General features: G+C 63.0%; 78 protein-coding genes, 1 tRNA gene and 3 pseudogenes. 54 read left to right on the plus strand and 28 right to left on the minus strand.

The genetic code is table 11. The features are described from left to right. Positions 1–288: 288 nt before the first annotated feature. The 3 genes from NKH52_RS25610 to NKH52_RS25620 all read left to right on the plus strand — a co-directional run bounded on the left by NKH52_RS25610 (position 289) and on the right by NKH52_RS25620 (position 4420). Entirely contained in the window at positions 289–1677 is a 1389-nt protein-coding gene (locus tag NKH52_RS25610) for a M16 family metallopeptidase (RefSeq protein ID WP_352734779.1), read from the plus strand. Between the two features lie 250 nt (positions 1678–1927). Beyond that, a complete protein-coding gene (locus NKH52_RS25615) occupies positions 1928–3277 on the plus strand; it encodes a M16 family metallopeptidase (protein ID WP_352734781.1) in 1350 nt (449 codons plus the stop codon). A 273-nt stretch (positions 3278–3550) separates the two neighbouring features. Beyond that, complete coding sequence (locus NKH52_RS25620) at positions 3551–4420, plus strand: patatin-like phospholipase family protein (RefSeq protein ID WP_352734783.1); 870 nt, start codon at positions 3551–3553, stop codon at positions 4418–4420. Between the two features lie 41 nt (positions 4421–4461). Here the strand turns inward: NKH52_RS25620 and NKH52_RS25625 are convergent, their stop codons facing one another. Then, entirely contained in the window at positions 4462–5001 is a 540-nt protein-coding gene (locus NKH52_RS25625; RefSeq protein WP_352734785.1) for a dihydrofolate reductase family protein, read from the minus strand. 128 nt (positions 5002–5129) lie between these two features. Between NKH52_RS25625 and NKH52_RS25630 the strand changes: the two are divergent. From NKH52_RS25630 to NKH52_RS25650, 5 genes and pseudogenes are all read left to right on the plus strand, one after another. Continuing rightward, a pseudogene (locus NKH52_RS25630) lies at positions 5130–5342 on the plus strand (patatin-like phospholipase family protein); the annotation flags it as partial. An 83-nt stretch (positions 5343–5425) separates the two neighbouring features. Further along, positions 5426–5998 (plus strand): hypothetical protein, encoded by a 573-nt coding sequence (locus NKH52_RS25635; protein ID WP_352734787.1) that lies wholly within the window; start codon positions 5426–5428, stop codon positions 5996–5998. After that, positions 5995–7338 (plus strand): 7-cyano-7-deazaguanine synthase, encoded by a 1344-nt coding sequence (locus tag NKH52_RS25640; RefSeq protein WP_352734789.1) that lies wholly within the window; start codon positions 5995–5997, stop codon positions 7336–7338. The genes NKH52_RS25635 and NKH52_RS25640 overlap by 4 nt, the downstream gene beginning before the upstream one ends. 13 nt (positions 7339–7351) lie before the next feature. Continuing rightward, positions 7352–8506: an ImmA/IrrE family metallo-endopeptidase gene (locus NKH52_RS25645; protein ID WP_352734791.1), complete on the plus strand. Its 1155-nt coding sequence runs from the start codon at positions 7352–7354 to the stop codon at positions 8504–8506. A 211-nt stretch (positions 8507–8717) separates the two neighbouring features. Then, positions 8718–9095: a hypothetical protein gene (locus tag NKH52_RS25650; RefSeq protein WP_352968044.1), complete on the plus strand. Its 378-nt coding sequence runs from the start codon at positions 8718–8720 to the stop codon at positions 9093–9095. A 97-nt stretch (positions 9096–9192) separates the two neighbouring features. Here NKH52_RS25650 and efp read toward each other — a convergent pair whose 3' ends face one another. Beyond that, entirely contained in the window at positions 9193–9762 is a 570-nt protein-coding gene (efp, locus tag NKH52_RS25655) for an elongation factor P (protein WP_027038615.1), read from the minus strand. 117 nt (positions 9763–9879) lie between these two features. Between efp and epmA the strand changes: the two genes are divergently transcribed. Together epmA and NKH52_RS25665 are read left to right on the plus strand one after the other, a co-directional pair. Continuing rightward, complete coding sequence (epmA, locus tag NKH52_RS25660) at positions 9880–10920, plus strand: EF-P lysine aminoacylase EpmA (protein WP_352734795.1); 1041 nt, start codon at positions 9880–9882, stop codon at positions 10918–10920. A 113-nt stretch (positions 10921–11033) separates the two neighbouring features. Beyond that, positions 11034–12284 (plus strand): NAD(P)/FAD-dependent oxidoreductase, encoded by a 1251-nt coding sequence (locus NKH52_RS25665; RefSeq protein WP_352734797.1) that lies wholly within the window; start codon positions 11034–11036, stop codon positions 12282–12284. A gap of 23 nt (positions 12285–12307) precedes the next feature. Here the strand turns inward: NKH52_RS25665 and NKH52_RS25670 are convergent, their stop codons facing one another. Beyond that, positions 12308–12724 (minus strand): VOC family protein, encoded by a 417-nt coding sequence (locus tag NKH52_RS25670; protein WP_352734799.1) that lies wholly within the window; start codon positions 12722–12724, stop codon positions 12308–12310. A 165-nt stretch (positions 12725–12889) separates the two neighbouring features. On the opposite strand from NKH52_RS25670, the gene NKH52_RS25675 reads away from it, so the two are divergent. The 6 genes from NKH52_RS25675 (at position 12890) to lpxK (ending at position 18521) form a co-directional block, all read left to right on the plus strand. Beyond that, the gene (locus tag NKH52_RS25675; protein WP_352679973.1) at positions 12890–14233 is read left to right on the plus strand and encodes a TldD/PmbA family protein; all 1344 of its coding nucleotides are present in this window, start codon (positions 12890–12892) and stop codon (positions 14231–14233) included. After that, positions 14220–15035, plus strand: a complete 816-nt coding sequence (locus tag NKH52_RS25680; RefSeq protein ID WP_352734801.1) for a 3'(2'),5'-bisphosphate nucleotidase CysQ — start codon at positions 14220–14222, stop codon at positions 15033–15035. The genes NKH52_RS25675 and NKH52_RS25680 overlap by 14 nt, the downstream gene beginning before the upstream one ends. A gap of 103 nt (positions 15036–15138) precedes the next feature. After that, a complete protein-coding gene (locus NKH52_RS25685; RefSeq protein WP_013532345.1) occupies positions 15139–15384 on the plus strand; it encodes a DUF4170 domain-containing protein in 246 nt (81 codons plus the stop codon). 5 nt (positions 15385–15389) lie between these two features. Then, positions 15390–16181: a lysophospholipid acyltransferase family protein gene (locus NKH52_RS25690; RefSeq protein ID WP_013532344.1), complete on the plus strand. Its 792-nt coding sequence runs from the start codon at positions 15390–15392 to the stop codon at positions 16179–16181. Beyond that, positions 16178–17494 carry a lipid IV(A) 3-deoxy-D-manno-octulosonic acid transferase gene (waaA, locus tag NKH52_RS25695; RefSeq protein WP_352734803.1) on the plus strand — a complete coding sequence of 439 codons (1317 nt, stop codon included), beginning with the start codon at positions 16178–16180 and terminating at the stop codon, positions 17492–17494. Before NKH52_RS25690 ends, waaA begins: the two co-directional genes overlap by 4 nt. A 1-nt stretch (position 17495) precedes the next feature. Continuing rightward, on the plus strand, positions 17496–18521 hold the full coding sequence (lpxK, locus tag NKH52_RS25700) for a tetraacyldisaccharide 4'-kinase (protein ID WP_352734805.1): 1026 nt from the start codon (positions 17496–17498) through the stop codon (positions 18519–18521). Between the two features lie 120 nt (positions 18522–18641). Here lpxK and NKH52_RS25705 read toward each other — a convergent pair whose 3' ends face one another. Continuing rightward, a complete protein-coding gene (locus NKH52_RS25705; RefSeq protein ID WP_031213688.1) occupies positions 18642–18875 on the minus strand; it encodes a DUF2093 domain-containing protein in 234 nt (77 codons plus the stop codon). 76 nt (positions 18876–18951) lie between these two features. Between NKH52_RS25705 and NKH52_RS25710 the strand changes: the two genes are divergently transcribed. Then, positions 18952–19587: a hypothetical protein gene (locus NKH52_RS25710; protein WP_352734807.1), complete on the plus strand. Its 636-nt coding sequence runs from the start codon at positions 18952–18954 to the stop codon at positions 19585–19587. Positions 19588–19629: 42 nt separating this feature from the next. Here the strand turns inward: NKH52_RS25710 and NKH52_RS25715 are convergent, their stop codons facing one another. Further along, the gene (locus tag NKH52_RS25715) at positions 19630–20556 is read right to left on the minus strand and encodes a LysR substrate-binding domain-containing protein (RefSeq protein WP_352734809.1); all 927 of its coding nucleotides are present in this window, start codon (positions 20554–20556) and stop codon (positions 19630–19632) included. Between the two features lie 92 nt (positions 20557–20648). Here NKH52_RS25715 and NKH52_RS25720 point away from each other — a divergent pair, with 92 nt between their 5' ends. The 4 genes from NKH52_RS25720 to NKH52_RS25735 all read left to right on the plus strand — a co-directional run bounded on the left by NKH52_RS25720 (position 20649) and on the right by NKH52_RS25735 (position 23790). Next, entirely contained in the window at positions 20649–21542 is an 894-nt protein-coding gene (locus NKH52_RS25720) for a DMT family transporter (RefSeq protein WP_352734811.1), read from the plus strand. An 84-nt stretch (positions 21543–21626) separates the two neighbouring features. Then, positions 21627–22502 carry an alpha/beta fold hydrolase gene (locus NKH52_RS25725; protein ID WP_352721295.1) on the plus strand — a complete coding sequence of 292 codons (876 nt, stop codon included), beginning with the start codon at positions 21627–21629 and terminating at the stop codon, positions 22500–22502. Positions 22503–22560: 58 nt separating this feature from the next. Beyond that, a complete protein-coding gene (locus NKH52_RS25730; protein WP_352734813.1) occupies positions 22561–22887 on the plus strand; it encodes an antibiotic biosynthesis monooxygenase family protein in 327 nt (108 codons plus the stop codon). A gap of 12 nt (positions 22888–22899) precedes the next feature. Continuing rightward, positions 22900–23790, plus strand: coding sequence for a DMT family transporter (locus NKH52_RS25735; protein ID WP_127288980.1), 891 nt, complete (start codon positions 22900–22902; stop codon positions 23788–23790). A gap of 72 nt (positions 23791–23862) precedes the next feature. Here the strand turns inward: NKH52_RS25735 and mutL are convergent, their stop codons facing one another. Together mutL and NKH52_RS25745 are read right to left on the minus strand one after the other, a co-directional pair. After that, complete coding sequence (mutL, locus tag NKH52_RS25740) at positions 23863–25737, minus strand: DNA mismatch repair endonuclease MutL (protein WP_352734873.1); 1875 nt, start codon at positions 25735–25737, stop codon at positions 23863–23865. 275 nt (positions 25738–26012) lie between these two features. Further along, positions 26013–26915 (minus strand): LysR substrate-binding domain-containing protein, encoded by a 903-nt coding sequence (locus tag NKH52_RS25745; RefSeq protein WP_352734816.1) that lies wholly within the window; start codon positions 26913–26915, stop codon positions 26013–26015. Positions 26916–27005: 90 nt separating this feature from the next. On the opposite strand from NKH52_RS25745, the gene NKH52_RS25750 reads away from it, so the two are divergent. From NKH52_RS25750 to NKH52_RS25770, 5 genes are all read left to right on the plus strand, one after another. Continuing rightward, a complete protein-coding gene (locus NKH52_RS25750; protein WP_013532332.1) occupies positions 27006–28556 on the plus strand; it encodes a trimethylamine methyltransferase family protein in 1551 nt (516 codons plus the stop codon). Between the two features lie 42 nt (positions 28557–28598). Further along, positions 28599–30248, plus strand: coding sequence for an ABC transporter substrate-binding protein (locus NKH52_RS25755; RefSeq protein ID WP_352734818.1), 1650 nt, complete (start codon positions 28599–28601; stop codon positions 30246–30248). Positions 30249–30344: 96 nt separating this feature from the next. Next, positions 30345–30824, plus strand: coding sequence for a DUF3828 domain-containing protein (locus NKH52_RS25760; RefSeq protein WP_352734820.1), 480 nt, complete (start codon positions 30345–30347; stop codon positions 30822–30824). A gap of 4 nt (positions 30825–30828) precedes the next feature. Continuing rightward, a complete protein-coding gene (locus NKH52_RS25765) occupies positions 30829–31440 on the plus strand; it encodes a hypothetical protein (protein WP_352734822.1) in 612 nt (203 codons plus the stop codon). Positions 31441–31447: 7 nt separating this feature from the next. Further along, positions 31448–32323: an alpha/beta hydrolase gene (locus NKH52_RS25770; protein WP_352734824.1), complete on the plus strand. Its 876-nt coding sequence runs from the start codon at positions 31448–31450 to the stop codon at positions 32321–32323. Between the two features lie 7 nt (positions 32324–32330). Here the strand turns inward: NKH52_RS25770 and queF are convergent, their stop codons facing one another. Next, positions 32331–32792 carry a preQ(1) synthase gene (queF, locus tag NKH52_RS25775; protein ID WP_010915503.1) on the minus strand — a complete coding sequence of 154 codons (462 nt, stop codon included), beginning with the start codon at positions 32790–32792 and terminating at the stop codon, positions 32331–32333. A gap of 101 nt (positions 32793–32893) precedes the next feature. On the opposite strand from queF, the gene NKH52_RS25780 reads away from it, so the two are divergent. Then, positions 32894–34939, plus strand: a complete 2046-nt coding sequence (locus tag NKH52_RS25780; RefSeq protein WP_352734826.1) for an oxidoreductase — start codon at positions 32894–32896, stop codon at positions 34937–34939. Positions 34940–35082: 143 nt separating this feature from the next. Here NKH52_RS25780 and NKH52_RS25785 read toward each other — a convergent pair whose 3' ends face one another. Beyond that, complete coding sequence (locus NKH52_RS25785) at positions 35083–35490, minus strand: hypothetical protein (protein WP_127258021.1); 408 nt, start codon at positions 35488–35490, stop codon at positions 35083–35085. Between the two features lie 115 nt (positions 35491–35605). Between NKH52_RS25785 and NKH52_RS25790 the strand changes: the two genes are divergently transcribed. The 3 genes from NKH52_RS25790 to NKH52_RS25800 all read left to right on the plus strand — a co-directional run bounded on the left by NKH52_RS25790 (position 35606) and on the right by NKH52_RS25800 (position 36809). Further along, positions 35606–36031: a MarR family winged helix-turn-helix transcriptional regulator gene (locus NKH52_RS25790; RefSeq protein ID WP_128305073.1), complete on the plus strand. Its 426-nt coding sequence runs from the start codon at positions 35606–35608 to the stop codon at positions 36029–36031. 77 nt (positions 36032–36108) lie between these two features. After that, positions 36109–36351 (plus strand): type II toxin-antitoxin system Phd/YefM family antitoxin, encoded by a 243-nt coding sequence (locus NKH52_RS25795; RefSeq protein ID WP_023813576.1) that lies wholly within the window; start codon positions 36109–36111, stop codon positions 36349–36351. Between the two features lie 8 nt (positions 36352–36359). Further along, positions 36360–36809: a type II toxin-antitoxin system VapC family toxin gene (locus tag NKH52_RS25800; protein ID WP_352734828.1), complete on the plus strand. Its 450-nt coding sequence runs from the start codon at positions 36360–36362 to the stop codon at positions 36807–36809. Here the strand turns inward: NKH52_RS25800 and NKH52_RS25805 are convergent. After that, a complete protein-coding gene (locus tag NKH52_RS25805; RefSeq protein WP_352734830.1) occupies positions 36797–37537 on the minus strand; it encodes a polysaccharide deacetylase family protein in 741 nt (246 codons plus the stop codon). The genes NKH52_RS25800 and NKH52_RS25805 overlap by 13 nt on opposite strands. A 133-nt stretch (positions 37538–37670) precedes the next feature. Beyond that, on the minus strand, positions 37671–39737 hold the full coding sequence (locus NKH52_RS25810; RefSeq protein WP_023813579.1) for a putative bifunctional diguanylate cyclase/phosphodiesterase: 2067 nt from the start codon (positions 39735–39737) through the stop codon (positions 37671–37673). 331 nt (positions 39738–40068) lie between these two features. Between NKH52_RS25810 and NKH52_RS25815 the strand changes: the two genes are divergently transcribed. Further along, positions 40069–41256 (plus strand): glycine C-acetyltransferase, encoded by a 1188-nt coding sequence (locus NKH52_RS25815; protein ID WP_352734832.1) that lies wholly within the window; start codon positions 40069–40071, stop codon positions 41254–41256. 51 nt (positions 41257–41307) lie between these two features. Continuing rightward, positions 41308–42342, plus strand: coding sequence for an L-threonine 3-dehydrogenase (gene tdh / locus NKH52_RS25820; RefSeq protein WP_352734834.1), 1035 nt, complete (start codon positions 41308–41310; stop codon positions 42340–42342). 11 nt (positions 42343–42353) lie between these two features. Here the strand turns inward: tdh and NKH52_RS25825 are convergent, their stop codons facing one another. Together NKH52_RS25825 and NKH52_RS25830 are read right to left on the minus strand one after the other, a co-directional pair. Further along, complete coding sequence (locus NKH52_RS25825) at positions 42354–42860, minus strand: DUF2380 domain-containing protein (RefSeq protein WP_128305078.1); 507 nt, start codon at positions 42858–42860, stop codon at positions 42354–42356. 75 nt (positions 42861–42935) lie between these two features. Continuing rightward, positions 42936–43484, minus strand: coding sequence for a MarR family winged helix-turn-helix transcriptional regulator (locus tag NKH52_RS25830; protein WP_352734836.1), 549 nt, complete (start codon positions 43482–43484; stop codon positions 42936–42938). An 87-nt stretch (positions 43485–43571) separates the two neighbouring features. Here NKH52_RS25830 and hmgA point away from each other — a divergent pair, with 87 nt between their 5' ends. The 5 genes from hmgA to NKH52_RS25855 all read left to right on the plus strand — a co-directional run bounded on the left by hmgA (position 43572) and on the right by NKH52_RS25855 (position 47625). Next, entirely contained in the window at positions 43572–44885 is a 1314-nt protein-coding gene (gene hmgA, locus NKH52_RS25835) for a homogentisate 1,2-dioxygenase (protein WP_352734838.1), read from the plus strand. Positions 44886–44896: 11 nt separating this feature from the next. Continuing rightward, the gene (locus NKH52_RS25840) at positions 44897–45784 is read left to right on the plus strand and encodes an MBL fold metallo-hydrolase (protein ID WP_352734875.1); all 888 of its coding nucleotides are present in this window, start codon (positions 44897–44899) and stop codon (positions 45782–45784) included. Continuing rightward, positions 45781–46794 carry a fumarylacetoacetate hydrolase family protein gene (locus NKH52_RS25845; RefSeq protein WP_352734840.1) on the plus strand — a complete coding sequence of 338 codons (1014 nt, stop codon included), beginning with the start codon at positions 45781–45783 and terminating at the stop codon, positions 46792–46794. Before NKH52_RS25840 ends, NKH52_RS25845 begins: the two co-directional genes overlap by 4 nt. A 4-nt stretch (positions 46795–46798) precedes the next feature. Further along, positions 46799–46978 carry a hypothetical protein gene (locus NKH52_RS25850; RefSeq protein WP_352734842.1) on the plus strand — a complete coding sequence of 60 codons (180 nt, stop codon included), beginning with the start codon at positions 46799–46801 and terminating at the stop codon, positions 46976–46978. A 110-nt stretch (positions 46979–47088) separates the two neighbouring features. Beyond that, positions 47089–47625, plus strand: coding sequence for a DinB family protein (locus NKH52_RS25855; protein WP_127288940.1), 537 nt, complete (start codon positions 47089–47091; stop codon positions 47623–47625). Between the two features lie 19 nt (positions 47626–47644). On the opposite strand, the gene NKH52_RS25860 is transcribed toward NKH52_RS25855, so the two are convergent. The 3 genes from NKH52_RS25860 to hppD form a co-directional block, all read right to left on the minus strand. Next, the gene (locus NKH52_RS25860; RefSeq protein WP_127288938.1) at positions 47645–48022 is read right to left on the minus strand and encodes a type II toxin-antitoxin system VapC family toxin; all 378 of its coding nucleotides are present in this window, start codon (positions 48020–48022) and stop codon (positions 47645–47647) included. Continuing rightward, positions 48019–48243, minus strand: coding sequence for a type II toxin-antitoxin system Phd/YefM family antitoxin (locus NKH52_RS25865; protein WP_140557060.1), 225 nt, complete (start codon positions 48241–48243; stop codon positions 48019–48021). The genes NKH52_RS25860 and NKH52_RS25865 overlap by 4 nt, the downstream gene beginning before the upstream one ends. Positions 48244–48312: 69 nt before the next feature. Then, positions 48313–49425, minus strand: a complete 1113-nt coding sequence (gene hppD / locus NKH52_RS25870; RefSeq protein WP_352734877.1) for a 4-hydroxyphenylpyruvate dioxygenase — start codon at positions 49423–49425, stop codon at positions 48313–48315. 138 nt (positions 49426–49563) lie between these two features. Between hppD and NKH52_RS25875 the strand changes: the two genes are divergently transcribed. Beyond that, a complete protein-coding gene (locus tag NKH52_RS25875) occupies positions 49564–50031 on the plus strand; it encodes an Lrp/AsnC family transcriptional regulator (RefSeq protein WP_352734845.1) in 468 nt (155 codons plus the stop codon). 12 nt (positions 50032–50043) lie between these two features. Here NKH52_RS25875 and NKH52_RS25880 read toward each other — a convergent pair whose 3' ends face one another. The 4 genes from NKH52_RS25880 to aztA form a co-directional block, all read right to left on the minus strand. Next, on the minus strand, positions 50044–50382 hold the full coding sequence (locus NKH52_RS25880; RefSeq protein ID WP_127288934.1) for a protein tyrosine phosphatase family protein: 339 nt from the start codon (positions 50380–50382) through the stop codon (positions 50044–50046). Positions 50383–50531: 149 nt separating this feature from the next. Then, positions 50532–51473 carry a zinc ABC transporter substrate-binding protein AztC gene (gene aztC / locus NKH52_RS25885; protein ID WP_352734847.1) on the minus strand — a complete coding sequence of 314 codons (942 nt, stop codon included), beginning with the start codon at positions 51471–51473 and terminating at the stop codon, positions 50532–50534. A 27-nt stretch (positions 51474–51500) separates the two neighbouring features. Beyond that, positions 51501–52376: a zinc ABC transporter permease AztB gene (gene aztB / locus NKH52_RS25890; protein WP_031212890.1), complete on the minus strand. Its 876-nt coding sequence runs from the start codon at positions 52374–52376 to the stop codon at positions 51501–51503. Then, the gene (gene aztA, locus NKH52_RS25895) at positions 52376–53185 is read right to left on the minus strand and encodes a zinc ABC transporter ATP-binding protein AztA (RefSeq protein ID WP_352734849.1); all 810 of its coding nucleotides are present in this window, start codon (positions 53183–53185) and stop codon (positions 52376–52378) included. The genes aztB and aztA overlap by 1 nt, the downstream gene beginning before the upstream one ends. 227 nt (positions 53186–53412) lie before the next feature. Here aztA and NKH52_RS25900 point away from each other — a divergent pair, with 227 nt between their 5' ends. Beyond that, on the plus strand, positions 53413–53757 hold the full coding sequence (locus NKH52_RS25900) for a RidA family protein (protein WP_352734851.1): 345 nt from the start codon (positions 53413–53415) through the stop codon (positions 53755–53757). A 35-nt stretch (positions 53758–53792) separates the two neighbouring features. Here the strand turns inward: NKH52_RS25900 and hutC are convergent, their stop codons facing one another. Both hutC and NKH52_RS25910 read right to left on the minus strand, forming a co-directional pair. Beyond that, positions 53793–54530, minus strand: coding sequence for a histidine utilization transcriptional repressor HutC (hutC, locus tag NKH52_RS25905; protein ID WP_352734853.1), 738 nt, complete (start codon positions 54528–54530; stop codon positions 53793–53795). Then, positions 54527–55879: a formimidoylglutamate deiminase gene (locus tag NKH52_RS25910; RefSeq protein WP_352734855.1), complete on the minus strand. Its 1353-nt coding sequence runs from the start codon at positions 55877–55879 to the stop codon at positions 54527–54529. The genes hutC and NKH52_RS25910 overlap by 4 nt, the downstream gene beginning before the upstream one ends. 98 nt (positions 55880–55977) lie before the next feature. Here NKH52_RS25910 and hutI point away from each other — a divergent pair, with 98 nt between their 5' ends. From hutI to NKH52_RS25960, 10 genes are all read left to right on the plus strand, one after another. After that, positions 55978–57216, plus strand: coding sequence for an imidazolonepropionase (gene hutI, locus NKH52_RS25915; RefSeq protein WP_352734856.1), 1239 nt, complete (start codon positions 55978–55980; stop codon positions 57214–57216). Beyond that, the gene (gene hutH, locus NKH52_RS25920) at positions 57213–58754 is read left to right on the plus strand and encodes a histidine ammonia-lyase (protein WP_352734858.1); all 1542 of its coding nucleotides are present in this window, start codon (positions 57213–57215) and stop codon (positions 58752–58754) included. Before hutI ends, hutH begins: the two co-directional genes overlap by 4 nt. Beyond that, entirely contained in the window at positions 58754–59572 is an 819-nt protein-coding gene (gene hutG / locus NKH52_RS25925; RefSeq protein ID WP_352734860.1) for an N-formylglutamate deformylase, read from the plus strand. The genes hutH and hutG overlap by 1 nt, the downstream gene beginning before the upstream one ends. Before the next feature lie 27 nt (positions 59573–59599). Continuing rightward, a complete protein-coding gene (hutU, locus tag NKH52_RS25930; RefSeq protein WP_352734861.1) occupies positions 59600–61270 on the plus strand; it encodes a urocanate hydratase in 1671 nt (556 codons plus the stop codon). Positions 61271–61282: 12 nt separating this feature from the next. Next, positions 61283–61870 (plus strand): HutD/Ves family protein, encoded by a 588-nt coding sequence (locus NKH52_RS25935; protein WP_127288912.1) that lies wholly within the window; start codon positions 61283–61285, stop codon positions 61868–61870. Positions 61871–62138: 268 nt separating this feature from the next. Continuing rightward, a complete protein-coding gene (locus NKH52_RS25940) occupies positions 62139–70721 on the plus strand; it encodes a glycoside hydrolase family 94 protein (protein ID WP_352734863.1) in 8583 nt (2860 codons plus the stop codon). A 510-nt stretch (positions 70722–71231) separates the two neighbouring features. After that, a complete protein-coding gene (locus NKH52_RS25945) occupies positions 71232–73013 on the plus strand; it encodes a glucan ABC transporter ATP-binding protein/ permease (RefSeq protein ID WP_127288908.1) in 1782 nt (593 codons plus the stop codon). 174 nt (positions 73014–73187) lie between these two features. Further along, positions 73188–73961 carry a heme ABC transporter permease gene (locus tag NKH52_RS25950; RefSeq protein ID WP_352734864.1) on the plus strand — a complete coding sequence of 258 codons (774 nt, stop codon included), beginning with the start codon at positions 73188–73190 and terminating at the stop codon, positions 73959–73961. A 189-nt stretch (positions 73962–74150) separates the two neighbouring features. Next, complete coding sequence (locus NKH52_RS25955) at positions 74151–74828, plus strand: outer membrane protein (protein WP_352734866.1); 678 nt, start codon at positions 74151–74153, stop codon at positions 74826–74828. A gap of 130 nt (positions 74829–74958) precedes the next feature. Continuing rightward, positions 74959–76500, plus strand: coding sequence for a tetratricopeptide repeat-containing sulfotransferase family protein (locus NKH52_RS25960; protein WP_352968059.1), 1542 nt, complete (start codon positions 74959–74961; stop codon positions 76498–76500). A 33-nt stretch (positions 76501–76533) separates the two neighbouring features. Here the strand turns inward: NKH52_RS25960 and NKH52_RS25965 are convergent, their stop codons facing one another. Beyond that, positions 76534–77592: a D-TA family PLP-dependent enzyme gene (locus NKH52_RS25965; RefSeq protein WP_352734879.1), complete on the minus strand. Its 1059-nt coding sequence runs from the start codon at positions 77590–77592 to the stop codon at positions 76534–76536. A 191-nt stretch (positions 77593–77783) separates the two neighbouring features. Between NKH52_RS25965 and NKH52_RS25970 the strand changes: the two genes are divergently transcribed. Further along, positions 77784–78470 (plus strand): D-lyxose/D-mannose family sugar isomerase, encoded by a 687-nt coding sequence (locus tag NKH52_RS25970; RefSeq protein WP_013532294.1) that lies wholly within the window; start codon positions 77784–77786, stop codon positions 78468–78470. A 69-nt stretch (positions 78471–78539) separates the two neighbouring features. Here the strand turns inward: NKH52_RS25970 and NKH52_RS25975 are convergent, their stop codons facing one another. Next, positions 78540–78695, minus strand: a complete 156-nt coding sequence (locus NKH52_RS25975) for a hypothetical protein (RefSeq protein ID WP_352734887.1) — start codon at positions 78693–78695, stop codon at positions 78540–78542. Between NKH52_RS25975 and NKH52_RS25980 the strand changes: the two are divergent. From NKH52_RS25980 to NKH52_RS25990, 3 genes and pseudogenes are all read left to right on the plus strand, one after another. Continuing rightward, positions 78628–78801 (plus strand): annotated as a pseudogene (locus tag NKH52_RS25980) (L,D-transpeptidase); the annotation flags it as partial. The gene NKH52_RS25975 and the pseudogene NKH52_RS25980 overlap by 68 nt on opposite strands. Beyond that, a pseudogene (locus NKH52_RS25985) lies at positions 78759–78848 on the plus strand (hypothetical protein); the annotation flags it as partial. The pseudogenes NKH52_RS25980 and NKH52_RS25985, both read left to right, overlap by 43 nt. A 15-nt stretch (positions 78849–78863) precedes the next feature. Beyond that, positions 78864–79568 (plus strand): L,D-transpeptidase, encoded by a 705-nt coding sequence (locus NKH52_RS25990; RefSeq protein ID WP_352734883.1) that lies wholly within the window; start codon positions 78864–78866, stop codon positions 79566–79568. Between the two features lie 569 nt (positions 79569–80137). On the opposite strand, the gene NKH52_RS25995 is transcribed toward NKH52_RS25990, so the two are convergent. The 4 genes from NKH52_RS25995 to NKH52_RS26010 form a co-directional block, all read right to left on the minus strand. Next, positions 80138–81817: a tetratricopeptide repeat protein gene (locus NKH52_RS25995; RefSeq protein WP_352734868.1), complete on the minus strand. Its 1680-nt coding sequence runs from the start codon at positions 81815–81817 to the stop codon at positions 80138–80140. 118 nt (positions 81818–81935) lie between these two features. Further along, complete coding sequence (locus NKH52_RS26000) at positions 81936–82586, minus strand: hypothetical protein (protein WP_352734885.1); 651 nt, start codon at positions 82584–82586, stop codon at positions 81936–81938. Between the two features lie 214 nt (positions 82587–82800). Then, positions 82801–82874, minus strand: a tRNA-Gln gene (locus tag NKH52_RS26005). A gap of 174 nt (positions 82875–83048) precedes the next feature. Then, positions 83049–83981 carry a lysylphosphatidylglycerol synthase domain-containing protein gene (locus NKH52_RS26010; protein WP_352734870.1) on the minus strand — a complete coding sequence of 311 codons (933 nt, stop codon included), beginning with the start codon at positions 83979–83981 and terminating at the stop codon, positions 83049–83051. Positions 83982–84293: 312 nt separating this feature from the next. On the opposite strand from NKH52_RS26010, the gene NKH52_RS26015 reads away from it, so the two are divergent. Beyond that, on the plus strand, positions 84294–85733 hold the full coding sequence (locus NKH52_RS26015; RefSeq protein ID WP_502908118.1) for a Ppx/GppA phosphatase family protein: 1440 nt from the start codon (positions 84294–84296) through the stop codon (positions 85731–85733). Positions 85734–85832: the final 99 nt, after the last annotated feature.

Below are 85832 nucleotides of genomic sequence, written 5' to 3' on the forward strand. Positions count from 1 at the left end.
GGGGGCTCCCCCCCCCCCACCCTTTATTGGGGGTTGGGGGGGCGGCCACGCGGCGGTTGGGGGGCACGGTTGTGCGAAACTGTAGTCTTCGACGGCTTTCGAGACGGTCAGGCCAGCTTTTCCTCGGCTCGTCGGCGCAGACCCCCTCTCCGTCTCGGCTTCGCCGAGCCACCTCTCCCCCGCTTCACGGGGGCGAGGAACCGAGCACCGCCTCTAAAATGACCAACAATTAACTTTGCTTGTCGCCAGTACCTTGCCTATCGTCTGCAGACAGAACCGGAGCCGTTGATGACATCCAGGATTGAATGGCTGCGCGGAACGCTGTTGGCGTCCTCTTTGGCTTTTGTCATGACCAGCCCGGTGCTGGCCGAGAGCCCTGTCTTGCCCAACACGGTTCCGGCCGAGTTCAAGGTCACGGATTTCCTGCTCGACAACGGCATGGAGGTGGTCGTCATTCCCGACCACCGTGCGCCGATCGTCACCCATATGGTCTGGTACAAGATCGGCAGTGCCGACGAGCCGCCCGGCAAATCCGGCATCGCGCATTTCTTCGAACATCTGATGTTCAAAGCGACGACCAACCATGCGGCCGGCGAGTTCGACCGCGCCATCTCCGATATCGGCGGCTCCAACAACGCCTTCACCTCTTACGACTACACCGCCTTCCACGAGACGGTGGCGCCGTCGGCGCTCGAGCTGATGATGAGCTTCGAGGCCGATCGCATGCGCAATCTCATTCTCACCGACGATGTCATCAAAACCGAGCGCGATGTCATTCTCGAGGAGCGCCGCTCGCGCATCGACAACAGCCCCGAGGCCGTGCTGGACGAGGAGGTCGATGCGACGCTGTGGCAGAACCAGCCCTATCGCATCCCGGTCATCGGCTGGATGCAGGAAATGCAGCAGCTGAACCGCGCCGACGCTGTCGCCTTCTATGACAAATATTACCGGCCCAACAACGCGGTGCTGATCGTTGCCGGCGATGTCGAACCGGACACGGTGCGGGCGCTGGCCGAAAAGACCTATGGCAAGGTGGCGCGCGGCCCCGATCTGCCGCCGCGCATCCGCCCGGTGGAGCCGGAGCAGAACACCAAGCGCACGGTGACGCTCGCCGATGCCCGCGTCAGCGTGCCGAGCTTTTCCACCCAATGGGTGGTGCCGTCCTATCACACGGGCAAGCCGGGCGAGGCGGAAGCGCTCGACCTCTTGGCGGAGATTCTTGGCGGCGGCAATCGCAGTCGGCTCTACCAGGCGCTCGTCGTCCAGCAAGGTATCGCATCCAGCGCCGGCGCCTTTTTCCAGGGCACCATGCTCGACGACACCAACTTCACCGTCTATGGCGCGCCGCGCGGCGATGCCAAGATCTCCGACGTCGAAGCGGCGGTCGATGCCGAAGTGGTGCGCATCGTCAAGGATGGCGTCACGCCATCGGAGCTGGAGAAGGCCAAGGACCGCTATGTCAGGTCAATGATTTTTGCCCGCGACAAGCAGGATTCCATGGCCAACATCTACGGCTCGACGCTGGCCACCGGCGGCAATGTGCAGGACGTCCAGCAGTGGACGGACCGCATCCGCAAGGTCACGGCAGACGAGGTCAAGGCCGTCGCCGCGCGCTACCTGGTGCTCGCCCGGTCGACCACCGGTTATCTCTTGCCGCAACAACAGGCGGGGAATTGATTTGATGTCGAGATTGAGCGTTGGCGCTGCCCCTCACCTGCCTGCCGGCATCCTCTCCCCGTATAGTGACGGGGAGAGGGGCGCCGTCATCGCCGGTTTCGCCAATTACCATGGTCGCAAGACGGGCGCCGAGGTTGCGGCCAGCCTCCTTCTCCCCGTCACTATACGGGGAGAAGTGCCCGGCAGGGCGATGAGGGGCGGCGCCGACTTCGGCGATCGTTCGTCTGGAATACAAATTGGAAGCTGTCATTTGTCTGAAGCGACTGCCCCAAGGCGCGCCATCGCCCCGCTGCTCACGTTACTCCTCTCCATCCTCTTCCTCATCCTGCCGGCACTCACGGCGCGGGCCATGGATATCCAGTCGGTCACCTCGCCGAAGGGCATCACCGCCTGGCTGGTCGAGGACTATTCCGTGCCGGTCGTCGCCATCCGCTTCGTCTTCGGCGGCGGCTCGACGCAGGATCCGCCGGGCAAGGAGGGACTGGCCAATCTGATGACCGGCCTGTTCGACGAAGGCGCCGGCCCGCTTGACAGTGAAGACTTCCAGATCAAGCTCGACGATGCCGGCGCCGAGATGAGTTTTGATGAAAGCCGCGACGGCATCTACGGCTCGATGCGCATGCTGGCCGAGCAGCGCGACCAGGCGTTCGACCTGTTGCGGCTGGCGGTCAACGAGCCGCGCTTCGACCAGCTGCCGATCGACCGCATCCGCTCCCAGATCCTGTCCGGCATCATCGCCGGCGAGAATGATCCCGACACGGTGGCGCAGAACAAATGGGCGCGAGCGCTTTATGGCGATCATCCCTATTCCCGCTCCGACCAGGGCACCAAGGAAAGCATCGCCGCCATCACGCCGGCCGATCTCAAAGCCTTGCACAAAGCGGTGTTCGCCCGCGGCGGCCTGCGTGTCGCAGTGGTCGGCGCCATCGACGCGGAGACGCTGAAGAAGAAGCTCGACATGGTGTTCGGCGATCTGCCGCAAAACCAGGCGCTGAGGCCGGTGGCCGATATCGACCCGAAGCTGGCGCAGCATATCGAGGTCGATTACGACCTGCCGCAGACCTCGCTGCAGCTCGCTTTTCCCGGCGTGAAGCGCAAGGCGGCGGATTTCTTCCCCGCCGTGCTGATGAACGAGATCCTCGGCGGCGGCACCTTCACCTCGCGCCTGTTCCAGGAAGTGCGCGAGAAGCGCGGGCTGGCCTACAGCGTCAACTCCTCGCTGATCAACCAGGACCACGCCAGCGCGCTGATCGTCAGCACCGGCACCCGCTCCGACCGGGCGGCCGAGACGCTGGGCATCATCCGCGACGTGGTCAAGCGACTGGCCGAGCAAGGCCCGACCGAGGCGGAACTGGCGGCGACCAAGAAATACATGATCGGCGCCTACGCCATCAACAATCTGGACTCGTCCAGCGCCATCGCCTCGACGCTGGTCGAGCTGCAGCTCGACGATCTCGGCATCGACTACATGCAGCGCCGCGCCGGCTACATCAACGCGGTGACGCTCGACCAGGTCAAGGCGGCGGCGAAGAAGCTGCTGACCGCCGAGCCGACCATCATGGTCATCGGCCCGAAACTGGCCGGAGCCGGCAAGGGATGAGAGCCGGCACGCATTTCCCTTTTCCGAGCGCTGGCGCTGCCCCTCATCGCCCTGCCGGGCACTTCTCCCCGTATAGTGACGGGGAGAAGGAGGCTGGCCGCAACCTTGGCGCCTATTTTGCGACGCCGGTAATTGGCGAAATCGGCGATGACAGCATCCCTCTCCCCGTCACTATACGGGGAGAGGATGCCGGCAGGCAGGTGAGGGGCGGCGCTGATCTCGCCAATTGGCGGTCTCCGCCACAGGCCGGAAACGGGGCAGGAGTCACTCAAAATGGCGCCTAGCTTCGGCATCGCTTTCGGCGGCGGCGGCGCGCGCGGGCTGGCGCATATCCATGTCATCGAGGCGCTGGACGAGCTGGGCATCAGTCCGGTGGCGATTGCCGGCTCGTCGATCGGCGCCATCATGGGCGCCGGCATGGCATCAGGCATGACCGGAAAGGACATCCACGACTATGCCCGCTCGATCCTCGGCCGCCGCGCCGAAGTGGCGAGCCGCATGTGGCGGGCACGGCCGGGCACGATCGCCGAAGCCATGCAGAACGGCATCCGCGTCAGCCAGTTCAACGTCGAGCGCATCCTCAAGGCCTTCCTCCCCGAAGCCATTCCCGAAACCTTTGCCGAGCTGAAAATCCCGCTGAAGGTGACGGCGACCGACTATTTCGGCCACAAGCTCGCCGTCTTCGACGACGGCGACCTGCACTCCGCGCTGGCGGCCTCGGCGGCGATACCCGCCGTGTTCCGCCCGGTGACGCGCGACGGCAGGCTGCTGATCGACGGCGGCATCTACAACCCCGTGCCGTTCGACCTGATCGAGAACGACGCCGACATCATCATCGGCGTCGACGTGGTCGGCGCGCCGGAAGAGGCCGACCGCAAGCAGCCGACCTCCGTCGACCTGATGTTCGGCGCCACGCAACTGATGATGCAGTCGATCATCGCCAACAAGTTGAAACAATGCCGCCCCGACATCCTGGTCCGCCCGGCGGTGTCGAGATACCGCGTGCTCGATTTCCTGAAGATCGACGCCTTGATGAACGAGACGGTGGATATCAAGGACGAGCTGAAGCGGCGGGTGGAGAAGGTGCTGGAGGCGAGGAGCGCCGCCGCCGTTAAAGGGAGGCGAGGAAAGCAGGTCGGGTGAGGATGCATCTTCCCGACGCGATCTGAAAGGCTCCAACCGATTTACGATTTCGCCACCGGCACATACTCCAGCGCCACAACACCGTTGCTGAACGGCGTCGCCGAAATCAGTTCGAGCGACACCGGCTCGCCGGCTGGGAACAGCGGCTTGCCCTGACCGACGGCGCCGGGGTAGCTGAGCAGCCTGACGCGGTCGACCAGGCCATGGCGCAGCAATTCCTGCGCGACGCTGAGGCTGCCATGCACATAGATGTTGCCGCCGCTGCCTTGCTTCAGCGTCCTGACCGATTCCGGCAGGGAGCCCTTCAGCAATTCGGCTGGCTCCCACTCGAGCGCCTTCAGGCTGGTGGAAGCGACATATTTCGGCAGCGCGTTGAACCGGTCAGCAAAATCCCCGGTTTCCGTTGGCCAAGAGCCGGCAAAGATCTCATAGGTCGTGCGCCCCAAAAGCATGGCGCCGCTGTCGGCAAGCTCGTCCTCCTTGAACCTGTTCATCTCGTCGTTCCAGGTCACGCTAGGCAGCTTCTCGACCTCGGCAATGCCATCGACGCTGATGAATTCGGTGACGATAAGTTTTCGCATGGCGCTCTCCTTCTTTGGTCAAAGGACGGAATGGGCAGGCCTTTTGCGACACGTTCCATGAAAAATAGCACGGCGCCTTGTCGTTTTCGGTCAACGCCAGAGACACGCATTGACCTCACTGGCCTGGCGGCGCCACGCAACTGATGTGCAGTCGATCGTCGCCAACAAGCTGAAGCAATGCCGCCCCGACATCCTGGTCCGACCGACGGTGTCGAGATACCGCTTCCTCGATTTTTTGAATTGATGCTTTGATGCGCGAGACGGCTGCGAGGGGCGGGAAGAGCAAGCGCGGAGAGCGGGTGGCTGGTGAGGGAGCGCAGATGTCTCAACCTCAGATATAAAAACGATAGCATCACCTGACATTGTAAAATAGTGCGAAACAGATAATATTGACAAAGTCAGAAACCGTGGTACGTTTTCGATCATGCGGGACGACATCCACAAAGAAGTTCCTCGACCGGCGAAGATTCAGAAATGGATCAAGCTTTGCCTCCGACCGGCTGATCGTAACACTGGACGTACCGTGGACGCGCTCTCAGACGCGCTTCGGGACGCATTTCGTCAAGAAGTGACCTCAGGATTTCGTAACGGGATAGTAGCTGCGTTGGAGGGGTTGCCGAGCCTCTTCTCGCCACTTGAACTCGTTGACCATCCCAAAGACCTTGGTGGTATCGGAAGCGTGATGGAGTGCAATATCCTCAATTGCATCAAACGAAGGGTCGCAGAAGGTGAGGATTTGCGGAACGCAATTTGGAATGCCGGTATCGAGATGGCGGCTTCTCGTGTCGACTCGGACATCCGCTGCGCGGAGCCAATCTTGCTCGCGGATAGCAAGTCGAATCGCCATGGCATCGCGCAGATGCAGAATGACGCCGCCGATGTCGACTACGGTTCGATTGTCGGTGCGGCCTTAGGATTGGGGCAAACCTCAGGCTCTGCTAGGTCGGGTTCGAGATTGTCGCCGGACGAAGACTTGCTTGGCGGAGCTCGCCCATGACCAACTCCGCACACATTGTCGTTCGTGGTCGAAAGCAACGACCGCCAGGTGTAAGCTTCATCGACTGCGTGATTGGGAACGACGTGGTTCTTGACTTCAACCGACTGCAAGATTTTAGCGCCAGGCTTTTGCTTGATATCGAACAGGATCTGATCCTGCTTAGCGGAGCAGTTGCCTTTGCGGATCGTGTTGTTCCGCGTAGACGCGGTAGCGGTTGGCGAAGGGACCTGACGCTGACCTTACCCGTGAATGCAATTGCGAAATGGAGCAGCAAATCCGTATACAACGCCTTGGTCGACGTACTTGAATTTGTCACCGGCGACGGTTGGACGTTTGAGTTCAGGGGCGGCGCGGAACTCCTCTCCGTACCGCAATCGAGCATCTTGGTACCAAGCGACGAGTACGTGGTGATCCCATCGAGCGAGGGCCTGGATAGTTTTCTCCAGTGGCAACTCCTAAAGAAAGAGCAAAGGCCACTGCGGCCACTGCGTATTCAAACTTCCTCGCGCTCAATAAATAAGAATCGCAATCGAAGCCTGGATGTTGCGGGCGGTCGAGACGACCCAAGACTGAGCTTGCCGGTCTCGATCTCTGTTGGCAACCATCCCGAGCAAAGCTATCGAACGCGGACGTTCTTGTTCTTTGCGCTAGCCGCGTTGGCTGCAGTGAAAGTCGGAGCCGACAAAATAGTGGTAGGTGAAAACGGCGTAGGAGCGATTGGTCCAAGTCTCGTTCCATATGGCGATGAATGCCCGCATCGGACTACGCATCCTGCCTTCACGCGGCGGCTCGCTCACTTCATCAACGTACTACTTGACGCAAAAATACAATTTGACCATCCGCAGCGGTTTCGTACCAAGGGGCAGGTGTTGACCGAGGCTATCGGCGTAGGAGTGACGGGTTGGGAGAAAACGCATTCATGTGTGAGGGATGGACGAGCGGGATTGGGAGGTCGTGGATGTGGCACTTGTTCGGGCTGTTTGCTACGTCGGACTTCGCTTTTAGCTGCAGGCCAAAGCCAAGATGGGTTTTACTGGGCCGACTTGTCCGCGAGCGATCTTGACGGCAGTCGCCGCGATACGTGCGGACGGTCGGCGAACAACAATGACATCGATATAGCAAGGCACGGGATACATGCGATGTCGTCCTTGGCAGCGCTTGCCATCTCATCTAAGCGCGACGAAATCATCCGGCGATCCGCGTGGGAACTCGAACAGGAGCTTGGAGCCAAGTTCGATGCCACAGTCGCTTCGATAACGTCGCTTGTTGAAACGCACGCTCAAGAGTGGGCCGCACTTAGGCAAATGTACGGATCCAACGGAATTCTCAATCAACAATAAAAAGCATATCATTATGGCTAGGCTTGAAGAAATAGGCGCAATTGAAATCGGGGAGCGGCTGCGAATCGCTCGCGTCTCTGTTAAGAAAACGCAGGATGAAATCGCCGGAGTGCTTGGCGTTTCTCGCCCGACGATGATTTCCATAGAGAAGGGTCAGCGGAAAATAAGGCTCGATGAGCTGCACATGGTAGCGCCGGTTCTCGGGATATCCGTTAACAAGTTCCTTGCGCGCGATGCCGTTCACGTTGATCTTTTTGCGCGGTTTAGAAAAGCCAATGCAGATCAGGATGAGGCTGCATCTAGTATTCGGTTACTTAATAAGCTGGCAAGTGCTTCCGTTGAGTTGGAAAGAATACTTGGCATCAATTTCTCTCCCTCCTATCCCCCGGAGCAGCCGATAAGCCAAGGCTCAGTAGAGCGCCAAGCTGAAGAAGCGGCGATGAGCCTTAGACATCGGCTCGGACTTGGTCACGCGCCGATCTCCGACATTGTATCGTTGATTGAGGGAGAGTTGGGTATACGAGTGTTTATCAGGTCGTTGCCATCGAAAGTGTCGGGACTGTTTGCATTTGACCCATTAGTAGGCGCTTGCATCTTGCTCAATGCGAACCATCCTTGGGAACGTCGCGCTCTGACTGCTGCTCACGAGACTGGGCATTTTGTATCGGATCGTTCTTCTGTAGATGTCTTGGAGATTGATGAACTGGCAACCAGCCAAGAAGAGAGATTCGCCAACGCATTCTCGTTCGCATTCATGATGCCTCCGATTGGAGTGAGGCGCAAATTTAAGGAACTTGCGGAAGCGGATAATCGCTTCACGCCGCGCCATCTCATACTCATGGCACATACATTCCACGTTTCGCCTGAGGCTATGTGTCGTTACATGGAACGGCTAGAACTTCTTCCGGGTGGTACGTTTGACAGTATGAAGGAGCGGGGCTTCGATCGACAATTCATTCGCGGGATTGTGGGTGATTTAGCTCCAAGTTCGAATGCCTTGCCAACCACGCCCCGTCTCGCGCAACTCGCATCATCAGCATACCGACGTGGATTGGTGTCAGAGGGGCAATTGGCTCGGATGTTGGAGTTGGATCGCATAGAAGTGCGGAGGTTGTTGGATACTTTCGGCGGAAGTGAAGAGGATGAATTTGCAATCCCCCTTTCTTAGTCTTCCGCCCGTGCCACTTGTTCTAGACGCCAGTGCCCTCATTAATCTGCTTGGCACCGGCGCTGCTGGAGAGATTCTAGGGCATCTGGCGCGACCCGTTCTCGTTGAATGTGTCGCCCTGGCGGAGCTAACGAGGCACCCATTGCCAGATCGAAACCACCAGGCCGAACTCGAGTCCCTTTTCGCCTCTAAACTTCTTACGAAGGCGGTTATGAGTGCACAAGCACTGATTGTCTTCTATGGACTAGTCTCTGATGACATCGCGGGCGGCCTCGATGACGGTGAAGCGGCAACAATTGCAATGGCCGTTTCAGAAGCTGTCGGAGCTATCCCTGTAATTGATGAAAAGAAGGCGAGTCGTATTTTCAGCGAGCGTTGGTCTGAGCGACAAGTGACCGACAGCATTACAATGCTGAGCCAAGCTGCGGTAATCGAAGGATTGCAATACGATGGCTACGTGGACGCAATCTATTCCGCCTTGTTTCACGCTCGGATGCGAACGCCCAAGGGCGCGCGACCGTGGATTGAGAATCTTCTTGGGCCTGAGCGAGTGTCGGCATGTTCTAGCCTGGGTATTCAACCCCGGTGAGAGTACGCCCGTCTATGGGCGCACCATAAGTGTGCGCGCCCGCCTTTTGGCGGGAGGGCTGTCAATAAGCCTTTCCAGCTAGAAGCCCGCAGCCCCCTCAGTCCTTCGCCCGCTCCACATACGCCCCATCCGCCGTCATCACCACCACGCGGGTGCCCGGCGCGATGTGCGGCGGCACCAGCGTGCGCACGCCGTTGGACAGCACGGCCGGCTTGTAGGAGGACGAGGCCGTCTGGCCCTTGGTCGTCGGCTCGGTTTCCACCACTTCGAAGGTTGCGCGCTGCGGCAGCACCAGAGAAATGGCGATGCCGTTGAACTGCGACACCTGCACGGCCATGCCTTCCAGCAGGTAAGGCGCCATGTCGCCGACCACGGCTTCCGACACCGCCACCTGGTCGTAGCTTTCCGGGTTCATGAAGTGAAACCCTTCGCCGTCGCGATAGAGGAAGGTGTGCTCGCGCTCTTCCACATAGGCGCGCTCCACCTGTTCGGTGGTGCGGTAGCGCTCCGAAACCTTCACCCCGTCGCCGATGCGGCGCATGTCGAGCTGCGTCACCGGCGTGCCCTTGCCTGGGTGGATGTTTTCGGCAAAGAGGATCACATAAAGCTTGCCGTCCTTGTCGACGACGTTGCCTTTGCGGAGCGAACTGGCGATGACTTTCACCACGGTTTTAAATCCTGCAAGAAGAGTTGACTGGCGTTTGCCGGCTAGTGCGGCGCTGGATGGGGGCCTACCGCATCTTGGCCGCCGCCGCCAGCCCCATTCCACCATGTTCCGAGCCGCATGACCGAAGCTTCGCCCTGGTGGACGCCTGACGTTCATGCCGACCGCCGCCCGCGGCTGATGCTGCGCAACGGCATCGCCGCCGGCCTGCGCGACTGGTTCGCCGCCCATGATTTCGTCGAGGTGCAGACGGCCGCGCTGCAGGTCTCGCCCGGCAACGAGGCGCATCTGGCGGCCTTCGCCACGGAAGCGATGGGGCCGGACGGTGCAAGGGCGCCGCTCTATCTCCACACCTCGCCGGAATTCGCCTGCAAGAAGCTGCTCGCCGCCGGTGAAACCAGAATTTTCAGCTTCGGCCCTGTCTACCGCAACCGCGAGCGCGGGCCTTTGCACCATCCCGAATTCACCATGCTCGAATGGTACCGGGTGGGCGAGGCCTATGAGAGCCTGATGCTGGATTGCGCCGCCTTCCTGGCGCTGGCCGCCACGAGGGCAGGGGCGACTCTTTTCTCGTTTCGGGGCCGCGACTGCGATCCGTTCGCCGAGCCCGAACGGCTGAGCGTGGCGGAGGCCTTCACTCGCTACGCCGGCATCGATCTGCTGGCAACGGTCGCCGCCGACGGCAGCACCGATCGCGACGCGCTGTATGCGGCGTTGACCCAGGCCGGCCTGCGCACTGCGCCCGACGATAGTTGGGCAGATTTGTTCAGCCGTGTGATGGTGGAAAAGATCGAGCCGTTGCTCGGGCAGGGGCGCGCGACCATCCTGTGCGAATATCCACTGGCCGAGGCGGCATTGGCGCGGCCGAGTCCGCGCGACCCACGCGTCGCGGAGCGCTTCGAGCTGTATTGCTGCGGCGTCGAACTCGCCAACGGCTTTGGCGAACTGACCGACGCCGACGAGCAGCGCCGGCGTTTCATCCTCGAGATGGATGAGAAAGAGCGCATCTATGGCGAGCGCTATCCGCTGGACGAGGATTTTCTTGCCGCCCTTGCCATCATGCCGCCGGCCAGCGGAATCGCGCTCGGCTTCGACCGGCTGGCGATGCTGGCCACCGGCGCGCAAAAGATCGAGGACGTGATCTGGACGCCTGTTTCCTGAGGCGCGGAAAGATCTGGCCTATTCGATTCCAGGGATCAAGACTGGACCGTGACCCCGAACCAAGAGACCACATGATCGGTACGGGATTTCAAGGTCAATCGGGAAGATCCACAGTGGCTGCTTCTGAAACGGTCGAAATCGCCATTGTCGGCGCCGGAGTTGTCGGGCTGGCGACGGCACTTCGCCTTGTCGCGGACGGCCGCGAAGTTCTGCTCATCGATCCGAACGAGCCGGGCTCCGGCGCGTCGTTCGGCAATGCCGGGACGATCGCCGAATATGCCTGCATGCCGGTCGGCACTCCTGCGGTGCTGCGGGCGTTGCCAAAGCTGCTGCTTGATCCCAACAGCCCGTTTTCGCTGCGCTGGCCGGCGCTGCTGCAGCTGGCGCCATGGCTCGTTCGGTTCATGCGGCAATCGCTGCCGGCGGCCACCCGGGCCAATGCGCTGGCGCTCGCCGGACTGCTGGCCGACGCCCTCCCGGCCTGGGAGGAAATGGCTGGGGAGGCCGATCTGGACGATCTGCTGCGCCGCAATGGCTGTCTTTACCTCTATCGCCGCGAGAGCGATTTTGCCGCTGGCGCCGGCGGCCGGGCAATGCGCGCTGGGTTTGGCATCCACCAAGAGGTGCTGACTCCGGAAGAGGTGGCGGCACTTGAGCCGGGCCTGCCGGCGACAGCAGCGCATGGCGTGTATTTTCCCGACTCGATCAATGTCACCGATCCGGCAATGGTGATGCGGCGGTTGCTGGGCGCGGTGAGTGCCCGTGGTGCATCGGTGAAGCAGGCTGAGATCACCGGCCTGCAGGTCGAGGCTGGCGGTGTCCAGCTCAGCGGCCCCGGCGTTCGCATCAAGGCTGGTACGGTGGTGATCGCCGCCGGTGCACGGTCACGCGCACTGGCCGCGCAGGCCGGCGACAGGATTCCGCTCGAGACCGAGCGCGGCTATCATCTGGAATTCCAGACCGACGCGCCGCTGCTCAACCGGCCTGTCTGTCCCGTCGATCTTGGTTTCTACCTGACGCCGATGGCTGGCCGCTTGCGGGTCGCCGGCACGGTCGAACTCGGGGGCCTGGTCGCGCCGCCAAATCCGCGCCGGCTGGCGCTGCTTGACCGTGGCGCCAGGCAAATTTTTCCCGGGCTCGGCTCGCCTGCCTCGCAATGGCTCGGCTTCCGGCCGTCCCTGCCGGATTCCAGGCCCGTCATTGGCGCTTCGCGCGGCAGCTCCCGCGTAATCCATGCTTTCGGGCACGGCCATCTCGGCCTGACGCTGGCTCCGATCACCGCGCGGCTGGTCGCCGACTTGATCGGCGGACGCGGCGATCCGGCGCGGCTCGCACCTTTCGCGGCGGGCCGTTTCGGCCGTTGATCGACCGATGCCATCGATCTGAGCTAGTGTGCGAAAATCTGCTCCAGCGAGCGAAAACCCTTGAATTCCAGGGCATTGCCCGAGGGGTCGCGGATGAACAGCGTCGCCTGTTCGCCGGGTTCGCCCTTGAAACGCACCATCGGCCGTTCCAGCCAGTCGATGTCGTCGCGCGCCTCCAGCCGCGTCGCCAGGCGTTGCCAGTCGTCCATCAAGAGCACGGCGCCGAAATGCGGGATCGGCACGACAATGCCGTCGACCTTGCCGTCGCTGGGGGCCTGTGCGGCCTGCAGACGCAGATGCGCCGACATCTGGTGGCCGTAAAGGTCGAAATCGACCCAGGTCGCTGACGACCGGCCGATGGCGCAGCCCAGCACCTCGCCATAGAAAACGCGGGTTTCATCGAGATCACGGACCGGAAAGGCGAGATGGAATGGCGTCATCGAAATGCTCCGTGCAGGCTGCGAACCGATTTTGCGTCACAGGGTTGGCGATTTGAACCGTCCACCTGCATTTTGATTGAAGCCTATGCCATTGCACAAGCCGGACCGGAACAATAGATGGGTGGGCAACGGCCGCACACCGGCCGCACCAGCAGGATTTCAGGCATGACCGATATATCAGACGCAGCAAAATTGACCGACCGCGTCGCGGCTCTGGTCGAGGCTGCAAAAAAGGCCGGCGCCGATGCCGCCGACGCGGTGGCCGTGCGCGGCCGCTCGACCGGCGTGTCGGTGCGTCTCGGCAAGGTCGAGGCTACCGAAGCCTCCGAGAGCGAGGATGTCGCGCTGCGCGTTTTCGTCGGCGGCCGCGTGGCGAGTGTCTCGGCGACAGCGGCGTCCGACCCGAAAACACTGGCCGAGCGCGCTGTTGCGATGGCGAAGGTGTCGCCGCAGGATCCTTATCAGGGGCTGGCCGACCCGGCATTGCTCGCCAAACAGACGCGCGATCTCGACCTGTTCGACGCCACCGAAGTGTCCGCCGACCAGTTGAAGGAAGCCGCATTGGCGGCGGAAGCGGCAGCGCTTGCCGTCAAGGGCGTGACCAATTCGGCCGGCGCCAGCGCCGGTGCGGGGCTGGGTGGCCTGGTGCTGGCCACCTCGCACGGCTTCCTCGGCCACTATGTCGGCTCGCGTTTCTCGCGCTCGGCCAGCGTCATCGCCGGCGAGGGCACCGGCATGGAGCGCGACTATGAATTCTCCTCGCGCCAGCATTTTGCCGATCTCGATGCGCCCGAGGACATCGGCCGCAAGGCCGGTGAACGCGCCGTGCGCCGCATTGGCGCGCGCAAGGCGGCGACCGGGCCGGTCGACGTGGTTTTCGATCCGCGCGTCGCGCGCGGCATCGCCGGCCATCTTGCCGGCGCCATCAACGGCGCCTCGGTCGCGCGCAAGACCTCGTTCCTGCGCGACATGATGGGCAAGCAGGTGGCCGCGTCCGCCATCACCGTCACCGACGAGCCGCTCCGGCTGCGTGGCCAGGCCTCGCGGCCGTTCGACGGTGAAGGCGTCGAGGGCGAAAAGCTGTTGATGGTCGAGAAGGGCGTGCTCAACCACTGGTTCCTGTCGACCTCGGCTGCAAGGGAACTGGGCCTCGTCACCAACGGCCGTGGCGCGCGCGGCGGCTCTTCCGTGACGCCATCCTCCACCAATCTCGCCATCGAGCCTGGCGAGCGCTCGCCGGAAGAGCTGATCAAATCGCTCAAGACCGGCTTCTACGTCACCGAAGTGTTCGGCCAGGGCGTCGACATGATCACTGGCGAATATAGCCGTGGCGCCTCGGGTTTCTGGATTGAGAACGGTGAACTGGCCTATCCGGTCGCCGAGGTCACCATCGCCTCGAACCTGAAGACGATGTTCCTCAACATGGTGCCGGCCGATGACCTCGACCGTAATTTCGGCACCGCCGCCCCAACGCTCCTGATCGAAGGCATGACCCTTGCCGGAGCATGACTTGACCATAGCCGGGGCCATCTCCGGGGCCACCGAAGACCTGCCGCTGCTGCGCGATGCCGCCCGCGAGGCGGGGGCCATCGCCATGCGCTACTTCGGCAACAGCCCGCAAGTCTGGATGAAGGGCGGCACATCGCCGGTCAGCGAGGCCGATCACGCCGCCGACGCCTATCTGCGCGAAACGCTGCTGGCGGCACGGCCGGATTATGGCTGGCTGTCGGAAGAGACGGTCGACGATCCGGTTCGGCTTTCGGCACGCCGCACCTTCGTCGTCGACCCGATCGACGGCACGCGCGGTTTCCTGGAAGGCCAGCGTACCTGGTGTGTCAGCGTCGCCGTCGTCGAGCATGGCCGCACGTTGGCCGGCGTGCTGGAATGCCCGGCGATGGAGGAGACCTATTGGGCGCTGCCCGGTCAGGGCGCCTTCCGCAACGGCAAGCGCATTGCGGTGCGCAAGCTGGCGGATACGGCCGAGATTTCCGGGCTGAAGCAGTTGACCGACCTGATGCCGGCCGAATGGCAGGCGCGGCTGAAGCGGGCGCCTTACAGCCCTTCGCTCGCCTATCGGCTGGCCATGATTGCCAACGGCGCGCTGGATGCCACTTTCGTCAAGCCGAACGCGCATGACTGGGACATTGCGGCGGCCGATCTCATCCTGCGCGAGGCCGGTGGCCGGTTGCTCGACCAGCATGGCCGCGCCCCGCTCTATGCCGGCGAGGTGACTCGTCACGGCGCACTTGCTGCCGGCAGCGGTGAATTGCTGGCCGTGCTCGCCGGCGTCCTCGCCGGTCTGGACGCGTGAAAGCGTTTTCCCGGGCGAGATGAATTCATCTCGCCCCAAAGGTTCCAAAGTCGGCGGCTTTGGTCTAGACCTGTCACAAACTCACGATATGTGAAGGACCGACATGGCCGCGGAAGACGGAAAGAAACAGCTTTTGCATCTGGTGTTCGGTGGCGAACTGAAGAAGCTTGGCGGCACCGAATTCCGCGATCTCGACGGGCTCGACATCGTCGGCATCTATCCCGACTATCAATCCGCGCACACGGCATGGAAAGCCAAGGCGCAAGCCAGCGTGGACAACGCCCACATGCGTTACTTCGTCGTTCATCTGCACCGGCTGCTGGACCCCGACAACAAGGCTGCCGGTTGACTTCGATGGAGCATGACCTGGCGAAAGGGCCAGCAAGCGATGCCGCGCCCACGGGCAGGGGACGCAGCCGCACGACCAAGGCCTTCTGGCGCAAGATTCGCCAACCGCTGGCGCAGTCGCGATTCGTCAAGAACGCCATTGCCAGCCTGTTCGCCCAGTTCGTCCGCTTCGTGCGCCTCACCAATCGCGTCGTCGAGGGATCGGCACGGTTTTCGGGCGGTGCCTATACCGAGTTCGAGCCTGGCATCATCGCCTTGTGGCACGGCCAGCACCTGCTGACGCCGGCCTATTACCCCAAGCGCAAGCCGCTGGTTGCCATGGTTTCGCGCAGTGCCGATGCCGAGCTCAACGCCTTGATGCTGGAAAAATTCGGCATCGAGGCGGTGCGCGGCTCCGGCGGGCGGGAAAATGCCAGGCACCTCGACAAGGGTGGGGCAAAAGCGCTTATCGCCCTGAAAAAGTCGCTCGCCGTCGGCAAGAACGTCGCCATGATCGCAGATATTCCGCACGGCACGCCGCGAGACGCAGGGCTTGGCATCGTTCTCCTGGCCCGCCTCTCGGGCCGGCCGCTTGTGCCCGTCGCCATCACCACCAGCCGCCGCAAGGTGCTGGAGAAGAGCTGGGACAAGACCACCATCAACCTGCCGTTCGGCCGTTCGTCGATCGTCATCGGCCAGCCGATCTTCGTGGCGGCCGGCGCCGATGACGCCGAAATGGAGCGCAAGCGCCAGGAAGTGACGACCGCGCTCAATGCCGCGACCGCCGAGGCCTACCGTCTCGTGGATGCTCCGCGATGAGCGGCCGCTGGGCACGGGCCATGCTGTCGGCTTACCGGTTCGCGGGTGCGGCAGCCTATCCGCTGGTCGGGCCCTATGTTGCCTGGCGCACCTCGCGCGGCAAGGAAGACCGCTACCGCCGCCGCGAGCGCTATGGCGTCGCCGGCCGCGCGCGCCCCGATGGGCCGGTGATCTGGATCCATGCCGCGAGCGTCGGTGAGACCATAGCCGTCGTGCCGTTGGTCGAAAGCATTCTCGACTACGGCGTCAACATCGTGCTGACGACCGGCACGGTCACCTCGGCGCAGGTCGCCGACGAGCGTCTCGGTGACCGGATCATCCACCAATATGTACCGCTCGATCTCAAGCCGGCGGTCAGCCGGTTCCTCGATCACTGGCAGCCGGATCTGGCGATCATCGCCGAATCAGAGATCTGGCCGATGACCATCCTCGAGCTTGGCGCGCGCCGCGTGCCGCAGGTGCTGGTCAATGGCAGGCTGTCCGACCGCTCGTTCAAGTCGTGGAAGAAACGGGCCAACATCGCCGAGGCGTTGTTCGAGAACCTGGCTCACGTCGTGGCGCAGTCGGATGTCGATGGCGAGCGGTTTCTGGCGCTCGGCGCGCGGCCGGTCACCGTGTCGGGCAATCTCAAGGTCGATACCTCGCCGCCGCCCGTCGACGAACGGGCGCTGGCGACGCTGCGGCGGCAGGTAGGCACGCGCCCGACCTGGGCGGCGATCTCGACCCATGACGGCGAGGAAGTGGTCGCGGCTGAAGTCCACGCGATGCTGCACAAGCGCCACCATGGTCTCCTGACGATCGTCGTTCCGCGTCATCCCGATCGCGGCGAGGCGCTTGCGGCGCAGATTTCCGGCATGGGCCTGAAGGTCGCGCGGCGCAGCAAGGGCGACAGGATCGCCGCCGACACGGATATCTTGCTCGGCGACACGATCGGCGAGATGGGGCTCTATCTCCGGCTGACCGAAATCGCCTTCGTCGGCCGCTCGCTGACCTCCGAGGGTGGCCAGAACCCGCTGGAGCCGGCCATGCTCGACACGGCGGTTCTCGCCGGGCGCAATGTTCAGAATTTTCGCGAGGCCTACCAGCGTCTCCTCGACAGCGGCGGCGCCAAGCTGGTGCGCGATCGCGACATGCTGGCCGGCGCCGTCAATTTCCTCCTGACCAACGAAGTGGCGCGCCACGAGATGATGGCGGCGGGTGTAGCGACCGTCGACGAGATGCGCGGCGCGCTGGCGCGCACGCTGAAATCGCTTGAGCCCTACATCCAGCCGCTGGTCGTCAAGTCGCGCCTGAAGGGCGCGAACGGGCGCTAGCGTGGCCTCCGAAGCACCACCATTCTGGTGGGAAGAGCCGGACTGGCGGGTCTTGGCGCTGTCGCCGCTATCGGCCATCTATGCCGCCGCCGCCGGCCGCGGCATGCGGCGGGCCAGGCGCGAGAAGATCGAAGCACCCGTTCTGTGCATCGGCAATTTTACGGTTGGCGGCACCGGCAAGACACCGGTGGCCATCGCGCTCGCCAAACGGGCTAAGCGCATGCATCTGAAACCAGGCTTCCTGTCGCGCGGCCATGGCGGCTCCTTCGCCGAGCCGCACGTGGTCGATATCGACCATGACAGTGCCAGGCATGTCGGTGACGAACCGCTGCTGCTCGCCGAACACGCGCCGGTGGCGGTGACGCCGAACCGCGCCGCCGGCGCTCGGCTGCTGCTGGAACGGCATGGCTGCGATTTCCTGATCATGGATGATGGCTTCCAGAGCGCCCGCATCCACATCGATTATGCGCTGGTCGTCGTCGATGCGCGCTATGGGATCGGCAATGGCCGCGTCATTCCGGGCGGGCCGCTCAGGGCCAAAATCGTCGACCAGCTGGTCTTCACCAGCGGGCTGTTGAAAATGGGCGAGGGCACTGCCGCCGACGCCGTGGTCCGCCAGGCGGCACGCGCCGGCCGGCCAATCTTCGAGGCCCATATAGAGCCAAGCAGCAAGGCAGGGCTTGCCGGCAAGCGGTTCCTCGCCTTCGCCGGTATCGGCCATCCCGAGAAATTCTTCGACACGGTGCGCGAAGCCGGCGGCGAACTGGCATTGACGCGGCCGTTTCCGGACCATCATTTCTATGCCGAGGACGAACTTGCCGAGCTGGCGGCGACCGCACGCGCCGAAGGGCTGGTGCTCATCACCACCGCCAAGGACGCCGCCCGGCTACGCCACGGCGCCTCACAGGACTTTCTCGACCGGCTCGAGGTGCTGGAGATCGACACGGTCTTCGAACTCGACCACGTTCCCGAGCGCATCATCGACGAGACGCTCGATGCCTGGCGCCAGCGCAAGCTGAAAGGCTAAAGCAATTCCAGGAAAAGTGTGAAACGGTTTTCCCGGAAAAAGCGCATAGCGCTTTCCCTTGGGAATTGCGTCAAACAAAGAGATAGAGCGGTTCGCCGTTCCGTGAAACGGTGAACTGCTCTAACCGCGCTTACGCAGCTCCGGATGCATCTCGATTTCGCGGCGCAGCGAGGCGGTGGCGCTGATGTAGGGCTCCTGCCTGGCGACGCTCCAGTATTTCAACTCGTCGAGCGGAATGCTTTCGCCTGTCACCGCGCAGCGCACGAACGCGCCGGGACTGGTAACCTGGAAGTCGCCATCCAAATAGCGGATGCGGGCTTCCTTGCCGCCGGGGCCTTCGAAACGGTTCATCATGCGGGGACGCCAGGGTTCATGAGGATTTCTCGCCATAAATTCCCGGCGAGGTCAAGCATGCGACAAGCCTGAGACAATGCTGAACGCTTATTGTGAAGCGGAAAAATGGTGTTGGCAGGCCGCAATGGACATTTCCTCCACTCGTCTTCCCGCGTTGCTCAGGGAAGTGATGACGCCGCAGGCAGTGCCCTCGGGGCAGGCTGATCCAGTCATGGCGGCACTGGTCAAGGCGCTGGTCCAACCGCCGGCACCGTCTCTGCTCGCACAACAGACAGCGCCAGCGCTGTTGACTTTGCCGGCCGCGCCAATGGCCGTCAAATCGCAGCAGATCGCATCGGCTGGCATCGTCGATGCCTATCTTGCCCAACTTGAGACGGGCGAAGAGGCGGCGTTGGCGACCATCGCGGCGAGAAAGGCAAAACCCGAAGCCGAAACACTGCGAGCCTTCTTGCCGCCTTCGACAACAGCCAATGACAATGCCCCTGCCAAGCTTGCGGGGCTGTCATTGCTGTCGCTTATCCCGCCGCAGGCTCCAGTCCCGCGCAATGCTGCCGCCCTGGGTACATTGGCGGGCAGGCACAGGCCGGCCAATCAATCCCACGGTGCGGCGCCGAACCCAGAGCAGTTGCTGGTGAAAATTGGCTTTGTTTCGATAATGGCCGGTTTGCTGGGAGCCGTGATCCTCGGGTTCGTTCTGTTGTTGCTTCGTTGAGCTTCGAATCGGCTGGTTCTCGATATATGCCCGGCGGAAGGCCTACCGCTCGGCTTCGATGAACGCCTCGATCTTTTCCGGCGCCAGCCCGGCCTCCGCCGCGATGCGGCGGGCGAGGTCGGCGGCGGCGGCACGCGGCCGCCCGATCGGCCGGTCGAGCCAGTAGGACACCGGATTGAGCGCGGTGCGCTCATCGACCGTGGTGATGCGGCCCGATTGCAATTGATGCCCGGTCAGGGGTGGGCGTGCCAGCGCGATACCCAACCCATAGGCGGCGGCGTCGAGCACCAGATTGTAGTCCTCGAAGCGGCGGTCCTGCGGGCGCGGGCGATAATCCATGCCTTGCGCGGCAAACCAGGCGCGCCAGGCCGACGCGTCGGAATCGTTGATCAGCGGATATTTGAGCAGCCGGGCAGGGTCGCCGCGGCCGATCTCGCGGGCAAGCTCGGGTGACGCGACGGGGAAGACATGTTCCTCGAAAAGCTGCACCGAGACGCGGCCCGGAATGCCGCCGCGGCCACAGCGTATAGAGAGATCGATGCCCTCATCGGCAAGGTCGGCCTGGCGGATATCGACGTCGAGCACAATGCGCAGCTTCGAGGGATTGTTTTCCAGAGCCGCCATACGCGGCATCAGCCACAGTCCGCTGACCGAGGGGATCGAGGTCAGCCGAACCACGGCGGTGCCGCGCGGCTCGACCCAGCGGTCGGAGTGGGTAGATATCAGCGCGAAGGCTTCCGCTGTGCGCAGATGCAGCCTGTTGCCCTCGATCGTCAACGAGACGCCGCGCGCGCCGCGATCGAACACTTTCAATCCCAGCCAGTCTTCGAGCTTGGCAATCTGCCGGCTGACGGCGCCGTGGGTGATATCGAGCTTCTCGGCCGCCGCCGAAAAGCTGCCTGTCCGCGCCGCCGCATCGAAGGCGCGCAGCGTCTCGAGCGGCACCATTGTGTCCGAGCTGTGATCCATAGTCACAGGTGATCCTCGATTTGGTCGTTTGTCAACTGGCCTGAAATGGCGTTTTCTGCCTTTCAGGACCGAAGAAATGCGAGGGTAGTGAGATGAACGCAATGACGGGCACGTTGAATTCGACACAGCGGATGGACACCACCGCAGCCATTGCTGTCGCGCTGACGGTGGTCGGCTGGGCTTCTGCCTTTCCCGCCATCCGAGCCGGTCTCGCCGCGTTCGGACCGCTGGAACTCGGCGCGTTGCGCTTTGCCATCGCCGCGGTGCCGGCGGCGATCTTCCTGGCCGTGAAGCGCCCGGCGCTGCCCAGGCTCGACGAAGTGTGGCGTCTGGTGTTTGGCGGCGCCATCTTCGTCGCGCTCTACACCGTCATGCTCAATTTCGGCGAACTGACCGTCTCGGCCGGTGCCGCCGGCTTCATCATCAATGTCAGCCCGATCTTCACCGCCATCATGGCAATGGCGCTGCTCGGCGAGCGCTTCTCTGGCATGGCCTGGATCGGCACCGTGATTTCCTTCGCCGGCATTGGCGTCATCGCCATGGCCGACGGGCATGGCCTGTCATTTAACACCGGTGCTCTCCTGGTGCTTGGTTCGGCCTTGTGCTCGGCCGTCAACACCATCGTCCAGAAGCCGCTGTTTGCCCGCCACCATCCGTTGACCATTTCGGCTTCGAACATGGTGCTCGGCGCACTCTGCCTGTCGCCCTTCCTGCTGAGCGGCTTTGCGCAGGCCGCGGTTGCCAACACCGCCGGCCTCGGCGCTGTGATCTTTCTCGGCATCGTGCCCAGCCTCATCGCCTATGCCGCCTGGGCGACCGCGCTGTCGCGTCTGCCCGCCGCACGGGCCTCCAACTTCCTCTATCTGGTCTCGCCGATGTCCGCGCTGATCGGCTTCTTCTGGCTGGGCGAAGTCCCCACGCTGCTCGGCATAATCGGCGGTGCGCTGGCGCTGGGCGGTGTCATCGTGGTGAATTTGAAGAGATGAATATTGCCGTCCGTCCGTTTCCCTCATTCGGAACGATCCCTCGGTCAAACGCGTTTAGCCGGTGTTTATTCGACGGAGGTCCGAATGCCGGGTGCAACGACGCACCGACGCATGCAACTGGATGATCTATCCATTTTTTATCGCGAGGCAGGGCCGCCAGAAGCACCTGTCTTGCTCTTGCCGCACGGCTATCCCTGCTCTTCGTTCCAATTCCGCCGACTGATGCCGGCGCTCGCCGACCGCTGGCGAACGATTGCATTCGACTGGCCCGGCTTCGGATACAGTGGCACACCCGATCCGGCCGCCTTTGGCTATGATTTCGACGCCTATTCTGACGTGCTTTCCAAGCTTGCCGATGAATTCGGTCTCGAACGCTACGCCTTGTGGCTGCATGATTATGGCTCGCAGATAGGACTCCGGCATGCGATCTCGTATCCGGAGCGGATCAGTGCCCTGATCATCCAGAACGGCGACATCTACGAGGACGTGCTTGGCCCCAAATACGCCACGATCAAGGCTTGGTGGACCGACAAGACGCCCGACAGGCACCGTCCGCTCGAGGCCGCCGTGAGCGAGGATGGGTTCCGGGCCGAGTTCATCGGGGAAGTGGCTGACGACGTTGCCACGCGCGTGCCGCCCGATCTCTGGAGCCTTCACTGGCCATTGATGAACACGCCGGTTCGCCAGCAGATCGCCGTCGGTCTGATGGAGAAGCTGGAAGCCAATCTGACCTGGTTTCCGCGCTACCAGGCTTATTTGCGTGAACACCACCCGCCCACGCTGATCCTTTGGGGGCCAGAGGACGGCTATATGCCCGCGGCGTCGGCACGGGCCTATCATCGCGATCTGCCCGATGCGGAACTGCATCTGATCGAAGGGGCGGGTCACTGGCTGCTCGAGACACATTTCGACGACGCGATGCCGCTGGTCCGCGAGTTCCTGGCTCGTGTTCACGCCTGATCCCACCCGGCGTCGCTTGCTGCGCTCAGTTGCTGTCCCCTGTCTGAAGGAGAACCTCATGCCGACCAAACCGACCATCGCGCGCATCTGGCGCGGTCGCACCCGCCGCGACGTCGCCGACGCCTATGAGCCATACCTGCGTGCCGAGGGTATTCCGCCCCTCGACAAGACGGCGCTTGGCGTCCAATTGCTGCGCGAAGACCGCGATGCCGAGACGTGGTTCACGACCATCTCGTATTGGGCCGACATGCAAGCGATGACGGCCTTTACCAGAGGCGAACCGACCAAAGTCCATCATCTGGACCGCGATGCCGAGTTCCTGATCGAGTTGCCGGAGCGGATCGACATCCACCGGATACTTGTCGATCGTCAGGGACTGCGCTGAGCGGCGAATCTGGTGGTTCGCAATCTCGCCTTCTTCGCGGTGATGTCGCTGATCTGGGGGCTGACCTGGGCGGCGATCAAGCTCGGTCTCAATGACGTGCCTCCGCTACTGCTGGCGGCGGCGCGCTATTTGCTGACCGCCGCGCTTCTGGCAACAGCGGTGCGTGGAGCCGGCGCGGCATTCGCCCACGGGCGAACGGGGCGGACGGTGGTCTCGGCATTGCTGGTCAATACCGGCACCTACGGTCTGCTTTTCTGGGGAATGCAGCACGTGCCCTCGGGATTGTCGGGGCTGGTCAACCTGGCGCTGATCCCGATCCTGCTGTTCGCGATTGCCGCATTCACCGGCGAGGAGCGACCGACCTGGCGCCACGCTTCCGCGCTCGCTATCGGCAGCATCGGGCTGGTTGGGCTGTTCTGGACGCGGCTTGGCGCGGGAAGCGGTTCGAGCGGCATCGGGCTCGCTGCGATCGTCGTTGCGACCGCCTGTTATTGCTTCGGCAGTGTGGTTTCGCGCCCGCTGGTGGGCGCGGTCAAACCACTGGCGCTGACAATGGTCCAGGCTGCGATCGGCGGTGTTGCACTGCTTGCGCTGTCGCTCGTGCTGGAGCCGATCTCGGGTGAGACGCTCGAGGCGCTGCACACGCCGGCCGCCATCGGCAGTCTGCTGTTCCTGTCGCTGTTTGGCACGATCGTCGCCTATACGCTCTATCTCGTGCTGATGCGTGATTGGGGCACCGTCCGTGCCGGGCTCTACGCCTTCGTTTCGCCGATCGTCGCTTTGGCGGCAGGAGCCTGGCTTTTCGGCGAGGCGGTCGGCTGGGCTGAAATCGCCGGTGCGATCCTCCTGCTGGCGGCGGCTGCGATCGCGCTGCTCAGGCCGCCAGGCGAAAATCGCGGGTGACGGCATTGTCGGCCGATCTCCTTGGCTTGCCGGTCTCAAGCGGTGAAGCGATGGCCCGCAATCCGTCCGCAGCTATCGCCGCCCGAAAAGCCGCTCGATATCCGCCAGCTTGAGTTCGATATAGGTTGGCCGGCCGTGGTTGCAGGTGCCCGAGCCGGGCGTCGCCTCCATCTGCCGCAGCAGGGCATTCATCTCCTCGGCCTTGAGCAGGCGGCCGGAGCGCACAGAGCCGTGGCAGGCCATGGTCGCGGCTATTCTGTCCAGCCGCTCCTTCAGCGTGTCGACCGTGTCGTTGTCGGCGATCTCGTCGGCGAGGTCGCGCACCAATTGCCCGACATTGGTCTCGCCCAGCATCGACGGCGTCTCGCGCACCGCGACGGCGCCGGGGCCGAAGCGCTCGATGCCGAGACCGAAGCGGGCCAGCGTTTCCGAATGCAGCGCAAGCCGCTCGGCATCCTCCTCCGGCAGGTCGATGATCTCGGGCAGAAGCAGCATCTGCGAGGGCACCGGGCGCGAGTGCAGCGCATTCTTCAGCGCCTCGTAGACCAGCCGTTCATGCGCCGCATGCTGGTCCACGATGACAAGCGAATCCCTGGTCTGGGCGACGATGTAGTTCTCATGCACCTGCGCACGCGCCGCACCCAGCACCGCGCCGAGCAGCGTCTCGGTCGCCTCATCCTGCCCGGCACGCGCATCGGCACTGGCAAGCGGGCCGGCATCGAACGCCGCCTGCTCGTTTTCGCGCAAACCACGACGCTCGAAACCCGCACCGTCGAAACCCATATCGAGCGGCCGCTGCGACGACCGGGCGGGATCGAAGCCGGACGGACCCGAGGCGCGGTAGGCGGCGTCGTAGCTGCGGTGGCCGTTTGCCGGTCCGCCGTGGCCGTAGGATGCGGCCCCTGGCCGGAACGCCGCCATCATGCCGGCGGCCCCCGTGGTGGCGGCGCGGACGCCGGCATCGGCCAGTGCCTGTCGGATTGCCCCGACGATCAGTCCGCGCACAAGGCCGGGATCGCGGAAGCGCACATCGGCCTTGGCTGGATGGACATTGACGTCGACGATGGCCGGGTCGAGCGTCAGGAACAGCACCGTCACCGCATGGCGGTCGCGCGGCAGGACGTCGGCATAGGCACCGCGTATGGCGCCGGCGATCAGTTTGTCGCGCACCGGACGGCCGTTCACATAGGCATATTGCTGCAGCGCGTTGGCGCGGGTGAAGGACGGGATCGACACGTGGCCGGTCAGATGCACGCCTTCGCGCATCGCGTCGAGGGCAATGGAATTGTCCGGAAAGTCGGCACCCATCACTTGAGCGACACGGCGCAGGCTGCCTGCGGCGCTGTCGTCCGTCGCCGGCAGTTCCAGCGTCGAGCGGTCCGAGCCGGCCAGCGTGAAGCGCACGGCGGGGAAGGCGATGGCGATGCGCTTGACCACATCGCTGGTGGCCGAGCTTTCGGCGCGCTCGCCCTTCATGAACTTCAATCGGGCCGGCGTTGCGAAGAACAGGTCGCGCACCTCGACCGTGGTGCCGCGATTGGCCGCCGCCGGCCTGACAGGCAGGGCGCGGCCACCCTCGATGCCGATCTCGGCGGCGCTGTCACTTGCTGCCGTGCGCGAGCGGATCGACAGTCGCGACACCGAGCCGATCGACGGCAGCGCTTCGCCGCGGAAGCCCAGCGAGCGGATGTCGTTGATATCCTCGGTCAGCTTGGAGGTGCAGTGACGTGCGATCGCCAGCGCCAGCTCCCGTTCGGGAATGCCGGAGCCGTCATCGGTGACGCGGATCAGGTTCAGCCCGCCGCCGGCTGTGACGATCTCGACGCGTGAAGCACCGGCATCGAGCGCATTCTCGACCAGTTCCTTGACCACGCTCGCCGGACGTTCGATGACTTCGCCGGCGGCGATCTGGTTGATCATCGTTTCGGAAAGCTGGCGGATGGGCATGGCGCCACTATAGGCGGATTCGACGCCGATGAGGAAGCATTCGATGTCGGCGGAATAGCGATGATGCTGGCGGGACAGCACCCCCCTCTGGCCTGCCGGCCATCTCCCCCGCAAGGAGGGAGATCGGATGTCGCCACGGCTTCGCCAATCTGCAGCGCTGCAGGAAGGGCGGCGAGGCTGGAACTGCCAATCTCCCCACTTGCGGGGGAGATGTCCGGCAGGACAGAGGGGGGTGCTGTCCCGCCGACTTGCAAGGGACTGGGAGGCACTGCCCCTCATGCCTGAGCGGCCAGCCAGTCGCGCACCTTGCGGGCGTTGTCGCTGAGTTCCCGGTTCTTCGGCCAGACGACATAGAACGCCTTGCCGGTCTTCAGCACATGATCCGTCACCGGCACCAGCAAGCCCGACGCCAGCAACCGCTCGGCGAGGTGCCGCCAGCCGAGCGCGATGCCTTGGCCTTCCATGACGCCCTGGATCACCAGGCCGTAATCGTTGATGCGCAGGCCGCGCGCGGTATCGCTGAGATTGGCGCCCGCCGACTGGAACCATTCGTCCCAGCTGGCCGCCTCGCGATACGGCTCCTCCAGATGAATCAGGCGGTGCGTGGCCAGTTCGGCAGCGGATTTGGGCAGGCCGAACTTTGCCGCATAGCTGGTGCCGGCGACGGGAAATATCTCCTCGTCCGCCAGCGGCAACGAGTGATAGTCCGGCCAGTCCCGCGGCACGCCGCCACGCACGCCGAGCGGAATGCCTTCCGCGATGATGTCGAGGTCGCGGTCGGCGGTCTGGATACGCAGGTCGATGCCCGGCAGTTCGTCGCGGAACTGCTGCAGGCGCGGCATCATCCAGAACGAACCGAAGGCGGTCGAGGCGGCCAGCGTGACATGACCGCCGGTTGCCTGCAGGCGTAGATCCTCCGCCGATTTGCGGATATGCGAAAGCCCAAGCGAGACATCGGCATGGAAGCGCTCGCCGGCCTCGGTCAGGAGAACCTGGCGATGGCGGCGCTGGAACAGCTTGGCGCCAAGCTGTTCTTCCAGCCCGCGCACGGCATAGGAGACGGCGGCCTGCGTCATGCCGAGTTCGCGCCCGGCCGCGGTGAAGCTCGAAAGCCGCCCGGCCGCCTCGAAGACGATCAGGCTGCCGGCCGAGGGCAGGAGGTGGCGCAGGCTTCGCATAAGCTGAGCTTATACAAGAGATCAGGATTTTCCAGCGTCACATCACCATTTTGTCGCGCTAGGCTCCTTCATGAGTGGAATGGAGTTGCCATGAACGCACCGGCCCCTGAAGTGACCGAACATGCCAACCGCCGCAGTGGCGGCCGCCTGGGGCGCAAGGCGCTGCGCGGAGCCCCTGTAACGTCGTTCCCGACCCTGGTCCGCCAGATCCCCGTCTACCAGATGGTCCCCGATGAGGCGGTCGAGCTGATCCACGAGGAGTCGCTCTTGATCCTCGAAGAGGTGGGATGCGAATTCCGCGACGACGAGGCTATCGCGCTGTGGAAGGCGGCGGGCGCGGATGTCTCGGAAACTCGTGTGCGGATCGACCGGGCCCTGCTGATGGAACTGGTATCGAAGGTCCCGTCGGAGTTCACGCTCAATGCGAGGAATCCGCAGCGTACGGTGCGGGTGGGCGGCAACAATACCATCTTCGTGCCGATGTATGGCGCGCCCTATGTGCGTGACCTCGACAACAACAGGCGCTACGGCACGCTGGCCGACCTCAACAATTTCCACAAGCTCGCCTACATGGCGCCGGCGCTGCATTCATCGAGTTCGGTCATTTGCGAGCCGATGGAAATCGCGGTCCCGAAGCGTCACCTCCACATCATCCATTCCGCGCTAAAACATTCCGACAAGCCGTTCATGGGCATCGTCACGTCCAAGGAGCGGGCGGAAGACACGATGGCGATGGCGGGAATCGTGTTCGGCGAGGATTATGTCCGCGACAATCCGGTCCTGGTGTCGATCACCAATTGCAATTCGCCGCTGGTGTGGGACGCCACCATGCTGGACGCGATGAAGGTCTATGCGCGAAGCAACCAGCCGCTGATCCTCGCACCCTTCGCGCTGTGCGGCGCCTCGACTTCGGCGTCGGCCGTCGGGGCAGTTGCGCAGGTCAATGCGGAAGCGCTGGCGGGCGTCGCCTTCACGCAACTGCTGCGCCCGGGTTCGCCGCAGATCTACGGACAGTTCATGGTCACGGTGGACATGAAAACCGGCGCTCCGATGGGCGGCACGCCCGAGGCGGCGCAGATGATGTATCTGATGGGAGCCTTGGCGCGGAAATACCGGCTGCCGTGGCGCACGTCCGGATTCCATGTCGGGTCGAAGCTCAACGACGCCCAGGCGGGTTACGAGGCGAACATGCTGATGCATGCCGCCATCCTCGCCGGCGCCAACTACATCTGGCACTCCGCGGGATGGCTCGAGGCCGGCCTGACCTGCGGCTATTCGAAATTCGCCACCGACTGCGAACAGCTCATCGGCTGGTACAAATATGCCGGCGGTCTGCCGTTCGACGATTTCAAGGAAGCCATGGCGGCCATCCGCGAGGTGGGACCGCAGGGCCATTTCCTCGGCACCCAGCATACGCTGGAACATTTCGAATCCGCCTTCTTCATGCCCTCGATCATGGACTTCAATTCGTTCGAACAGTGGAAGGCGGAAGGGGCGAAGGACCACGACACGCGCGGCCGCGAGAAGGCGCGCAACATGCTGGCGGATTACGAGGAGCCGAAGCTCGACGAAGGCATCGCCGATGGCCTGATGGATTTCATCGCGCGGCGCGAGGAGAGGCTGCCGGACAGCGTCAGTTGACACGAAGAACCAAGATCAAAGGGAACCAGACGGGAGGAAAAAATGGCATTCTTCAGAAGCAGTGGCGATCGCGTGCCGAGCGCTATCGAGGCAATGGCGGTCGAAGCACGCGCGGGTCGTGTCGACCGGCGCGAGTTCCTGGCGCTGGCAAGCGCCTTCGGCGCATCGACGGCGCTTGCCTATGGCATGATCGGCCTTGCCGTGCCGGATCGGGCCTTGGCCGAAGAGCCGAAGAAAGGCGGAACGCTGCGCGTCTCGATGTCGGTGAAGGGGCAGAAGGATCCGCGCACCTACGACTGGGTTGAGCTGGCGAACATTTCGCGCTGCTGGCTGGAGCCGCTTGTCCGCTACACCAGGCAGTTCACCTTCGAGCCGGTCCTGCTCGAAAGCTGGGATATCAATGACGACGCCACCGAATACGTGCTGCATGTGCGCAAGGGCATCACATGGAACAATGGCGATGCCTTCAACGCCGATGACGTCGCTCACAATCTGACGCGCTGGTGTGAGAAGAATGTCGCTGGCAACTCCATGGCCGCCCGGGTCGGCGCGCTGATCGACGCAAAGACCGGCAAGGCCAGGGAAGGCGCGATCACCAAGGTCGACGACAACACGGTCAAGCTGAAGCTAAGCGAACCAGACATTTCACTGATCCCGAATTTCACCGACTATCCGGCGCTCGTCGTGCATCGCAGCTTCGATGCCGACGGTGCCGATCCGATCAAGAAGCCGATCGGCACCGGACCGTTCGAACTGGTCTCCTACGATGTCGGCCAGAAGGCGGTCGTCAAGCGTCGTGAGAATGGCAAATGGTGGGGTGGTGAAGCGCCGCTCGACAGCGTCGAGTTTGTAGACTACGGCACCGATTTCAACGCCACCGTGAACGCGTTCGAATCCGGTGAGATCGACCTCAATTTCGAGTCGCCCGCCGACTTCATCGACATTCTCGACAAGATGGATCTGGTGAAATCGGAGGTGGCGACGGCAACGACGCTGGTTGCCCGCACCAACATCACCCACAAGCCCTATGACGACAAGCGGGTGCGCAACGCCCTGCAAATGGCCGTCGACAACAATGCGGTCCTCCAACTTGGTTATGCCGGGCGAGGCACCCCTGGTGAAAACCACCACGTCGCCCCGATCCACCCGGAATACTATCCGCTGCCCAAGAAGACACGCGACGCCGCCGGCGCCAAGAAGCTAATGGCGGATGCCGGACAGGCTGATTTCGAGCATGAGCTGATCACCATCGAGGACGATTGGCAGAAGAATACCGGCGACGCCATTGCCGGCCAGCTGCGCGATGCCGGAATCAAGGTGAAGCGCACGGTGCTGCCAGGTTCGACCTTCTGGAACGACTGGACGAAATATCCCTATTCGATGACGATCTGGTACATGCGCCCGCTTGGCGTCCAGGTGCTGGCGCTCGGCTATCGCACCGGCGAGGCCTGGAATGAATCGGCATATTCCAACCCCGATTTCGACGCCAAGCTCAAGCAGGCGCTATCGCTCATCGACGTGGAGAAACGACGCGAGGTCATGAAGGATGTCGAGCAGATCCTGCAGGATTCGGGCGTCATTATTCAGCCGTTCTGGCAGAAGCTCTACAGTCACCAGAACAAGAAGGTGAAGAACTATGGTGTCCACCAGACATTCGAGATGGACCTTCAGAACGTCTGGCTGGACGGCTGAAACAAGGCGCGGCAGGACTTCATGAGCCGTAAAAAAGCCGATATGCAGGATACGTGGTATTGATAGGCTCAAGCCATCAAAAGCCGGAGATTCTGCATGAGACTGACAGTGCTCGTTGCCGCCCTTTCGATAGCCCTGCCGGCCGCCGCCGTCGCCGGACCGGCGTCCGATGCGGTGAAGTTCTTCTATGTCCCGGCGGTCAAGTTCGAGGCCGACGAACAATATCGGGACCGGTTCACCGAACCGGTGACGAAACTGTTCGAGCTGAACGACCAGGCAACGAAGAAGAACCCGGACCAGGTCGCCTGCATCGATTTCGATCCTGGTCTCGACGCCCAGGATTTCGATCAGAAAACCGTCTCGAAAACGCTGAAACTGTCTGAGAAGCTGGATGGCGACAACGCACAGGTCACGGCATCCTTCAGCCTGTTCTCCGAAGGCGATGATTCCAAACGTGAAATGCTCTGGTCGCTCAAGAAGATCGACGGCAAGTGGAAGATATCGGACATCGCTTCCAAGACCAGCGACTGGACGCTCAGTGCGCTGGAATGCATGGCCGGCCAGACGCCGGAGTGAAGCGATGGCCCATCGCCGGTTCCTGGCACTGTCGGGTGTGTGCCTGCTGGCGGCTCTGAGCGGCGCCGCCGCGCAAGGCCTGTTGGGTGCGCCGCCGGCAAACGCCCCTGCTGACGCCGCGCCGGGCGACAGCGGGGCACCGCCCGCAAATGCGCCGGGCGGAGCGGCGGAACCGGTCACGCCGCCGGTTGGATGGTCGCCTGCCGAAGCCGCGCCCGCCGCACCGATCCAGCCGGGCTCGCCGACCGCCGTGGTGCGGCCGTTTTACGATCAGGTCGGGCTGGAGATCGATCCAGCCGAGCGAAGCCATTTCATCGACCCGGCCAAAACCGTGCTCGACAAGAGCGACGCCTTGCGCAAATCCGGGCAGGGCGAGTGCCTCGACCCCAACATGGCGCTCGACAATGCCGATTACGACAAGGCCGAGATCGACAAGAGCCTGAAGACGCTCGAGGCGATCAACGGTAACCAGGCCAAGGTCATCGTCGCCTTCGTCATATCGGGCAACCCGCACCGGCTGGAATGGAAATTCAAGAGGGTCGACGGCGACTGGAAGATATCGGACCTGCTGTCGGTGACCGGCGAATGGGCACTCAGCCAATATCAGTGCGAATGAACCGGCGATGAAGCTTCGCTTTTGGCTCGCCATCGTACTAGTCGGGCTCGGCGCTGCCGGGGGCGTGTTCGACTGGCACATCGGCACGATACTGGTCGCTCGCCAGCCGCGGCAAGCTCTGGCAGCGCCTGGCGACTTCCCCATCGAGCGCGTCGTACTCGACCAGGCCGATGCGCCCGAGCTTGTCGGCTGGGTAGCCGAACGAAAGGGCAGTTGCGGTGCGATTGTGCTGCTACATGGGCGCGGCGCCAACAGGCTGGCCTTGGTTCAAAAGGCGAAGCTCTTGTTTGACGCTGGCTATTCCGTTGTCTTGTTCGACCTATCCGGTCATGGAGAGAGCGGTGGCGCCGTTCAGGGCTTCGGGTATTCGGAAGGCCCGGACGCCGCCCGTATTATTACCTTTGCTCGGCAACGCTTTCCAGGCCAGAAGCTTGGCGCTATCGGCTCGTCGCTTGGCGCCGCCGCACTTGTCTTTGCCGCGCCGCAAGCGCCTGCCGATGCCTATGTGCTGGAGCAGCTCTACGCAACCTTGCGCGAAACCACAGCGTGGCGAATGCCTTTTCACTTCTGGCGCGGTTTCCAAGCCGATGTCCTTTTGGCACAGATGCCGCTTCGTCTCGGGTTGAGCGCCGATGATGTCAAGCCGGTCGACCATCTTGCTGCTATCGGCAAGCCGCTGATGCTGCTTGCAGGCAGCACCGACCCTTTCATCGATCATGGACAGGTGCTGGCGCTGCAGAATGCTGCCGCTGGTTCACAACTCGTCTGGTTTGGAGGCGCAGGCCATGTCGATCTGCTGCGCTACGACCAACTGCGCTACAGCGATGCTATCTTTTCCTTTCTTGCAACAAAGCTCTGCCGGACGGGTGCCATCCATGGTTGACGTTCGCTCAACCCCGCCCGCGATAGGGCGCCACCCCGGTGTCGGGCAGCCAGGCGCCTTCGGGCGGAGCGCCGGTTTGCCAGAACACATCGATCGGAATGCCGCCGCGTGGATACCAATAGCCGCCTATGCGCAACCACAGCGGCTTGGTTGCCGCCACGATGCGGCGGCCGATCATGACGGTGCAGTCTTCATGGAAGGCGCCATGGTTGCGAAACGAGGTCATGAACAGCTTGAGCGACTTCGATTCCACCAGAGCCGCATCGGGTGCGTAGTCGATGACGATATGGGCGAAGTCCGGCTGGCCGGTAACGGGGCACAGCGAGGTGAATTCCGGACAGGTGAAGCGCACGATGGCTGGCGGGCCGTCGCCGCGCGAAAACGGTACGGTCTCCAGGACCGCTGCTTCGGGGCTTTGTGGCGTCTCGACGTGCGCGCCGAGCTGGGTGAGGGTTTTGGTGTCGATCATGGGCCCAATCCTTGTCGCATGCGCCCGCAGTGCGTGCGGGACGACATGCTTGAAAACGAATTTTGCCGCTCATTAGCACAATTTGAAACCGCAGGAAGACGATGACCAGCAACGATCCGCTTCTCCAGCCCTACCAGCTCAAACACCTGACGCTGAAGAACCGGGTCATGTCGACCAGCCATGAGCCGGCCTATTCCGAGGACGGCATGCCGAAACAGCGCTACCGGCTCTACCATGCCGAGAAGGCCAAGGGCGGCATGGCGCTGACCATGACCGCCGGCTCGGCGATCGTCTCCCGCGACAGCCCGGCCGCTTTCGGCAATCTGCATGTCTATGACGACGGGATCGTGCCGTGGCTGGCCGAGCTCGCCGACGCCTGCCACGAGCACGACTGCAAGGTGATGATCCAGATCACCCATCTCGGCCGCCGTACCGGCTGGAACAAGGCCGACTGGCTACCGGTGCTCTCGGCCTCGCCTGTGCGTGAGCCGGCGCATCGCGCATTCCCGAAGACGATCGAGGACTGGGACATCGAGCGCATCGTTGCGGACTATGCTTCGGCCGCCCAGCGCTGCGAGGCCGCCGGCCTCGACGGCATCGAGTTCGAATCCTACGGCCATCTGATGGACGGCTTCTGGTCGCCGGCCACCAACCATCGCGACGACGAGTTCGGCGGCTCGCTCGACAACCGCCTGCGCTTTACCAACATGGTGCTCGATGCCGTGCGGGCAGCCGTCGGCGACAAATTCGTCGTCGGCATCCGCATGGTCGCCGACGAAGATTTCGAAAAAGGCCTGTCAAAGGCGGAGGGGATCGAAATCGCCAGGCGGCTGGCGGGCTCCGGCAAGGTCGATTTCCTCAACATCATTCGTGGCTCGATCGAGAGCGATGCGGCGCTGACCAAGGTCATCCCGGTAACCGGCATGCGCTCTTCGCCGCATCTCGATTTCGCCGGAGAGGTGAGGGCGGCGACGAAATTCCCGACCTTCCACGCGGCGCGCATATCCGACGTCGCCACCGCACGCCACGCCATCGCCACCGGCAAGCTCGACATGGTCGGCATGACCCGCGCCCATATCGCCGATCCGCACATCATCAAAAAGGTGATGGAGGGGCGCGAGCATGAGATCCGCCCGTGCGTGGGCGCCACCTATTGTCTCGACCGCATCTATGAGGGCGGCGAAGCGCTTTGCGTCCACAATGCCGCGACCGGCCGCGAGGCCGAAATCCCGCATATCATCGTCAAGACCGAAGGGCCGAAGCAGAAAATCGTGGTCGTCGGGGCCGGCGCCGGCGGGCTGGAGGTTGCGCGGGTCGCGGCCGAGCGCGGCCACAAGGTGATGGTGCTTGAAGCATCGAGCCAGGCCGGCGGGCAGGTGCGATTGGCGACGCAGAACCCGCGCCGCAAGGAGCTGATCGGTATCATCGACTGGCGGGTGGCCGAACTCGATCGGCTCGGCGTCGAGATCCGCTACGACACCTGGGCGGAAAAAGACGATGTCCTGGCGCTGTCGCCCGATGTGGTGGTGGTCGCTACCGGCGGCCTGCCGCAGAACCCGCCGCTGACGGCCGGCGACAACCTTGTCACCTCGAGCTGGGACATCATGGCCGGCAGCGTCAAGCCGGCCGAAAATGTGCTGCTCTATGACGACAATGGCGGCCATCAGGGCATGGGCGCCGCCGAACTGATCGCCAATGCCGGCTCGAAACTCGAGCTTGTATCGCCGGAGCGTTTCTTTGCCCCGGAAATGGGCGGCATGAACCATGTGCCCTATATCAGGGCCTTTCAGGAAAAGGGCGTCACCATCACCATCAACACGCGGCTGCGTTCGGTGCGGCGCGAGGGCAATCAACTGATCGCAGAGCTGGCTTCGGATTTCGCCGATGGCTGGCGCGGCGAGCGCAGGGTCGACCAGGTGGTGGTCGAGCACGGTACGCTGCCGCTCGACGATCTCTACCTATCGCTGAAGCCTCTGTCGAAGAATGGCGGTGCGGTCGACTACGAACGGCTGGTGAGTGGTGGCGACATCTTTCCCAAGCGCAATCCAGAAGGCGGCTTCGTGCTGTTCCGCATCGGCGATGCGGTCGCCTCGCGCAACATCCATGCCGCCATCTATGATGGCATCAGGTTCGGCTTGCGGATCTGAAATTAGCTATCGCGAGGATCGGTGGCGCGCGGTCGGACCTGCGTACGAGAGCCCGTATACTTTGGTCTGGCCGCGCGCCCGCACGTCATTGGCTCGTCGCCAGACAACGTACGATTCTGTGAGCTTGTGCTGCGTGGCGGCGCTCAAAACATTCTGGCCGTGGCCATGCACAGCACGGTCAGCACCAGCAGCCCCCCGGCGATGCGCTCGCCTCTTGTCATCTTCGCGCGCAACTGGCTTTCCGTTGCCGCATCAGCACCGGCAAGTTGCCTGCTGGCTGAGCCCACCAGCGCGCCTTGCACGCCGGCGGCGATCAGGGCCGTCACGATGCCCAGCGCCAGCACCTTCTCCATCGAGCCGAAAACGCCCTCGTGAAAGAAATACCAGAGCAGTATGCCGGTCAGGAAAACCAGACCGGCAGCGCCCATTTGCGGCCGGAAGAACCGTTCCGCCCGGATGTCCGGGTCACGGCCGACCGCGATCGTCGTACCCGCCCAGAATACACCTGCCATGACATGAAGGCCGATAACGACGATGTAGACATATTGCATGACCGGATTTCCTCTTTAGCCCGCCATCTCTCGGTAATTAGATATCAAATGGTTAGATGTCAATGTATAAGTCGCGCCAGTTCCATCCGTGCATGACACCGTCTAGTGTCCTGCAATGACACCCTTCGAACGCCCGCCAGTCGGCATGAATCTCGGACGAACCGCCAAGCTGGTTGCCCAGGCCTTCGACGCTGCCCTGGTCGAGGCCGGTGGCACGCTGCCGGTCTGGCTCACTCTGCTGTCGGTCAAGTCGAGCAAGCTTGCCAATCAGCGTGAACTCGCCGGCATGATCGGCATCCAAGGCGCGACGTTGACCCACCATCTCAACGCGATGGAGGCGCAGGGCCTGCTGACGCGCCGCCGCGATCCCGTCAACCGCCGGGTTCATCTGGTCGAACTGACCGCGGCCGGAGAAGCGATGTTCGAGACATTACGAAAGGCCGCGTTGTCTTTTGACAAGCGGCTGCGGGTCGGACTGTCCGACGAGCGGCTGGCGGAGTTCGCGCAGGTGCTGGCCGTGTTGCGGGCGAATGTGGGATGATCTTGGTGGGATCGACAGGCCTTGTTTGATCCGAGTTGCTCTACTATATGACCACTCTAGTCATTTTGGAGCAAGCCATGCGCGAGATTCAGTTGAAGGATGCCAAGGCAACACTTTCAGCGGTGGTCGATCAAGCCGTCGCCGGGACGCCTGCCGTCATCACCCGTCACGGGCGCAAGCAGGCTGTCATTCTGTCTTTCGAAGACTATGAAAGGCTTTCGCGCGTGCCAAGTTTTGGACAATTGTTGGCGGCCTTCCCTGGTGACCTTGGCGATATTCCGCCTCGTTCCCGCAAACCGGCTCGCAAGGTCGCGTTGTAACGCGGTCGATGTTTCTGCTGGATACCAATATCATCTCGGCAATGGCGCCGTCCAAGAAAGCGGATCGGCATGCATTGGCGACTTGGCTCGACCAGGCGAGCAACCATCTGTTCCTGTCCGTTGTCACCGCATCCGAAGTTGCCGCTGGAATAGCGAAGGCCGAACGTGAGGGTGCGACAACAAAGGCGAACTCGCTGCGCGGCTGGTGGCAAGCGGTTCAGCACCTTTATGGAGAAAGAGTGCTTCCCTTCGATTTGCGCGCCGCGCATGCTGCGGGACTAATCCGGGATCGGGCGAGGGCGCACCGGCCTGGATTTGAAGACATAGCGATCGCTGCCACTGCCGAGGTCCATGGTTTAACGATACTGACGGACAACGAGCGTCATTTCGCGCCACTTGGTGTGCCAATGCTCAATCCGCTGAAGAGCTTGCCGTCTTTGCCGGCTCAGTCGTCGTAGCCCTGGATTGTCCCAAAAGTGTAATGGCGCAGCTTCAGAGCGGTGATCAGGTTGGTCAGCTTCGTCTTGCCGTCGAACGCGTTCTGGAACATCTCGTCATGCATCAGCAGGATCAGCTTGCCGGGTTTGACGAAGCGGCCATAGCCGAACAGGTGATCGATCTCGCTGACCAGATGATCGACGCTCTGCACCGGCTCGCCGTTGTCCTTGTGCACCCATTCATGGTCCCAGCCGTAGAGATAGAAGCCTGAGGCCGCGACAAACTCGTAATCGGGCTCTTCACGCCCCTCCTGGGCGAGGCCAAGCGAAGTGTCGTTCTTCGACATGGAGGGCAGCCTGAACACGTCGCGCCCCGGCAGCCTTGCATGCACCACGGGCTTCAACCCGAGCACCGCGTTTGCCCGTACCATGTCGGCGACGACACCTTCGGTGTCGCCGTAAAAATGCCGGTAGTGATTGTAAGCATGGCTGTAGCTGTGGTTGCCGAGCGTCACCAGAGGAAGCTGCTTGGCGCGCTGAACGATCGCTCTGTTGGCGGCGCTAGCCTGTGCGTGCATGCCGACCATGAATAGGGTTGCAGGAACCTGCTCGGCTTCCAGCACATCGAGGATATTGCTTGTGCCGTTCAGCGGCCCATCGTCGAAGGTAAGATAGATTATGCGATCGGCCCCTTGGGCGGGAACCGCAAAATTCAAAAGCGCCGCCAGCACAAACCGAAACGTTGTCATCAGCCCCGATAGCCGGTTGCGATCACGATAAAGCCGCCATGTCCACAACGGCTTGTCAAGGCGAGCCGGTGCATGTCGCCCAAAAGTGCGCAGCGGTTTTGGGATAACGACATGCACAAACAAAAAGGCAAACCTATGCCAGGCTTCCTTGCAGCACCGTCAGCTTGGCCTTCTTGGGCATGCGGGCGGTCAGCCATTCCAGCGCCTTGTCGTGCGGCATCGGGAAGGCGATGGAGTAGCCCTGCACCTGGTCGCAGCCGATCGCCATCAGCGAATTGAGCTCGGCCTCGGTTTCGGCGCCCTCTGCGACGATCGAGATGCCAAGGCCACGCGCCAGCTCGGTGATGGCGCGGACGATCTTCGAGTTGTCGCCATTCTCATGGATGTTCTGGACGAAGCGGCGATCGATCTTCAGCCGGTCGATCTCGTTCGGGTTGACATGGCTGAGCGAAGCATAGCCGGTGCCGAAATCATCGAGTTCAAGATGGACGCCGGCTGCCCGGATGTGCCGCAGCTTGGCCGCGATGCCCGTCTTTTCGTCGTCGAGGATGACGGATTCGACGATTTCCAGCGACAGTTTCTGCGGCGGCAGCCCCGCCTTTTCCAGCGTCTCGAACAAGAACGCATCGAAGTCATGCTCGCGCAGCTCGGTGCCGGAAACATTGACGGCAAGCCGTCCGAAGGCAATGCCGGCGCGATTCCATTCGGCCGCCTCGTTGATCGCCTTGGTGATGACGATGCGGCCGATCTCGGGCATGAAGCCGCATTTCTCGGCGACCGGAATGAACTCGCCGGGCGGGATCATGCCGCGCTCCGCATGGTTCCAGCGCACCAGCGCCTCGATGCCGCTGATCGTGCCGTTGGTCAGCGAGACCTGCGGCTGGAAATAGACCTGGAACGCCCGCTCCGCGATGGCGACCTTGATGTCGTGCTCGAGCTGCTTGCGATAGTCGAGTTCGCGGCGCAGCTCCTCGGAGAAGAAGGAGAAATTGCCGCCGCCAAGCTTCTTGGCGGAGTAAAGCGCCAGATCGGCGTGGACCAGCAAATCCCCAGCATTGTCGGCGTCGATCGGATAGACCGCGATGCCGGCGCTGGCGCCTGGGAGAATGGTCGTGCCCTGGAAGACGATCGGCTCGTTGATGTGTGCCAGGATGCGGCGCGCCAGCATATTGATGTCTTCGGTGCCGCCGGCGCCGCCGAGGATCATGACGAACTCGTCGCCTCCCAGGCGCACGCACAGATCCGACGCCCGGCAGGAATCGCGCATGCGCTGTGCTGTGACGACCAGCACATAGTCGCCGGCGGCGTGGCCGAGCGTATCGTTGATCTGCTTGAATCGGTCGAGATCGAGCTGGACGACGGCAAGGCGTTCGCGACGCCGGTGCGTGCCCTTGATCAGCGTGTCGAAATGATCGGTCAGGAACGTGCGGTTGTGCAGGCCGGTGAGGCCGTCATGCACCGCGATGAAGGCCATGGAATTGCGCGCGTCGATCAATTCATGCGTCTTGCGCAGGATGGCGTTCGACATCGGCCTGAAGATGAACAGCGCCACCAGTATGATGACGCCGATTGTGGCGTAGAACAGCGTGCGATGGAGAGCGAGCAGCTTCTCGGAGCGGTCGTCGGCGTCGGCAGTGATCCGCTGGCCGAGCGCGGCGTAGCCCGACAAGGTCGCATTGGCGACAGAGGCGTCGAGATTGACGCGTTCGCCGCCGCCCTTGTAACCGCCATTGCCGCTGAATTGCGATTCATAGGCCGAGATCAGGCGGTCCCCATTGGCGATCAACCCGACCGAGAAATAGTCGAGGTGGAAGGGCTTGGCGAAAAGCACGCTTTCGATCGACTTCGGGTCGAGCTTGGCCGGCGATTGCGGATCGGCTCCCGTCTGATCGAGCAGCAGGTCGTAGTTCGTCTCGAACTCCGCCGTTGCCTGCTTGAGCGCGCTGACCAGCGCCGGTTGCTTGTCGCGTGAACCGGCACCCGTTGCACTGGCAAGGAAGACGATGCGCTGCGACAGCGTCTTTTGCGTGCTGACGATGTCGAGCAAGGTGTGATTGTGCTGTTGGGTGGCCATCATCTGCTGCAGCAGGATGAAGGAGGCGATCACCATGGCCGCAATGATCAGCAGGGCCAGCCAATAGCCAGCCTTGATCAGCAGTATGAGCTTGCCTGAAACGGTTTGCACCGGCTGCTGCGACATTTTCGGGGGCGGCCCTCTCGCCTACGGATTCTTGCCTAAAGATTCTTGTATGAGCACCATTGAACTGCAAACGTTAACAGGACCGGAAATCGACGGCTGCCCGGCGAGGGGCGGCTGTCGAAAGATCGCGAAATGGTTATCGGCTCGTTTAGCGCCGTACCGGCATTTGAGCGGTCATCGGCCAGCCCCCTTTGTCGCGGCGTCGTTCCGCGGCTGCATGATGATCGACATCGGGGCCGCATCGTGCTGCTTGCCACCGGTCCGGTCGTTTTTGCGATGGATTTTTCGCGCGGACGAGACGACAGTCAGCCCACATCAAACGAGGCCGACTATGACCGCAGCATTCCTCTCCCACATCGACAGCGAACTCGCGGGGCTCAAATCGGCAGGCCTCTACAAGTCGGAGCGGGTGATCACTTCGACGCAGTCGGCCGAGATCGAGGTCGGCGGCGACAAGGTGCTGAATTTCTGTGCCAACAACTATCTCGGCCTCGCCGACAGCGCCGACTTGCGTGCGGCGGCCAGCCAGGCGCTCGACCGCTATGGCTACGGCATGGCATCGGTGCGCTTCATCTGCGGCACGCAGGAAGAGCACAAGCAGCTCGAGGCGACGATTTCATCCTTCCTCGGCCTGGAAGACACCATCCTCTACGGCTCTTGCTTCGACGCCAATGGCGGCCTGTTCGAGACGTTGCTCGGTGAGGACGACGCGATCATTTCCGATGCGCTGAACCACGCCTCGATCATCGACGGCGTGCGGCTGTCGAAGGCCAAACGCTTCCGCTACGCCAACAACGACATGGCCGATCTCGAGGCGCGCCTGAAGGAAGCCAAGGACTGCCGCTTCCGGCTGATCGCCACCGATGGGGTGTTTTCGATGGATGGCATCATCGCCAATCTCCGGGGTGTCTGCGATCTCGCCGAGCAATACGACGCCATGGTGATGGTCGACGACAGCCATGCCGTCGGCTTCGTCGGCCAGAACGGCCGCGGCTCGGCCGAGCATTGCGGCGTCGAGGGCAGGGTCGATATCATCACCGGGACGCTCGGCAAGGCACTCGGCGGCGCGTCCGGCGGTTACACCTCGGGCAAGAGGCAGGTGGTCGACTGGCTGCGCCAGCGCTCACGGCCCTATCTCTTCTCCAACACGCTAATGCCGGCGATCGCCGGCGCTTCGATCAAAGTGTTCGAGTTGATCAAAGACGGCGATGGGCTGCGCGACAAACTCTACGACAATGCGGCGCGCTTCCGGTCGCAGATGGGCAAACTCGGCTTCACGTTGGCCGGTGCCGACCATCCGATCATTCCGGTGATGCTGGGCGATGCCAGCCTAGCGCAGGAGATGGCCGCGCGCATGCTGAAGCGCGGCATCTATGTCATCGGCTTCTCCTTCCCGGTGGTGCCGAAAGGGCAAGCCCGCATCCGCACGCAGATGTCGGCGGCCCATTCCAGCGCCGATATCGACCGCGCGGTGGAAGCGTTTGCCGCCGTCGGGCGCGAACTCGGCGTCATTTCCTGACAGGCCAGAATCGAAAGCGATTCCGGATCAAGAGATTCAAGGGACAAAAGCATGTCGAACATGATGAAGGCGCTGGTGAAGGCCAAGGCCGAACCGGGCATCTGGATGGAAGAGGTGCCGGTGCCGGAAATCGGCCCCAACGACGTGCTGATCAAGATCAAGAAGACGGCGATCTGCGGCACCGACGTGCATATCTACAATTGGGACCAGTGGGCGCAGAAGACGGTGCCGGTTCCGATGGTGACTGGTCACGAATTCGTCGGCACCGTTGCCGATTTCGGCACCGCGGTCACCGAATACAAGGTCGGCCAGCGTGTGTCGGGCGAAGGCCACATCGTTTGCGGTCATTGCCGCAACTGCCGCGCTGGGCGAGGGCATCTCTGCCGCAACACGCTCGGTGTCGGCGTCAACCGTCCCGGCGCCTTCGGCGAATATCTGGCAATCCCGCAGCACAATGTCGTGTCGATCCCCGACGATGTGCCCGACGAGATCGCCGCCATCTTCGATCCCTTGGGCAATGCCGTCCACACGGCACTGTCCTTCGATCTGGTCGGCGAGGATGTGCTTGTCACCGGCGCCGGGCCGATCGGCATCATGGGCGCGCTCGTCGCCCAATGCGTCGGCGCGCGCAAAGTGGTCATCACCGACATCAACCCGGTGCGGCTGGCGCTGGCCAAGAAACTCGGCGTCCAGCATGTCGTCGACGCCTCGAAGGAAAAGCTGCGCAACGTCATGCCGGCGCTTGGCATGACCGAAGGCTTTGACGTCGGCCTCGAAATGTCGGGCGCCGCCCCCGCCTTCCGCGACATGATCGACACCATGAACAATGGCGGCAAGATCGCCATTCTGGGCATCGCGCCGACCGGCTTCGAGATCGACTGGAACAAGGTCATCTTCAAGATGCTGCATCTCAAGGGCATCTATGGCCGCGAGATGTTCGAAACCTGGTACAAGATGATCGCGCTTGTGCAGGGCCCGCTGGATGTTTCCGGGCTTATCACGCACCGCATCGGCATCGACGATTTTCAGATCGGTTTCGATGCGATGCGTAGCGGCAGTTCCGGCAAGGTGGTGATGGACTGGTAGATGCCGCCGCCCTACCGCAGAATTCTGTTTTTCATCAGCCATTTCACGGAGCGGGGCCACGCGTAGTTCGCACCCATGCGAAGATCGGTAAACCCCTCCGAAACATGTCTCCCGGTTTCGGCGTCAAGGATGCGAATGAACATAGTATGTTCTGTTCGGTTGACGCGCGTTACGACGCCAAGCAAGGCAAGCGACGCGCCGTGCTCCTTGGCAATCGGGCCTTCACAACCAGCGCAGTTGCGCAATCCGTGCGGCGCAGCAGCCTGTGTATCCCTCGCCGGCACATCAATTACTGTAAAACGCCCAGACTTGGAGAGCATGTCCCTCGCAACTTGTGCCGATTCCGACAGATAGCGCCTGTCATATTCATCCGGGGGAATTATTCCCGCCCCGGCGCTCTTATCCTCCAATTCGAAAGGGAACACTTCGATCGACATCGGCTTTGTCTGCTGGGCCTGCGCAAATGTGCAGGTGCCTACAAGCAGCGTCACCAGGACACTTAATGTGCGAATGCTCATCGTAGTCCTCCCGTCGGTGTGATGGGCATTATACGCGGCCTGACAACGCAAATCACGATCAAATCGAAGGCAATGCTATGCTTTGGCTGTGGTGGGAGCTCCCACGCAGTCTCGCTCGAACTCCGTCGTCCAGAGTGATTGGCTTGATCTTGGACTAGCTCGGGACCAGGCATTGGTCTCCAATGCAGCCAGTCCGCTGGTGATCGCCGCGCGCTCTTCAGCACTTAATCTTGCCAGCAAATCCCGTTCGAACGCCTTCGCCAGCGGCACCATCTCGCGATAGGCGGCAAGCCCCGTTCCGGTCAGCGTCAGATGTTCGATACGGCGGTCTTTTTCGTCCGGTTTTCGCGTCAGCCAGCGACGCCGTTCGAGTTCGGCGACAGCGCGCGAAACCTTTGTCTTGTGCATGGCCGACTGTTCGCCCAACGCCGTCGCCGTCATCGTGCCACGCTGTCCGAGCCCGGCCAGCGTGCGCCATTCGGGACGCGTGAGGCCGTGACGATCCTTGTATATCCTCGAGAATTCCCGGCTGACGGCCTCGGCAAGCCGGTGGAGCCGGTAGGGCAGGAAATTTTCCAGATTGAGAATTTCAGGCGCGTCGGACGCTTCGCTCTTGATCACCATTTTTCAAAGTCGCCATTGATGGTTACATTTTCAATGGTTACAAATGAAACCAGTTTGGTCAATTGATATCCATTTCGGGAGGAAGCAATGGCCTTTTCCTATATGCCGGGCTTCGGCAACGACTTCGAAACCGAGACGCTGCCCGGCTCGCTGCCGCAGGGACGGAATTCGCCGCAGCGGCCGGCCTACGGTCTTTATGCCGAACAGCTTTCCGGCTCTCCCTTCACCGCGCCGCGCGGCACCAATGAGCGCTCCTGGCTGTACCGCATCCGACCGAGCGTCAAGCACACTGGGCGTTTCAAGGCGGCCAGCTATCCCTTGTGGAAGACCGCTCCCAATGTCGGCGATCATGAACTGGCGCTTGGCCAGTATCGCTGGAATCCGGTGCCGATGCCGAAGGAGCCGACCGATTTTATCAAGGGCATGCGCAGCATCACCACATCAGGCGATGTGCTCGGGCAGACCGGCATGGCAGCTCATGTCTATGTCGCCAACCGCTCGATGGCGGACGATCATTTCTTCAACGCCGACGGCGAGTTGCTGGTCGTGCCGCAGGTCGGCGCCTTGCGCTTCGTCACCGAGATGGGCGTCATAGAGCTTCGGCCCGGCGAGATCGCCGTGCTGCCACGCGGTCTGGTCTTCAAGGTCGAGCTGGTCGACAAGGAAGTGCGCGGCTATGTCTGCGAAAACTACGGTGCTAAGCTGACGCTGCCCGACCGTGGCCCGATCGGCGCCAATTGCCTGGCCAATCCGCGCGATTTCAAGACGCCTTGCGCCTGGTTCGAGGAGAAGGAAACGCCTTGCCGGCTGACGGTGAAATGGTGCGGCAATTTCCATGTCACCGAGATCGGCCATTCGCCGCTGGACGTCGTTGCGTGGCACGGCAATTACGCGCCCTACAAATATGATCTGGCGACCTTTTCGCCGGTCGGAGCGCTGCTGTTCGACCATCCCGACCCGTCCATCTTCACGGTGCTGACCGCACCGAGCGGCGAGGAGGGCACGGCCAATATCGACTTCGTCATCTTCCCGCCGCGCTGGCTGGTGGCCGAAGATACCTTCCGGCCACCCTGGTACCACCGCAACATCATGAGCGAGTTCATGGGCCTGATCCATGGCCAGTACGACGCCAAGGAAGAAGGCTTTGTGCCCGGCGGCATCAGCCTGCACAATCTGATGCTGGCCCATGGGCCGGATGCGCCTGGCTTCGAAAAGGCCTCGCGCGCGGACCTGAAACCGGTCAAGCTCGACAACACCATGGCGTTCATGTTCGAGACCCGATTTCCGCAGATGCTGACCCGCTACGGCGCCGAACTCGAAACCCGGCAGGACAATTACATCGACTGCTGGGCGGATCTGAAGAAGCGTTTCAACGGCAGGCCCGAGGGCGACTGGTCTTGAGCACCGAGCCAATGCCGGATCGGTTGGTGCTTTTGGGCTCGAAGGGTGGCCCGGCATTGCGGCCGGGTGGTCCATGGCCAAGCTCGTCGGTTCTGCAGATGGGCGGCCGCTGCATCGTCGTCGATTGCGGCCTTGGCGTGACGCGCGGTCTGGTCGACGCCGGCATCGGGCTGAAGGCGCTCGACCTGATCTTCATCACGCATCTGCATTCCGATCACGTGCTGGAACTGGGGCCGCTGATCCACACCGCCTGGACGGCGGGTCTGGCGGCGCCGGTCCAAGTGTTCGGTCCGCCCGGCACCGGCCACTACTGGCGGCGCTTTTGCCAGGCGATGGAGTTCGACATTGCAATACGCATCGTCGATGAGGGTCGGCCGGATATTCGCCACCTGGTGTCGATCGTCGAATTCGGCGAAGGCCAGGTGATCGAACAACGCGGCTTGACGGTTTCGGCGCTGCGCGTCGAGCATCCGCCGGTGACCGACTGTTTTGCCCTGCGCTTCGAGCATGGCGGGAAAAGCGTGGTGTTCTCCGCCGACACGGCCTTCTTTCCGCCATTGGCTGATTTCGCGAAAGGCGCCGATATCCTGGTCCACGAAGCCATGCTGGAAGAAGGCATCGAGCGGCTGGTGGCCAGGACCGGCAATGGTGCGCGGCTGAAAGACCACCTGCTCGCCAGCCACAGCTTTGCCGAAGAGGCCGGCAGCATCGCCAGCGATGCCGGGGTGAAGAGACTGGTGCTCAATCACCTCATTCCAGCCGACGATCCCGGGATCGGCGAGGCCGATTGGACTGCCGCTGTCAGGAAAACATGGGCCGGCGACTTGACGATCGCCCGCGACGGCCTTGTTGTGGGCCTAAGCAGCGGGAAAGCTGCACAAGGAGAGGAAATCGCATGAAGCTTGCCACATTGAAGGACGGGACGCGCGACGGAAAACTCGTCGTCGTCTCGCGCGACCTGACACGCTTCACCGACGCCTCGTTCCTGGTGCGCACGCTGCAGGCGGCGCTCGACGACTGGCGCCGCATCGCCCCGCATCTCGCGACAATAGCGGAATCGCTTGAGAACAATGCGATGCCGGCCGAGCGCTTCCACGAGCATGACGCCCACTCGCCGCTGCCGCGCGCCTATCAATGGGCCGACGGCTCGGCTTACGTGAACCATGTCGAGCTGGTGCGCAAAGCGCGCGGCGCCGAGATGCCGGCAAGCTTCTGGACCGACCCGCTGATCTACCAGGGCGGCTCGGATTCTTTCATTCCGCCACGCGATCCGATCCGCATGGCTGACGAGGCCTTCGGCATCGACATGGAAGGCGAAGTCGCCGTCATTGTCGACGACGTGCCGATGGGCGCCAACCTCGAAGAAGCGCGCGCTGCGATCCGGCTGGTGATGCTGGTCAACGACGTCACGCTGCGCGCACTCACCGGACCGGAACTGGCCAAAGGTTTCGGTTTTTTCCAATCAAAGCCGTCCTCGGCGTTTTCGCCTGTCGCAGTCACGCCGGACGAACTGGGTGACGCCTGGGATGGCGGCAAGGTCAGCCTGCCGCTGCTCGCCGACCTCAACGGCAAGCCGTTCGGCCGGGCCAATGCCGGTATCGACATGACCTTCGACTTCCCGGCGCTGATCGTTCACGCGGCAAGGACACGGCCATTGGCCGCCGGCACGATCATCGGCTCGGGGACCGTCTCCAACAAGCTCGACGGCGGGCCGGGCAAGCCTGTTTCGGCCGGTGGCGCCGGCTATTCCTGCATCGCCGAACTGCGCATGATCGAGACGATCGTGTCAGGCGAACCCAAAACGCCGTTCCTGCGCTTCGGCGACACGGTGCGCATCGAGATGAAGGACAAAACCGGGCATTCGATCTTCGGCGCCATCGAGCAGAAGGTCGAAAAATACGAGAGGTGAGGGCATGACGGGGGTCTATCTGCTGGCTGGTGTCTGGGCACTCGCCATACTGGCGGTCTTCATCCAGTCGATCCGGCTGAGCTACCGCATCGAGGCGCGCTCGCCTGACCTGACCAACCGCAGCGGCTTTCCGCGCAAGGCGATGATGTTCCACACCATCACCAACATGAAAGTCGCGGGATGAGGAGACGCAAGCCATGCGGCGACGCATGAACGGGCTGCTGTTGATCGTTCTTGCCGGATTCGCGATCATGGGGGCAGGCTTGCATCTGGTGCGGGCAGGGGGCTGATCTCGTGAACCTGCTCGACCATCTGCGCCGTATGGCCGGCAACAATCTGTGGTCGAACGACCGGCTCTACCGCGCGGTGCTGTCCCTCCAGCCCGGTGAGTTCGAGGCCGAACGCACCAGCTTCTTTCCGTCGATCAAGGCAACGCTCAACCACATCCTTGCGGTCGATCTTCTCTATCTCGATTTTCTCGAAGAGGGTGGTCTCGGTGCTGCCGCCCATGACGACTTCGTGCCCCTCGACGAGCCGGCGGCGTTGTTTGCCGCGCAGGTCGCAGCCGACCGGCGGCTGATCGCCTTTTGCGATAGGCTGTCGGCCGACGATCTCGATCGCCGCGTCATCACCGACCGGCGCGAGGACGGCATGATCCCCGAGCGCATCGGCGATATCCTCGCCCATGTCTTTCTGCACGACATCCATCACCGCGGCCAGGTGCACGCAATGCTTTCGGGCACGTCGGTCAAGCCGCCGCAATTGGATGAATTTCTGCTCTGTTATGATGCGAAGCTGAGGGAGAGAGAGGTCGAGCGGTTGGGTTTGTGAGAGCGACTTGTCTCGCTAATCATCCCAGAGCGACATCATAACGGGCAAAACACGGGTCGGATGTAAGGATTGCTAGGTTCTCCATTTGCGCCTGCGCGATCAGCAGTCTGTCGAATGGATCACCATGATGGTGGGGTAGGCTGCTGACGGCGTTCGCATGCTGCAAAGTGACGGCAAGTGTCTGAAATTGCATTCTGGGAAGCAGCGTTGGCAGATCGTCCGGCGCGTTGAGTTTTCCGATTGAGCGTTTGATGGCAATTTCCCAGACGCTTGCCGCGCTCGCGAACACCACCGCTTCCGAAGCCAAGATAGCGCGGTGGTGCTGGCTAAGACGTGGATCGTCTGAAATCGACCACAGGATGATATGCGTGTCGGCGAGAAACGGCCCGACCGTCATTTCACGTACTCGTCCCATTCGGGACCGAGTTCATCAAAATCGTCCGCAATCCAAATCTTGCCCTTCAAGGCGCCAATACGCGGCAGTGGTTCGGCCGTTGCCGGCGGTACGATGCGCGCGGCCACCTTGCCGTGGCGTGTGAGAACGATCTCCTCGCCGGCTTCCGCGCGGCTGACGAGTTCCGACAATTTGGCCTTGGCCTCGGCGATGGAAACATTCATGGCGCGATCCTTATGACCATAATTTAGGTCATAATTGGTCGCGCCGCAAGAAGCCCGGTTCGAATCTACCTACTCCGCAGCCTGAACCTTGATCACCCCGCGCTTGATCTGGTCCTGCTCGATGGATTCGAACAGCGCGCGGAAGTTGCCCTCACCAAAACCTTCGTCGCCCTTGCGCTGGATGAACTCGAAAAAGATCGGGCCGATCACGGTCTTCGAAAAGATCTGCAGCAGGATCTTGGTCGTGCCGCCGTCGACGACGCCTTCGCCGTCGATCAGGATGCCGTGCTTCTTCATCCGCTCGATCGGTTCGTCATGGCCATTCACGCGGTCATACGACATGTCGTAGTAGGTTTCAGGCGGGCCGGGCATGAACTTCAGCCCGTTCTCAGCCAGCCTGTCGGTGGCGGCATAGATCTCGTCGGTGCCGACAGCGATGTGCTGGATGCCCTCGCCATTGTACTTCTTCAGATACTCGGCGACCTGGCTGGTCTCGTCCTTGGACTCATTGAGCGGAATGCGGATCTTGCCGCAGGGTGAGGTGATGGCGCGGCTGACCAGGCCGGTGATCTTGCCGTCGATGTCGAAGAAATGGATCTGCTTGAAGCCGAACAGATTGCGGTAGAAATCCCACCATTTGTCCATCTGGCCGCGATAGACATTGTGGGTCAGGTGATCGAGGTAATAGAAGCCGACGCCTTCCGGCCGCGGGTCGCGAGTGCCCAGCCATTCGAACTCGGCATTATAGGCCGAACCCTTCTTGCCATAGGTCTCGATGAAATAGAGCAGCGAGCCGCCAATGCCGATGATTGCCGGCACGTCGAGCGCCTTGTCGGCGCCTTCGTAAGGCGTGGCGCCCTTGGCAACGGCGTGATCGAAAGCGTGTTTGGCATCGACAACCCGCCAGGCCATCGAGGCAGCACAAGGCCCATGCTTGTCGACGAACTTCATCGCGTGAGAGCCAGGCTCGGCATTGACGACATAGTTGATGTCGCCCTGCCGCCAGATGGTGATGTCTTTCGTGCGGTGCTTGGCCACCGCAACATAGCCCATACGGGTGAACAGCTCAGCGAGCTTCTGCGGCTCCGAATGCGCGAATTCGACAAACTCGAAGCCGTCGGTGCCGGCCGGGTTGTCCTTGCTGATCTTGGCGGGCGGGGCGTCGTGCGGGAAGGGACCCATCATATTCCTCCGAAAGCTGGCCTGGCCTGAAAAGACCATTTGACACGATCATAACGCGGAGGAGGCGCACGGTGCTTGCATTCAAACGCTTGAAATGATGATGTCATGCGTGAAGCGTGCACGATGTGAGGAAAAACCATGGATGAAGCGCGCAATGATCAGTTCGACCGCAAGATAATGGCGCTGTTGCAGGGTGATGCGCGGCTGACCAACAATGATCTTTCGGAGCGGGTGAACCTGTCGGCGTCGCAATGCTCGCGCCGCCGCCAGCGGCTGGAGGAGGATGGCTTCATCAGAGGCTATCGTGCCGTTCTCGACCGCGACAAGCTCGGTTTTTCCCTGGTCAACGTCATTTCGGTCACGCTCGCCACGCACAACCGCGACAATGCGCGGCGCTTCGGCGAGCTGGTGGCGCGGCTGCCTGAGGTGCAGGAAGCGCACGCGCTGACCGGTGAGATGGATTACATCCTGAAAGTGGTGACGCCCGACCTGAAATCGCTGTCTGAATTCGTCAACGGCGTGCTGCTGCCGCATGAATCGGTGCAGCATGTGAAGACGGCGATCGTGCTGGAAACGCTCAAGGAAACCGGCGCGTTGCCCATCTAAATCTTGGGCGGATCAATCCTTCGACTGTTGGATCAGCCCATAGAGATTGGTGCAGCGGGCGCCGGAGCGGCAATAGGCGAAGACCGGGCCGTCGAGTTCGTCGAGCGCTTCGGCCTGATCCTCGACATTCTCGGCGGTGATCTGTCCGCTGATCACCGGAATGTAGCGGAAAGCGAGCCCTGCGGCTTCGACCGCCGCCTTGACGGTGTCGGCAGAAGGCTGGCCGGGCTGTTCGTCATCGGGCCGGTTGCAGATGACGCTCTTGAAGCCGGCTTCCTTGATGGCGGCGACGTCCTCAGGCTGGATCTGGCCTGAAACCGAATAGTCCTCGCTGATTTCACGGTATTCCATGGCGGCATCCTCGCAAACTGTCAGGCGGCAGTCTTGCCACTCCCCGACATGGGCGGCAATCCATACCGAAGGAATTCTCTGCCAAATAGACACTGCGTGCCGGAAAATCCAACCGGGCCGATGCGGCCCGGCTGGACAATCCTTCATACTCAGCTGCCGAGAATGGCGCCTTTGATCTGACGGATGTTGTTGTGCATCATGTCGATATAGGTCGCGGCCGAGCCGTCGGGCTGCGACAGCGCATCCGAATAGAGCGTGCCGCCGACCTTGATGCCGGTTTCGCTGGCGATCTGTTCGATCAGGCGCGGGTTGGTGATGTTCTCGACGAAGATCGCAGCCGCCTTGTCCTGCTTCACCTGATTGACCAGTTTGGCGACGTCTGCGGCGGATGGCTCGGAGTCGGTCGAGATGCCTTGCGGGGCGAGGAAGGTCAGGCCGTATGCGTGTTCGAAATAGCCGAAGGCGTCATGCGAGGTGATGACGACGCGCTTGCTCTCCGGGATCGAGGCAATCGCCGTTTTCACTTCACCTTCGACCGCGTCGAGCTTCTTGGTGTAGGCGGCGGCATTGGTCTGGTAACTGACGCAGCCTTCGGAATCGGCCGCGCAGAAGGCCTCGGCGATGTTCTTCACGTAGATCCTGGCGTTGGCGATCGACTGGAAGGCGTGCGGATCGGTGACCGTCTTGCCGCCGCCGGTGCCTGCACCTTCGGCCGCGTCGGCGTCGGCGAATTCAGGCTTGAAATCGATCGGCGTCACGCCCTTGGTCAAGGTAATGATAGACGCCTTGGTGGCGCTGGCATCGACCAGCCGCTGCAGGAAACCTTCGAAATGCAGGCCGTTGACCAGCACGATGTCGGCCTTGGCCATGGCCACAGCATCGGCCGGGCTCGGCTCGTAGACATGGGCGTCGCCATCCGGCCCGACGATGGTGGTGACGTCGATGCGGTCGCCGCCGACATTTTTGGCGAAATCGGCAATGACGGTGAAGCTGGCGACCACTTTCAGCGGTGCCGCCAAGGCCGACGATGCGCCAAAGGCGGTTAATGTTATAACGCTCATAGCCAGGGCGGCATGGATCGATTTCAGCATAGACGGGTCTCCTTCTAGGGGCGGGGATCAGGCCGTTCTGTGACGGTGATGGATGATGCGCGCGCGCAGAATGCCGCGCGTGCCAAACAGGATCGAGGCGAAATAGACGACGCCGGCCGACAGGATGATGGCCGGGCCGGACGGCAGCGACGCGTGATAGGACAAAAGCAGCCCGGCGACGCAGGAGGCGAAGCCGATCAGCACCGCCAGCACGCACATCGGCTCGACGCGAACTGTCCAGAAGCGGGCGGCTGCGGCCGGCAGCATCATCAGCCCAACCGACAGAAGCGTGCCGAGTGCCTGGAAGCCGCCGACAAGGTTGAGCACGACAAGGCCGAGGAAGATGAAATGCACCGGACTGCCGAGCCGACTGACCGAGCGCAGGAACAGCGGGTCGAGGCATTCGGCGACCAGCGCCCGCCAGAAGATGGCGAGGCTGACCAGCGTCACCGCGACGATGCCGCCGATCAGCGTCAGCGCCTCATCGTTGAGCGCCAGCACGGTGCCGAACAGCACATGCATGAGATCGACGCTGGAACCGCGGATCGACACCATCAGCACGCCGATGGCGAGCGAAATCAGATAGAAAGCCGCCATCGAGGCGTCTTCGCGCTGGATGGTGAAGCGCGAGACGGCGCCGGCGCCGAGCGCGACGATGACGCCGGCGATCAGGCCGCCGATGGTCATCGGCAGGATCTCCAGCCCATAGAACAGGAAGCCGGCGGCCGCGCCGGGCAGGATTGCATGCGCCATCGCGTCGCCCGACAGGCTCATGCGTCGCAGCATCAGGAAGACGCCGATAGGGCAGGCGCCGAGCGACAGCATCAGCGAACCGATCAAAGCCCGCTGCATGAAGCCGAAATCGGCGAAGGGCGCGATGACAAGACCGTAAAGCATGTCCATCAGGCAGCCCTCGGTCCGACGCCGTGTCGATGGTCATGGTGATCGTGGCCATGGTGATCGTGACCATGAGCGTCCTCGCCCGGCTCGCACCAGGGTGCATTTTCTTCCCAGGCTTCGTGGAAGCGGCGGGCGCGCAACAGGTTATCAGGCTTCAGCGTTTCCCGGGTTTCGCCCCAGGCGATCGGCTGGCGAGCGAGAAGCAGCGTTTCGGGGAAATTCTGCCGCACCAGATCGAGATCGTGGACGACGACCATGATGGTGCGTTCCTCGCCATGCCAGTGCTTGATCAATGCGATCAGGTCGCCGACCGTCTTGGCGTCGACGGCATTGAAGGGTTCGTCGAGCAGGATGAGGTCGGCGTCCTGCAGCAGGACACGCGCAAACAGCGTGCGCTGCAACTGGCCGCCCGACAGCGTGTCGATCGGCCGCTTCTCGAAACCGCCGAGGCCAACCGCCATCAGCGCCTTGCTGACGTCCTCGCGATCTTGCTTTGTATAGCGGCCTAGCAGGCCGCGCCGTGGCCACAGGCCGAGCGAAACCAGATCCACCACTCGCGCCGGAAAGCTCCGGTCGAGTTCCGACTGTTGCGGCAGATAGGCGGCGCGCACGCCGGGCGCGCGGATGACCTCGCCGGCCATCGGTTTCAACACGCCGACAATGCCTTTCATCAGCGTTGATTTGCCGGAGCCGTTGGCGCCGACCACAGCGGTCAGCGATCCCTTGCGGATGGTGCCGTCGAGATGATGGATCGCCGGATGGCTGCCGTAACCAAGCGTCAGGTCGCGGAATGTCAGGCAGGTATTTGTCATTCTGCGATCCGTGGGGCGGCGAAATCCGGCTGCTGGCAGCGTCGACTGGATATGTGATGTTATTACATTAGTCAACAAGCCAATCCGGCGGAATTGCGGCCGCAGGGTCAACTTGCCGTGTTTGCACATCCATATGCCCTTGGCCCAAGGGGATTCGACCTGGCGATCTTGCCCGAAGCCGGTCGCGACTCTAAAGAAGCGCAACCGCCACAGGAAGGAACCATCCAATGAGCATTCGTCGCATCGATGTTGGCCCGCGCATGAGCCAGATCGTCATCCATGGCAACACCGTCTATCTGGCTGGTCAGGTTGGCCAGCCAACCGGCAACGTCGCTTCGCAGACCAGGGACATCCTGGCGGCCATCGACGACCTGCTGGCCAAGGCCGGTTCCGACAAGACCAAGATACTGCAGGCGATCATCTGGCTGGCCGACATGAGCACCTTTGCCGAGATGAATGCTGAGTGGGACAAGTGGGTGCCGCAGGGCAACACGCCGGCCCGCGCCACCGGCGAAGCAAAGCTCGCCACCCCGGACTATCTGGTCGAGATTATTATTACCGCGGCGATTTGAGTTTTACCCTCCCACAAGGGGGAGGTGAAGAAAGACTACCCTTGCGGCCTGAACCTTGCCACCAGCGTGTGGCTCTCGGCCGCGTAGGTAAAGCGCACATGGGTGACCGGATGTTCGGCGCTCCATGTCCGTCGCTCTACCACCAGGCATGGCGCGCCGGCTTCGATGTCGAGTGCGGCCGCTATATGCCTGTCGGCTGCGACAGCGCGAATCCGGTGCTCGGCTTCGCTCCACGGCACGCGGCCAATCAGCCATGGTCCTGGCGCTATGGCCAGGAATTCCTCATCGGCTGCTTCAGGCACGGCGGTGAGGTTGATCAGCCGCTGCTCATGCGCGAACGGCCGCTCGCCGGCGAAATGCCCGCATTCCAGCGCCAGAACCGGTCCGGCCAAGCCCAATTCCAGCGAGGCGCGGTCCCCGGCGCTGCTGCGCCTTTTGTGTCGCATCACGCGCTCGTAGCGATAGGGCAGACCGAGCGCTTCGACCTCGATGCGGATATCGTGGATTTCCAGCACCGCCGCTTGCGACTGCGGCCGGCGCACAAAGCTGCCTGAGCGGCGGCGGCGTTCGATCAGCCCGGCCTTGGCAAGCTGTGACAGCGCCTTGTTCACCGTCATGCGCGAGCAATTGTATTGCACGCTCAATTCGTGCTCGAACGGGATGCGATGGCCGGGCGCCCAGGCACCGGACGTGATTTTTTCGCTGATGTCGGTCAGGATGCGCTGGTGCAGCGAGCCGCCGCCTTCCGCTACCACTGTGTCGGCCATGCTCATGCCGAAAGCGCCGTCATCACGCTGCGAAACCGCCCGGCGATGGCCTCTCGCTTCACATGCCTGCCGCCGCTGACCTGTTTGCGGCCATGCACCCAGACGCAGTCGACCTTGCTGCCATTGGCGAAGATCCAGGCGTCGAGAATTGCGTCGCCGGTCTTGCCGGCCAGCGAGGGATTTTTGGGATCGAGCGAGACGAGATCGGCCGAGGCGCCGGCGGCGATCGCGGAAGCACCGGCGCCAAGCGCGACGCTGCCACCGTCGAGTGCGGCGTCGAACAGCGCGCGGCCGGTCGAGCCGCCGGCGACCGCCAGCACATTGCGGGCGCGGTGGGCGAGGCGCTGCGAATATTCGAGCTGGCGCAACTCGTCGGGGAGGCCGATGAGCACGTTGGAATCGGAGCCGACGCCATAGCGGCCGCCATGTTCCCTGAACAGCGGCGCGGCAAAAGTGCCGTCACCGAGATTGGCCTCGGTGATCGGGCACAGGCCGGCGATGGCGCCGCTCCTGGCCATACCAACGGTTTCCGCATCGGTCATGTGCGTGGCGTGGATCAGGCACCAGCGCTTGTCGACCTTGGCATGCCCAAGCAGAAATTCGACCGGCCGCGCGCCCGACCAGGCAAGGCAATCCTCGACCTCTTTCACCTGCTCGGCAATGTGGATGTGGATAGGCCCATCCGGTGCCATGGCAGTCACCTCAATCAGTTCTTCCGGCGTCGCGGCGCGCAAACTGTGCGGAGCGACGCCGACGACAGCCTGATTCAGTGCACGAACCGATTCGCGGCATTTCTCAACAAGCCGCGAGAACCGATTCACATCGTTGATGAATCGCCGCTGGCCTTCGTTTGGCACGGCACCGCCGAAAGACGAGTGCGCATAAAACACCGGCAACAGCGTCAGGCCGATGCCCGTCTCGCCGGCCGCGGCCGCAATGCGTTCGGCCATCTCGGCGAGGTTGGCATAGGGTTTTCCATCGCGGTCGTGATGCAGATAGTGAAATTCGCCGACGCGGGAAAAACCGGCCTCCAGCATCTCGACATAGAGCTGCGCTGCAACCGCCTCGACCTGATTGGGCGTCATCGACAGGGCGAAGCGGTACATCACCTCTCGCCAGCTCCAGAAACTGTCGGCGGAGGGGCCGCGAAGCTCGGCAAGGCCGGCCATGCCGCGCTGGAAGGCGTGGCTGTGCAAATTGGGCATGCCGGGCAACAGGATCGCGTGGCGTTCGTCGTCGGCTGTCGCAGCGGCACCAGGCTGAACGGCTGTAATGCGCCCCTCGGCCAGGGTGATCCGCACATTATCGCGCCAGCCATTGGGAAGGAGCGCCTGTTCCGCAAAGATCGCTGCCACTTTTCTCTCCGGTTCTCTGTCTCTCATGCGATGATGGCACTTGCAGTGCGTTTCGATATGTATATACATAATCGTCATCGATTGAAACGGAAAAGATGATGGCTGGACGACAGAGCAAAAGCCGGGCAGGGGATCTTCGTCTGTGGCGCAATGCGCGGCTCGCGACCATGGCCGAAGGGTCTGCCGGACTTGGCATCGTCGAACACGGCGCGGTCGCTTCGCGTGACGGCCGCATTGTCTATGCCGGCCCCGAGTCGGAGCTGCCCCCAACACTTGCCCAGGGCGTCGAGACGATCGATTGCGAGGGCCGCTGGATCACACCCGGCCTGATCGACTGCCACACCCATCTGGTCCATGCCGGCAACCGCGCCAACGAATTCGAGATGCGGCTGGCCGGCGCCACTTATGAAGAGGTCGCCCGGGCCGGCGGCGGCATTGTCGCCTCGGTCAAGTCGCTGCGCGCCGCCAGTGAGAGCGAACTGGTCACTCAATCACTGCCACGCCTCGATGCGCTGATCGCCGAGGGCGTAACGTCAGTGGAAGTAAAGTCGGGCTACGGCCTCGACCTCGAAAACGAGAAGAAGTCGCTGCGCGCGGCCCGCCAATTGGGTGAACGGCGACCGGTGACGATCCGCACCACCTTCCTCGGCGCCCATGCGCTGCCGCCGGAAGCCAAGGGTGACAAGGACGCCTTCATCGATCTGGTCGCCAAGGAAATTCTCCCGGCGGTTGCCGCCGAGGGACTGGCCGATGCCGTCGACGGTTTTTGCGAGGGCATCGCCTTTTCGCCGGAACAGATGGCGCGCGTCTTCGATGCGGCCAAAGCGGCCGGCCTGCCGGTCAAGCTCCATGCCGACCAACTGTCCAATTTGCATGGCGCCGAACTCGCCGCCCGCTATGGTGCGCTGTCGGCCGACCATCTCGAATACACCGATGAGGCAGGTGCGGTGGCGATGGCCAAGGCGGGGACCGTTGCGACGATCCTGCCAGGCGCCTACTATTTCATCCGCGAAACCAAGAAGCCGCCGATCGGCCTGTTTCGCCAGCACGGCGTCAGGATGGCCGTCGCCACCGACAACAATCCCGGCACCTCGCCGCTGACATCGCTGCTTCTGACCATGAACATGGCCGCGACCCTGTTCGGCCTGACCGTCGATGAATGTCTTGCCGGCGTCACCCGCGAGGCCGCCCGCGCGCTTGGTTTGCTGGGGGAAACCGGCACGCTTGAGGTCGGAAAATCCGCCGACCTGGCGATCTGGGACATCGAGCGCCCCGCCGAACTCGTCTACCGCATGGGCTTCAACCCGCTGCATGCCCGCATCTGGAGAGGACAATGACCGAACTGACCCTGAAGCCCGGCAATGCGACGCTGGCGGACTGGCGCGCCATCTATCGTGGCGCCGTGCCCAAGCTGGACAATGCCTGCCGGCCGAAGATCAAGGCGAGCGCCGAGGCCGTCGCCAGGATTGTTGCCAAGGGCGAGCCGGTCTATGGCATCAACACCGGCTTCGGCAAACTGGCCAGCGTCCGCATCCCGGCCGAGGATCTCGAGACCTTGCAGCGCAACATCGTGCTGTCGCACGCCGCCGGCGTCGGCGAGCCGATGCCGGTTGCTGTCTGCAGGCTGATGATGGCGCTGAAGCTCGCCAGCCTGGCGCAGGGCGCGTCCGGCGTGAGGCCGCAAACCATCGAATTGCTGGAAGCGATGCTGGCCAACGACGTCATCCCGGTGGTGCCGGCGCAGGGTTCCGTCGGCGCCTCCGGTGACCTTGCCCCGCTGTCGCACATGACGGCGGTGATGATCGGCGTCGGCGAATGTTTTACCCCGCATGGCCGTTTTCCGGCCAAGGTCGCCTTCGTCTCGCATGGGCTGGAGCCGGTGACACTGGGCGCCAAGGAGGGCCTGGCGCTGCTCAACGGCACCCAGTTTTCGACCGCCTATGCGCTGGCCGCCTTGTTCGAGGCCGAAGTGCTCTACCAATCGTCGCTGGTCGCCGGTGCCCTGTCGACCGACGCGGCAAAAGGGTCCGACGCCCCCTTCGATCCGCGCATCCATGTGCTGAGAAAGCATCCCGGCCAGATCGAGGCGGCCGACGCCCTGCGCAATCTGATGGCCGGCAGCGCCATCCGAGAATCGCACCGGGTTGGTGACGAACGCGTGCAGGATCCGTACTGCCTGCGCTGCCAGCCTCAGGTGATGGGCGCTGCACTGACCGTGCTGCGCCAGGCGGCCGACACGCTAGGCACCGAAGCCAACGGCGTTACCGACAATCCGCTGATCTTCGCCGAGGACGACACCGCACTTTCCGGCGGCAATTTCCACGCCGAGCCGGTGGCCTTCGCCGCCGACATGATCGCGCTCGCGGTCTGCGAGATCGGCTCGCTGTCGGAACGCCGCATCGCCATGCTTGTCGATCCGGCACTGTCCGGCATGCCGGCCTTCCTCACGCCGAAGCCCGGTCTGAACTCCGGCTTCATGATCCCGCAGGTGACGGCGGCGGCTCTCGTCTCGGAAAACAAGCAGAAAGCCTATCCGGCCAGCGTCGATTCGATTCCCACATCGGCCAACCAGGAAGACCATGTTTCGATGGCCGCGCACGGTGCGCGCCGGCTGATCGGCATGGTCGAGAACGCCACCGCGGTGATCGGCATCGAATTGCTGGCCGCGGCCCAAGGCTGCGATTTCCACGCACCGCTGGCCTCGAGCGACGCCCTGGAGGCGGTGCGCAAGCTGGTCCGGGCCGAAGTGCCGCATCTCGACAATGACCGCCACTTCCACCCCGATATGGAAAAAGCCATCGCCATGGTGCGCAGTGGTGCGGCCATCAAGGCCGCCGGCGGTGTGGCTCTGCCGTCGATTTCGGGAGCGATGTGATGGCAAGCGCGCCCTGGCTGACGGTCACGCCCGGCACAGCCCCGTTGCTGGTGTCGATACCACACACCGGCATCGACCTCGCCGGCCTTGAGAATCGGCTGGTCTCGCCCTGGCTCGGCCGCCGCGACTGCGATTGGTGGATCGATAATCTCTATGACTTTGCTGCCGGCCTCGGGGCGACGGTGGTGCACACCGCGATCTCGCGCACCGTCATCGACGTCAACCGCGATCCCTCTGGCGCCTCGCTTTACCCCGGCCAGGCGACGACCGGCCTTTGCCCGACCGAGACTTTCGATGGCGATCCGCTCTATCGCGAGGGCGAAGAACCCGGGCCGTCGGAGATCGACGAACGTCGCGAGAAATTCTTCGTGCCCTACCATGCCGCCCTGCAGGTCGAGATCGACCGGTTGCGTGGCTTGCACGAAAAGATCGTGCTCTATGACTGCCACTCGATCCGTTCAGTGCTGCCGCGCCTCTTCGAAGGCACGCTGCCGGTTTTCAATCTCGGCACCAATGACGGCAGGAGCGCCGATCCGACGCTGCAGGCGATGGTCGGCCAGATCATGGCCGAAACCGGTGAAACCTCTGTCATCAACGGCCGCTTCAAAGGCGGCTGGATCACACGCCATTTCGGCCAGCCGCAACAAGGTGTGCATGCGCTGCAGATGGAACTCTCCAACCGCGGCTATATGCGCGAGCCCGATGGCAAGGGCACGCCGGACAATTGGCCGGTGCCCTATGACGCCGAGTTCGCAGCACCGATCCGCGCCACCCTGCGGAAAATCCTCGAGACCGCGACATCCTGGGCGCGCGTCTGACATCAGGTCCTTTTATGGAGTGACGCCATGAACAATCCTCGCCACAACATCCGCGAAGTCCGCAGCCCGCGCGGCACCGAAATCAGCGCGCGCTCCTGGCTGACGGAAGCGCCGCTGCGCATGCTGATGAACAATCTCGACCCGGATGTTGCAGAAAATCCCAACGAGCTGGTCGTCTATGGCGGCATCGGCCGGGCGGCGCGCACCTGGAACGACTTTGACCGCATCGTCGCCTCCTTGAGGACGCTGGCCGATGACGAGACTTTGCTGGTGCAGTCCGGCAAGCCGGTCGGCGTCTTCCGCACCCATCCGGACGCACCGCGTGTGCTGATCGCCAATTCCAATTTGGTGCCGCACTGGGCGAATTGGGAAAAGTTCAACGAGCTCGATAAGAAGGGCTTGATGATGTACGGCCAGATGACGGCCGGCTCGTGGATCTACATCGGCACGCAAGGCATCGTGCAGGGCACCTACGAGACCTTCGTCGAGGCCGGCCGCCAGCACTATGGCGGCAATCTCCGGGGCAAATGGATCCTGACCGGCGGTCTCGGCGGCATGGGTGGCGCCCAGCCGCTCGCCGCCGTCATGGCCGGCGCCTGCTGCCTGGCGATCGAATGCAATCCGGACTCGATCGATTTCCGCCTGCGCACCCGCTACGTCGACGAGCGCGCCGACACGCTCGACGAGGCGCTGGAAAAGATCGAACGCTGGACCAAGGCCGGCGAGGCGAAGTCGGTCGGCCTGCTCGGCAATACGGCCGACATCGTGCCGGAGATGTTCAGGCGTGGCATTCGCCCCGATATGGTCACCGACCAGACCTCGGCGCATGATCCCATCAATGGCTACCTGCCGAAGGGCTGGACGATGGCCGAGTGGCGCGAGAAGCGCGTCAGCGACCCCAAGGAAGTCGAGAAGGCAGCCCGCGCCTCCATGCGCGAACATGTCGAGGCGATGGTGGCGTTCTGGAACGCCGGCGTGCCGACGCTCGACTATGGCAACAACATCCGCCAGGTGGCCAAGGAGGAGGGGTTCGAGAACGCTTTCGCCTTCCCCGGTTTCGTGCCGGCCTATATCCGTCCGCTGTTCTGCCGCGGCATCGGCCCCTTTCGATGGGCGGCCCTGTCGGGCGATCCGGAGGATATCTACAAGACCGACGCCAAGGTGCGCGAACTGACGCCCGGCAATACCCATCTGCACAATTGGCTCGACATGGCGCGCGAGCGCATTGCCTTTCAAGGGATGCCGGCGCGCATCTGCTGGGTCGGCCTTGGCGACCGCCACAGGCTCGGCCTCGCCTTCAACGAAATGGTGGCCAAGGGTGAGCTGAAGGCGCCTGTCGTCATCGGTCGCGATCACCTCGATTCCGGCTCGGTCGCCTCGCCGAACCGCGAAACGGAATCCATGAAGGACGGCTCGGACGCCGTGTCCGACTGGCCGCTGCTCAACGCGCTGCTCAACACAGCGTCGGGTGCCACCTGGGTGTCGCTGCACCATGGCGGCGGCGTCGGCATGGGCTTCTCGCAGCACGCCGGCATGGTGATCGTCGCCGACGGCACGCGCGAAGCGGCCAGGCGCCTGGAGCGGGTGTTGTGGAACGATCCGGCGACCGGTGTCATGCGCCACGCCGATGCCGGCTACGACATTGCCGTCGAGTGCGCCAAGGAGCACCAGCTCAACCTGCCCGGCATTCTCGGGTGATTGGCTGAGCCGATGCGCATCCTGCGGGCAGCCGAATACCGGTCGATGCCGTGGAAGAACGGCGGCGGCGTGACGACGGAAATCGCCGTTTCGCCTGGGGGTGCCGGGCTCGACGATTTCGACTGGCGCGTGTCGATGGCGCGTGTCGAATTGAGCGGTCCTTTCTCGCAATTTGCCGGGATCGATCGCACCCTTGCCGTGCTCGAAGGCGAGGGCATCGTCCTCGAGATCGCCGGCCACCCGCCGACATCCATAAACAGGACGACTGCCCTGTTTTCTTTCCCTGCCGACGTGCAGACCTCGGCCGCGCTGATCGGCGGACCGATCACTGATCTCAATGTCATGACCCGCCGAAGCCGGATGACGCATTCGGTCGAACGCCTGGTGATTTCGGCCCCCGTGGAAATCCGGACTGAAGCCGGCACAACGCTGATCCTGTGCTTGAACGGCGACGTCAGCGTGCCCGCCGCTGAACCGGTTCGCCTCGGGCCGCTCGACACGCTGCGGTCCGGTCCGGTCAGCACCGGCCTGCTCGTCCAGCCCGCCCATGAGGCAACGCTGTTCGTGATCCGGATCTGCGCCATCGCCGGCAACGATTAACGCTTGTTTCCAAACATGATCGCGGTACCGGCGAAATATAGCGTAAGCTGCTGGCGGCATCACGAAAAAGCCTGAATCCTCTCCGCCGATCTGGCTTGGCGGGAAGTGGGGTGCTTGTCTTTGAGTTTTGCTGAGAGACGACGCCCTGTCGCGGTGCGGAAACAAACTTTTCGGCAAGTGGGGTTTATGCAACCAATTGCATTTGACCTGGTTTTAGGGCCATTGCCGTGGCGGTGACGCCGTTCAGTGCCCGCTTACGGAATTTTCAATGAATATTCAGACGAATCCTGCCCAAATCGAGAAGACAAGCGCAAGCTTCCCGGCCATTACCGAAGAGCCGATCCGTTCCAATTACCTGCCCGAAGAGCGCCTTCGGCTGCTTGGCGAAAGCCTGGCAAAAGGCGACCTCACGGACCTGTTCGGCCTGACGCCCTTTGATTTTCAGGCCCGTATCCGGGACAGCGCCAAGAAGATTTTGGAAGTCTACCGGTCGACCAATGCTGCGCAGGCGAGGGGCGAGACGATCACGCCGGCGGCACAATGGCTGCTCGACAACAATTACTTGGTCGAAGAGACCATTTTCCAGGTCAAGCGCGACCTGCCGCGCCGGTTCTATCGTCAGTTGCCGACGCTGAAACTGCCTGACAACGGCACTGTGCCGCGCGCGTTGGCGCTGGCCTGGACCTATGTGGCGCATTCGGACAGTTCCGTTTCGGCGACGATGTTCAAGTCCATCGTCCAGGGTTTCCAGTCGGTCGAGCCGCTGAAGATCGGCGAACTCTGGGCGCTGCCTTCGCTGTTGCGCTTCGTCCTGATCGAAAATCTCCGCCGGCTGGCCGTCAGGGTCAATCGCACCCGCCAGATGCGCCAGATCGCCAACGATGTGGCCGACAAGGTCCTGGCCACCGACGACAGCGCCGACCGGCAGTCGATCCTGTCCAACTTCAGCGCCCACGCGCAGGACACCACCTTCGCCACCCAACTGCTCTATCGCTTGCGCGATGGATCGCAGAATGCCGGCAAGGCTCTGGAATGGCTGGAAGGCGAGCTTGAAAAGACCGGCTCCGATGCCGAGGAAATCATCATTTCCGAACATCACACGCTGTCCAGCGGCAATGTGACGACGGGCAACATCATCCGCGGCCTGCGCCTCATCAACGACGTGGATTGGACGGTGTGGTTCGAAGGCGTCAGCCGCATCGACACCGTGCTGCGCGAGCGCACCGATTTCGCCGCGCTCGACTTCTTCTCGCGCGATCAGTACCGGACCGCGATCGAGGAATTGGCGCGCCGCTCGAACCTTTCGGAATATCGCGTTGCCGAGAAGGCCATCGAGCTGGCCGGCCACGCTGCCAGCGATGGTGACGGCGACGTCGTTTTAACCGGGTCCGCCCACACCGATGTCGGCTTCTTTCTCGTCGGCCCACGCCGGCTAGAGCTGGAGAAGGCGATCGGCTACCGGCCCACCATCAGCCAGACAGTCAAGCGTGCCTTTCGCAAGACCGGGTGGCTCGGCATCGTCGTACCCGTGTTTGCGCTGACGGCCCTGCTTCTCGTCCTCTCCGGCAACGCGCTTGCCAATCTCGGCCTGTCGGTGCCCTCGATCGTCCTCATGCTGGCGCTTTTTGCCGTGCCGGCCAGCGAGGGCGCGCTCGCCTTCTTCAACACGGTCGTTTCGCTGTTCCTGAAACCGACGCGCCTCGTCGGCTACGATTACCGGCACGGCGTGCCGCCCGAGGCGCGCACGCTGGTGGTGGTGCCGTCGCTGATCGGCTCGCGCGACGATGTCGAGGAAAACATCCGCAACATCGAGGTGCATCATCTCGCCAACACGGCCGATGAAATCCATTTCGCGCTGTTGTCGGACTGGCCAGACTCGAAGACCGAGATCGATGCGGCGGACACCGAGATCCTCGAATTCGCGCGTGCCGAGATCGCTCGTCTCAACGCCCGCTATCCCTCCGAAGGCGCGCCGCGTTTCTATATCCTGCACCGGCGCCGGCTGTTCAATGCGGCGCAAGGGTCGTGGATGGGCTGGGAGCGCAAGCGCGGCAAGCTGCATGAACTTGATCTTCTGCTGCGCGGCGATAGCGACACCACGTTCCTGCCGCTCGACGTGCCGCTGCCGGAGAACGTCGTCCATGTGATGACGCTCGATGCCGACACGCGCACCACCCGTGACGCGGTCGCCACCCTCGTGGGCAAGCTCTGCCACCCGCTCAACCGGCCGCATTTCGATGCCAGCAAGCGCGTCGTCACCGCCGGCTACGCGATCCTGCAGCCGCGCATCACCGCGTCGCTGACATCAGGCGACGATGCGTCGTTCTTCCAGCGGGTGTTTTCGGCCAATCGCGGCCTCGACCCTTATGTCTTTGCCGTGTCCGATCTCTATCAGGACGTCTTCGGCGACGGGTCCTTCACCGGCAAGGGCCTCTATCATGTCGACGCCTTCGAGGCCGCGCTGCAGGGCCGCATCGAGGAAAACACCATCCTCAGCCACGATCTGCTGGAAGGCGCGCTGGCGCGCGCGGCGCTGGTCACCGACGTCGAACTGGTCGAGGACTATCCGACCCGATACTCGGTCGACGCCTCGCGCCACCATCGCTGGGCGCGCGGCGACTGGCAGCTGCTCGGCTTCATGCTCGATCCGCGCTCCGGCGTGCCGGCGCTGTCGCGCTGGAAGATGATCGACAATCTGCGCCGCTCGCTGACGCCGATCTTCTGGGTGATGGCGGCGATCGCCGGCTGGACGCTGCTGCCCTTCACGCAGGCCGCGCAATGGCAGGCCCTGCTGATCCTCAGCCTGTTCATGGCGCCGACATTCGACATCGTCAACGCCATCCTGCCCAAGAGCGGCGACCAGACGCCGCGCGGCCATTTCTCGGCCCTGGCGCGCGACGTCGCCTTCGGCACCGCCATGGTGGCGCTGAAGATCGTGCTGATGGCGCACAACGCCTGGATGATGGGCGATGCCATCGTGCGCACGCTCTACCGGCTGTTCGTCAGCCGCCAAAACCTTTTGGAATGGCGCACCGCCTCGCAGGCGCACAAGGCGGGCGACAACGATGTCGGGTCGTATTACGGCATGATGTATGGCGCCGTGATCATCGGCTTCGTCGGCCTTGCCATTCCCGTGCTGGCCGATTCGACCGGCGCCTTCGTCGCCTTCTTCTTCGCGCTGTTCTGGATTGGCTCGCCCGCCATCGCCAGCTGGATCAGCCGTTCGGCTGAAACCGAGGATCGGCTGCGCATATCGCAGGCCGACATCCACACGCTGCGCACGGTGGCGCGGCGCACGTGGCACTATTTCGAAAGCTTCGTGACGGCAGAACACCACCATCTGCCGCCCGATAATTTCCAGGAAAGCCCGGCGCCGGTGGTGGCGCCACGCACCTCGCCGACCAATATCGGCGTCTACCTGCTGTCCGTCGTTTCCGCCCGCGACTTCGGCTGGATCAGCCTGTCCGACGCCATCACCCGCATCGACGCCACCATGGCGACTATCGAGGGCATGCCGCGTGAGCGCGGTCACCTCTTCAACTGGTACGACACGACGACACTGAAGCCGCTCTATCCGCTTTACATCTCGGCTGTCGACAGCGGCAATCTCGCTGGCCATCTGGTGGCGGTGGCGGCGGCCTGCGCCGAATGGGCCGAAGCGCCTTCCGTCCATCTCCAGGGCGATTTCGAAGGCATTCTCGACACGGTCACCATCCTCAGCGAAAGCCTCGATGATTTGCCCGATGACCGCCGTCAGTTGCGCCCGCTGCGCCAGCGTCTCGCCGACCGTCTCGACGGCATGCGGCGCGCTGTCGACACCATCAAGGCGCAGCCCGAAATGGCGTCGATCCGCACCATCAACCTGGCTGTGCTGGCCGGCGAGATCCGCAAATTGGCCACCGCCATCCATACCGAGGCCGTGTCGCCCCAGAGCGACGTCATTGTCGACTGGGCGGCAAGGCTGGAAGCCACCTGCGAAGCGCACGTCCATGACGCGCACAGCGACGACAATGCCGTCGAGGCGCTGCGTGCCAAGCTGCTCACCTTGCGCGAGCGCACGCGCCGTTACGCCTTCGAGATGGATTTCTCCTTCCTGATGCGGCCGGAGCGCAAGCTGTTGTCGATCGGCTACCGGGTCGAGGAACACCAGCTCGATGAAAGCTGCTACGACCTTCTGGCTTCCGAAGCGCGGCTGACCAGCCTGTTCGCCATCGCCAAGGGCGACCTGCCGACCGAGCACTGGTTCCGGCTTGGCCGGCCGATCGTCGAAATCGGTTTCCAGGGCGCCCTGATGTCCTGGTCCGGCTCGATGTTCGAATATCTGATGCCGCCGCTGGTGATGAAGGAGCCGCAGGGCTCGATCCTCAACCAGACCAGCAAGCTTATCATCAAGCGCCAGATTCAGTATGGCCGCCAGAAGAACGTCCCGTGGGGCATTTCGGAGGCCGCCTACAATGCGCGCGACCGCGAACTGACCTACCAATACACCAATTTCGGCGTTCCAGGTCTCGGGCTGAAGCGCGGCCTTGGCCAGAACACGGTGATCGCGCCTTACGCCACCATACTCGCGGCCCAGTTCAATCCGCGTGAAGCCGTGCTGAATCTCGCCCGATTGCGGGAGATCGGGGCGCTCGGCCGCCACGGTTACTACGATGCCGTCGACTTCACGCCGCAGCGCGTGCCGGAAGGCACGGATCATGTCGTCGTCCAGAACTACATGGCCCACCATTCGGGCATGTCGATCGCGGCGGTTGCCGACGCCATCTTCGAAGGCCGCATGCGCGACCGCTTCCACAGCGACCCGGTCATCGAATCGGCCGAACTCTTGCTGCAGGAGAGGGCGCCGCGCGACATCCCGACCGCGACCGTCAGGACCGAGGCCGACGAACGCTCCAAGGACGAGACCGAAGTCGACAGCCCCGACACCCGCATCGTGCTCAATCCGCTGCAGTCGCTGCGGTCGACCAACGTCATGTCGAACGGCCGCTATTCGGTGATGGTCACCGCGACCGGCTCGGGCTACAGCCGCTGGGGCGATCTCTCCGTCACACGCTGGCAGCCGGATCCGACCGAGGACCGGCTCGGCTCCTACATCTTCCTGCGTGACGCAGGCTCAGGTGACTGGTGGTCGGCTACAGCCGAACCGAAGCGCGCCGCCGAGGAAAAGGCGCAGACCTTGTTCTCCGACGACAAGGCGAGCTTCGTCAAATCGGTGGGCACGTTGCGCTCCGAGGTCGAATGCATCGTCATCTCGGAAGGCAATGGCGAGGGCCGTCGGGTCACGCTCTACAATGACGGTCCGTCCGACCGTCACATCGAAGTGACCTCCTTTGCCGAACTGGTGCTCGGCCTGGAGGCGTCCGACAACGCGCATCCGGCCTTCTCGAAGATGTTCGTGGAAACCGAAATCTCTGCGAACAACGCGGCGATCTTCGCCACGCGGCGCAAGCGCGAGACCAGCGAGCCCGATATCGCCATGGTGCATTTCGTCACCGATCCGTCCGGATCGGCGCGCGACGCCGAGGCCGAGACCGACAGGCGCGCCTTCATCGGCCGTGGCCGTACCATCGTCGACGCAGCCGCCTTCGATCCGGGCGCCAGGCTGGGCGGCCATTCAGGCTTTACGCTTGATCCCGTCGCCTCGCTGCGCCGCCAGGTGCGCGTGCCGGCCAACAAGAAGATATCGCTGACCTTCTGGACGGTTGTCGGCGCCGGCCGTGCCGAACTGGACGAAGCCATTGCCCGCCTCGACCATCCGGAGAGCTTTGCCCGCCAGGCCATGCTTGCCTGGACGCGCAGCCAGGTGCAGACCCGCCATATGGGCCTCAGCCTGACCGATGCCGCCAACGTGCAGAAGCTGGCGCGCTACCTGATCTATCCGGATCCGTTCCTGCGTCTTCCCGCAGAATCCATCGCCTCCGGGCTGGGCAAGCAGTCGAGCCTGTGGCCGACAAGCATTTCCGGCGACTTCCCGATCTTCCTGGTCAGAATCGGTGACGTCGCCGATCTCGAAATCGTTGCCCAGGCGCTGCGTTTCCAGGAATATATGCGCACCCGCGGCATGATGATCGACTTCGTCGTCGTCAACGAGCAGGCGTCCTCTTATGTCCAGGATTTGCAGCGGGCGGTCGAGACGCTGTGCGAAAACAGCCGTCTGCGCGGCAAGGAGCTCGGACCGCGCCAGCACATCTTCGCGGTGCGCCGCGATCTCATGGACGAGACCACCTACAAGACGCTGCTCGCTGTCGCCCGGGTGGTCCTGCACACGCGCAACGGCACCATCTTCGACCAGATCGAGCGCGCCGAGGCCGCGGCTCTGCAGGCGCGGGACGCCCTGGCAGCATTGCCGATTCCGCGTGAATTGCCATCGCCGACACCCACGACGCATACCCCTGCCTCGCAGGCGGTGGCCAATGCCGGCGCCGATGGAAGCGGACTCAGCCAGTGGAACGGCTTTGGCGGTTTCGACGGCGACGGGCGGCACTATGTCGTGCGCCTGGCCGGCCGGCGCACGACGCCGCAGCCTTGGATCAACGTCGTCTCCAACGCCTCGTTCGGCTTCCACACCTCGGCCGAGGGCGCTGCCTTCACCTGGAGCCGAAACAGCCGCGACTACCAGTTGACGCCGTGGTCGAATGATCCGGTCTCAAACCGGCCGGGCGAGGGCCTCTATATCTACGATCAGGCCAGCGGCAAGGCATTCTCGCCGCTCGCCGCCGTGGTGCGCGATCCCACGATGACCTACGAGGCCTGGCATGGCCAGGGGTTCTCGACCTTCCGCTCGAAGCGCGGACCATTGTCGATGGATCTCACCCATGTCGTCGATCCGGTCGATCCGCTGAAGATTTCGCGGCTGCGCATCCAGAATTCCGGCTCGGTGCCGGCGCGGCTGCGTGTCTATGCCTATGCCGAATGGGTGCTCGGCGGACACCGGTCGCGCACGGCGGCAACCATCGTCCCGTCGCGGGATGCCGCCAGTGGGGCGCTGCTGGCACAAAACCCCTACGGGCTGGATTTTGGCGAGCGGGTTGCGTTCCTCGCGGCCGACGGCGGCGTCCATTCGGTGACGACAGACCGGTCGGAGTTCCTCGGCCGGCATGGCTCCAGCGAGCTGCCGCAGGCGGTGCTGAGTGGTGCAGCGCTGTCTGGCCGTGTCGAGGCCGGCGACGATCCGTGCGCGGCTATCGCCCGCGACGTCGACATTCCGGCTGGCGGCGACGTGACGCTGCTCTGGCTGCTCGGCGATGCCGAGTCGATCGAGGAGGCGAGCGCGCTGGTGCAGGAGCACCGGGTCAAGGACTTCGACCAGCGGTTGGCCGACAATGAGCGCGAATGGCGCGGCTTTCTCGACACCATCCAGGTCGAGACGCCTGACAAGGCGCTCGACGCCATGGTCAATCACTGGCTGCCCTATCAGAGCCTGGCCTGCCGCATCCGTGCCCGCTCCGCCTTCTATCAGGCCAGCGGTGCCTTCGGCTTCCGCGACCAGTTGCAGGATACGCTGGCGTTGCTGGCGCATGACCCGCAGCTGGCGCGCGACCAGATCCTCAATGCGGCGCGGCGGCAGTTCCCCGAAGGCGACGTGCAGCACTGGTGGCTGCCGCGCACGGGTGCTGGCGTGCGTACGTTGATCTCCGACGACGTGGTCTGGCTTGCCCACGCCACGGCGCGCTATTTGCTGGTCACCGGCGATGCCACCATCCTGAAGGAGCAATTGGCCTTCATCGATGGACAGCCGCTGGGCGAGGGCGAGCACGATGCCTTCTTCACCCCGGAAATCTCGAAGAAGACAGCGTCGCTCTACGACCATTGCGCGCGTGCGCTCGATCTCGCCATCAAGCGCAGCAGCCCGGCAGGCCTGCCGCTGATCCTCGGCGGCGACTGGAACGACGGCATGAACCGCGTCGGCGAGCACGGTAAGGGCGAGAGCGTCTGGCTTGGCTGGTTCCTGCTGAAGACCTTGGGCGATTTCGCCCCCGTCGCCAAGGCCGAGGGCGACGCCAAGCGAGCACAGGCCTGGGCAAAGCATGCCGATGTTCTGAAGCGGGCGCTTGAGAGCACCGCATGGGACGGCGAATGGTACCGGCGCGGCAGTTTCGACGATGGCACGCCGCTTGGGTCGCGTACCTCGCAGGAATGCAAGATCGATTCGATCGCCCAGTCCTGGAGCGTGCTTTCGGGAGAGGGCGATCCGGCACGGTCGACAACGGCGATGGAGCAGGCGACGAAGCTGCTCGTCGACGACAAGCTCAAGATCGTCAAGCTGTTCACACCGCCCTTCTCGAAGACCGACAAGAACCCGGGCTACATCAAGAGCTATCCGCCCGGTGTGCGCGAAAATGGCGGCCAGTACACCCATGCCGCCGCATGGTTCGTCATCGCGCTCGCCGAGATGGGGCGCACCGACGAGGCCTATCGCTGTTTCTCGATGCTCAACCCGGTCAACCATGCGACCGACGAGGCCGCGGCCGAACAGTATCGTGTCGAGCCCTATGTCGTGGCGGCCGATATCTATGCCGGGGACGATAATGCAGGCAACAGCAAGGGCGGCCGTGGCGGCTGGACCTGGTACACCGGCTCCGCCGGCTGGCTCTACAGGGCCGCTGTCGAAGGCATTCTGGGCATCGAACGGCGTGGCAAGCGTGTCCAGTTCAAGCCGAAGCTGCCGAGCCACTGGGACGGTTACTCGGCAAATCTCAAGATGGTGGGGGCGGAACTCAGGGTTCGCGTCATCCGCGACAATAAGGCCAAGGCCGTGTCGCTGGAGCTGAATGGGGCAAAAACCAAGGCTTCGGCAGTCGAACTGAAGGATGGCGAAGTTGCCGAGGTGGTCATCAGGATCCCGGCTTGATGCATGTTGCTCAAAAACTATGCGCTCGGGCCTGGGTCCGGGGCGCGACTTTTGTCACCACGGCGGGATGAGAGGCACCGTCCCGCCTGGCGTTGTCGCCTGCCGATTGAAGGACATGCCACCGAGGAGTGCATGAAATCAAAGGCTTGAGGCGTCCGACAGGGGCACCACGAGCAGTGAGAGTTTGGCCTCCCTTCACTTGGCGGGGCGCCCTGCAGCTTTGTTTCGCTCTATACTTCGAGGAAGACGATTTCGGCCTTAGTCATCCGCCCGACATTGTTGCTGATTAAAATTGTGGCAGCACGTGCCAACTGCCATGATTTCGCCGCATGCCTGACATTTTACCTGTCTTCTCAAACCGTTAGGTGATCACGGCAGATTTCGGAACGTCGCCATCTTTTGTTCGCTCTAAAGGAACTGAAGGGGTACACGGCCATTGTTTTGCGACGTATCAACCGGTACGAGTCAAATGATGCAGTGCACAATAAACAGCGTGGCGGAGTAACTGGGGTGACCCTTCTGCAAATCTACTGGCGAGCTCTCGGTTATCTCGCCGCGGACAGGAAGCGCGTTGCGTTGATCTGTTCGGCCAACGTGGCTCTCGCCATCGTAGCGCTTCTCGAGCCGATTATGTTCGGTCGCGTCATCGGCGCCATCTCCGAGCGTGGCTCTGTCTTCACCACGCTGGTCATGTGGGCCGGTCTCGGCGCCTTCAACATCGTTGCTTTCGTCATGGTGGCGCGCGGCGCTGACCGCTTCGCCCATGCTCGGCGCAGCGAAGTGCTGTGCCAGTCCTTCGAGCGCGTGATCACCATGCCGCTCGCCTGGCACCATCAGCACGGCACCTCCAATGCGCTGCACACGATGCTGCGCGCCGTCGAAACCCTGTTCAGCCTTTGGCTCGAATTCATGCGCCAGCATCTGTCCACGGCTGTCGCCCTCGTGCTGCTGGTTCCGACCGCGATCAGCATGGACCTGCGCATGTCGCTGGTGCTGCTTGGCCTCGGGCTGCTTTATGTCGGCATCGGCCGGATGGTCATGCGCCGCACCAAGGCGGGCCAGGCTGCGGTCGAGCGTCACTACCACAAGGTGTTCGCGCATGTGACCGACTCGGTCAGCAACGTTGCGGTGCTGCAGAGCTACAATCGCCTCGGCCACGAGGCCGATACGCTGCGGCGCTACGTCAAGAACCTGCTCGACGCGCAGAACCCCGTGCTCGACTGGTGGGCGCTGGCCAATGCCTTGCACCGTCTGTCATCGGCAATTTCGATGCTGATCGTGTTGTCGATCGGCTCCTATCTCGTCACTCATGGTCAGTTGGGTGTCGGCGACGTCATTGCCTTCACCGGTTTTGCCACGATGCTGATCGCTCGCCTCGACCAGATGTCGGCTTTCGCCAACCAGATTTCGGAGGCCCGTGCCAAGCTTGAGGATTTCTACCATCTCGAGGACTCCGCGGCTGATGCCGCCGAGCCGGACGGCTTGCGCGATCTTGCCAACGTCACCGGCCATGTCCGCTTCGAGAATGTCGGCTTTGAGTTCGCCAATTCCGGCCAAGGCATCGACGACGTGTCCTTCGAGGTGCAGGCGGGCCAGACCGTCGCCATTGTGGGCCCGACGGGCGCCGGCAAGACCACGCTCATCAACCTGCTGCAGCGTGTCTTCTCGCCGTCCCATGGCCGTATCCTGATCGACGGCATCGACACCCGTACCGTGACCCGCAAGTCGGTGCGCCATTCGATCGCCACCGTGTTCCAGGATGCCGGGCTGCTCAACCGCTCGATCGAGGACAACATCCGTGTTGGCCGCGCCGATGCAAGCAATGACGAGATCCATGCCGCCGCCAATGCGGCTGCCGCACAGGACTTCATCCTGTCCAAGAGCAATGGCTACGACACGGTGGTTGGCGAACGTGGCGGCCAGCTGTCGGGCGGCGAGCGTCAGCGCATCGCCATTGCCCGCGCCGTGCTGAAGGATGCACCGATCCTGGTGCTCGACGAGGCGACCAGCGCGCTGGACGTCGAGACCGAGGACCGCGTCAAGGAAGCGATCGACGAGTTGCGCCGCGACCGCACGACCTTCATCATCGCCCACCGCCTGACCACCGTTCGCGACGCCGATCTGGTCGTGTTCATGGACAAGGGCAGGGTGGTCGAGATGGGCGGCTTCACCGAGCTGTCGCTGCGCAATGGCCGCTTTGCCAGCCTGCTGCGCGCCGGCGGCCTGCTCAACGACGAGGAGGTTCGCCGCCTCAGCCGCACCGTGCTGCAACAGCAGGAAGCAGCCGCCTGAGCTTCTTTCTTCTACCTCCCCTTGTGGGAGGTCGGACCGTAGGTCCGGGTGGGTACGGGCGCCATCGCCGCTCCCCCACCCTGCTGCTTCGCTCCCCACAAGGGGGAGGGTAAGAAGACCTGCGACACCACCGCTCGATTGCCCCGAACGCCGCGGCGGTTTATGTAGAAACGCATGAGCGACACGACTTCACGCCTGACCGGCTGGATGGATCTCGCCAACCCGACGCGCTTCGTCGGGCTGGCGGACAAGGTCGTGCCATGGCTGGCCACGATCGCCACACTCATCCTCGCCGTCGGGCTCTATATGAGCTTCGCCGCGCCTGAGGATTTCCAGCAGGGCATAACCGTCCGCATCATGTACATCCACGTGCCTTTCGCCTGGCTGGCCATGATGTGCTACACGCTGATGGCGGTCTCGGCGCTGGGCACGCTTGTCTGGCGGCACCCGCTGGCAGATGTTGCGCTGAAATCCGCAGCCCCCATCGGCGCCGTCTTCACCGCGCTGGCGCTGATCACCGGTTCGATCTGGGGCAAGCCGATGTGGGGCACCTGGTGGGTCTGGGATGCCCGGCTGACCTCGGTCTTCGTGCTGTTCCTGATGTATCTCGGCATCATCGCGCTGACCCGCGCGCTCGACGATGCCAGCCGCGCCGCCTGGGCCGCCGCCATCATCACGCTGGTCGGCTTCATCAACATCCCGATCATCAAGTTCTCGGTCGACTGGTGGAACACGCTGCATCAGCCGGCTTCGGTGTTCCGCATGGGCGGTTCGACCATCGACTCCAGCCTGCTATGGCCGCTTCTGGTGATGGCGCTCGGCTTTACCGTGCTGTTCTTCGCGCTGCACCTGATGGCGATGCGCACCGAAATCCGCCGCCGCAGGGTGATTGTCATGCGCAGGGTTGCGGCACGGCAGGCCGACAAGCGCGATTTGGCGATGCGCTGATCTTGCCTCGGCGCCGAATGATGAGCGCGGCGGTCGTGATATGCCTCTAAGTGTTATTAGCAGTTTCTGCTATGTTGCTGCATTGCAACAGGGGTTTCCAAAGGGCCGGACTTTGGCCTGTTGTCCTTGACGTTGTCCTCCCCTCAAGCCAAGGTTTCCTGGGTTTACGTCTTGCGAGGGGATTCTGTCGTGAAATTACGTCTTTTGGCCGGTGCGTCGGTGATTGCCTTGGGTCTCGGCTGGAGTTCCGCTCACGCGGCCGATGCCGTCGATGTTCCGAGGGCCGAAGATCTCTGGTATGTCACGCTGTTTGGCGGTGCCAGCTTTCCCAATCATGTGAAAACGGATTTCTACGACTACGGTTATTCGGTTGATCTTAAGACCGGGTTCGTGATCGGCGGCGCTGTCGGTCGGCGGATCAATGATACGTTCCGTGTCGAAGGCGAACTGTCCTATGCGCGCTACAAGGCAAGTGGGTATAGCTACAGCGGCCCCTTTGACGCGGATTCCGGCCCCGCTTCCGGCAATTTGTCGGCCACCTATCTTCTCGCCAATGTCTGGGCCGATGTCGCGCATTTCGGCGATGCCAAGCTCTATGTCGGCGGCGGCATCGGCGCCGCCTATGTTACCGCCGATACTCACTTTGATGGCGCTTCGTATGGCTATGGATCCGGCGGCTGGGGTTTCGCGGGCCAGGTGGGGGCCGGCGTCACCTACGCGCTGACGCAGAATGTCGACATTGATTTCGGCTACCGCTTCAAGGCGGTGACCGGCGTCGATCTGGACGACAATGACGGTAGCGGCACGTATGAGAAGGCCAAGCTGTATTCGCACAATGTTCAGGTTGGCGTGACGCTCAAGTTCTGATTTGTTCGGCGTGTCGCAGCCCGCGACCGGGATTTGACGGATGCCGCTCTTGCCACGCCGGCAGCCCTTGGGTCTGCCGGCAATGATCCCAGCCTCTCTTCCGACAGCCGGTGAACCGGCGGAACGGACATTGCAGCGCGGCATCGACTTGCAGCGGCGCAAGCGTTTTCGCGAGGCCGAGTTCTGCTACCAGACGGTGCTTCGCACGCAGCCCAAAAATGCCATGGCGCTGAATTTGATGGGCACTCTGGCCATCGAGGCCGAGCATCATGACGCCGCCATTGCCTATATGGAAAGGGCGGTCAAGCTCGAGCCGGACAATGCCATCTTCCGCAACAACCTCGGCAACGCCTACAATGTCACCGGCGACATCGAGCGCGCCCGCAAACATCTAAAGAAGGCGATCGCGCTTGACGGCCGGCTCATCGAAGCCTTGTGCAATCTCGGCCGGTCTTACCGCAGTCAGCTCGAGGGCGACGTCGCCGAAGGTTTCTATCGCCGGGCGCTGGCGGTCGACAGCCAATCGCTGACGGCCCTTGTCGGCATGGGCGATCTGCTTACCGATATCGGCCGGCAGGCCGAGGCGGTCGAATGTTTTGGCCGCGCGCTTGCCATCGACCCGAGCCATGTCGAGGCGCTGGCCGGAATGGCGCTGGCGCGCAAGGCGGTCAAGGACGATCCAGCGCTGCCTCTAATACGGGCTCGCCTGGAATTGCCCATGACAACCGATCGCGAGCGGGTGGTGCTGCACCATGCCGCTGGCAAGATGCTCAACGATCTGCGCGAGTATCGCCTGGCAATCCGCCATTTCGCGCAGGCCAAGGCAATTTCCGGCAATGACTTCGACATCGACCGGCACACCCAGCTTTACGACAGCTTCATCGACACTTTCGATGCCGACTTCTTCGCGGCGCGGCCGAAATTGGGAAATCCGTCGAGACGCCCGGTCTTCATCGTCGGTATGCCACGGTCGGGAACGACGCTGACCGAGCAGATATGCGCCAGTCATCGCGATATCCATGGCGCCGGCGAACTATCGACCATTCGCTCGTTGGCCGGTGAACTCGGGTTCGACAAACTCGATCCGGCTGTCTTCACCAAGGCCATTGCGGCGCTCACTCCGGCCAAGGCGAAAGAGCTTGGCTCGAAATATCTTGACGATCTCAACAGGCGCAACAGCAAGGCGCGGCTGGTCGTCGACAAGATGCCGCATAATTTCGAAATGCTGGCCTTCATCAGCCTCATCTTGCCAAATGCCCGCATCATCCATTGCCGGCGCGACCCGATGGACAATTGCGCGTCCTGTTTCATGCATAATTTCTCCGAGGCGCACGGCTACAATGCCGATTTGACCAAGCTTGGGCTGTATTACCGGCAATACGATCGCTTGATGCGCCGTTGGGCCGAGGTCATTCCCTTGCCCATTCACGACATGCCCTACGAAGAAACGGTGGCCGATTTCGAAAACCGCGCGCGTGGGCTGATTGGATTTCTCGGAGTTGAATGGGACGATGGCTGCCTGCGTTTCAACGAAACCGAGCGCACGGTGCGGACGCCGAGCCGCTGGCAGGTGCGCCAGCCGATCTATTCGTCCTCGGTCGAACGTTGGAAACTCTACGGCGATGCCCTCGATCCATTGAAAGCCGCGCTGGGTCCAGTTCTTCAACGCTGAGTGCATCTGGCGTTCGGTTCGGGCGCGTTGGTCTCATCCCATCATTCCGCGCGCCGCCACCGGGAGCGTTTCCAGCACCTTGTCGCCGTCGACCAGATTGACCTCGTTGAACAGGTTGGTGACGACGCAGCAATGGTCGGGCACGACACGCACGCGCTCGCCGATGCGCAGCCTGCCGTCGCCCGAAAGCGTGACGGTGCCGTGCTCCTCGCTCAGGCCCGTCACCCGCGCTCCCGACACGCCGAGCAACTCGCCGAAATCGGCGAGACCCAGCGTATCGCTGGACAGCGCCTTGCTGCCGGCATCGAGGATAGCGCGCGTCGCTGTGGGATGGCTGACCACCGTCGACAGCACCGTCAGCGCGCAGTCGTCGAGGCCGCCGACGCCTTTGGCGACTTGATAGCGGTCGAGATAGATGTAGGTGCCTGGACGATACTCCGTGACAACAGATGTATCGCTGGAGCGCCACATATCCGGCGTGCCGCCGCTGGAGATGCGTTCGCAGGCGAGGCCCGACGCGGCAAGTGCCTGCTTGGCCTCGGTGAGCCAGGCTTCGGCCTCCGCTGCCCGCCCGGCGGCCGGGTAGGTCATCAGTCCGCCGAAGGCGAGGCCGCCGGCTCTGTCGATCTGTCTTGCCAGCGCGACCGCTTCATCAGCCGACTGCACGCCGCAGCGGCCCATGCCGGTGTCGCATTCGACCAGCACCTGCAAGCGATGACCGGCATCGGTGAAGGTGGTTGCCAGCCCTCCGAGCGTCTCCATGCTGTCCGCCGTCACCGACAGGGTGACGCGCCCGTGCAGCCCCAGAAGCCGCTCCAGCTTGGCGCGCCCAAGGATGTTGTAGGGAAGAAAAATATCGGTCAGCCCGGCATCCGCCATCACCTCGGCCTCGCCAATCTTCTGGCAGGTGATGCCGACGGCGCCGGCCGCCACCTGCTTCTTCGCCCAGTAGGGCAATTTGTGCGTCTTGATATGCGGCCTGAGCTTCAGCCCGTTCTTGTCGGCATGCGCCTGGGCGCGGGCAATGTTGGCTTCCGCGCGCGCGGTGTCGATCAGGATGGATGGCGTATCGAGATCGTGAACGGTCGACATCATCTTTCACCCCATGAGGAATCCGCGGGTTTTATGGCCCTGAAAATCCGTGATGTCACGCGGCCAGCGAAGCGGATCTGTGGTCCATGCGCCTAAGCGCAACGCCGGACAGGACGGCGAGGTGGATCGACACCGCATCGACGTTCGGCTATGCGATTTGCCAGACAAATCGATACGAAGGGATCATGATCATGAAGCGCTCTGCCATCAACGACATCATCCGCGAAGCCGACGCTTTCATCCGCTCGTTCGGCTACATCATGCCGCCCTTCGCCTATTGGTCGCCGCAGGAGGCGAAGGCGCGTCAGGTCGACTCGTCGGCCGTATTCACCTCGCGGCTTGGCTGGGACATCACCGATTACGGGCAAGAGAAATTCAGGGAACTCGGCCTGTTCCTGTTCACCGTTCGCAACGGCCGCTACGAGGACATGAAGAAGGGCATGGGCATGCTCTATGCCGAGAAGATCATGATCTCGCGCAAGGATCAGCTGTCGCCGATGCACCGCCACAACATCAAGGCCGAGGACATCATCAACCGTGGCGGCGGCAAGCTGGTGCTGGAACTGTTCATGCACGACCGCGACGGCGGCATCGATCCCAAGGCGGAGGTTTCGGTGCCGGTCGACGGAACCATCCACAGGCTGCCTGCGGGTGGGCTCCTGAAGCTCGATCCGGGCCAGAGCGTCACGCTGCTGCCCGGCGTCTGGCATGCCTTCTGGGCCGAGGGCAAGGACGTGCTGATCGGCGAGGTCTCGACCGTCAATGACGATCTCACCGACAATGTGTTTCGCGAACCGATCGGCCGTTTTTCCAACATCGACGAAGACGTTGCCCCGATCCACCTGCTGGTGTCCGACTATGAGAAGTGGCTGGGGTAGGGGGCGCCGCCCCATGCCTTCGGTGACGCCAGCCCCACGATCGAAAGCGGGTTAGCCGGTAGCGCCTACCTACTGCGATCCTTGTTCGACCGATCCTGCCGCTTCGTCCTTGAAGACGACCTTTGTGCCTTTTTGCACTTCGGAGGCGGTGAAGACCAAGCGCCCCTTCACGATCGCTGCCGGACCAAACAATCCGGTGGGATCGGTCTGGATCGATTTGTCCATCGATAGTTATGGCATTCACGGGGCGCCGGACCCAGGCAAGATCGGAAAGACCTTCTCGCATGGTTGCATCAGGCTGACCAACTGGGATGCCGAAGACCTCGCCTAATCGACGGCCGCCAAGCAGAGAACTTCACCCGGGCAGTCAGTGCGTTTCAAGCGGCCAACGGATTGCCTGCCGACGGCAAGCTTACCCGCGAGACATGGGACAAGCTGGTCGCGACCTCCTCGCGCCCTGCGCTTGAGACCTACGAGTTGACGCGCAAGGATGTGCGTGGACCGTTCACCAAGCGAATTCCGGCGCGCATGGAGAGGATGGCCCGCCTGCCCCGGCTCGCCTATCACAATGCCTTGGAAAAGATGGCGGAGCGCTTCCACATCAGCGAGCAGCTGCTTGAACGGCTCAATCCCGGCATCGGCTTCAGAAAGGCGGGGCAAAAGCTGCTGGTGCCAGCTGTCGCCCGAGGTGATCCGCCGCAAGACATTGGGAACGTCGAGGTCGACAAGAGCGCTCGCCAGGTTCGCGTGCTCGACCCTTCCGGCAAAGTGCTTGCGACGTACCCCGCCTCGATCGGGAGCCAGGAGAAGCCCGCGCCGAGTGGCGAGGCAGAGGTCAAACGCGTGGTACGCCACCCAACCTATCACTACGATCCAGAGTTTGCCTTCAAGGGGGCCTGGCGAGAAGCGTGCACGATCCAGGAGGATTTGCGCCTTCAGCACGGTCGCACTGACGCCTTTCGCTTCGCTGCCGTCAAATTGGGCGTTGTTGACGGTGGCCGCGTCCAGTTTTGCCGCCGCCGTTGCGCCGCATGCCATGACGAGCATGGCGGCAGCGGCAAGAACGAGCCTGATCATGGACGTCACACTCCTGTATGAGCACCTGCTTCTATGACGTCGCACGGCCGATCTGGTTCCATTCCCCTGCATCTGAGTCCGGCTGCCGAGTGCCGATGAGCCGCAGCGAACCCGGACCAAGAGCACCCGGCGGTGGCGCGGGTGCATTGTTGATAAGGGTCCGCCATCATCAAGATGGATGGCGACTCTCGTCAGCGCCTGTGTTGGCAATAGGCCAAGGTCCCATTGAGCGTCTGTCTCCATAGGCTCGGTGATCGAGGAGAGCCAGGATGCAATTTCCTGCCCAGAAGAACAAAAGACCGGCTCAACCAGCCGAGGATGAGCGCCAGGCACGGCTTGAGAAAACAGCAAGGCTCAAGCAGCTTCGGTCCTATGCTTCCTGGCTTTCGTCTGACCCGAACGCCCAACTTCACGATGAGATAGACTGCTCCGTGCTGATCGAGGAAGGCGTGGAACGACGCAGCATGGAGCCTTGGCCGATCGGCAGGTGACACGACCGGGCGGCGAGGTTTCCAGCGCCAACGATGATCGGCCGACAATTTGTTTGGCGAGCCGATCGGCCGCAACAGTGGCGACAGGCTGACTTCGCGTCAGTGACAGCAGCCTTGCTGCGCGCTCGGTCTGCACAGGCAGGACGAGGTGATCGGCACATCCGCCTTGGCCATCGCCGCGGCAAGGCTTGTCTGCAATGTCGCCAATTCATCAGTCTCGCCGCGCCGTTTCAGGCATTCCACCAGACCGTGCAATGCCCAGACATTGTTCGGGTGCTGGGCGCAGCGCTGCACCGTGCCGCTCAGGCCCAGATCGTCGCGATAGACCTGCTCTGCTTCTGCAGAGTGGCCCTGGTCGAGAAGCAGCGCCGCCAGCGCATGGCGCGGCGGGTGCATCCACGCCCACGGCTCGGTGTAGGACAAATTGTCGTCAAGCTCGACCGCCTGCCGCAAATGGCCGTACGCCTCCTCATGCCGGCCCTGGTGGTACGCCAGCTCGCCGTCGAGCAGGGCGGCACCGACAGCCAGCGAGGCTTGCGTCGGATTGCTGAGGAAGCGCCGCTCGGGCGCAATGCCTTTCAGATGCCGATGGAACTCTTCGCGCTCGCGCTCGGCTTCAGCAAATTGCCCAAGCGTCGCATGCGCCACACCCTTGGCGTAGCGCTGCATGGCCGCCGTCAGCACATAGAGGCCCGGCTCCGCGGTCGCCGGTTCGTCGATGATCTCCTGCCAGCGGCCGAAGCGCACCTGCACATGCGATTTCATCGCATGGTAGCCTTCCACCGTCTGCGTGAGCTTGGGCCGGCCCTGGATGGCGACCACCTCGCGCGTGACCAGGCTGCGCACTCTATCGGCGGCCCACAGTGCAGGCCGGTACTGGCCCGACAACATGCAGGTGAACATCATCAGGTGCAGATCGTGGCAGCAGCCCAGCAAATAGTAGGTCGGCTCGTCGGCATAGGCGAGATAGAGGTCGTTGGCGCGCACCGCCTTCTCGCTGGCCAGCTTCGCCTTCTCATACTCGCCGCACAGCACATAGATGTGCCCCGGCATGTGGTTCATATGCCCGGCATCGGGACACATTTCGCCGAGCAGATCCGCTGACCGCATGCCGCGCTCCGGCATGGTGGACATTTCCAGGAGGTGGATGTGCAGGTGGACGATCGCCGGATGTTGTGCTGCGCCGGCCGCATCGGCAAGCCGGATCGACCGCTCGCAGACCTCGAGCGCCTCGACGACATCGGAATTCGGCGCCGGCGCGCCGGTCTTGAGGTTCCACAGCCGCCGCACCGTGCGCATCATCAGCGCTTCGACCAGCAGTGCCATCACATCATGGTCGTCGGGAAAGTCCCTGTATACTCGGCGCATCTCGGCGGCGTAGGCGTCATCCCACTGCTCGAATTCCGGCAGTGGCACCCGATGCGGTTTCTGGAAGCGGGCGGCCAGCGCCTCGATCAGCCGCTTCTCGACCTCACTGGCGGAAGCCGTATTGGCACGCGCCAGCTGGACATGCTCGAAGCAGCGCCTGGTCACGCTGTCGGCCTCGGCCGCGCCATGCTCCTTCCAGGTCAGATTGTAGAAAGGGCCGGCAGCATAGGCGATGCCCCAATGCACCATTGGACATTCAGGATCTGTTTCGAGCGCCTTCTGAAAACACTTGATGCCTTCCTCATGGTTGAAGCCGTAGCACCAGTTGAGGCCAATATCGAACCAACGCTGGGTTTCTGCCGAGCGAGTGGAGATGGGGCGGCGGTAGGTGCCGAGGTCGAAGCGGTCCATGGGGTCTCACTCAAATCCTGTGGGGTGCGACCCAAGCTGTCGCAAGGCCCTTCGCCCTCAATGTGTGCCGAAATCCGCAAGCGTGGCAAACGCAACAAGTGCCATTGCTGCTTTGCTTTCAGATATTTCCGCCACCTCTGGCTGGTCGTTTGGCCAGCGTTTCGTTTTGCCACCCGGCGAGCTCAGGCAGGTCGTCCAGCCAGCTTTTTTCCGTCATCGGGGCATCGCCGGCCTGCGGAGCAGCTTCAGTGGCGTTTTGAATGAGCCAGTCCATCCACTTCCGATAGGCAGCCGGGTCCAACTGAGGCGGCAACACCTTGGCCTTGGCCAGCATGCGTTTGCGGAAACTCACCTGCCTGCGGAGTTTGGTCGTCGTGAATTTGATGGTCTTGCCCTGATATTCGACCGTCCAGCGCCCGTCGCCATGGCTGGTCAGCCTGTCGATGGCGAAACCGACGTCCACCGGCCTATCCCGCCACGGAAGCTCGACCGCATTCTTCCTCAAATCGAGTGCCCATCGCCTGTAGTCGGTCCCGGCACGCTGGGGCGGCAGCACGCCAGCCTGTTCGAGTATCTTCCTGCGGAAAGTCGGCTGCTTCTTGAGCTGGCCTGTCGTCAGTTCGATGCGATGCCCACGGAATTCGACATGCCAGCGGATTCTCCCATTGCCGAAATACTTGACCAGCCTGTCGATGACGAACTCGTCGTCGGAGAGCGTCAAGCAGCCCTCCTTGATGCTTTCGAAAATGTACTGGCTGTCAGTGAGCATGACGCGGCATTGTGCTGGAACCTTCATGAAGCTTAGCGAGTAGCACGCGCCGGCGGCAACGATCTTTTTCGCTCCGGGATTCTCGCCTGCCTCAATTGCGGGCAACTGCGGGTAGCGCCCGTAAAAGCCCGGTACTGTGCGTAACTGACATAGCGATGCAGATGAAAACGATGCCAACTTGGCGTGCTAAATCATTGGTTTGCTTGTGGGATTTTGGCTGGGGAACCTGGATTCGAACCAGGACTAACGGAGTCAGAGTCCGTGGGTCTACCGTTAACCTATTCCCCAGCAGGCGCGGTCATGAACCGTGCGGGCCAGCGGGCAAGCCGCTGTGAGCGCTGCCTTGTAGCCGCCAGCGGAAAATAGTCAAGCCTGCTCTGTGGTTCAATGGCACGTTTCGTCAGGTGATTCAGACGCCACACTTCAGATGCCGGGGCGCGGCTCCCAGTCCAATCCCACGCCTCAAAGCTCCGTCCGGCCGAACTGTGAGCGTTCGAAGAACAGCACGACGCCCAGGCCCAGAATCAGCGGGATGATCAGGTAGAACAGCCGGAACACCAGCAGCGCCGCCAGCACGCCGACCGGATCCATGTCCGACAGGCCGGCGAGAAACACCACCTCGAAGACGCCGAGCCCGCCCGGCGCGTGCGAGATCTGCGCGATCGAGAAGGAGACGAGGAAGACGCCCAGTATGACGAAGTAGCCGGGATTGTGGGCTTCGGGCAGGGCGAAGAAGATGATCGCGGCGGCGGCCAGCAGTTCGATCGGGCCGATCAGCAGCTGCCGGGCGACGATCGGCAGCGCCGGATAGTGGAGCTGAAAGCTGGCGATCTTCAGCGGGCGCAGATGCAGCCAGCTGCCGAAGACATAGGCGGCGACGAGCAGCAGCATCGCGATACCGGCCGCTTCCGACAGGCCGTGATGGGCGATGCCGGAAAACCGGTCGAGCACCTCTGGCTCGAACACCAGAACCAGGCCAGAGGCGAGAATCGTCGATAGCACGAAGGTGATCCAGCAGATCGCCACCAGCACGCCGACATCCTGTCCGGTCAGGCCCCTGGTACCGTAGGCGCGGTAGCGGATGACGGCGCCGGAAAACACCGAACCGCCAATGTTGTGCGACAGCGCATAGGTGGTGAAGGAGCAGAGCGTGACGAACAGCCACGACACGCGCTTGCCGATATGCAGGAGCGCGATGTGGTCGTAGCCGGCAAGCGAGGCATAGGCGATGACCGAACACAGCGCGGCAAGTACCCAACCCCGGGTCGGAATGGCCGTGATACCGTCCCAGACGTCGTCGAGTGAAACGCCGCGCAGTTCGTGCCAGAGCAGCAGCAGCGAGAAGATCACGGCGGCGATGCCGACAACCGGCCAGAAATAGCGTCTCCAGTTCATTGCCTGCCAATTCATTGCCGGAATGCCATGCGTTGCGGGTCCGCTTCCTTTTTCGTGGCTGGTGGGAGGCCGGCTGTGCCGGATTCTTCCGCTCATTTCAGAAATGCCTCATCGAAGCTGGCTATTCAACCGCGAACCCTTGTCGCAGCGGCGGCCGGCAAGATTTGTCCGGCGTGAGCGGCCGAAAGAGACGCCGGCAGGCGTTGCGCCGGCAACTGCGGCGTGCGGATACATCACGCGGCGGCACCGGAACGGCGGTTTGCGGCCTGCCGGCAAAATTCGGCACGCGGCTCTTGGTGATCGGGCGCGGCGCTGTTAATCTGGCGGCAACTTAAAACACTGAAGCGCCTGCTGCGTCCATCATCGGTTCGCGCGGCGCCGGAAGGAACGACAGTGGAAGACCACGACACCGGCGCCGGCGCGCCGGAGGTGGGCGTGTCGAGCGCTTCCCAGCGGTCGGCTGGCCCGGGGAATGCAAGCTGGCAGCAACGCCGCCCGACGGAGCTCCGCTCCGCGGACGGGCAGGCGGGCGACGCACCCCACAAAGGCAAGCCCAAGAAGCGGCGCAAGCGAAGGCGCGGGCGCAAGGTTTTTGTGCGCGACGAGGCACGTCCCACGGAGAATCGATCGCCGGCGCCGGGCAAAGCCGGTGTCCCGGCGGCGGAGTCCCACAGACCGGCGGAATCGGTGGCCTCGCCCGCCGCTGTAGTGCCACGGCCGGAACAGAGCGCCCGTCGGCCGCCGGTCCAGGAGCTTCCGGTGTTTGCGGCGCTTGACCTCGGCACCAACAATTGCCGGCTGCTGGTGGCCGTGCCGACGCGGCATGGCCAGTTCCGCGTCATCGACGCTTTTTCTCGCATCGTCCGGCTGGGCGAGGGGCTCACCGCCAATGGCCGGCTCGGCCAGCCGGCGATGGACCGCGCGGTCGAGGCGCTGAAAATCTGCGGCGACAAATTGCGCAACCGCAAGATCAGAAAAGCCCGGTTGATTGCCACCGAAGCCTGCCGCACGGCCGAAAACGGCGTCGAGTTCATCGACCGCGTCGAACGCGAGGCCGGCCTGAAGCTTGAGATCATCGACCGCCAGACTGAAGCGCGGCTGGCGGTGTCCGGCTGCGGCTCGCTGGTCGAGCGCGACACCCAAGGCGTGGTCCTGTTCGACATTGGCGGCGGCTCGTCCGAAATCGCGCTCATCGATCTCGCAGGCCGCCGTTCGCCAAGGCTCGCCAATCACATCGTGTCGTGGACGTCGCTGCCGGTCGGCGTCGTCTCGCTGGCCGAGCGCTTTGGCGGTCGCACGGTGACGCGCGAGATCTTTGCCGCCATGGTCGACGACGTTGCCGGCCGGCTGGCCAGCTTCGACGGTCGCGATCGGCTGAGCCATCTCAAGGCCAGCCCGAATTTCCATCTGCTGGGTACGTCAGGCACGGTGACGACGCTGGCCGGTGTCCACCTTGACCTCGAGCGCTACGATCGCCGCCGTGTCGATGGGCTGTGGATGGACCGCGACAGCGTCGATCGCATGGTCGAAAGACTGGTTGGCTGGGATTTCCAGCAGCGCTGCGCCAATCCTTGCATCGGTGCCGATCGCGCCGATCTGGTGCTGGCCGGCTGTGCTATCCTCGAGGCGATCCGCGCCGTGTGGCCGTCCGAGCGGCTGCGAGTCGCCGATCGTGGCCTGCGCGAAGGTATTTTGAGCGAACTGATGGCCGATGATGGCGTCTGGCGCAACGATGGGCGTGGCAGAGCGTGAGCAGTCGCCGCCCCCGCCGGGGGGGGGCGGGGGGCCGCGGGGCCGCGGGGGGGGGGGAGACGTGAGGGGGCCCCAGGCGCCGGGGCGGCGGGCGGTGTG

This window comes from Mesorhizobium sp. M1066 (assembly GCF_040318635.1).
GTDB lineage: Bacteria > Pseudomonadota > Alphaproteobacteria > Rhizobiales > Rhizobiaceae > Mesorhizobium.

Excerpts from the sequence above, each read along its gene's own strand:
- NKH52_RS25610 (WP_352734779.1), top strand. The coding sequence starts at position 289 with ATGACATCCAGGATTGAATGGCTGCGCGGAACGCTGTTGGCGTCCTCT.
- NKH52_RS25620 (WP_352734783.1), top strand. The coding sequence starts at position 3,551 with ATGGCGCCTAGCTTCGGCATCGCTTTCGGCGGCGGCGGCGCGCGCGGG.
- NKH52_RS25625 (WP_352734785.1), bottom strand. The coding sequence starts at position 5,001 with ATGCGAAAACTTATCGTCACCGAATTCATCAGCGTCGATGGCATTGCC.
- NKH52_RS25635 (WP_352734787.1), top strand. The coding sequence starts at position 5,426 with ATGCGGGACGACATCCACAAAGAAGTTCCTCGACCGGCGAAGATTCAG.
- NKH52_RS25640 (WP_352734789.1), top strand. The coding sequence starts at position 5,995 with ATGACCAACTCCGCACACATTGTCGTTCGTGGTCGAAAGCAACGACCG.
- NKH52_RS25645 (WP_352734791.1), top strand. The coding sequence starts at position 7,352 with ATGGCTAGGCTTGAAGAAATAGGCGCAATTGAAATCGGGGAGCGGCTG.
- NKH52_RS25650 (WP_352968044.1), top strand. The coding sequence starts at position 8,718 with ATGAGTGCACAAGCACTGATTGTCTTCTATGGACTAGTCTCTGATGAC.
- epmA (WP_352734795.1), top strand. The coding sequence starts at position 9,880 with ATGACCGAAGCTTCGCCCTGGTGGACGCCTGACGTTCATGCCGACCGC.
- NKH52_RS25670 (WP_352734799.1), bottom strand. The coding sequence starts at position 12,724 with ATGACGCCATTCCATCTCGCCTTTCCGGTCCGTGATCTCGATGAAACC.
- NKH52_RS25675 (WP_352679973.1), top strand. The coding sequence starts at position 12,890 with ATGACCGATATATCAGACGCAGCAAAATTGACCGACCGCGTCGCGGCT.
- NKH52_RS25685 (WP_013532345.1), top strand. The coding sequence starts at position 15,139 with ATGGCCGCGGAAGACGGAAAGAAACAGCTTTTGCATCTGGTGTTCGGT.
- NKH52_RS25690 (WP_013532344.1), top strand. The coding sequence starts at position 15,390 with ATGGAGCATGACCTGGCGAAAGGGCCAGCAAGCGATGCCGCGCCCACG.
- waaA (WP_352734803.1), top strand. The coding sequence starts at position 16,178 with ATGAGCGGCCGCTGGGCACGGGCCATGCTGTCGGCTTACCGGTTCGCG.
- NKH52_RS25705 (WP_031213688.1), bottom strand. The coding sequence starts at position 18,875 with ATGATGAACCGTTTCGAAGGCCCCGGCGGCAAGGAAGCCCGCATCCGC.
- NKH52_RS25710 (WP_352734807.1), top strand. The coding sequence starts at position 18,952 with ATGCTGAACGCTTATTGTGAAGCGGAAAAATGGTGTTGGCAGGCCGCA.
- NKH52_RS25715 (WP_352734809.1), bottom strand. The coding sequence starts at position 20,556 with ATGGATCACAGCTCGGACACAATGGTGCCGCTCGAGACGCTGCGCGCC.
- NKH52_RS25720 (WP_352734811.1), top strand. The coding sequence starts at position 20,649 with ATGAACGCAATGACGGGCACGTTGAATTCGACACAGCGGATGGACACC.
- NKH52_RS25725 (WP_352721295.1), top strand. The coding sequence starts at position 21,627 with ATGCCGGGTGCAACGACGCACCGACGCATGCAACTGGATGATCTATCC.
- NKH52_RS25730 (WP_352734813.1), top strand. The coding sequence starts at position 22,561 with ATGCCGACCAAACCGACCATCGCGCGCATCTGGCGCGGTCGCACCCGC.
- mutL (WP_352734873.1), bottom strand. The coding sequence starts at position 25,737 with ATGCCCATCCGCCAGCTTTCCGAAACGATGATCAACCAGATCGCCGCC.
- NKH52_RS25745 (WP_352734816.1), bottom strand. The coding sequence starts at position 26,915 with ATGCGAAGCCTGCGCCACCTCCTGCCCTCGGCCGGCAGCCTGATCGTC.
- NKH52_RS25750 (WP_013532332.1), top strand. The coding sequence starts at position 27,006 with ATGAACGCACCGGCCCCTGAAGTGACCGAACATGCCAACCGCCGCAGT.
- NKH52_RS25755 (WP_352734818.1), top strand. The coding sequence starts at position 28,599 with ATGGCATTCTTCAGAAGCAGTGGCGATCGCGTGCCGAGCGCTATCGAG.
- NKH52_RS25760 (WP_352734820.1), top strand. The coding sequence starts at position 30,345 with ATGAGACTGACAGTGCTCGTTGCCGCCCTTTCGATAGCCCTGCCGGCC.
- NKH52_RS25765 (WP_352734822.1), top strand. The coding sequence starts at position 30,829 with ATGGCCCATCGCCGGTTCCTGGCACTGTCGGGTGTGTGCCTGCTGGCG.
- NKH52_RS25770 (WP_352734824.1), top strand. The coding sequence starts at position 31,448 with ATGAAGCTTCGCTTTTGGCTCGCCATCGTACTAGTCGGGCTCGGCGCT.
- queF (WP_010915503.1), bottom strand. The coding sequence starts at position 32,792 with ATGATCGACACCAAAACCCTCACCCAGCTCGGCGCGCACGTCGAGACG.
- NKH52_RS25780 (WP_352734826.1), top strand. The coding sequence starts at position 32,894 with ATGACCAGCAACGATCCGCTTCTCCAGCCCTACCAGCTCAAACACCTG.
- NKH52_RS25785 (WP_127258021.1), bottom strand. The coding sequence starts at position 35,490 with ATGCAATATGTCTACATCGTCGTTATCGGCCTTCATGTCATGGCAGGT.
- NKH52_RS25790 (WP_128305073.1), top strand. The coding sequence starts at position 35,606 with ATGACACCCTTCGAACGCCCGCCAGTCGGCATGAATCTCGGACGAACC.
- NKH52_RS25795 (WP_023813576.1), top strand. The coding sequence starts at position 36,109 with ATGCGCGAGATTCAGTTGAAGGATGCCAAGGCAACACTTTCAGCGGTG.
- NKH52_RS25800 (WP_352734828.1), top strand. The coding sequence starts at position 36,360 with ATGTTTCTGCTGGATACCAATATCATCTCGGCAATGGCGCCGTCCAAG.
- NKH52_RS25805 (WP_352734830.1), bottom strand. The coding sequence starts at position 37,537 with ATGACAACGTTTCGGTTTGTGCTGGCGGCGCTTTTGAATTTTGCGGTT.
- NKH52_RS25810 (WP_023813579.1), bottom strand. The coding sequence starts at position 39,737 with ATGTCGCAGCAGCCGGTGCAAACCGTTTCAGGCAAGCTCATACTGCTG.
- NKH52_RS25815 (WP_352734832.1), top strand. The coding sequence starts at position 40,069 with ATGACCGCAGCATTCCTCTCCCACATCGACAGCGAACTCGCGGGGCTC.
- tdh (WP_352734834.1), top strand. The coding sequence starts at position 41,308 with ATGTCGAACATGATGAAGGCGCTGGTGAAGGCCAAGGCCGAACCGGGC.
- NKH52_RS25825 (WP_128305078.1), bottom strand. The coding sequence starts at position 42,860 with ATGAGCATTCGCACATTAAGTGTCCTGGTGACGCTGCTTGTAGGCACC.
- NKH52_RS25830 (WP_352734836.1), bottom strand. The coding sequence starts at position 43,484 with ATGGTGATCAAGAGCGAAGCGTCCGACGCGCCTGAAATTCTCAATCTG.
- hmgA (WP_352734838.1), top strand. The coding sequence starts at position 43,572 with ATGGCCTTTTCCTATATGCCGGGCTTCGGCAACGACTTCGAAACCGAG.
- NKH52_RS25840 (WP_352734875.1), top strand. The coding sequence starts at position 44,897 with ATGCCGGATCGGTTGGTGCTTTTGGGCTCGAAGGGTGGCCCGGCATTG.
- NKH52_RS25845 (WP_352734840.1), top strand. The coding sequence starts at position 45,781 with ATGAAGCTTGCCACATTGAAGGACGGGACGCGCGACGGAAAACTCGTC.
- NKH52_RS25850 (WP_352734842.1), top strand. The coding sequence starts at position 46,799 with ATGACGGGGGTCTATCTGCTGGCTGGTGTCTGGGCACTCGCCATACTG.
- NKH52_RS25860 (WP_127288938.1), bottom strand. The coding sequence starts at position 48,022 with ATGACGGTCGGGCCGTTTCTCGCCGACACGCATATCATCCTGTGGTCG.
- NKH52_RS25865 (WP_140557060.1), bottom strand. The coding sequence starts at position 48,243 with ATGAATGTTTCCATCGCCGAGGCCAAGGCCAAATTGTCGGAACTCGTC.
- hppD (WP_352734877.1), bottom strand. The coding sequence starts at position 49,425 with ATGGGTCCCTTCCCGCACGACGCCCCGCCCGCCAAGATCAGCAAGGAC.
- NKH52_RS25875 (WP_352734845.1), top strand. The coding sequence starts at position 49,564 with ATGGATGAAGCGCGCAATGATCAGTTCGACCGCAAGATAATGGCGCTG.
- NKH52_RS25880 (WP_127288934.1), bottom strand. The coding sequence starts at position 50,382 with ATGGAATACCGTGAAATCAGCGAGGACTATTCGGTTTCAGGCCAGATC.
- aztC (WP_352734847.1), bottom strand. The coding sequence starts at position 51,473 with ATGCTGAAATCGATCCATGCCGCCCTGGCTATGAGCGTTATAACATTA.
- aztB (WP_031212890.1), bottom strand. The coding sequence starts at position 52,376 with ATGGACATGCTTTACGGTCTTGTCATCGCGCCCTTCGCCGATTTCGGC.
- aztA (WP_352734849.1), bottom strand. The coding sequence starts at position 53,185 with ATGACAAATACCTGCCTGACATTCCGCGACCTGACGCTTGGTTACGGC.
- NKH52_RS25900 (WP_352734851.1), top strand. The coding sequence starts at position 53,413 with ATGAGCATTCGTCGCATCGATGTTGGCCCGCGCATGAGCCAGATCGTC.
- hutC (WP_352734853.1), bottom strand. The coding sequence starts at position 54,530 with ATGAGCATGGCCGACACAGTGGTAGCGGAAGGCGGCGGCTCGCTGCAC.
- hutI (WP_352734856.1), top strand. The coding sequence starts at position 55,978 with ATGGCTGGACGACAGAGCAAAAGCCGGGCAGGGGATCTTCGTCTGTGG.
- hutH (WP_352734858.1), top strand. The coding sequence starts at position 57,213 with ATGACCGAACTGACCCTGAAGCCCGGCAATGCGACGCTGGCGGACTGG.
- hutG (WP_352734860.1), top strand. The coding sequence starts at position 58,754 with ATGGCAAGCGCGCCCTGGCTGACGGTCACGCCCGGCACAGCCCCGTTG.
- hutU (WP_352734861.1), top strand. The coding sequence starts at position 59,600 with ATGAACAATCCTCGCCACAACATCCGCGAAGTCCGCAGCCCGCGCGGC.
- NKH52_RS25935 (WP_127288912.1), top strand. The coding sequence starts at position 61,283 with ATGCGCATCCTGCGGGCAGCCGAATACCGGTCGATGCCGTGGAAGAAC.
- NKH52_RS25940 (WP_352734863.1), top strand. The coding sequence starts at position 62,139 with ATGAATATTCAGACGAATCCTGCCCAAATCGAGAAGACAAGCGCAAGC.
- NKH52_RS25950 (WP_352734864.1), top strand. The coding sequence starts at position 73,188 with ATGAGCGACACGACTTCACGCCTGACCGGCTGGATGGATCTCGCCAAC.
- NKH52_RS25965 (WP_352734879.1), bottom strand. The coding sequence starts at position 77,592 with ATGTCGACCGTTCACGATCTCGATACGCCATCCATCCTGATCGACACC.
- NKH52_RS25970 (WP_013532294.1), top strand. The coding sequence starts at position 77,784 with ATGAAGCGCTCTGCCATCAACGACATCATCCGCGAAGCCGACGCTTTC.
- NKH52_RS25975 (WP_352734887.1), bottom strand. The coding sequence starts at position 78,695 with ATGGACAAATCGATCCAGACCGATCCCACCGGATTGTTTGGTCCGGCA.
- NKH52_RS25995 (WP_352734868.1), bottom strand. The coding sequence starts at position 81,817 with ATGGACCGCTTCGACCTCGGCACCTACCGCCGCCCCATCTCCACTCGC.
- NKH52_RS26000 (WP_352734885.1), bottom strand. The coding sequence starts at position 82,586 with ATGCTCACTGACAGCCAGTACATTTTCGAAAGCATCAAGGAGGGCTGC.
- NKH52_RS26010 (WP_352734870.1), bottom strand. The coding sequence starts at position 83,981 with ATGAACTGGAGACGCTATTTCTGGCCGGTTGTCGGCATCGCCGCCGTG.